The organism is Streptomyces sp. NPDC046862 (assembly GCF_040704615.1).
Lineage (GTDB): Bacteria > Actinomycetota > Actinomycetes > Streptomycetales > Streptomycetaceae > Streptomyces.
Genome location: NZ_JBEYXP010000037.1, coordinates 1 through 114,895 on the forward strand (window position 1 = coordinate 1; position 114,895 = coordinate 114,895).

At 70.4% G+C, this 114,895-nt stretch carries 99 protein-coding genes, 1 tRNA gene and 3 pseudogenes (1 of these 103 cut by a window edge); 50 read left to right on the forward strand and 53 right to left on the reverse strand.

The annotated features are described in order from the left end of the window. Positions 1-371: 371 nt before the first annotated feature. The 7 genes from AB0959_RS33570 to AB0959_RS33600 all read right to left on the reverse strand — a co-directional run bounded on the left by AB0959_RS33570 (position 372) and on the right by AB0959_RS33600 (position 8,551). Positions 372-1,913, reverse strand: coding sequence for an MFS transporter (locus tag AB0959_RS33570; protein ID WP_366830477.1), 1,542 nt, complete (start codon positions 1,911-1,913; stop codon positions 372-374). Positions 1,914-2,000: 87 nt separating this feature from the next. Further along, entirely contained in the window at positions 2,001-3,023 is a 1,023-nt protein-coding gene (gene fbaA / locus AB0959_RS33575; protein ID WP_366830478.1) for a class II fructose-bisphosphate aldolase, read from the reverse strand. Positions 3,024-3,300: 277 nt separating this feature from the next. Continuing rightward, entirely contained in the window at positions 3,301-3,849 is a 549-nt protein-coding gene (pyrE, locus tag AB0959_RS33580) for an orotate phosphoribosyltransferase (RefSeq protein WP_366830479.1), read from the reverse strand. Positions 3,850-3,904: 55 nt separating this feature from the next. Continuing rightward, a complete protein-coding gene (locus AB0959_RS33585) occupies positions 3,905-4,708 on the reverse strand; it encodes an aldose 1-epimerase (RefSeq protein ID WP_366830480.1) in 804 nt (267 codons plus the stop codon). Positions 4,709-5,169: 461 nt separating this feature from the next. Next, positions 5,170-6,069 carry an SRPBCC family protein gene (locus tag AB0959_RS33590; protein WP_366830481.1) on the reverse strand — a complete coding sequence of 300 codons (900 nt, stop codon included), beginning with the start codon at positions 6,067-6,069 and terminating at the stop codon, positions 5,170-5,172. A 69-nt stretch (positions 6,070-6,138) separates the two neighbouring features. Beyond that, entirely contained in the window at positions 6,139-7,863 is a 1,725-nt protein-coding gene (locus AB0959_RS33595; protein WP_366830482.1) for a polyamine aminopropyltransferase, read from the reverse strand. A gap of 115 nt (positions 7,864-7,978) precedes the next feature. Beyond that, the gene (locus AB0959_RS33600) at positions 7,979-8,551 is read right to left on the reverse strand and encodes a DUF2617 family protein (RefSeq protein ID WP_366830483.1); all 573 of its coding nucleotides are present in this window, start codon (positions 8,549-8,551) and stop codon (positions 7,979-7,981) included. A gap of 1,157 nt (positions 8,552-9,708) precedes the next feature. On the opposite strand from AB0959_RS33600, the gene AB0959_RS33605 reads away from it, so the two are divergent. Beyond that, positions 9,709-10,896, forward strand: coding sequence for a pyridoxal phosphate-dependent aminotransferase (locus AB0959_RS33605; protein WP_366830484.1), 1,188 nt, complete (start codon positions 9,709-9,711; stop codon positions 10,894-10,896). Between the two features lie 298 nt (positions 10,897-11,194). Here the strand turns inward: AB0959_RS33605 and AB0959_RS33610 are convergent, their stop codons facing one another. Further along, entirely contained in the window at positions 11,195-11,524 is a 330-nt protein-coding gene (locus AB0959_RS33610) for a MarR family transcriptional regulator (protein WP_366830485.1), read from the reverse strand. A gap of 90 nt (positions 11,525-11,614) precedes the next feature. On the opposite strand from AB0959_RS33610, the gene AB0959_RS33615 reads away from it, so the two are divergent. Both AB0959_RS33615 and AB0959_RS33620 read left to right on the forward strand, forming a co-directional pair. Next, a complete protein-coding gene (locus tag AB0959_RS33615) occupies positions 11,615-11,788 on the forward strand; it encodes an SDR family oxidoreductase (RefSeq protein WP_366830486.1) in 174 nt (57 codons plus the stop codon). A gap of 131 nt (positions 11,789-11,919) precedes the next feature. Next, positions 11,920-13,134 (forward strand): hypothetical protein, encoded by a 1,215-nt coding sequence (locus AB0959_RS33620; protein WP_366830487.1) that lies wholly within the window; start codon positions 11,920-11,922, stop codon positions 13,132-13,134. A gap of 3 nt (positions 13,135-13,137) precedes the next feature. On the opposite strand, the gene AB0959_RS33625 is transcribed toward AB0959_RS33620, so the two are convergent. Then, a complete protein-coding gene (locus AB0959_RS33625; RefSeq protein ID WP_366830488.1) occupies positions 13,138-13,665 on the reverse strand; it encodes a YbjN domain-containing protein in 528 nt (175 codons plus the stop codon). 208 nt (positions 13,666-13,873) lie between these two features. After that, a complete protein-coding gene (gene clpB, locus AB0959_RS33630) occupies positions 13,874-16,495 on the reverse strand; it encodes an ATP-dependent chaperone ClpB (RefSeq protein ID WP_366830582.1) in 2,622 nt (873 codons plus the stop codon). A 128-nt stretch (positions 16,496-16,623) separates the two neighbouring features. On the opposite strand from clpB, the gene AB0959_RS33635 reads away from it, so the two are divergent. Beyond that, positions 16,624-17,082: a TIGR03618 family F420-dependent PPOX class oxidoreductase gene (locus tag AB0959_RS33635; RefSeq protein ID WP_366830489.1), complete on the forward strand. Its 459-nt coding sequence runs from the start codon at positions 16,624-16,626 to the stop codon at positions 17,080-17,082. A 209-nt stretch (positions 17,083-17,291) separates the two neighbouring features. Here the strand turns inward: AB0959_RS33635 and AB0959_RS33640 are convergent, their stop codons facing one another. Then, positions 17,292-17,633: a hypothetical protein gene (locus tag AB0959_RS33640; protein ID WP_366830490.1), complete on the reverse strand. Its 342-nt coding sequence runs from the start codon at positions 17,631-17,633 to the stop codon at positions 17,292-17,294. Between the two features lie 304 nt (positions 17,634-17,937). Here AB0959_RS33640 and AB0959_RS33645 point away from each other — a divergent pair, with 304 nt between their 5' ends. Together AB0959_RS33645 and AB0959_RS33650 are read left to right on the forward strand one after the other, a co-directional pair. Continuing rightward, on the forward strand, positions 17,938-18,948 hold the full coding sequence (locus AB0959_RS33645) for a helix-turn-helix transcriptional regulator (protein ID WP_366830491.1): 1,011 nt from the start codon (positions 17,938-17,940) through the stop codon (positions 18,946-18,948). Positions 18,949-18,971: 23 nt separating this feature from the next. Beyond that, complete coding sequence (locus AB0959_RS33650; RefSeq protein ID WP_366830492.1) at positions 18,972-19,958, forward strand: LuxR C-terminal-related transcriptional regulator; 987 nt, start codon at positions 18,972-18,974, stop codon at positions 19,956-19,958. On the opposite strand, the gene AB0959_RS33655 is transcribed toward AB0959_RS33650, so the two are convergent. After that, complete coding sequence (locus AB0959_RS33655) at positions 19,909-20,967, reverse strand: helix-turn-helix transcriptional regulator (protein ID WP_366830493.1); 1,059 nt, start codon at positions 20,965-20,967, stop codon at positions 19,909-19,911. The two genes, AB0959_RS33650 and AB0959_RS33655, sit on opposite strands and share 50 nt — an antisense overlap. A 320-nt stretch (positions 20,968-21,287) precedes the next feature. On the opposite strand from AB0959_RS33655, the gene AB0959_RS33660 reads away from it, so the two are divergent. Genes AB0959_RS33660 through AB0959_RS33670 form a run of 3 tightly spaced genes read left to right on the forward strand, consistent with a single transcriptional unit; the run spans position 21,288 to position 24,639 of the window. Continuing rightward, a complete protein-coding gene (locus tag AB0959_RS33660) occupies positions 21,288-22,832 on the forward strand; it encodes a circularly permuted type 2 ATP-grasp protein (protein ID WP_366830494.1) in 1,545 nt (514 codons plus the stop codon). Next, positions 22,829-23,767, forward strand: coding sequence for an alpha-E domain-containing protein (locus AB0959_RS33665; protein ID WP_366830496.1), 939 nt, complete (start codon positions 22,829-22,831; stop codon positions 23,765-23,767). The genes AB0959_RS33660 and AB0959_RS33665 overlap by 4 nt, the downstream gene beginning before the upstream one ends. Next, complete coding sequence (locus AB0959_RS33670; protein ID WP_366830497.1) at positions 23,764-24,639, forward strand: transglutaminase family protein; 876 nt, start codon at positions 23,764-23,766, stop codon at positions 24,637-24,639. Before AB0959_RS33665 ends, AB0959_RS33670 begins: the two co-directional genes overlap by 4 nt. 132 nt (positions 24,640-24,771) lie before the next feature. Here AB0959_RS33670 and AB0959_RS33675 read toward each other — a convergent pair whose 3' ends face one another. From AB0959_RS33675 to AB0959_RS33690, 4 genes are all read right to left on the reverse strand, one after another. Further along, positions 24,772-25,917, reverse strand: a complete 1,146-nt coding sequence (locus AB0959_RS33675; RefSeq protein ID WP_366830498.1) for a substrate-binding domain-containing protein — start codon at positions 25,915-25,917, stop codon at positions 24,772-24,774. Between the two features lie 271 nt (positions 25,918-26,188). Next, complete coding sequence (locus AB0959_RS33680) at positions 26,189-26,689, reverse strand: hypothetical protein (protein WP_366830499.1); 501 nt, start codon at positions 26,687-26,689, stop codon at positions 26,189-26,191. Between the two features lie 88 nt (positions 26,690-26,777). Further along, a complete protein-coding gene (locus AB0959_RS33685) occupies positions 26,778-27,362 on the reverse strand; it encodes a Uma2 family endonuclease (protein WP_366830500.1) in 585 nt (194 codons plus the stop codon). Between the two features lie 146 nt (positions 27,363-27,508). Continuing rightward, positions 27,509-27,943, reverse strand: a complete 435-nt coding sequence (locus tag AB0959_RS33690) for an ATP-binding protein (protein WP_366830501.1) — start codon at positions 27,941-27,943, stop codon at positions 27,509-27,511. 232 nt (positions 27,944-28,175) lie between these two features. Here AB0959_RS33690 and AB0959_RS33695 point away from each other — a divergent pair, with 232 nt between their 5' ends. Genes AB0959_RS33695 through AB0959_RS33705 form a run of 3 tightly spaced genes read left to right on the forward strand, consistent with a single transcriptional unit; the run spans position 28,176 to position 31,056 of the window. Further along, complete coding sequence (locus tag AB0959_RS33695; protein WP_366830502.1) at positions 28,176-29,057, forward strand: helix-turn-helix transcriptional regulator; 882 nt, start codon at positions 28,176-28,178, stop codon at positions 29,055-29,057. 9 nt (positions 29,058-29,066) lie between these two features. Next, a complete protein-coding gene (locus tag AB0959_RS33700; RefSeq protein WP_366830503.1) occupies positions 29,067-29,282 on the forward strand; it encodes a DUF397 domain-containing protein in 216 nt (71 codons plus the stop codon). Between the two features lie 49 nt (positions 29,283-29,331). Further along, a complete protein-coding gene (locus AB0959_RS33705; RefSeq protein WP_366830504.1) occupies positions 29,332-31,056 on the forward strand; it encodes a PA14 domain-containing protein in 1,725 nt (574 codons plus the stop codon). A gap of 83 nt (positions 31,057-31,139) precedes the next feature. Here AB0959_RS33705 and AB0959_RS33710 read toward each other — a convergent pair whose 3' ends face one another. From AB0959_RS33710 to dnaK, 4 genes are read right to left on the reverse strand one after another with little or no spacing between them, the layout of a single operon-like run. Continuing rightward, entirely contained in the window at positions 31,140-31,592 is a 453-nt protein-coding gene (locus AB0959_RS33710; RefSeq protein ID WP_366830505.1) for a helix-turn-helix domain-containing protein, read from the reverse strand. A 4-nt stretch (positions 31,593-31,596) separates the two neighbouring features. After that, positions 31,597-32,778 (reverse strand): molecular chaperone DnaJ, encoded by a 1,182-nt coding sequence (gene dnaJ / locus AB0959_RS33715; protein ID WP_366830506.1) that lies wholly within the window; start codon positions 32,776-32,778, stop codon positions 31,597-31,599. A 33-nt stretch (positions 32,779-32,811) separates the two neighbouring features. Further along, positions 32,812-33,483 carry a nucleotide exchange factor GrpE gene (gene grpE, locus AB0959_RS33720; protein ID WP_366830507.1) on the reverse strand — a complete coding sequence of 224 codons (672 nt, stop codon included), beginning with the start codon at positions 33,481-33,483 and terminating at the stop codon, positions 32,812-32,814. Continuing rightward, positions 33,480-35,354: a molecular chaperone DnaK gene (dnaK, locus tag AB0959_RS33725; protein WP_366830509.1), complete on the reverse strand. Its 1,875-nt coding sequence runs from the start codon at positions 35,352-35,354 to the stop codon at positions 33,480-33,482. Before dnaK ends, grpE begins: the two co-directional genes overlap by 4 nt. 766 nt (positions 35,355-36,120) lie before the next feature. Here dnaK and AB0959_RS33730 point away from each other — a divergent pair. The 8 genes from AB0959_RS33730 (at position 36,121) to AB0959_RS33765 (ending at position 49,336) form a co-directional block, all read left to right on the forward strand. Next, positions 36,121-38,433, forward strand: a complete 2,313-nt coding sequence (locus AB0959_RS33730) for a heterodisulfide reductase-related iron-sulfur binding cluster (RefSeq protein WP_366830510.1) — start codon at positions 36,121-36,123, stop codon at positions 38,431-38,433. Between the two features lie 95 nt (positions 38,434-38,528). Then, positions 38,529-40,022, forward strand: a complete 1,494-nt coding sequence (locus AB0959_RS33735) for a lanthionine synthetase LanC family protein (RefSeq protein WP_366830511.1) — start codon at positions 38,529-38,531, stop codon at positions 40,020-40,022. A 151-nt stretch (positions 40,023-40,173) separates the two neighbouring features. Continuing rightward, entirely contained in the window at positions 40,174-41,463 is a 1,290-nt protein-coding gene (locus AB0959_RS33740; RefSeq protein ID WP_366830512.1) for a VCBS repeat-containing protein, read from the forward strand. A gap of 106 nt (positions 41,464-41,569) precedes the next feature. Next, positions 41,570-42,973 (forward strand): FG-GAP-like repeat-containing protein, encoded by a 1,404-nt coding sequence (locus AB0959_RS33745; protein WP_366830513.1) that lies wholly within the window; start codon positions 41,570-41,572, stop codon positions 42,971-42,973. A gap of 81 nt (positions 42,974-43,054) precedes the next feature. Beyond that, positions 43,055-44,530: an FG-GAP repeat protein gene (locus AB0959_RS33750; RefSeq protein WP_366830515.1), complete on the forward strand. Its 1,476-nt coding sequence runs from the start codon at positions 43,055-43,057 to the stop codon at positions 44,528-44,530. 194 nt (positions 44,531-44,724) lie between these two features. Beyond that, positions 44,725-46,203: an FG-GAP-like repeat-containing protein gene (locus AB0959_RS33755; protein ID WP_366830516.1), complete on the forward strand. Its 1,479-nt coding sequence runs from the start codon at positions 44,725-44,727 to the stop codon at positions 46,201-46,203. A gap of 205 nt (positions 46,204-46,408) precedes the next feature. Beyond that, on the forward strand, positions 46,409-47,842 hold the full coding sequence (locus tag AB0959_RS33760; RefSeq protein WP_366830517.1) for an FG-GAP-like repeat-containing protein: 1,434 nt from the start codon (positions 46,409-46,411) through the stop codon (positions 47,840-47,842). A 30-nt stretch (positions 47,843-47,872) separates the two neighbouring features. Beyond that, the gene (locus AB0959_RS33765; protein WP_366830518.1) at positions 47,873-49,336 is read left to right on the forward strand and encodes a VCBS repeat-containing protein; all 1,464 of its coding nucleotides are present in this window, start codon (positions 47,873-47,875) and stop codon (positions 49,334-49,336) included. Here AB0959_RS33765 and AB0959_RS33770 read toward each other — a convergent pair. Both AB0959_RS33770 and AB0959_RS33775 read right to left on the reverse strand, forming a co-directional pair. Further along, the gene (locus AB0959_RS33770; RefSeq protein ID WP_366830519.1) at positions 49,300-49,500 is read right to left on the reverse strand and encodes a DUF397 domain-containing protein; all 201 of its coding nucleotides are present in this window, start codon (positions 49,498-49,500) and stop codon (positions 49,300-49,302) included. The genes AB0959_RS33765 and AB0959_RS33770 overlap by 37 nt on opposite strands. Before the next feature lie 10 nt (positions 49,501-49,510). Continuing rightward, the gene (locus tag AB0959_RS33775; protein WP_366830520.1) at positions 49,511-50,356 is read right to left on the reverse strand and encodes a Scr1 family TA system antitoxin-like transcriptional regulator; all 846 of its coding nucleotides are present in this window, start codon (positions 50,354-50,356) and stop codon (positions 49,511-49,513) included. Between the two features lie 183 nt (positions 50,357-50,539). Here AB0959_RS33775 and AB0959_RS33780 point away from each other — a divergent pair, with 183 nt between their 5' ends. The 4 genes from AB0959_RS33780 (at position 50,540) to AB0959_RS33795 (ending at position 54,065) form a co-directional block, all read left to right on the forward strand. Beyond that, positions 50,540-50,962, forward strand: coding sequence for an ATP-binding protein (locus AB0959_RS33780; protein ID WP_366830521.1), 423 nt, complete (start codon positions 50,540-50,542; stop codon positions 50,960-50,962). A 33-nt stretch (positions 50,963-50,995) separates the two neighbouring features. After that, a complete protein-coding gene (locus AB0959_RS33785; RefSeq protein ID WP_366830522.1) occupies positions 50,996-51,391 on the forward strand; it encodes a nuclear transport factor 2 family protein in 396 nt (131 codons plus the stop codon). Between the two features lie 132 nt (positions 51,392-51,523). Beyond that, positions 51,524-53,005 (forward strand): integrin-like protein, encoded by a 1,482-nt coding sequence (locus tag AB0959_RS33790; RefSeq protein WP_366830523.1) that lies wholly within the window; start codon positions 51,524-51,526, stop codon positions 53,003-53,005. Between the two features lie 25 nt (positions 53,006-53,030). Then, the gene (locus AB0959_RS33795) at positions 53,031-54,065 is read left to right on the forward strand and encodes a YIP1 family protein (RefSeq protein WP_366830524.1); all 1,035 of its coding nucleotides are present in this window, start codon (positions 53,031-53,033) and stop codon (positions 54,063-54,065) included. A gap of 264 nt (positions 54,066-54,329) precedes the next feature. Here the strand turns inward: AB0959_RS33795 and AB0959_RS33800 are convergent, their stop codons facing one another. The 4 genes from AB0959_RS33800 to dcd form a co-directional block, all read right to left on the reverse strand. Continuing rightward, the gene (locus tag AB0959_RS33800; protein WP_366830525.1) at positions 54,330-55,145 is read right to left on the reverse strand and encodes a class I SAM-dependent methyltransferase; all 816 of its coding nucleotides are present in this window, start codon (positions 55,143-55,145) and stop codon (positions 54,330-54,332) included. A gap of 99 nt (positions 55,146-55,244) precedes the next feature. Beyond that, on the reverse strand, positions 55,245-55,655 hold the full coding sequence (locus AB0959_RS33805; RefSeq protein WP_366830526.1) for a hypothetical protein: 411 nt from the start codon (positions 55,653-55,655) through the stop codon (positions 55,245-55,247). 39 nt (positions 55,656-55,694) lie between these two features. Beyond that, positions 55,695-56,249, reverse strand: a complete 555-nt coding sequence (locus tag AB0959_RS33810; RefSeq protein ID WP_366830527.1) for a phosphoribosyltransferase — start codon at positions 56,247-56,249, stop codon at positions 55,695-55,697. 21 nt (positions 56,250-56,270) lie between these two features. Next, positions 56,271-56,846 (reverse strand): dCTP deaminase, encoded by a 576-nt coding sequence (dcd, locus tag AB0959_RS33815; protein WP_366830528.1) that lies wholly within the window; start codon positions 56,844-56,846, stop codon positions 56,271-56,273. Positions 56,847-57,497: 651 nt separating this feature from the next. Here dcd and AB0959_RS33820 point away from each other — a divergent pair. After that, a tRNA-Gly gene (locus AB0959_RS33820) sits at positions 57,498-57,571 on the forward strand. Between the two features lie 79 nt (positions 57,572-57,650). Here the strand turns inward: AB0959_RS33820 and AB0959_RS33825 are convergent. Then, positions 57,651-58,000: pseudogene (locus tag AB0959_RS33825) on the reverse strand (hypothetical protein); the annotation flags it as partial. Positions 58,001-58,307: 307 nt separating this feature from the next. Then, positions 58,308-59,144, reverse strand: coding sequence for an SDR family NAD(P)-dependent oxidoreductase (locus AB0959_RS33830; protein WP_366830529.1), 837 nt, complete (start codon positions 59,142-59,144; stop codon positions 58,308-58,310). Positions 59,145-59,246: 102 nt separating this feature from the next. Between AB0959_RS33830 and AB0959_RS33835 the strand changes: the two genes are divergently transcribed. After that, positions 59,247-60,077: a helix-turn-helix transcriptional regulator gene (locus tag AB0959_RS33835; protein ID WP_366830530.1), complete on the forward strand. Its 831-nt coding sequence runs from the start codon at positions 59,247-59,249 to the stop codon at positions 60,075-60,077. A 603-nt stretch (positions 60,078-60,680) separates the two neighbouring features. On the opposite strand, the gene AB0959_RS33840 is transcribed toward AB0959_RS33835, so the two are convergent. The 7 genes and pseudogenes from AB0959_RS33840 to AB0959_RS33870 form a co-directional block, all read right to left on the reverse strand. Then, positions 60,681-61,358 carry an HNH endonuclease family protein gene (locus tag AB0959_RS33840; RefSeq protein ID WP_366830531.1) on the reverse strand — a complete coding sequence of 226 codons (678 nt, stop codon included), beginning with the start codon at positions 61,356-61,358 and terminating at the stop codon, positions 60,681-60,683. 447 nt (positions 61,359-61,805) lie between these two features. Then, positions 61,806-62,123: pseudogene (locus AB0959_RS33845) on the reverse strand (site-specific integrase); the annotation flags it as partial. A 196-nt stretch (positions 62,124-62,319) separates the two neighbouring features. Next, on the reverse strand, positions 62,320-63,315 hold the full coding sequence (gene dhaK / locus AB0959_RS33850) for a dihydroxyacetone kinase subunit DhaK (protein WP_366830533.1): 996 nt from the start codon (positions 63,313-63,315) through the stop codon (positions 62,320-62,322). Beyond that, entirely contained in the window at positions 63,312-63,989 is a 678-nt protein-coding gene (dhaL, locus tag AB0959_RS33855) for a dihydroxyacetone kinase subunit DhaL (RefSeq protein WP_366830534.1), read from the reverse strand. The genes dhaK and dhaL overlap by 4 nt, the downstream gene beginning before the upstream one ends. Before the next feature lie 67 nt (positions 63,990-64,056). Beyond that, positions 64,057-64,860: an HAD-IA family hydrolase gene (locus tag AB0959_RS33860; protein ID WP_366830535.1), complete on the reverse strand. Its 804-nt coding sequence runs from the start codon at positions 64,858-64,860 to the stop codon at positions 64,057-64,059. Positions 64,861-64,863: 3 nt separating this feature from the next. Further along, complete coding sequence (locus AB0959_RS33865; protein WP_366830536.1) at positions 64,864-65,724, reverse strand: class II fructose-bisphosphate aldolase; 861 nt, start codon at positions 65,722-65,724, stop codon at positions 64,864-64,866. 672 nt (positions 65,725-66,396) lie between these two features. Continuing rightward, on the reverse strand, positions 66,397-67,035 hold the full coding sequence (locus AB0959_RS33870) for a hypothetical protein (protein WP_366830537.1): 639 nt from the start codon (positions 67,033-67,035) through the stop codon (positions 66,397-66,399). A 143-nt stretch (positions 67,036-67,178) separates the two neighbouring features. Between AB0959_RS33870 and AB0959_RS33875 the strand changes: the two genes are divergently transcribed. From AB0959_RS33875 to AB0959_RS33885, 3 genes are all read left to right on the forward strand, one after another. After that, positions 67,179-67,763 (forward strand): hypothetical protein, encoded by a 585-nt coding sequence (locus AB0959_RS33875; RefSeq protein WP_366830538.1) that lies wholly within the window; start codon positions 67,179-67,181, stop codon positions 67,761-67,763. A 26-nt stretch (positions 67,764-67,789) separates the two neighbouring features. Then, entirely contained in the window at positions 67,790-68,386 is a 597-nt protein-coding gene (locus AB0959_RS33880; protein WP_366830539.1) for a hypothetical protein, read from the forward strand. A gap of 737 nt (positions 68,387-69,123) precedes the next feature. Beyond that, positions 69,124-69,357 (forward strand): hypothetical protein, encoded by a 234-nt coding sequence (locus AB0959_RS33885; protein WP_366830540.1) that lies wholly within the window; start codon positions 69,124-69,126, stop codon positions 69,355-69,357. A gap of 48 nt (positions 69,358-69,405) precedes the next feature. Here AB0959_RS33885 and AB0959_RS33890 read toward each other — a convergent pair whose 3' ends face one another. The 3 genes and pseudogenes from AB0959_RS33890 to AB0959_RS33900 all read right to left on the reverse strand — a co-directional run. Next, a complete protein-coding gene (locus AB0959_RS33890) occupies positions 69,406-70,284 on the reverse strand; it encodes a universal stress protein (RefSeq protein ID WP_366830541.1) in 879 nt (292 codons plus the stop codon). Positions 70,285-70,436: 152 nt separating this feature from the next. After that, positions 70,437-70,955 (reverse strand): DUF2231 domain-containing protein, encoded by a 519-nt coding sequence (locus tag AB0959_RS33895; RefSeq protein ID WP_366830542.1) that lies wholly within the window; start codon positions 70,953-70,955, stop codon positions 70,437-70,439. A 272-nt stretch (positions 70,956-71,227) separates the two neighbouring features. Beyond that, positions 71,228-71,648: pseudogene (locus tag AB0959_RS33900) on the reverse strand (transposase); the annotation flags it as partial. Between the two features lie 165 nt (positions 71,649-71,813). Between AB0959_RS33900 and AB0959_RS33905 the strand changes: the two are divergent. Continuing rightward, the gene (locus AB0959_RS33905; RefSeq protein WP_366830543.1) at positions 71,814-72,218 is read left to right on the forward strand and encodes a type II toxin-antitoxin system PemK/MazF family toxin; all 405 of its coding nucleotides are present in this window, start codon (positions 71,814-71,816) and stop codon (positions 72,216-72,218) included. A 151-nt stretch (positions 72,219-72,369) separates the two neighbouring features. Here AB0959_RS33905 and AB0959_RS33910 read toward each other — a convergent pair whose 3' ends face one another. From AB0959_RS33910 to AB0959_RS33930, 5 genes are all read right to left on the reverse strand, one after another. Continuing rightward, positions 72,370-72,948, reverse strand: coding sequence for a hypothetical protein (locus AB0959_RS33910; RefSeq protein ID WP_366830544.1), 579 nt, complete (start codon positions 72,946-72,948; stop codon positions 72,370-72,372). Next, the gene (locus AB0959_RS33915) at positions 72,945-74,408 is read right to left on the reverse strand and encodes a HAMP domain-containing sensor histidine kinase (RefSeq protein WP_366830545.1); all 1,464 of its coding nucleotides are present in this window, start codon (positions 74,406-74,408) and stop codon (positions 72,945-72,947) included. Before AB0959_RS33915 ends, AB0959_RS33910 begins: the two co-directional genes overlap by 4 nt. Further along, positions 74,405-75,103 (reverse strand): response regulator transcription factor, encoded by a 699-nt coding sequence (locus AB0959_RS33920; protein WP_366830546.1) that lies wholly within the window; start codon positions 75,101-75,103, stop codon positions 74,405-74,407. The genes AB0959_RS33915 and AB0959_RS33920 overlap by 4 nt, the downstream gene beginning before the upstream one ends. Before the next feature lie 244 nt (positions 75,104-75,347). Then, a complete protein-coding gene (locus tag AB0959_RS33925) occupies positions 75,348-76,505 on the reverse strand; it encodes an acyltransferase (protein WP_366830547.1) in 1,158 nt (385 codons plus the stop codon). A 143-nt stretch (positions 76,506-76,648) separates the two neighbouring features. Continuing rightward, a complete protein-coding gene (locus AB0959_RS33930) occupies positions 76,649-77,488 on the reverse strand; it encodes an SGNH/GDSL hydrolase family protein (protein ID WP_366830548.1) in 840 nt (279 codons plus the stop codon). 95 nt (positions 77,489-77,583) lie between these two features. Between AB0959_RS33930 and AB0959_RS33935 the strand changes: the two genes are divergently transcribed. Further along, complete coding sequence (locus tag AB0959_RS33935) at positions 77,584-77,901, forward strand: transposase (RefSeq protein ID WP_366830549.1); 318 nt, start codon at positions 77,584-77,586, stop codon at positions 77,899-77,901. An 86-nt stretch (positions 77,902-77,987) separates the two neighbouring features. Here AB0959_RS33935 and AB0959_RS33940 read toward each other — a convergent pair whose 3' ends face one another. After that, positions 77,988-78,830 carry a DUF6461 domain-containing protein gene (locus AB0959_RS33940; protein ID WP_366830583.1) on the reverse strand — a complete coding sequence of 281 codons (843 nt, stop codon included), beginning with the start codon at positions 78,828-78,830 and terminating at the stop codon, positions 77,988-77,990. Positions 78,831-79,092: 262 nt separating this feature from the next. Next, positions 79,093-80,031, reverse strand: a complete 939-nt coding sequence (locus AB0959_RS33945; protein WP_366830550.1) for an SGNH/GDSL hydrolase family protein — start codon at positions 80,029-80,031, stop codon at positions 79,093-79,095. A gap of 438 nt (positions 80,032-80,469) precedes the next feature. Here AB0959_RS33945 and AB0959_RS33950 point away from each other — a divergent pair, with 438 nt between their 5' ends. From AB0959_RS33950 to AB0959_RS33980, 7 genes are all read left to right on the forward strand, one after another. Continuing rightward, positions 80,470-83,781, forward strand: coding sequence for a family 78 glycoside hydrolase catalytic domain (locus AB0959_RS33950; RefSeq protein WP_366830551.1), 3,312 nt, complete (start codon positions 80,470-80,472; stop codon positions 83,779-83,781). 127 nt (positions 83,782-83,908) lie between these two features. Beyond that, positions 83,909-84,376 (forward strand): DUF5990 family protein, encoded by a 468-nt coding sequence (locus AB0959_RS33955; RefSeq protein ID WP_366830552.1) that lies wholly within the window; start codon positions 83,909-83,911, stop codon positions 84,374-84,376. Between the two features lie 386 nt (positions 84,377-84,762). Beyond that, positions 84,763-84,966: a cold-shock protein gene (locus AB0959_RS33960; RefSeq protein ID WP_366830553.1), complete on the forward strand. Its 204-nt coding sequence runs from the start codon at positions 84,763-84,765 to the stop codon at positions 84,964-84,966. Positions 84,967-85,206: 240 nt separating this feature from the next. Beyond that, complete coding sequence (locus tag AB0959_RS33965) at positions 85,207-86,700, forward strand: DEAD/DEAH box helicase (protein WP_366830554.1); 1,494 nt, start codon at positions 85,207-85,209, stop codon at positions 86,698-86,700. Positions 86,701-86,801: 101 nt separating this feature from the next. After that, positions 86,802-87,032, forward strand: a complete 231-nt coding sequence (locus AB0959_RS33970) for a CBS domain-containing protein (protein ID WP_366830555.1) — start codon at positions 86,802-86,804, stop codon at positions 87,030-87,032. A gap of 532 nt (positions 87,033-87,564) precedes the next feature. After that, a complete protein-coding gene (locus tag AB0959_RS33975) occupies positions 87,565-87,918 on the forward strand; it encodes a MerR family transcriptional regulator (RefSeq protein WP_366830556.1) in 354 nt (117 codons plus the stop codon). A 381-nt stretch (positions 87,919-88,299) separates the two neighbouring features. After that, positions 88,300-89,349: a HAMP domain-containing sensor histidine kinase gene (locus AB0959_RS33980; RefSeq protein WP_366830557.1), complete on the forward strand. Its 1,050-nt coding sequence runs from the start codon at positions 88,300-88,302 to the stop codon at positions 89,347-89,349. Between the two features lie 59 nt (positions 89,350-89,408). On the opposite strand, the gene kaiC is transcribed toward AB0959_RS33980, so the two are convergent. Both kaiC and AB0959_RS33990 read right to left on the reverse strand, forming a co-directional pair. After that, positions 89,409-90,938, reverse strand: coding sequence for a circadian clock protein KaiC (kaiC, locus tag AB0959_RS33985; protein WP_366830558.1), 1,530 nt, complete (start codon positions 90,936-90,938; stop codon positions 89,409-89,411). 5 nt (positions 90,939-90,943) lie between these two features. Beyond that, positions 90,944-91,237 (reverse strand): circadian clock KaiB family protein, encoded by a 294-nt coding sequence (locus AB0959_RS33990; protein ID WP_366830559.1) that lies wholly within the window; start codon positions 91,235-91,237, stop codon positions 90,944-90,946. A gap of 307 nt (positions 91,238-91,544) precedes the next feature. On the opposite strand from AB0959_RS33990, the gene AB0959_RS33995 reads away from it, so the two are divergent. From AB0959_RS33995 to AB0959_RS34010, 4 genes are all read left to right on the forward strand, one after another. After that, positions 91,545-91,844 carry a WXG100 family type VII secretion target gene (locus tag AB0959_RS33995; protein WP_366830560.1) on the forward strand — a complete coding sequence of 100 codons (300 nt, stop codon included), beginning with the start codon at positions 91,545-91,547 and terminating at the stop codon, positions 91,842-91,844. A gap of 76 nt (positions 91,845-91,920) precedes the next feature. After that, positions 91,921-92,235, forward strand: coding sequence for a hypothetical protein (locus AB0959_RS34000; protein ID WP_366830561.1), 315 nt, complete (start codon positions 91,921-91,923; stop codon positions 92,233-92,235). Positions 92,236-92,266: 31 nt separating this feature from the next. After that, complete coding sequence (locus tag AB0959_RS34005; protein WP_366830562.1) at positions 92,267-92,929, forward strand: hypothetical protein; 663 nt, start codon at positions 92,267-92,269, stop codon at positions 92,927-92,929. A 10-nt stretch (positions 92,930-92,939) separates the two neighbouring features. Continuing rightward, entirely contained in the window at positions 92,940-94,298 is a 1,359-nt protein-coding gene (locus tag AB0959_RS34010) for a hypothetical protein (RefSeq protein WP_366830563.1), read from the forward strand. A gap of 137 nt (positions 94,299-94,435) precedes the next feature. Here the strand turns inward: AB0959_RS34010 and AB0959_RS34015 are convergent, their stop codons facing one another. After that, the gene (locus AB0959_RS34015) at positions 94,436-98,875 is read right to left on the reverse strand and encodes an FtsK/SpoIIIE domain-containing protein (protein WP_366830584.1); all 4,440 of its coding nucleotides are present in this window, start codon (positions 98,873-98,875) and stop codon (positions 94,436-94,438) included. Positions 98,876-99,163: 288 nt separating this feature from the next. On the opposite strand from AB0959_RS34015, the gene AB0959_RS34020 reads away from it, so the two are divergent. Beyond that, the gene (locus AB0959_RS34020; protein ID WP_366830564.1) at positions 99,164-100,102 is read left to right on the forward strand and encodes a hypothetical protein; all 939 of its coding nucleotides are present in this window, start codon (positions 99,164-99,166) and stop codon (positions 100,100-100,102) included. A 116-nt stretch (positions 100,103-100,218) separates the two neighbouring features. Here the strand turns inward: AB0959_RS34020 and AB0959_RS34025 are convergent, their stop codons facing one another. Continuing rightward, on the reverse strand, positions 100,219-100,803 hold the full coding sequence (locus AB0959_RS34025; RefSeq protein WP_366830565.1) for a sigma-70 family RNA polymerase sigma factor: 585 nt from the start codon (positions 100,801-100,803) through the stop codon (positions 100,219-100,221). Between the two features lie 207 nt (positions 100,804-101,010). Beyond that, positions 101,011-101,769 (reverse strand): LamG domain-containing protein, encoded by a 759-nt coding sequence (locus AB0959_RS34030; protein WP_366830566.1) that lies wholly within the window; start codon positions 101,767-101,769, stop codon positions 101,011-101,013. Between the two features lie 636 nt (positions 101,770-102,405). On the opposite strand from AB0959_RS34030, the gene AB0959_RS34035 reads away from it, so the two are divergent. Beyond that, on the forward strand, positions 102,406-103,590 hold the full coding sequence (locus AB0959_RS34035; protein WP_366830567.1) for a type III polyketide synthase: 1,185 nt from the start codon (positions 102,406-102,408) through the stop codon (positions 103,588-103,590). A 98-nt stretch (positions 103,591-103,688) separates the two neighbouring features. Here the strand turns inward: AB0959_RS34035 and AB0959_RS34040 are convergent, their stop codons facing one another. Next, the gene (locus AB0959_RS34040; RefSeq protein ID WP_366830568.1) at positions 103,689-105,857 is read right to left on the reverse strand and encodes a SpoIIE family protein phosphatase; all 2,169 of its coding nucleotides are present in this window, start codon (positions 105,855-105,857) and stop codon (positions 103,689-103,691) included. A 195-nt stretch (positions 105,858-106,052) separates the two neighbouring features. After that, positions 106,053-106,739 carry a DUF2848 domain-containing protein gene (locus AB0959_RS34045; protein ID WP_366830569.1) on the reverse strand — a complete coding sequence of 229 codons (687 nt, stop codon included), beginning with the start codon at positions 106,737-106,739 and terminating at the stop codon, positions 106,053-106,055. A gap of 140 nt (positions 106,740-106,879) precedes the next feature. Here AB0959_RS34045 and AB0959_RS34050 point away from each other — a divergent pair, with 140 nt between their 5' ends. From AB0959_RS34050 to AB0959_RS34060, 3 genes are read left to right on the forward strand one after another with little or no spacing between them, the layout of a single operon-like run. Beyond that, positions 106,880-108,235 carry an MFS transporter gene (locus tag AB0959_RS34050; RefSeq protein ID WP_366830570.1) on the forward strand — a complete coding sequence of 452 codons (1,356 nt, stop codon included), beginning with the start codon at positions 106,880-106,882 and terminating at the stop codon, positions 108,233-108,235. 13 nt (positions 108,236-108,248) lie between these two features. After that, complete coding sequence (locus AB0959_RS34055; protein ID WP_366830571.1) at positions 108,249-109,058, forward strand: carbon-nitrogen hydrolase family protein; 810 nt, start codon at positions 108,249-108,251, stop codon at positions 109,056-109,058. Then, a complete protein-coding gene (locus AB0959_RS34060; RefSeq protein ID WP_366830572.1) occupies positions 109,055-109,408 on the forward strand; it encodes a cupin domain-containing protein in 354 nt (117 codons plus the stop codon). The genes AB0959_RS34055 and AB0959_RS34060 overlap by 4 nt, the downstream gene beginning before the upstream one ends. Here AB0959_RS34060 and AB0959_RS34065 read toward each other — a convergent pair. After that, positions 109,405-110,052, reverse strand: coding sequence for a GntR family transcriptional regulator (locus AB0959_RS34065; protein ID WP_366830573.1), 648 nt, complete (start codon positions 110,050-110,052; stop codon positions 109,405-109,407). The two genes, AB0959_RS34060 and AB0959_RS34065, sit on opposite strands and share 4 nt — an antisense overlap. A 136-nt stretch (positions 110,053-110,188) precedes the next feature. On the opposite strand from AB0959_RS34065, the gene AB0959_RS34070 reads away from it, so the two are divergent. The 3 genes from AB0959_RS34070 to AB0959_RS34080 all read left to right on the forward strand — a co-directional run. Then, the gene (locus tag AB0959_RS34070; RefSeq protein ID WP_366830574.1) at positions 110,189-111,286 is read left to right on the forward strand and encodes a LacI family DNA-binding transcriptional regulator; all 1,098 of its coding nucleotides are present in this window, start codon (positions 110,189-110,191) and stop codon (positions 111,284-111,286) included. Between the two features lie 71 nt (positions 111,287-111,357). Next, entirely contained in the window at positions 111,358-112,956 is a 1,599-nt protein-coding gene (locus AB0959_RS34075) for an FAD-dependent oxidoreductase (RefSeq protein ID WP_366830575.1), read from the forward strand. A gap of 49 nt (positions 112,957-113,005) precedes the next feature. After that, positions 113,006-114,895, forward strand: partial view of a hydantoinase/oxoprolinase family protein gene (locus AB0959_RS34080; protein WP_366830576.1) — the 5' portion only. It continues 249 nt past the right edge of the window; the window shows 1,890 of its 2,139 coding nt (coding positions 1-1,890); its start codon is at positions 113,006-113,008; the stop codon falls past the right edge of the window.

Below are 114,895 nucleotides of genomic sequence, written 5' to 3' on the forward strand. Positions count from 1 at the left end.
TTTTTCTCTTCGCGGGGCGCGGGGGGGGGGTTGTTTGGTGTTTTGTTGTTTTTTTTTGTTCCCTTCAACCCACCCCATTTGGGGGGGTGGGTGGGGGGGTTGGGTTGGGGGGGGGGGGGGGGGGGGGGGGGGGGGGGGGGGGGGGGGGGGTGTTTTCTCGCCCCCGCCGCCCCTACCCGTCCCATCCCTGGGGCTGCGCCCTCATGCCCCGCAGGGTGGGGGTGTCTGGGGTGGGTGGGTTTGGTGCGGGTGGGTGGGGGCTGGTCGCGCAGTTCCCCGCGCCCCTGAAAACCGGGCGGTTCCCCGCGGCCCTGAAGACCGCGCCATTCCCCGGGGAACGCTCACGGGTAGAGGCGGCGAGGAGGGCGATCTCACTCCTTCGCCGTGGGCACCTCTTCCGCTCCCCCCTCCAGCGGCGGAGCCGTCACGCAGCAGTGGGTGCGGCACTCGGGGTGGCGGCAGTCCGGGGCCGGTCGGCGCACCGTGGCGTACGCGAGGACCGCCCCCGCCACCAGCACGCCCGCGCACAGCGGCATCGCCCGGTCGAAGGCGGAGTCGAAGGCGTCGGCCGAGCGGTAGGCCTCCGCGCCCATCCCGGTCAGCACCGGCAGCCCGGCCACGGCGATGAGACCGGCCGCACGGGCCGCCGCGTTGTTGACGCCGCTCGCGAGCCCCGCGTGCTCGGTGTCGACGGAGGCCAGCACGGTGGCGGTGAGGGGCGCGACCAGGGTGACCATGCCGAGGCCCAGCACCAGAAGCGCGGGCAGGACGTCGGTGACGTACGAGGCGTCCTTCCCCACCCGCAGCATCAGCAGCATGCCCGCCGCGCACACCAGCGGCCCGACCGTGAGCGGGATGCGCGGCCCGATCCGTTCGCCCAGCTCACCCGAGCGCGCCGACAGCAGGAGCATGATCGCGGTGATGGGCAGCAGGGCCGTACCGGCGCCGAGGGCCGAGTAGCCCGACACCACCTGGAGCTGGAGCGCCGCCAGGAAGAAGAAGCCGCCGAAGGCCGCGTACACGCACAGGGTGACGATGTTGACCGCGCTGAACTGGCGGGAGGAGAAGATCCCGAGCGGCATCATCGGGTCCTTGCGCCGGTGCTCGACGTACACGAACGCCACCCCGGCCGCCACCCCCGCCACGGCCATCACCGTCACCAGCACCGCGCTCCGCTGCCCGGCCTCGATCAGCGCGTACGTCACCAGGGCCAGGGACAGGGCTCCGAGGCCCGCGCCGAGGACGTCGAAGCGGCCGTGGGCCCGCGGGTCGGCGGATTCCGGTACGTGACGGAGGGCGACCGGCACGCACAGGGCCGCGAGCGGGATGTTCAGCAGGAACACCCAGCGCCAGCCCGGCCCGTCCACCAGCCAGCCGCCCAGGAACGGGCCCACCGCCGCGCCCATCCCGCCGAAACCGGACCACAGGCCCACGGCCCGCCCCCGGTCGTCCGGGTGGAAGGAGGCCTGGATGAGGGCGAGCGAACCGGGCGTGAGGAGAGCTCCACCGATGCCCTGGAGGGCGCGGGCGACGATGAGCACACCCGCGTTCGGGGCGATCCCGCAGAGCAGCGACGCGACGGCGAACCACACCACGCCCAGCACGAAGATCCGCCGCCGCCCGAACCGGTCGCCCAGGGCACCGCCGAGGAGGATGAGCCCGGCCAGCGTCAGCATGTACGCGTTGACCGTCCACTGCAGAACGGCCAGGTCGGCGTCCAGATCGCGCCCGATCCACGGCAGCGCGACATTGACCACGGTCGAGTCCAGCAACGCCATGCTGGAGCCCAGCACCGTGGTGAACAGGATCCACTTCCCCTGCGGGGAGGAGATCCTGATGGCCAGGTTCTCGCGGTTGTCGCTGTTCTCGCTGTTGTCGCTGTTGTCGCTGTTCTCGCTCGGCGGCGCAGCCATGCTTCGGAGCATACGGAAGGGCCCGGCACCACATCAGGTGCCGGGCCCAACCGGAGCAAACAGGATGCCCTCGGTCGCGTGATCCGCTTACTTGATCTTCGTGCCCGTCGAGCGCAGGTTCTGGCAGGCTTCCAGGACGCGCTGGGCCATCGACGCCTCGGCGAGCTTGCCCCAGGTGCGCGGGTCGTAGGTCTTCTTCGACCCGACCTCGCCGTCGACCTTGAGCACACCGTCGTAGTTCTTGAGCATGTGGTCGGCGACCGGACGGGTGAAGGCGTACTGGGTGTCCGTGTCGATGTTCATCTTGACGACACCGTTCTCCAGCGCGGTCAGGATCTCCTGCTCGCTGGAGCCGGAACCACCGTGGAAGACGAAGTCGAACGGCGACTCCTTGCCGAACCGGGCGGCGACGCCCTCGTTCAGCTCCTTCAGCAGCTCGGGCTTCAGGACGACGTTGCCCGGCTTGTAGACGCCGTGGACGTTGCCGAAGGAGGCGGCCAGCAGGTAGCGCCCCTTCTCACCGAGACCGAGGGCCTCGGCCGTGCGGATGGCGTCGTCGACGGTCGTGTACAGGGAGTCGTTGATCTCGTGCGAGACGCCGTCCTCCTCGCCGCCCGTGGGGGTGATCTCGACCTCGAGGATGATCTTCGCGGCGGCGGCGCGGGCGAGGAGCTCCGCGCCGATCTCCAGGTTGTCGGCCAGGGTCTCGGCCGAGCCGTCCCACATGTGCGACTGGAAGAGCGGGTTCTCGCCGCGGGCGACGCGCTCCTCCGACACCGCGATCAGCGGACGTACGTACCCGTCGAGCTTGTCCTTCGGGCAGTGGTCCGTGTGCAGGGCGACGGTGATGTCGTACTTCTTGGCGACGATGTGCGCGAACTCGGCCAGGGCGACGGCGCCGGTGACCATGTCCTTGTTGTGCTGGCCGCCGAGGAACTCCGCACCACCCGTGGAGATCTGGATGATGCCGTCGCTCTCCGCCTCGGCGAAGCCGCGCAGCGCCGCGTGCAGGGTCTGGGACGAGGTCACGTTGATGGCCGGGTAGGCGAACCTGCCTGCCTTCGCCCGGTCGAGCATCTCGTTGTAGACCTCGGGGGTTGCGATGGGCATCTGTCCGCTCCTCTATGTGCGGGTCGCGTACTGCTTGTACTGCTTGTACAGCCGTACGGCTCTTCTGCTGCTTACGGCCCTGACCTAGACCTTGGGATGCGACGTCATCGTCGGTCCCATCTTTCCAGACTTGGCCGGATGCTCCGGCCAGGGTGTCCGGATGTCTTCGGCCCCTGGCCTCCCCGTTTCCCTGTGTGCCGGTCTGTCGCTTCCTGTCGCTTTCCCGGTCCGGACCGCGTTCTCGGTCCGGACCGCGTTCTCAGTCCGGAACGACTGCTCAGTCCAGGCCGAGCTCGTCCTTGGAGTAGGCGAAGAGGTACGGGACCCCGGCGCCCTCCTGGATCTTCTCGGCGGCTCCGGTGGCCCGGTCGACGATGGTCGCGACGGCCACGACCTCGGCGCCCGCCTCACGCACGGCCTCGACGGCGGCGAGCGGGGAGCCCCCGGTGGTGGAGGTGTCCTCGACGACGAGCACGCGCCGCCCCGCGATCTCGGGCCCCTCGACGCGCCTCTGCAACCCGTGCGCCTTGGCCGCCTTGCGCACGACGAACGCGTCGAGCCGCCGCCCGCGCGCCGCGGCGGCGTGCAGCATGGCCCCGGCCACGGGGTCGGCACCCATGGTGAGCCCGCCGACGGCGTCGAACTCCAGATCGGCGGTCAGGTCGAGCAGCACCTCCCCCACGAGCGGCGCGGCCTCGCCGTCGAGGGTGACGCGGCGCAGGTCGACGTAGTAGTCGGCCTCGAGCCCCGATGACAGGGTCACCTTGCCGTGCACGACGGCCTTGTCCTTGATCTGCTGCAGCAGCGTGCCGCGTACGTCAGTCATGGCAGCCAGCTTAGACAGCGGAAGCGTGGCTGCTCAGTCGGCCTTCGGTCGGCCTTCAATCGGCCTGCGGACGCCGCCAGGTCCAGGTGGTCGAGGCCTCCAGCGGCTCGATCGGAGTGACCAGCCGCGGCAGGGTGTTGAGCCCGTTGGGCGGTCCCGTCTGCGGCTCCACGCACACGGCCGCCTCCTGCTCGTCGTAGACGACGACCCACTCCTCGCGCGAGGCGACGGTGAGCTCCAGCTGCCCGGGCCAGGTCAGGGTGACGTCGACGCCGTCGGGCATCCCGAAGCAGTCGTCCCAGGGGCCGGGCTTGGGGTCGATGCGGTTGCCGGTGGGGAGGTGGTCGTCGCCGCGCTCCTCCTGCCAGGCGGCCTCGAAGGCGAGGCGGACGTCCTGTCCTCCGGGGCCGAGGTTCCGGTTGAACCAGGGGTGCCAGCCGATCTGCGCCGGGAAGGACGAGTCGTACGTCTCCACGGACATGGTGAGCGTGAGGGAGTCCTCGGTGAGGGCGACGACCTGGGTGACCCGTCCGGAGTAGGGCCAGGGCTCCACCAGGTCGTACGTGATGACGGCCTCGTCGTCGGTCACGCGGGCGGTGCGCCAGGCGCCGTCGCGGGCGGTGCCGTGGATGGCGTGCGGGGCGGCGTTGAGCGGCATCTGCTGGACGGCGCCGCCGCTGAGGAAGCGCCCGTCCCTTGTCCGGCCGCACCACGGGACCATCGGGAAGCAGCCGAACCGTTCGCCCTGCCGCAGCAGTTCGGTTCCACCGACCCGCAGTCCGCTCACCCGTCCGCCGTTCGCCGGCGCCACGACAGCTTCCGCGTCACCCGCGGTCAACGTGATGTCTTCGTTACTCACGGCACGACCCTACGGGGTGCCTCCGGCGGTTGGGCGGAGTGGGTGCGTGGTGGGTTTGGGTGCGTTGCGTTGCTGCGGGTCGTGGGGGCTGGTCGCGCAGTTCCCCGCGCCCCTTTTCGGCCTTGCGGCCGTGTCCTCAAACGCCGGACAGGCTGAAAATCCAGGCCCCGGCCGGAAAACGCGGCACCGCCCGCACCATCCAGCCCCGACTGCGAGCTATCCAGCACCGCCCGCACCGTCCAGCGCCGCCCCGCACCCTTCAGCCCCTCCGGCGTTTGAGGAGCGGGGGTCCGGGGGCTGGCCCCCGAAACGGGGTCCGGGGCGGAGCCCCGAAAAAGGGTGGGGGTCCAGGGGGCGCAGCCCCCGTGGCCGGTGGCCGGGGTCGAAGGGGCAGCGCCCCTGGGGATGGGACGGGTAGGGGCGGCGGGGGCGAGAAACCCGGAGACGGTCAGCGGAGGCGGTCAGCGGCGGCGACGCAGCGCCCGGGCCACCACGACGGCCGACGCGAGAGCGAGCGCCGCGGCCGGGGCGGCCCAGCGGAGCGTGGGGCCGGACACCACGGACTCGGGCGCCGGCACGGGAGCGTACCGACCGCGCGGCGGCGCGTGGTCCACCTCCTCCGCACTGCGACCGATCATCGTGCGCCGCGCGTGCGCCGCCTCGGCCGGAGGCGCCCCCTCGTCGACGAACCCCTCGGCCGCCACGTCCTCCATCTCGGGCTCCGGAGCCGGCGGTGGCACCTCCGCGTCGGCGGAGGCCGGGGAGGACCCGGACTCCTCCCCACCGCTCTCCGGCGCGCTCTCCGGCGCGCTCTCCTCCGTGGTCTCCTCCGCGGCCGCCTCCGTGGCCGCCTCCGTGGCCTTGTCCGTGACCTCCTCCGCGGGTCCCCGCTCGCCCTCGGCCCCGGCGAACTCCCCCACACCCTCCTCCACGCTCTCGCCCACGTTCGCCCCCACGCTCTCCGCGAAGCGCGTCAGCAGGCGCGTCACCGCCGCGGACACCGCGTTCTCGTCCAGCTCCGCGATCCGCCCGTCGGCCGTGGCCGTGCCGCCGAAGGTGACCGTCGTGCCACCCTCCGCCGGAGCGAGCCGCACCGAGAGGGCCAGCTTCACCGAGCCGCTGCCACGGGCCTCCGTGGCGTCGCCCTCGACCGTGAAGGAGCCGTCGTCCTGCCCGGAGACCCGGAGGGTGCCGCGGTAGGTGATGGTGTGGCCGGCGACGCGCACCTTCAGGCGCCCGGCGACCGGTGCCGTACCCGCGTCCTGTTGGAGACCGGGCACCGCCCGGGCCACCCGTTCCGGATCGGACAGGGCCGCCCCGAGTCGCTCGACGGGAACCGGAACGAACACCTCATGCTCCATGTCAGCCGAGCCTACCCACGCGCCGCCCGATCGCACCCGTACATCCGCGTTTTCCGGCGGGCGTGGGCCTCAGTCGCCGTACCGCGGGTGCATGAGCGTCGACGGCGGCAGACCCGCGGCAGGACGCGTGAGGGGACGGGGAGGGGCCACCGAGTCGCCCACGGAAGGCGGGGGCGCGGTCGGCTCCGAGGCCAGGACGAAGCCCCAGTCGCGCGGGCCCCGCGAGGCGCCCGTCGTACGGTCCGGGCCTGCCACGAGGGAGGGGACGCCGCCACCCACGCTGTACGGCGTCGTGCGCAGCCCGGCTGCCCGTACCGTCGCGTCGACCGTCCAGAAGACGCGCGGCCGGGACGCCACCGACCCCGCGTGGACCACCAGACGGCCGCCGTCCGCGAGGACTTGGCGGGCCAGGCCGTAGAACTCCTGCGAGTACAGCCTCGTGCTCGCCGTGATACCCGGGTCGGGCAGGTCCGCGATCACCACGTCATACGCCGTCACCGGACGCGCCGGACCCGCCGGACCCGCCTGACTCACCGGACCCACCGGACTCGCCGGACCCACCGGACTCGCCTGGCGCACCGGACTCGCCTGGCGCACCGGACTCGCCTGGTGCAGCCAGGCAAAGGCGTCGGCCGTGAAGACGCGCACGCGTGGGTCGTCGTACGCGTGGCCGTTGAGGGAGGACAGGGCGGGGTCGGTGCGCGCCAGGCGGATCACGCCCGCGTCGGGCCCGACGACGTCCAGCCGCCGCACGCCCGGGTGGCGCAGCACCTCGCGCGCCGCGAGACCCTCGCCTCCGCCGAGGACGAGGACGCGCGCGTGGGGACCCCGCATCGCGGGGTGGACGAGGGCCTCGTAGTAGCGGCGCTCGTCGCGGCCGCTGAACCGCAGGCGGCCGTCGAGGAAGAGGGCGAGCGGGCGGCCCCGGGCACCGCCGGTGAGGACCACCTCGTGGACGCCGGTGTGGAGCGCGACCCGTACGTCGTGGCCGTACACCGCCTGCCGCGCGGCCCGTTCGAAGTCGTCGACCAGCACGGCGGCGGTCGCGAGGAGGCCGAGGACGACGATGTTCACGAGGAGCATGAGCCGGCGGCCGCGACGGCTCAGGTCGCCCCGGAACAGGCCGAGTACGAGGGCGCCGCCGGCCACGGCGTTCACCGCGCCGGTGAGCATCGCACTTGTCAACTGGCCCAGCCAGGGCAGGAGGAGGAAGGGGAAGGCGAGGCCGCCCACCAGTGCGCCCACGTAGTCGGCGGCGAAGAGGTCCGCCACCGCACCGCCCGCGTCCTGGCGGCGGATGCGCTGGATCAGCTCCATGAGCAGGGGGACTTCGGCGCCGATGAGCAGGCCGATGGCGAGGGAGAAGGCGACGAGGAGGTGGCGCGGGGCGTCCGTCCACAGGCCGCCCCAGCCGCCGGTCCAGGCGAACACCGCGTACACGGCCATCGCGCTGCAGCCGCCGAGCAGGGCGAGGGCCGCCTCGATGGCGCCGAAGCCGGCCGCCGCGAGACCGCGGAGCCGTTTCGCGGCGAGGGAGCCGATGCCCATCGCGAAGACCATCACGGAGACGACGACGGAGGCCTGGGTGACCGAGTCGCCGATCAAGTACGAGGCGAGGGCGACGAGTTCGAGTTCGTACACGAGTCCGCAGGCCGCGCAGACGAACACGCACACCAGGACCAGGAACCTTCCCGTACCCGGGCGGACGGGCAGCCGCGCGCGGCCGGGCTGCCCGCCGGTGCCGCGCCAGGGCGGTGGGGCGCCGGGGGGTGCGGGGGCGTGCGGTTCGATCACGCTAGGGAACGCTACGTCACGCCTGCGGCACGCTATGTCACCCACACGAGTGGAAGTTGGGCCTTGTGAGGTGTCCGGAGTTTGGGCGAACGTCCCTGAGGGCTGCGAAGTCGCCCTACAAAGCCCCCGACGCGCCCCACGGCCCCGACGCGCCCGACGCCCCCGACGCCCCCGACGCCGCCGGCACCCGCACCCCCACCCTCGTCCTCGTCGCCACCAACTGCCCGTCCTGCGGGTACGCGTGCCACGTACGCCAGTGGACCTGGCCCTCGTGTCGCTGGGCGAGCAGCGCGGTGAAGGCGTACGGGCTGCCGGGGAAGACGCCGGCCAGACCGTGGGGATGGTCGGAGACGAGGGCCAGCAACTCCTGGGCGCGGCCGGCGAAGGAGCCGGGCGAGAGGACCTCCACCCGGGCCGTGAACTCGTACTCCCAGTCGTCGACCCGCTTGGCCACGCCGAGGGGGAGCGGTGTGCTGGAACCCGCGATGCACGCGACCGTCTCCGAACAGCCGCCCCGCTCCTCCTCCAGGAGTACCTGATGGGACGCGCCGAGCAGTCTCAACTGGAGCTTGGCCCCGGCGAGTTCCACGTCGAGGGTGGCGAGCGCGGGCAGCGGCTCGCGCCCCAGCGCCCAGGCGAGGTCGGCCGCGCGCGTGTCGGTGTAGGAGGTGTTCAGGGTCGTGAGCATGGGTCGGCTCCGCAAGCACGCAAAGAGAGGAGTGGGGACGGAGTGGGGGGTGTCCGTCGCGCCCCGGCCGGCACCGGGAGACGGGCCAGGTCAGCCGGATCGGATCAGTCAGATGAGGTGAGGACGCCCAAGTCGTCTTTCCGATTCGGTCCGATCAGCCCGGTCAGCTCTGTCGGGTGAGGAGGCCCGGGGGCTGCGTTGGTGATTTATAGGGAATCATGAACTGTGGCGCCGCCACAGCGTTTTTACCCAACTTCGTGGGGTTTCCATCCCCCCGAGGGCTGCACAGCTCAACTGTTCAACCAGGCGTGTGCCCACCGCGCCGCGATGCCGCTCACGCGCCCTGTTACCTGTGGCGAGCGCGTGGGCGCAGGGACGAGAGTGGGGCTGCGCGTGCGCCCCCGCACGGGCGGTGTGCGCCATCGGACGACGCCCTGTCCGCACGACGGCCTGTTCGCACGACGGCCTGCTCGCATGACTGCATAGCCTGCTCGTACGACCGCATGGCATGTCCGCACGACGGCGTGGCATGTCCGCACGACCGCATGGCATGTCCGCACGACGGCACGACAGTGAGCGCCCGCCGGGAGATGTCGCCTCCCCGGCGGGCGCTCGTTCAACGGTCCGGACGCGGTCCGTGCCTTTCGATGGTTCGCCTCCGGGGCACGCCCCTTCGGCCCGCGTTGTGACCGCGCGGAGCTCGGCTGCCCCGTGTCAGCTGCCTCCGCCGCCGCATCCCCCGCCGCCCCCGCACGAAGACCCGCCGCCGCAGGAGGACCCGCCTCCGCAGGACGAGCTGCCCCCGCACGACGACCCGGATCCTCCGTAGCCACCGGTGCCCGCCCACCAGCTGTGGGACGAGCCCGACCGCCGGGCGCGGCCCCCCGACCGCACCGTCCTCACTGTCGTCCTGCTGCCGCGCCGGCCGGCGGCCTTGGCCACCGCGACCACTACGACGACGACGCCGATCGCCAGGATGATGCCGATAGCAACTGCCATGACGTCACCCTCCTTTCGTTCCCCCGAAACGGTCCCCGGTCGCCCCCCGTGGGCCCTGACCGGTGTCTCCGCTTCTCGCGTGAACGTCCGATGCCCGGGCACCCCACGCGTCAAAGCAGAGTTGAGGAACTCCAGAGCTTCGGCGCAGGATGGCGCCCATGACCTCCAGCTCCCGCAGCGCCCGCCCCCCGCTCAACCGCCGGCTCGCCGAGTTCGGGACGACGATCTTCGCCGAGATGTCGGCGCTGGCCGTGCGCACCGGGTCCATCAACCTGGGCCAGGGCTTCCCCGACACCGACGGGCCCGAGGAGATCCGGGAGGCGGCCGTGCGGGCGCTGCGGGACGGACGCGGCAACCAGTATCCGCCGGGCCCGGGGGTCCCCGAGCTGCGCACCGCCGTGGCCGCGCACCAGCAGCGGCGGTACGGACTCACGTACGACCCCGACACCGAGGTGCTCGTCACGGCGGGCGCGACCGAGGCCATCGCCGCGGCCATGCTGGGCCTGCTGGAGCCCGGGGACGAGGTCGTCGCCCTGGAGCCGTACTACGACTCGTACGCTGCCTGCATCGCGATGGCGGGCGGCACGCGGGTGCCGGTCACCCTGCGGCCGCACGACGGCTCCTTCCGGCTGGACCTCGACGAGCTGCGGGACGCCGTCACCGACCGCACGCGGCTGCTGCTGATCAACACCCCGCACAATCCCACCGGCACCGTCCTCACCCGCGAGGAGCTGACGGCGATCGCCGAGCTGGCCGTCGAGCGCGATCTGCTGGTCGTGACGGACGAGGTGTACGAGCACCTGGTGTTCGACGACGCCGAGCACCTGCCGCTGGCGACGTTCCCGGGGATGCGGGAACGGACGGTCACCATCGGCAGCGCGGGGAAGTCGTTCTCGTTCACCGGCTGGAAGGTGGGCTGGGTGACGTCCGTGCCCGAGCTGGTGTCCGCGGTCCGCTCGGCCAAGCAGTACCTCACGTACGTCTCGTCCGGGCCGTTCCAGTACGCCGTCGCCGAGGCGCTCGCGCTGCCGGACACGTACTTCGCGTCGTTCCGCGCCGACATGCTGGCCAAGCGGGACGTGCTGGCGGCCGGGCTCGCGGAGGCGGGGTTCGAGGTGTTCCGGACGGCGGGCACGTACTTCATCACCACCGACATCCGGCCCCTCGGCCAGTCCGACGGCTTCGCCTTCTGCCGGGCGCTGCCAGAGCGCGCGGGTGTCGTCGCGATCCCGAACGCCGTCTTCTACGACCACCGCGAGGCGGGCGCGCCCTTCGTGCGGTTCGCCTTCTGCAAGCAGACCGAGGTGCTCCAGGAGGCGGCGAAGCGGCTCAGGGCGGCGTTCTAGGCGCGCTGGGCCGGGGGCCCCGTACCTACGACCGGACGAGACCGAAGCTGCCTGAGTTGGACAAACGGCGACCCGGGACCCGTCAGTCACCTCCACGCAGTCGCGAGCCGGCCGGCGCGACGGCTCGCTTCGTCACCACCGCCATGTCCTGGCCTGGCCGGGAACCATGGTCAGGACAGTCGGCACGCCCGTGCCCGCGAGGAGCTGAACGGACACGGGCTCACTCTCGCATCCGGAATCGCCTCGCCGTTCAGCAGCGAAGCCGTTCAGGGGCGAAGCCATTCAGGAGCGAAGCCATTCAGCGGCGGGATACGGCTCGCTGCAGCAGTTCCTGAAGCTCGCCTTGTTCCTGCTGGGTCAAGCCCACCGGGAGCGGTTTCTCGCGCAGGAGTGCCAGCAGCCTTTCCCTGCGTTCGGCGCCCTCGGGAGTGAGGGTCAGCTGCTTGGCCCGGCGATCGGAGGGGTGGGGACGCCGTTCGATCAGCTGCCGGCTCTCGAGCTTGTCGATCACGACCGTGGCGTTCGACGATTCGCAGCTCATCCGCCCGGCCAGCTCACTCAAGGTCATCGGACCCGTCAGCTCGCGCAGCGCCGAGGCCTGTCCCGTGGTGAGACCGAGCCGGGCCACACGCTCGCGGAGGGTTCCCCGGGCCTGGTCCGCACCTCCGTCTACCAGGACCCGGGCGGCCAGGTCGCCCAGTGGGCCGCCGCGTCCGGCATGAGTCTCGACGAGTTCACCCAGCAGATGGTGAAGGCCCAGAACGTCTCGACCGGCCGCATGACCGAGCCCGAGGAAGTGGCGGCCCTGATCGCCTTCCTCCTGTCCGACGCGGCCGGGAACATCACCGGCGTCAACTACGTCATCGACGGAGGCACGATCAAGACGGTCTGAGCCGGAAGCACGTCGGCACAGGGATCCCAAGCCGCTCAAGGCCGCCTTCCGAGTGAACCTTCCGGTGGCGCAATCCGGTGATAGTGGCGTGTAAAGCTGCAAATCACATTTACGGGACGCATGGTTCCGGTGTGACCCACGCCAGCACCCTGCCGGCCCCCGCGCCCCGCGAGGACGCGCGGCGCCCTCAGGATCACATCCGCCCTCACGTCCGCTCCGTGGCGCGCCCGCGCCCCCCGACCCTCGCGCTGGCCCTCGCGCTCTTCCTCGCCGCCCGGCTCGCCGGGGTCGCCGTCCTCGCTGTGATCGCCTGGGCCCACGGCAAGGACCCGCTGCGGCTGCTCGGACGGTCCTGGGACTCGAACTGGTACCTGGGGATCGCCGCACACGGCTACGGGCGGATCGAGTACTACCCGCCCAAGATCGCCAGCGACTACGCGTTCTTCCCCCTCTACCCGGGACTCTTGCGGGCGGTCACCGAGGTCACCCCGCTGGGCGGCGGCGCGGCCGGGCTGGTCGTGGCCTGGGGCGCCGCCGGGGCCGCGGCCTGCGGGCTGTACGCCGTCGGGCAGCGGTTGTACGGCCGTGGGGTGGCCACCGCGCTGGTGCTGCTGTGGGGGGTGCTGCCCCACTCCGTCCTGCTGTCCCTGGCGTACACGGAGCCCGTTCTCACCGCCCTCGCGGCCTGGTCGCTGTACGCGGTGCTCACCGGGCGCTGGGTGTGGGCGGGCGTGCTGGCCTCGCTCGCGGGGCTGGCCCGGCCGAACGGGCTCGCCGTCGCGGCGGCGGTGCTCGTGGCGGCGGCGCACGAGGTGCTGCGGCGGCGCGGAAGAAACGTTTCCCACAGGCTGTGGACGGGCGCCGCGCTCGCACCGCTCGGATGGTGCGGGTACGTGCTGTGGGTCGGGGCGCGCACGGGTGATCCGCTCGGCGGGTACTTCGCGGTGCAGCGGCGGTGGGGCTCGCGCTTCGACTTCGGGGTGGGCGCCTGGCACCAGGCCGAGCATCTGGTGCTGAACGGCGGACGCTTCGTGTTCCCGATGGCGATGGTGGTCGTGGCGGTGGCGATCGTGCTCTTCGCGCTGCTCGTGGTGGACCGGCCGCCCCTGGTGCTGGTGGTGTACTCCGGCGTCCTGCTGGTGATCGCGCTCGGCGGCGCGGGGTACTTCGAGTGCAAGCCGCGCTTCCTGCTGCCGGCGTTCCCGCTGCTGCTGCCGCCGGCCCGGGCGCTGGTGCGGACGGCGAGAGCCCGGCCCTGGCACGCGACCGTGGTGGTCGGCGCCCTGGCCGGGCTCTCCTGCGCCTACGGGGCGTTCCTGGTCGTGATCAACCACACGCCCCTGTGACGGTCACTCCTCGTCGTCGGGCTTCTCCGCCTCGTCGACGTCCTCCGCGAGGCCGAGCTGCTCCACGAGCCACTTGTCGAACTCGATGGCCGCCCGCACCCAGCTCACGGTCGACGAAACGAAGTGCTCCAGGCTGACGCCGGTGCCGATCAGCAGCTGCGCCTCACCGATGAGGCGGACGGTGCCGTCGTCGTGCGTGTGGCTGTACACCTTGGGCCACAGCGTGCGACGGTTCCAGTCGTCGATCGTCTCCAGCAGCGTCGGCTTCGCGTCGATCTGGTGCGGCCGGTCGTAGAACGTCCGTACCGAGAAGACCTGCTGGTCGCCCTCGCCGCGGAACATGAAGTACGTACGGAACTGCTCCCACGGCGCCGCGAGGTCACCCTCGTCGTCGACGACGTACTTAAGCTCCATCTGGTCGAGGAGCTGCTTCACGAGGTCCTGATCCGGGACGACGGGGCCCGCCGGTCCTTGGGGCTGCGGCTCGGGCTGGCCCCCGAAGTTCGGAATCGAGGACGGGTCGATGGACATACTGGGTACTCCCGAAGTCGTCTGGCTCGTCCGGCCATCACTGAGACCAGACGTACACCTCCACCCTCTCTCTCTTGCCCCGTGCCCGGCAACCTGCATGGCCTACGGGGGCCACCGCGTGGCGCATTAGCGCTGTGCAACCAGATGTGCGCACCAGGGGCACGTCCTGGAACGGCTGCCCCAGGACGTGCCCCGGCATCACTCAGGGTTACAGCGTCTTGCCCGTCGCCGGGCCCACGATCAGTCCGTCGCCGAAGGCGTCCACCCGGACCGTGTCGCCGTCCTTGACCTCGCCCGCGAGGATCTCCTTGGCGAGGCGGTCGCCGATGGCGGTCTGGACGAGACGGCGCAGCGGGCGGGCGCCGTACGCCGGGTCGTTGCCCTCGTCCGCCAGCCAGGCCAGGGCCGCGGGCGTGATCTCCAGGGCGAGCCGGCGCTCGGCGAGGCGCTTGGCGAGGCGGTCGATCTGGAGGGCGGCGATGCGCTCCAGCTCCGCCTTGTTCAGCGCGGAGAAGACCACGAGGTCGTCCAGGCGGTTGAGGAACTCCGGCTTGAAGGAGGACCTCACCACCTCCAGCACCTGCTCCTTCTTCTCCTCCTCGGACGTGAGCGGCTCCACGAGGAACTGGCTGCCGAGGTTCGAGGTGAGGATCAGGATGGTGTTGCGGAAGTCGACCGTACGGCCCTGGCCGTCCGTCAGCCGCCCGTCGTCCAGCACCTGCAGGAGGATGTCGAAGACCTCCGGGTGAGCCTTCTCGACCTCGTCGAGCAGGACGACGGAGTACGGCCGCCGGCGCACGGCCTCGGTCAGCTGGCCGCCCTCCTCGTAGCCGACGTACCCGGGGGGCGCGCCGACGAGCCGGGCGACGCTGTGCTTCTCGCTGTACTCGCTCATGTCGATGCGGACCATGGCCCGCTCGTCGTCGAAGAGGAAGTCCGCGAGGGCCTTGGCGAGCTCGGTCTTGCCGACACCGGTCGGGCCGAGGAAGAGGAAGGAGCCGGTCGGACGGTCCGGGTCGGCGATACCGGCGCGGCTGCGCCGTACGGCGTCCGACACCGCCCGCACGGCCTCGGACTGCCCGATGAGCCGCCTGCCGATCTCGTCCTCCATCCGCAGCAGCTTCTGGGTCTCGCCCTCCAGCAGGCGGCCGGCGGGGATACCGGTCCAGGAGGCGACGACGTCCGCGATGTCGTCGGAGCCGACCTCCTCCTTCACCATGGTGTCCTTGGCGCCCCCGCCGGAGGCGGAAGATGTCAACGCCTCCTCGGCCTCGGAGGCGGCCTCCAGGTCCCGCTCCAGGGTCGGGATCTCGCCGTACAGCAGCTTGGAGGCGGTGTCGAAGTCGCCGTCGCGCTGGGCGCGTTCGGCCTGGCCGCGCAGTTCGTCGAGCTTCTCCTTCAGCTCACCGACGCGGTTGAGGGACTGCTTCTCCTTCTCCCAGCGGGCGGTGAGGCCCCGCAACTCCTCCTCCTTGTCGGCGAGGTCGCGGCGCAGCCTCTCCAGCCGCTCGCGCGAGGCCGCGTCGGTCTCCTTCTCCAGCGCGAGCTCCTCCATCTTCAACCGGTCGACGGCGCGCTGGAGTTCGTCGATCTCGACGGGTGAGGAGTCGATCTCCATACGGAGCCGGGAGGCGGACTCGTCGACGAGGTCGATGGCCTTGTCGGGCAGGAACCGGGAGGTGATGTACCGGTCGGACAGGGTGGCCGCGGCGACCAGCGCGCTGTCCGCGATCTGCACCTTGTGGTGGGCCTCGTACCGTCCCTTGAGCCCGCGCAGGATGGCGATGGTGTCCTCGACGGTGGGCTCGGTGACCAGCACCTGCTGGAACCGCCGCTCCAGCGCCGGGTCCTTCTCGATCCGCTCGCGGTACTCGTCGAGGGTCGTGGCACCGACCATGCGCAGCTCACCGCGGGCGAGCATGGGCTTGAGCATGTTGCCGGCGTCCATGGCGGAGTCACCGCCGGCACCGGCCCCCACGACGGTGTGCAGCTCGTCGATGAAGGTGATGATCTGCCCGTCGGAGTCCTTGATCTCGGCGAGGACGGTCTTCAGCCGCTCCTCGAACTCACCCCGGTACTTGGCACCGGCGACCATCGCGCCCAGGTCGAGCGCGACGAGCCGCTTGTTCCGGAGGGACTCGGGCACGTCGCCCTTCACGATCCGCTGGGCGAGCCCTTCGACGACGGCGGTCTTGCCTACGCCGGGCTCGCCGATGAGCACGGGGTTGTTCTTGGTACGGCGGCTCAGAACCTGGACAACCCGCCGAATCTCCTGATCCCGCCCGATGACGGGATCGAGCTTGCCCTCCCGCGCGGCGGCGGTGAAGTCGGTCCCGAACTTCTCCAGGGCCTTGTACTGCCCCTCGGGGTCCGCGGTGGTCACCCTGCGCCCTCCCCTGGCCTTCTGGAACGCCTCCTGGAGCTTCCCGGCGTCGGCGCCCTGCTGGGCGAGCACCTCCCCGGCCTGGCCGCCCTTGGCCGCGATGCCGAGGAGCAGGTGCTCGGTCGACACGTAGTCGTCACCGAGCTCCTTGGCGCGCGCCTGGGCGTCGGCGACCACGGCGAGGAGGTCGCGGTTGGGCTGGGGCGGCGCGACCGTGGTACCCGTCACGCTCGGCAGGCCGGCGAGGACCTTCTCCGCGCCGGCCCGCACGGAGGCCTGGTCGGCTTCGACGGCGGCCAGCAGGTCGATGATGTTCTCGTTGTCCTGGCCCTGGAGCAGAGCGAGGAGCAGGTGGGCGGGGGTGAAGTCCGGGTGGCCCTCGGACACGGCCCGGTTACTGGCCGCGTTGATCGCGTCCCGGCTCCTGTTGGTCAGCTCGGCGTCCACGTTCGCGTTCTCCTCCATGCGTCCTTGCGTCAGCCGTCATCCACACTGACTTGAGCAACGTACACAAAGTTGAGTCTATTCCACTCAAGGCGGTGGGCGGGAGGCTTCGAGCCGCTAGGTTCCGACTCATGACCACCCCTCACACGAATCCCACCCCTCCGGCCGAACCGACGGATCCCCCGTCCCCGACCGAGCCGGACACCTCGCACCTCGCCTACCTCGCCTTCTGGCAGGAGCGCCACCTGTGCACCCTGACGACACTCCGCCCGGACGGCAGCCCGCACGTGGTTCCCGTCGGCGTCACATACGAGCCCGAGGCGCGACTGGCTCGGGTGATCACCCGTGCGGGGAGCGCGAAGGTACGGCACATCAGGGAGGCGGGCCCGGAAGGCGCCCGGGTCGCGGTGTGCCAGGTGAACGGGGGCCGCTGGGCGACGCTGGAGGGGCGGGCCTTCGTCCGCACGGACCCGGACCGGGTCGCGGAGGCGGAGCGGCGGTACGCGGAGCGGTACCAGAGAGTGCCGTCGCCGAACCCGGCCCGCGTGGTGATCGAGATCGAGGTGACCCGGACGCTGGGAAGGGCCTGAGGGTTCCCTGACCGAGGCCGGAGATCGTGCGGACCGCACGGTTCCGGCCACCGTCGGACCTCGTCGAGCCTCCGTCGGGCCACCGTCGACATCGGCAGCCACCCGGAGATATCGCCGTAAACCTGCAGCGGCGTCACCGTGTTCAGGTCACGGTGACGCCGCTGCTGGGGGGAAGCGCCTGCGCGATCTACAACGACGGGGGTATCGCGTCAGGCACTGCGGGGGGTGGCTGTAATGGTCGTGGGGGCTGCGGGGGGAGCCTCCTGCTCGGCGAGCTCGTGATCACGCTTGTCGAGGTTCACGAAGATCATTCCGTACCGGATGGCACACCGCACTGGCTGCGGCGCGCCGCGCGGGCGCCGCAGACACCGGTACGCCCGTACGTCGTCGTCCTCGTCGCGAGTGACCACGACCGGCTCACCGAACACGGTCACCATCAACGAGTCACCGCTGTGGGGGATGGCGGTGGCCAGGTCGATGAAGTGCCAGCCGGAGCGGTAGGCGGTGGCCATTTCTCGGCGGAAGGAGCGGTCGTCGGGGGGAGTGGTCATCGTCAGTCCCAGGAACTGTCGTCTTGGCCGTTCGCGCCGGCATTTGGGCCGTCCGCAACGACCACGCGGGGCGCCGTGTTCCAACTGCTGTCCTCAGCGCGAACGCCGCCAGCCCCACCCGCCAGACCACTCAGGGCCCCGAAGGCCACCATCGCGGAAAGAGCAGCGGCAAGCATCGAGCGAAGCAATCTCTTTCGCATAGTCGGCTTCGTCCTCACTTGAAGGTCTCCTCTTCCCCCGTCGGATACGACGATGGCTCATTCAGGCACGTCATGGCCACATAATCGGTGCATCATGTTCCTGCATGTTCAGGACCCTGGGGGGTGGAGATTTGGGTACAAGCGGGACACAGCCGACACATCCCCACGCCGTGACGGAACTGTGCGAGGAAGGCGTCCACCTTTACACGAATGCCCTACGAACCGGACGCATAGCCCGAGCTGACGCAGAGACCGCACCGTGCCTGATGGAGTTCGCCCTCCTCCATCCTGACCCGGACGACCCCAACTGGCTACTGCCCGTCCTTCCGTCGGTCGCCCTGACCCAGCGGCTGCACCCCATAGAACGCGAGATCAGCGAACGCCGACGACTGTCGGTCGCGCTGACCGAGGCCTTCGAGCCGTTCATGGCGGTCAGCGCCCAGGCCACGGTGAGCACCCACGCCATCAAGGTGCTGGAGGGCTCGGAACGCATCAACGCCGCACTCAACCTGGCCACGGCGGAGTGCCGCTCCGAAATGCTCACCGTGCAGCCGGGCGGCCGCCGCATGGAGAGCAATCTCGTCAAGGGGCTGGAGCGTGACAGGCCGTTGATCGAACGCGGCGTCAGCATGCGCACGCTGTACCAGCACACGGCCAGGTACAGCCCCGAGACACTCGCCTACGTGGATCAGATACCCAACGGCAAAGTCGAGATCCGCACCATCGACGAACTGGTCGAGCGGCTCATCATCTGCGACGAGTCCGCCGCCTTCATCCCCATACGCGAGGACCGGCGTGTCGCTCTGGAGATTCGTCATCCAGGCCTCATCCGCTACCTGATCAAGGTCTTCGAGTTCATGTGGGCCCGAGCGGTCCCCCTGCACGCGGGCGCCCCGTACGAGACCGCCCCCGACGGCATCACGGACATCCAGCACTCCATCGCCAAACTCCTCGTCGAGGGCCACGTCGACGAAGCCATAGCTCGCCGCCTCGGCATGAACGTCCGCACCTGCCGGGCCCACATAGCCAAGCTGGCCACGGCCCTGGGCAGCGGCAGCCGGGCCCAGCTCGGGTACCTCATAGCGCAATCGGGGATCCTGGAGCAGGGTCACTGATCGTCGAGGGAAGAGAGCCGCATGTGATCGCGGAGGCGCACGGGCATGGAGCGGACGAGCTGTGCGAGGACGGTCTGAAGCTGTACGAGCGGGCGCTGCGTGAGGGCGGTGTCCCCCAGCAGGAGGCGGCCACGACCCCTTGCCTGAGACGCCTCGGGCTACTGCAGCCGGACGCCTCGGACACCCGGTGGTTGCGCCCCCTCCCGCCCGCCGTCGGCCTCTCCCGCATCCTCGGAAGCCTCGCGGAGGACATCGCACGGAAGCGGCGCCGCGAGACGAGACTGGCCGGCATGCTCGAGCCGCTCATCGAACTCGACGCCCAGCGCGCGATCTCGACGGGCGCCCTGACGTTCACCGTCCTGAGCGGGCTCGAGAACATCAACGCCCGGATCGCCGAGTTGACGGCCAAGTCCGGCGAGGAGCTGCTCACCGTGCAGCCGGGCGGCAGGCGCCCTCCGAAGATCCTCAACGCCGTACACGCCCAGGAGCAGGACCTCCTCTCCCGCGGCGGCCGCATGCGCACGCTCTATCAGCACACCTCGCGGCACGACCTCGGAGTCCTGGCGCATTACGAGCAGTTGGACGGCGACGTCGAGGTGCGCACGCTCGACGAAGTTCCTCACCGAATGGTCATCCTTGACAGGTCCATGGCTTTCATCCCGGCCGGTGAGGACCGCAGCACCGCCCTGGAGGTCCACCACCCGGCCGTGATCTCCTACCTCGCCGGGACCTTCGACATCCTCTGGCGGATGGCGACCCCCATGTATCCCGAGACCGTCCAGCCCCCCACGATCAACGGCATCACCTCCCGCCAACGCGCCATAGCCACCCTCCTCATCGAGGGCCACACCGACACCGCCATAGCCGACCGCCTCGGCATGAACGTCCGCACCGCCCGCGTCCACATCGCCAAACTCGCCTCCACCCTCGGCAGCGAGAGCCGCGCCCAGCTCGGCTACCTCATCGGCCGGTCGGGGATTCTGGAAGAGGAGCGGGAGGCGGAGGAGTGACAGGGACGGGCCTCTCTTCGGTACCGGCGCGCGGTGGTCCGTCCAGGCCCGCCTGGGCAATCCGCACCCCCAACTGCGTACGACTCACCGCCCCCAACGTCTCCGACAGCCGCGCGATATGGGCCCGGCACGTACGGACGCTGATCCCCAGCCGCTCCGCGATCACCGCGTCCTGGTGGCCCTCCGCGAGCAGGGCGGCGATGGAGCGCTCGCGGTGGGTGATGCCCTCGATGCCGGTCGAGGGGAGCGGGGACGTCAGGGGGATCGCGAGGCGCCAGAACCGCTCGAACACCGTGACCAGGTATTCCACCAGCGCGGGGTGGCGGATCTCCAGGGCCATCGTGCGGTCCGCGTTCGCGGGGATGAAGGCGACCGCGCGGTCGAAGACGATGAGGCGTTCCACGACCTCGTCCAGGGTGCGGGCCTCCGCCGCGTCGCCCATCAGCTCCATGTAGCTGTGCAGGCCCTGGCCGTGGCGGGCGACATGCGTGTAGAGGTCGCGCATACGGACGCCGCGTCGGCTCAGTTCCAGAGCGCGGTGCAGCCCCTCGCGGAGTTCGTCCTCGCGGCGGATGCCGCCCGGCTGGACCGCCAGCACCTCCGTGACGCACGCCTCGGTCGCCTCGTCCATCGCGGCGTGGATGCGCTGGAGTCCGTCCAGGACGCGGATCGCCGTGCTCTCGGCGGGCGGCTGTACCGGGCCGCCGCCGAGGCCCGCGTACCGCTCGACGGCCGCGACCGCCAGGCCCACCCGCGCCCGGCTCGCGTCGACCTCCTCGTCCACGGAGCGCAGGAGCCGGGTCATGACCTCCAGCGGGGGCGTGGGCACCAGCCGGCCCATGTCGTCGGGGTCGGGGTGCAGCAGGGCGAGCTCGACCAGGCACGGCACGGCCTCGGCGTCCGCGCGCGGCACGTGCCCCCGGCGTACGGCCCGGGAGTACACACGCTCCCCGGCCTCGCACAGCCGGTCGGCACCGTGGGGATGCCTGTCCGTCCCGTGCCCGGCCATGGCTCCATCACCCCCGGTCTCACGTCGTCCGCAGCGCAACTATGCGCGGAGGCCTCCGGCTCCGCAACGGCTGCGCTCCGCTGGTGGCCGGGTGCGTCTCGTCCGCCGGGTCCTGTGTGGGTGCTGCGGCTGCGGGTTCGGTGTGGCTGGTCGCTCCCCCCGGTCTCGGTTTCGCACGAGCGAGGGGACCCCATCGCGGCGGAGCCGCATGTCGGCACAGCCTCGCGCCGCTTACGAGGCGCCACCCCGCGATCGCTCCCGTCAACTGGCCGAAATCATTCGGAGATCCCCCTGTTACGCACCCCACCTACCGTCAGGCCATGGCGGACATTTTTGACGCGTACGCGTTGGCCGACGCGTGGGACGAGATGTTTGAGCGGCCGGGTGAGGTCAGGACCGCCTATGAGCCGGTACTGGCTGCGCTCCAGCCCATCGAACCGGGTGAACTGAGGTTCAAGGCCGACCAGATGGCCCGGGCCTTCACGGACCGGGGCGTGACGTACGCCTTCGCGGGCGAGGAACGGCCCTGGCCGCTGGACCTGGTGCCGCGCATCCTGGGCGCGCTGGAGTGGGATCTCATCCGGCGCGGGGTGGCGCAGCGGGTCAGGGCGCTGGAGGCGTATCTCAGCGACGCGTACGGGCCCTGCCGTGCGTTCGAGGACGGGGTCGTGCCGTGGCGGCTGCTCCTCAACTCCCCCCATTTCCACAGACCCGCGCACGGGGTCGAGCCACCGGGCGGTGTCCGGATCCACGTCGCCGGCATCGATCTGGTGCGGGACGAGGCCGGGGACTTCAGGGTGCTGGAGGACAACGTCCGGGTACCGTCCGGCGTGTCGTACGTCATCGAGAACCGGCGCGCGATGACCCGTATCTTCCCCTCGCTCTTCGCCGAGCAGCACGTCCTGCCGGTGGACGGGTACGCGCAGAAACTGCTGGCCGCGCTGCGGGCGGCCGCGCCGGACGGCATCGGGGACCCCCGGGTCGTGGTCCTCACCCCCGGCCCCAGCAACGCCGCCTACTTCGAACACGCCCTGCTGGCACGGCTGATGGGCGTGCAGCTGGTCGAGGGGCACGACCTCGTGTGCCGCGGGAACCGGGTGTGGATGCGCACGACGCGCGGTGAGATGCCCGTCCATGTCGTATACCGACGGCTCGACGACGACTTCCTCGATCCGCTCCACTTCCGGGGCGATTCGGTGATCGGCTGTCCCGGGATCATGAGTGCGGCCATGGCCGGGAACGTCACCCTCGCCAACGCCGTGGGCAACGGCATCGCGGACGACAAGCTGCTCTACACGTACGTACCCGATCTGATCCGCTACTACCTCGGTGAGGAACCGATTCTCCCGAATGTGGAGTCGTACCGGCCCGAGGAACCGGGGCAGTTGGAGGCCGTGCTCGACCAGATCGACCAGCTCGTCATCAAGCCCGTCGACGGGGCCGGGGGCCAGGGCATCGTCATCGGGCCGAAGGCCGACGCCGAGACCCTGGAGCGCACGCGTGCCGCCGTCGCCGCCGACCCCCGTGGCTGGATCGCCCAGCGGCCGGTGGCCCTCTCCACCTCCCCCACCCTCGCCGGCGAGCGCATGGCGCCGCGCCACATCGACCTGCGCCCGTTCGCCGTCAACGACGGCAGCGAGGTGTGGGTGCTGCCCGGCGGACTGACCCGAGTCGCCCTCCAGGAGGGCAACCTCATCGTCAACTCCAGTCAGGGCGGCGGGTCGAAGGACACCTGGGTGCTGGCCGAGGGACCCGCCGAGCAGTCGGACCCGGCCGTGGGCGGTCCGCGGCCGGAGAAGGCCCCGCGCCAGCTCGGCCCCGACGGCACCCGTTCCGTCGTACAGGAAGGGGCACAACAGCAGTGAACGACGTGATCCTCTCCCGGATAGCCGAGGCACTGACGTGGACCGGGCGGTACGTCGAACGCGCCGACGCCACCGGGCGCATCCTCGACGCCTACCTGCACCGGCTCCTCGAAGACCCCTGGCGCGACGAGGACGCGGCCTGCCGGTCCCTGTACGCGATCCTCGGCGTCGACGCGGGCGACCAGCCGGTCGACATGCAGCAGGTGCTGGACCAGCTGGCCTTCGACGCCCGTTCGACCGGCTCGATCGAGGGGGCGCTGGGCGCGGCCCGGCTCAATGCCCGCAGCGCCCGCGAGGCGGTCTCGTCCGAGATGTGGGAGTGCCTCAACTCCACCTGGCACGCCCTCGCCGGCCAGCGCAGAGCCTCGCTCCGCACGGGCCCGTACGCCTACCTGGAGCTGGTGCGCCGACGCGCGGCCCTGTTCTTCGGCCTGGCCGACTCCACGATGAGCCGCGACGACAGCTGGCGCTTCGTCGTGCTGGGCCGGAGCCTGGAGCGGGTCGACATGACCGTACGGCTGCTGTCGGTGCGCGTGCTGGACGCGGCGCACGCGCCCGACTGGCCGACGCTGCTGAGCGCGAGCGGGGCGGACGAGGCGTACGCGCGTGTGTACGGCGGCTTCGGCGACAGCCCGAAAGTGGCCGAGTTCCTGCTCCTGGACCGGGACTTCCCGCGCTCGGCGCTGCACGCGCTGACCACGGCCGAGGAGTGCCTGGCGGCCCTGGGGCGCCCCCGCCAGGACCCGGCACGGCGCCCGATCGGGGCCCTGCGCACCCACCTGGAGTACCTCGACTCACGGTCCCTGGAGGGTGGGCTGCCCGTCCTGCTGCGGGACCTGCAGGGGGCCTGCATGGCGTCCGCCGAAGCGGTGGCGGAGAAGTTCTTCCCGTACCAGGGACCCGTCGAGTGGGCCCAGGAAGGAGCGCGACGATGACCCCCGCGAGCACGAGCGAGGTGCCACGGGCCACCCGCCGCCTGCGCATCCGCCACGTCACCCGCGTCGCCTACGCCCAGCCCGCGGCCTCCTCCCACAACGAGGTCCGCATGACCCCGCTGACCCTGCCCGGCCAGACGACCCTGGACGCCCGGGTCCTGGTGAACCCTTCGACGCCCACCTGGTCGTACTGGGACTACTGGGGCACCCAGGTCACCGGCTTCGACCTGCTGGATCCCCACGCCGACCTGACGATCACGGCGTCGAGCCTGGTGGAGACGTCCCCGCCGGAGCCGCTGCCGCAGCCTCCCGGCTGGGCGGAGGTGGCAGAGGCGACGGAAGGCACCCGTCTCCTGGAGTACGCCACCGCGACCTCCCGTACGACGATCCCGGACGCCCTGGTGGAGCGGGCGCGTGAGGCGGCGGCGGGCCTGGACCCCCACGAGACGGCGGTGGCGGTCTCGTCCCTGGTCGCCGACCGCGTCTCCTACGTCCCCGGCTCCACCGGCGTCACGACGAGCGCGGCCGAGGCGTGGGAGCAGGGCGCGGGCGTCTGCCAGGACATCGCCCACCTCACCCTGGGCCTGCTGCGGGGCCTCGGCCTGCCCGCCCGCTACGTCTCCGGCTACCTCCACCCCGAGCGGGAGGCGGAGCTCCACCGTCCCGTCGCCGGGCAGAGCCACGCCTGGGTCGAGTACTGGGCGGGCGACTGGACGGGCTACGACCCCACCAACCGCACCCGCGCCGACGAGTCCCACGTCGTGGTGGGCCGGGGCCGCGACTACGACGACGTGACCCCGCACAAGGGCATCTACCGGGGCGTACCCGGCGGCCTGCCGGAGGTGACGGTGGAGTTCACGCGGGTGGCTTGAGCGGGGGGCGGGGGCGGTCACCGATTGGCTCGCGAGTCCCGGCGACACGCCGTGAATGTGGCGTGTCGCCGGGACTGAGGAGCCAATTGGTCGCGTCTACGGGGAGGGGCGGCGGGGGCGACAGCCCCACGGCTACTTCAGCAGCCCGATCTCCTGGCAGGCCGACCGGTACTTGGACGTGCAGATCTGCTTGACGGTGTAGATGCCGTCCTTGACGACCGTGTCCTCGATGTTCTCCTTGGTCAGCGCGACCACGGGGACCAGCTGGGACGGGATGTTCTCGTTGGTCGGGGAGTCGACCTTGTCGCGGGTGAGGGCGTCGAACTCGATGGAGCGGCCCTGGATCTTGGCGACGGCCATCTCGGCGGCGGCGTCGGCCTCCTGCGGGTACGACTTGTACACGGTCATGTACTGATCACCAGAAACGATTCGCCGCACCGCGTCCAGATCGGCGTCCTGCCCGGTGACGGGCGGCACCTTGGAGACGCCGGCGGTCTTCAGCGCGTCGATGACGGCGCCCGCGATGCCGTCGTTGGCCGCGTAGACACCGGCGATGTTGTCGAGGCCGACGGCCGCGATCGCCTTCTCCATGTTGGCCTTGGCGTTCTTCGGGTCCCAGTCCTTGGTGTCGTACTCCTTGGCGATCGTCACCGCGTCCTGGAGCTCGGACATGGCGCCGGCCTTGAACTGCGCGCTGTTCGGGTCGGTGGACGAGCCGTTCATCATGACGATCTTGCTGGCGGCCGAGGTGCCCAGCTTCTCGACGAGGGCGCGGCCCTGCACCTGGCCCACGAGCTCGTTGTCGAACGAGATGTACGCGTCGATCGGACCCTGGGCCAGCCGGTCGTACGCGATGACGGGGATCCCCGCGTCCTTCGCCTTCTTGACGGCGCTCGCGATGGCCTTGGAGTCGACGGCGTCCACGACCACGATGTCGACCTTCTCCGCCACCATCTGCTCGAGCTGACGGTTCTGCTGCTTCGCGTCCTTCTCGGCGTTGGCGTACTGGACCGTCCCCTTGCCGTCGGTCAGCTCGAGGACCTTCGCCTTGAAGATCGGGTAGTCGAACTGCTCGTACCGCGCGGTCTCCTTGTCCGGCATCAGAAGGCCCACCGTGATGTCGTTGCCCTTGGTGGGGCTCGCCTTGCTCTCGTCGCCGACGCCGTCAACGACGCCGCAGGAGGCGAGCGAGAAGGCCGCGGCGGACGCCGCCACGGCGACAGCCGTTCGGCGCAGGGCGATACGACGTATTCGGGTACGGGTGTTACGGGTGTTCACATCACGTGCCTTCCGGGCGTGGACGCTTCATTGCGCACAGGACGGGTGAAAGCCAACGCGGTGTTCACCTGAGCGTCAAGGAGTAACCACTTAACGAGATGACAACAGCGCTCTGTGTTCTCGGTGTGAAGAGAGTAAAGGGTCCGTGACGCGGGTAGAACTCAGGTTCTCCACTTCGAGGGCCGGAACAAGGGGTATCCCTGCGCGCTCCACAAACGGACCCTGACGTTTCACCCCGATAAGGCGACTTCGTCCAGGTATCGGACCCGCCTCAGGCTTCCATCCACCCGCGCAGCAGCGCCTCCCGCTCCTGCCGCCTGGGCGTGCCCGCAGCGGCATGCGCGCGGCCCCACTCCTGCAGCGCCGACACATCGGCGATCCCCGTCACGAACCGCTGGAGCAGCGTGACCGACAGCTCGTACTCGGTCTCGGTGTACCCGTGCAGCGCGGCGCTGTAGGTGTCCAGCTCGGTGGTCCCGTCCTCGTCCTCGACGTGGACCTCGAAGGGGGGCGGCACGTCACCGCCGCCCGCCGCGACGTCCAGCACCGTGTTCACCACGGCGCCCACCACCCACTTCGCGCTGGAACGCACCGGCGCGCAGTGCACACCGACGGACCGCACCTCGGACCACGCCCACTTGGCCCCCTGCTGATTGGTCCCGAGCGCCTCCAGCCCGTCGGCCGTCAGCCGCACGCTCCACCCGCCCCCCGCGGGCTCGGCCCCGACGTACACGGACGTCTCCGTGATCCAGAACAGTCCGACCATGGCCATGGGTGAGTGCCTCCCGGGATGCGGTGTACGCGAACGCCTGGGGAGACACGCTTCGAGGCCGGACGGTTCACCCCGGCCGCGCTTTCGACTACTTCTCGGCCCTGGCGGGTCCCGTGATCGCCTCGGTGATGGTGAAGCCCTTGGCGGGGCCTTCGGGGATGACGACCTCGGTGCCGTAGGGGACACGGTGGATGTCCTCCCAGTCGGCCTGGTCGGGGCGCGGTCCGGTGAAGAGGGTGACGGCTCCCCGGCCGTCGTGGTCATCGATGATCACGTACACCGGGATGCCGGCGCGGGCGTACTCGCGGCGCTTGCGGACACGGTCGCGGTCCTGGTTGCGCTTGCCCGGGGAGACGACCTCGGCGACCAGTCGGACCGCTGCGGCATCGACTCCGAGCCCGCCTTCGTCCGCGCACGGCTCCGGATCCTCCGGGGCGATGAACAGATCGGGGATCCACCCCTTGCGCCGGAAGATGACGTTCATGGCCTGATATGCGGCGCACTCCCCCTCCCCAAGAAAACGCTCCAGCGCGTCGCGTAGGCGGTTGACAACCCGGGCGTGGGACAAGCGACCAGCGGCCGACACCTCGATGATCTCAGCGCGGTAGCCCTCGGGGAGTTCCATGTCCTTCCATGCCTGCCACAGGACCTCGTCCAGGTCAGGTCTGTTCACGAATTCAGCCCTGGCCTCGGACATGATCTCGGGCCTCTCCTGTGGGATGCACTCGGGGCACAAGCAACGCCGTAACGGTAGGCGGTCATACGGGCTCACCTGCGGAAACGCACTCGGTTCACTCGAACTGGTGATGCAGGAACGACTCACCCGGCAGCGAGCCCGAGCTGGAACCACACCCCCTTCGCGTACCGCCCGACTCTCTCGCCCTCGACACCCCACTTGTCCGCCATCTCCGCGACGATGGCGAGCCCGCGCCCCCAGCAGGCGGGCACCGATGCGACGGGGTGCGCCAGGACCGGCGGGTCGGGGCTCTCGTCGAAGACGCTCACGTGGATACGGGCGGGAGTGAGGCGGACGCGGAGCATGGTGGTGCCCTTGGTGTGCAGGTGGACGTTGGTGACCAGTTCCGAGGTGCACAGGGCGGCGGGCATGACGAGCTGCTCCCGGTCGTGGGTGAAGAGGACGGCGCGTACGAAGTCCCGGCAGACGCGGGGCGCGGTGGCGTCGGCGGGGGCGAACAGGCTGTATTCGTGGGTGAGTTGAACGGGGCGGTGGGCTGCGTGACGGGCGGGGTTCATGGGCGGGGGCTCCTGTGGGGGTGAGGGCCGAACTCCCGTTGCCCGGCGATGGCGACGCCCGTGAGGGTGCTCTGTCGGCTTATGGGCAGGGGTGGTTGAGCGGTTTCAGTGCGTGACTGATTCCACACTCACCGTAAGGCAGCAGGGATAGACATCTCAACCTGTTCACGGAACCTGATGGACCAACCACCCCGCGCAGTGCAGACTTTGGGGACGCCTCCAAGGAGTAACCGTGGGACTACGCACCACCATCAGCGAACGCCAGCGCCGCCTGGGATTCGAACTCAAACAACTGCGCGAACAGGCGGGGTTGAACGCGGCGGAAGCCGCCCAGCGCATCGGGATGAGCCGGGCACAGCTCAGCCATATCGAACTGGGCCGTACGTCGATCCTGACCGAACGGCTGCTGGAGCTGTGCCGCACGTACGGTTGCACGGACAAGCCCTACATTGACGCACTGGTGTCCATGTCCGAGGCGACCGGCAAAGGATGGTGGAGCGCGTACAAGAAGCAACTGGGGCCCGGCGCGCTCAACCTCGCCGAGTTGGAGGACCAGGCCGCATCACTGCGGTTGCACGAGTCGCTGTTCATTCCGGGGCTCTTCCAGACCGCCGATTACGCGCGGGCCATCTTCAACAGCCCCAAGTTGGGGTTCGAGAACATCGACTGGGCCCTGAAGTTCCGTATGGAGCGGCAGCACATCCTCACCGGCAAGAACCCGCCTTCCGTTCATGCCGTGCTCCACGAAGCCGCACTGCACATGAGGTTCGGCACCACACGTGTCGTACGCGAGCAGTTGGTGCGGTTGATCGAGTTGGCCCGTCTGCCCCACGTGACCATTCAGATCTATCCGTTCAGCGCGCAGGCATACGCGGCCCTCAGCGGAAACTTCGTCCACGTCATCCCTCGCACACCGCAGCTCGGCACCGTGGTCCTCGACCACCCGACGGCCACCGACTACCTGCGTGAGCCAGCACAACTCGACCAGTACGGCACGTTGTTCGAGCGGCTCGCCGACAACGCCCTCAATCCCCTCGACGTATCGTTGGCCCCCGAAGCACACTCGGTGAAGGACTCGCTGGCCCTCATCCGGCACTTGCTCTACACGCTCTAGGAGGCCCTGATGCCCGAACTGAACTGGCAGAAGTCCTCGTTCAGTGGAGGCCCCGAGCAAAGCTGCCTGTACATGGCCACCACCCCCGACGGAACCATCCGCCTCCGCGAGAGCGACACCCCGGACGTCATCCTGGCCGCCGCCCCGCAGGGCCTCGCCGCGCTCCTGTGTCACGTGAAGGCGGGCCCTCCCCGTACAACCAACCGCCGCCTCCACAAGTCCTGATCACCGGCGGTCCTCCCCGGACCGCCCAGCGATCAGGACCCAGGAGCCCATGAACCCGGCCAGACCCATGACCGCCGCGACCGCCTGCGCCGTCGTACTGACCATCGCGGGCGGTCTGCTGACCGCCACGGCCACCGCCGCGAGCGCGGCCGGCACGTGTACATCCCCTGTCTTCAAGCGGGAGTTCTACGCCAACACCGCCTTCTCCGGTACGCCGAGGAAGACGGACTGTGACTCGAAGATCGACCAGGACTGGGGGACCGGCGCCCCGGCCTCCGGGTTACCGAAGAACAACTTCGGGGTCCGCTGGACCGTTACCCGGGACTTCGGCTCGGGCGGCCCGTTCGCCCTGCCCGTCGAGTCCCGCGACGGTATCCGCGTCTACCTGGACGGCGAGCGCAAGGTCAACCTCTGGAAGAACGTCTCGACCACCCAGAAGAAGACCATCGACATCACCGTCCCCTCCGGCAGGCACACCCTCCGCGTCGACTTCGTCAACTGGACCGGCGCCGCGAACGTCTCGTTCGACTACAAGCCCCGCACCTCCGCCGACGTCGACAGGGTCAAACCCCTCACGCCGACGGGGGCGTCGGTCACGTACGACAGCGCGGGCGGCAATGCCAAGGTGTCCTGGACGGCGAACAAGGAGATGGATCTCTCCGGTTACCGCGTCTATCGGCGGCTCAAGGGCACCTCCTTCGGCAGCACGCCCCTCGCGAAGACAACCTCCACCTCTTACACCGACACCACGCTGCCGGTGACCGGCGAGACGTACTACTACGAGGTCCGCGCCCACGACAAGGCGGGCAACGAGTCCGGCGGCACCGCCGACCAGTCCGTCACGACCGCCGACAGGACGGCGCCCGCCGCGCCCACAGGACCGGCCACCGCCTCCGAGACGGATGGACTGCGGATCAGCTGGACCGCGAGCACGGACGCGGCGTCGTACCGCGTGTACCGGGCCGCGAGCGCGAACGGCTCGTACACCAGGGTCGGCAGCACGGACAAGCTCACGTACCTGGACACCTCGGCCGCCGAGGGCACGACGTACTACTACCGCGTGACGGCTCTCGACGCGGCGGGCAACGAGTCCGCGCGGTCCGTCGCCGTCAGCGGCAAGCGCAGGGACCGCACCCCGCCGCCCGCCGTCACCGGGCTGACGGTCACGCCGACCCAGTACGGCTTCGAGCTGGACTGGGACGCGAATCCGGCCGCCGACCTGAGCAGGTACACCATCTACCGGGGTGAGCTCTGGGGCGACGAAGGTGAGGAGCGGGTCTGCTCCGGCAGCCCGGTGGAGTACCTGGACGCCGACACCACCTCGTACGCGTACACCACCCTCCCGGACGCCGACGAGGTCTGCTTCTTCGTCGACGCCGTCGACGCCGCCGGCAACTCCTCCTTCAAGTGGACCGGCACCGCCCAGGCCGTCACCGCCACCGAGCTCGACACGACGCCGAGCGTGCCGACGCCCGAGGGCTCGCCGCTCTCCCTCAACGTGCACCGCGCGGACGGCGACGAGGGGAACTGGCTGACGTGGGACGGGCTCGGCGAGGACGAGCCGGAGCAGGCAGGCGGCTACCGCGTCTACCGGTGGAACCCGGCCACCTCCGCGTACGAGCGGATCGCCGAGCGCGCCAGCGGTGCCTTCGATTACTTCGACACCGGCGCGAAGCGCGGCACCACGTCCTACTACTGGCTGACGGCCGTGGCCGCGGACGGAACCGAGTCCCTCCCGGCGGACGGCTGGGCGGTCACCGCACCGGCCGAGTGACCTGAACGACACGAAGGGGCCCGGAGGTTCGGCTGAACCTCCGGGCCCCTTCGCGCGTTCGACTTCGCGCGGTCGGCGGGGCGTCAGTCCGAGGACTGCTGCCTCTTCGGGCGCCACACCACGAGCGCGCTCGTCTGCTGGACCTCCTGGTACGGGACCAGGTCGCGGCGGTACGAGGCGTGCACCGCGGCCTCGCGCTGACGCATGGTCGCCGCCGCGCCGTCCAGCGCGTCCTGAAGCTCCGCCACGCGGGACTGGAGCGCGGCGACCTGGTTCTCCAGTTCGATGATGCGCTTGATGCCGGCGAGGTTGATGCCCTCGTCCTGCGACAACTGCTGGACGGCGCGCAGCAGCTCGATGTCGCGGGCCGAGTAGCGTCGGCCCCGGCCGGCCGTGCGGTCCGGCGAGACCAGGCCCAGACGGTCGTACTGGCGCAGGGTCTGCGGGTGCAGGCCGGAGAGCTGGGCCGCCACCGAGATGACGTAGACCGGGGTTTCCTCGGTCAGTTCATACGGATTCCGTCGACGGCCGTCCATCTCATCAAGCTCCCTTCGCGGCCTGGAACAGCTCCGCCCGCGGGTCCTCGCCCGCGGTCGCCTCGCGATACGCCTCGAGCGCGTCACGAGCCTTCCCCGAAACGTCCTTGGGGACACTCACCTCGACGGTGACCAACAGGTCCCCGCGGGTGCCGTCCTTGCGGACCGCGCCCTTGCCCCGGGCGCGCATCGTACGTCCGTTGGGCGTGCTCGGTGGCAGTTTCAGGGTGACCGGGGGTCCGCCCAGCGTGGGGACGCGGATCTCGCCGCCCAGCGCCGCCTCCGTGAACGTCACCGGCACCGTCACCGTCAGGTTGTCGCCCTTGCGGCCGAACACCGGGTGCGCGTCGACGTGCACCGTGACGTACAGGTCGCCGGCCGGTCCGCCCCGCTCGCCGGGCGCGCCCTTGCCGCGGAGCCGGATGCGCTGACCGTCCGTGACACCGGCCGGTATGCGCACCTGCATCGTCCGGGACGACTTCGCCCGGCCGCTGCCCTGGCAATCCAGGCAGGGGTGCTCGGCGATGAGGCCGCGCCCCTTGCAGTCCGGGCAGGGGTCCGTGAGCGAGAAGCCGCCACCGGAGCCCCGCGCCACCTGGCCGGTGCCGACGCAGGTCGGGCACACACGCGGTGTGCCGTTCTTGTCGCCGGTGCCCGAGCAGGCCTTGCAGGGCGACTGCGAGGTCATCCGGAGCGGGACGGTCGCGCCGTCCACCGCCTCGGTGAAGCTCAGGGTGACCTCGGTGTCGATGTCCTGGCCGCGCCTTGGCTGCGTACGCGTGCCCGTGCCCGCGCCGCCGCGGTTGAAGAGTCCCCCGAAGACGTCACCGATGCCGCCGCCGAAGCCGCCCGCTCCCTGTCCGCCCTGGGGGCCGCCTCCGAAGAGGTCGCCCAGGTCGAAGTTGAACGAGCCGCCGCCCGCGCCCGGCCCCGGACGGAATCCGCCGTTGCCGAAGAGGGCGCGCGCGTCGTCGTACTCCTTGCGCTTCTTGGGGTCACCGAGGACGTCGTTCGCCTCGGAGATCTCCTTGAAGCGCTCCTCCGCCTTGGCGTTGCCCTTGTTGGCGTCCGGGTGGAACTCGCGGGCGAGCTTCCGGTACGCCTTCTTGATCTCGGCCTCGGTGGCGTCCTTGGGGACGCCGAGGACCTTGTAGAAGTCCTTCTCGATGAAGTCCTTGGTGCTCATCCTCGACGCCCCTCCTTCCTCGTTGGTTCAAGCTCAGCCCTCGTCCGGGCCACCGCTCTCCTTGTCGTCGGCCGTCTCCGCCTCGTCGGACTTGACGGTCTGGGCGCCGGGCTGCGGTTCGGCCACCGCCACCCGCGCGGGGCGGATGGTGCGCTCGCCGAAGCGATACCCGGGCTGCAGAATCGCCACGCACGTCGTCTCGGTGACGTCCGGCGCGTAACTGTGCATCAGGGCCTCGTGGATCGTCGGGTCGAAGGGCTCGCCCTCCTTGCCGAACTGCTGCAGGCCCATCTTCGCGGCGACGGTCTCCAGCGACTCGGCGACGGACTTGAATCCGCCGACGAGTTCGCCGTGGTCCCTCGCGCGGCCGATGTCGTCGAGCACGGGCAGGAGCTCGGTCAGGAGGTTCGCGATGGCGATCTCCTTGACCGTGATCCGGTCGCGCTCGACGCGACGGCGGTAGTTCGCGTACTCGGCCTGGAGGCGCTGCAGGTCCGCGGTGCGCTCACCGAGCGCGGTACGAACCTGGTCGAGCTGCGCCACCAGTGCCGCCTGTGCGCCTGCGTCCCCGGTCGGGGCCGCCCCTTCCTGGGGGGCGGCCTTCGACTCGGCGTCGTCGGGGGTCGCGCCGGAGGGGACGTCGGGCTGCTGCGGCGACGCGGCCTGCGGCTGCTGCTCGTCGAAGCCCGGGGTCTCCTCCGTCACGCGGCACCGTCCTTCCGCTCACGCGGCTCGTCGACGATCTCGGCGTCGACGACGTCGTCGTCGGCCGCCTTGGCACCGGCACCCGCGTCAGCACCGCCGTCGGCACCGGGGGCTTCGCCGCCCGCGGCCTGCCCGGCCTGGGCGTCGGCGTACAGGGCCTGGCCCAGCTTCTGCGAGACGGCGGCGACCTTCTCGGTGGCCGAACGGATCTCGGCGGTGTCCTCGCCCTTGAGCGCGGCCTTCAGCTCCTCGACGGAGGCCTCGACCTCGGTCTTGACGTCGCCCGGGACCTTGTCCTCGTTGTCCTTGAGGAACTTCTCCGTCTGGTAGACGAGCTGCTCGCCCTGGTTGCGGCTCTCGGCGGCCTCGCGGCGGCGGTGGTCCTCCTCCGCGTACTGCTCGGCCTCCTGGCGCATGCGGTCGACCTCGTCCTTCGGCAGCGAGGAGCCGCCGGTGACGGTCATCTTCTGCTCCTTGCCCGTGCCCAGGTCCTTCGCGGTCACGTGCATGATGCCGTTGGCGTCGATGTCGAAGGCGACCTCGATCTGCGGGACGCCACGCGGGGCCGGCGGCAGACCGGTCAGCTCGAACATCCCGAGCTTCTTGTTGTACGCCGCGATCTCGCGCTCGCCCTGGTAGACCTGGATCTGCACGGACGGCTGGTTGTCCTCGGCGGTGGTGAAGATCTCGGACCGCTTGGTCGGGATCGTCGTGTTCCGCTCGATGAGCTTGGTCATGATGCCGCCCTTGGTCTCGATACCGAGGGACAGCGGCGTCACGTCAAGGAGAAGAACGTCCTTGACCTCGCCCTTGAGGACACCGGCCTGGAGAGCGGCGCCGATGGCGACGACCTCGTCCGGGTTCACACCCTTGTTGGCCTCCTGGCCGCCGGTCAGCTCCTTGACGATCTCGGCGACGGCGGGCATACGGGTGGAGCCACCGACGAGAACGACGTGGTCGATCTCGCTCAGCTGGATCCCGGCGTCCTTGATGACGTTGTGGAACGGCGTCTTGCAGCGCTCCAGCAGGTCAGCGGTGAGCTGCTGGAACTGGGCGCGGGTGAGCTTCTCGTCGAGGTGCAGGGGGCCCTCGGCGGAGGCGGTGATGTAGGGCAGGTTGATCGAGGACTCGGTGGAGCTGGAGAGCTCGATCTTCGCCTTCTCCGCGGCCTCACGCAGACGCTGCAGAGCCATCTTGTCCTTGGCGAGGTCCACGCCGTGACCGGCCTTGAACTGCTGCACCAGGTAGTCGACGATGCGCTGGTCCCAGTCGTCACCACCGAGGTGGTTGTCACCGTTGGTGGCCTTCACCTCGACGACGCCGTCACCGATCTCCAGGAGCGACACGTCGAAGGTGCCGCCACCGAGGTCGAAGACGAGGATCGTCTGGTCGTCCTTGTCGAGGCCGTACGCCAGGGCGGCGGCGGTGGGCTCGTTGACGATGCGCAGGACGTTGAGTCCCGCGATCTCACCGGCCTCCTTGGTGGCCTGACGCTCCGAGTCGTTGAAGTACGCCGGGACGGTGATCACCGCGTCGGTGACCTTCTCGCCCAGGTACGACTCGGCGTCGCGCTTCAGCTTCTGCAGAATGAACGCGGAGATCTGCTGCGGGTTGAAGGGCTTCCCGTCGAGCTCGATCTTCCAGTCCGTCCCCATGTGACGCTTGACGGAGCGGATGGTCCGGTCCACGTTCGTGACCGCCTGGCGCTTGGCGACCTCGCCGACGAGCACCTCACCGTTCTTGGCGAAGGCGACGACGGACGGCGTGGTCCTGGCGCCTTCGGCGTTGGTGATGACGGTGGGCTCGCCGCCCTCCAGAACGCTGACGACGGAGTTAGTCGTGCCCAGGTCGATGCCGACCGCACGTGCCATTTCGATTCCTCCAGCGATGACTTGAGTGGAACGGACTCAAGCATGCATGACGCTTGCCGCTGGGTCAACAGACCTGAGTCACCCTCGCTCAACTCTTATCTGTTCCTTACACGCAAGGTGGGTCTGACCTGCGGGTTTCCAGGCCGCGGGCTTGGCGACGAACCACCGCGGGGGTGACACGTCCCTGGTTCCCGCCCCCGCCGCCCCTACCCATCCCCGTCCCCTGGTGCTGCGCCCCAGACCCCCGCGAGACCCCCGCGAGACCCCCGCGAGACCCCCGCGAGGGGGGCGGTCGGGGTGGGCGGGTTGCGTGCGGGTGGGTGGGGGCTGGTCGCGCAGCTCCCCGCGCCCCTGAAAGCCGCACGGGCCCCCGTGGCCCTGAAAGCCGTGCGACCCCCGCGGCCCGAACGGGGTCCGGGGCGGAGCCCCGAAAAGGTGGGGGTCCAGGGGGCGCAGCTCCCTTGGCGGGGTTGAAGGGGCGGAGCCCCTGGGGATGGGACGGGTAGGGGCGGCGGGGGCGAGGATCGGCACAGGCGGAGCCTCACGCGTACCGCACACACCCCACCCTAATCCGATGTGCACCAATTTGGGGCGAACGCCCACTCAGGCAACCCTCAGCGACGCAGATCACCGCCCCGCTGGCTACAGTGCGGCACAAGAAGTGGGTAGTCTCAGACGGACTGCATAAGTTACCGCTTAGTAATGACTCCGAGGCCAGCCGCGATCCGCCCCGGAGAAACCCCTCGCAGGCCCGAGGAGCCCCCAAATGCAACTCGCCGCGATCATCGTGTCGCTGGTCCTGACCGTGGTCGGCGTCGCACTGCTCGCACGCGCCATCGGCCAGTTCGTCCGGTACTTCAAGCTCGGCCAGCCCCTGCCCGCCGGCGCCCGGACCGACAACCCCTACGCGCGCAGCGTGACGCTGGTCCGCGAGTTCCTCGGCCACACACGCATGAACCGCTGGGGCATCGTCGGCATCGCGCACTGGTTCGTCGCGATCGGCTTCCTGACGCTGCCGCCGACGATCATCACCGCGTACGGCCAGCTCTTCCAGGCCGACTGGACGCTCCCGGTCATCGGCGGGTTCCTGCCGTACGAGCTCTACATCGAGTTCATCGCCGCGATGACGACCCTCGGCATCGGCACGCTGATGGTCATCCGCCTGCTGAACCTGCCCTCGCGGCCGGGCCGCAAGTCACGGTTCACGGGGTCGAAGATGGGCCAGGCGTACTTCGTCGAGTACGTCATCCTCACCATCGGTCTCGCCATCTACGTCCTGCGCGGTCTTGAGGGGGCGCTGCACGACGTGGACCACTTCGAGGCCGCGTACTTCGCCTCGTACCCGCTGGTCCTCGCCTTCAAGGGCCTGAGCGTCGCCACGCTGCAGAACCTGGTCTACCTGTTCGCGATGATCAAGCTGGGCACGACGATGATCTGGATGATCACCGTCTCGCTCAACACCAACATGGGTGTCGCCTGGCACCGCTTCCTCGCCTTCCCGAACATCTGGTTCAAGCGGAACGCGACCGGTGAGACGGCCCTCGGCGGCCTGCAGCCCATGACGTCCGGCGGCAAGCCGATCGACTTCACCGACCCGGGCGAGGACGACGTCTTCGGTGTCAGCCAGGTCGAGCAGTACTCCTGGAAGGGCCTGCTGGACTTCTCCACCTGCACCGAGTGCGGGCGGTGCCAGTCGCAGTGCCCGGCCTGGAACACCGGCAAGCCGCTCTCGCCCAAGCTGCTGATCATGTCGCTGCGCGACCACGCGCACGCCAAGGCCCCGTACCTCCTCGCCGGTGGCGGCAAGACGATGGAGGGCGAGGAGAAGGCGAGCGAGGAGCAGCTCAAGGACGTCCCGGCGGCCGCCCTCGCCGAGGCCGAGCGGCCCCTCATCGGGACCTTCGAGGAGAACGGCGTCATCGACCCGGATGTCCTCTGGTCCTGCACCACCTGCGGTGCCTGCGTCGAGCAGTGCCCCGTCGACATCGAGCACGTCGACCACATCGTCGACATGCGCCGCTACCAGGTCATGATCGAGTCCGCCTTCCCGAGCGAGGCCGGCACGATGCTCAAGAACCTGGAGAAGAAGGGCAACCCCTGGGGCCTCGCCAAGAAGCAGCGCCTTGAGTGGACCAAGGAGGTCGACTTCGAGATCCCGGTCGTCGGCAAGGACATCGAGGACCTCACCGAAGTCGACTACCTGTACTGGGTCGGCTGTGCGGGCGCCCTCGAGGACCGGGCGAAGAAGACCACCAAGGCCTTCGCCGAACTCCTCCACATCGCGGGCGTCAAGTTCGCGATCATGGGCGGCGACGAGAAGTGCACCGGTGACTCGGCACGACGCCTCGGCAACGAGCCGCTGTTCCAGGAGCTCGGCATGGAGAACGTCGCCGCGCTGAACATGGCCTTCGGCGAGGACGACGAGGACGAGTCGACCAAGAAGCCCAAGTCCGCGAAGAAGATCGTCGCGACCTGCCCGCACTGCCTGAACACCCTCGGCAACGAGTACCCGCAGCTCGGCGGCGACTACGAGGTCATCCACCACACCCAGCTGCTCCAGCACCTGGTGGACGAGGGCAAGCTCATCCCGGTCACGCCGGTCGAGGGCATCATCACCTACCACGACCCGTGCTACCTGGGCCGCCACAACAAGATCTACTCGCCCCCGCGCGAGATCATCGGCAAGGTCCCGGGCCTCCGCAACGAGGAGATGCACCGCCACAAGGAACGCGGCTTCTGCTGCGGCGCCGGTGGCGCGCGGATGTGGATGGAGGAGCGGATCGGCAAGCGCATCAACAACGAGCGTGTCGACGAGGCGCTGTCGCTGAACCCCGACATCATCTCCACTGCCTGCCCGTTCTGCCTCGTCATGCTGACCGACTCCGTCAACGGCAAGAAGGCCGCAGCTGAAAGCGGCTCCGCCGCGGGCGGCAAGGCCAAGGAGTCCATCCAGGTCGTCGACGTCGCCCAGCTGCTGCTCGACTCCGTCAAGACCCCGGAGCCGGAGGAGGACGACGGCGAGCCCCCGGCGGGCTCGTCGGACAGTGAGAACGAGCCGGAGCCCGCACCGGTGAAGTAACCGTCCCCGGCTGTGGTTTGCGACGCCCCCTGTCCTTCCCGGACAGGGGGCGTCGGCATTCCGCCACGGGAACCCGCGGTTGTAGCGTCTGCCGGATGGCGACGAACGACGCGTGCCGGGAACTGGATGCGTACCGGGAACTGGGCGAGGCCGCCTGGGCATGGGTGCTGGACCAGGTGCGCGAGGACGAGGGTCCGTGGCTGCCGGAGGCGGTGACGGAGGACGGCCAAGACACGGTCATGACGGATGACGGCCAGGACATGGTCGTCCCCGCCAAGGACCGCGACACGCTGTACGCGGGGATCGCGGGCCTCGCCCCCGTGCTGGCGGAGATCGGGCGGTACCGGGAGCTGAGCGCGAGCGAGCGGACCCTGGCGACCGGCATCGTGACCAGGCTGTCGGCACAGGCGCAGGCACTCGGCAGGACGGAACCATCGCTGTACGACGGCCTGGCGGGCGACGCCATGGCGCTGAAACTGCTGGCCCCGGGCGAGGAGTCGATCCCACTGCGGCGGCTGGCCGATCTGGCGACCCCCGAGGGCTGGAAGACCACCGTCGACTTCGAACCGGGTTCCGACGCGCCCCTCAACGACATCATCATGGGCACCGCCGGCGTGGTGCTGACGGCGGTCTGGGCGGGCGGTGAGTTCGCGGAGGCGATCGCGACGACGGGCGGTGAGGCCCTGCTGCGCGTGGCCGACCGGACGGAGGCGGGCCTGGACTGGGGGATAGCGGCGGACACGCAGTGGAGGGCACCGAACTACTCGCACGGCACCGCCGGGGTGGCCGCGGCGCTGGCGGTGGCGGGTGCGGCGCTGCGGCGGGAGGACTTCGTCGAGGCGGCGGTGCGGGGAGCCCAGCACGTGCTGTCGGTGGGCTCGTTGGAGGGCGGCGGATTCATCGTCCCGCACACCATCCCGCCGTCGAAGCGGGAGGTGGAGCCGGTGACCTACACCTGGTGCCACGGCCCGGCGGGCACCTCGCACCTGTTCGCCGCGCTGTCGCACGCGGGCGTGACCGAGGTGGCGGGCCTCGACGTCGGCGAGCTGCGGCAGCGCTGCCTGACCTCGATCCTCACCTCGGGAGTACCGGAGCGCCTGCGCCCCGGCTTCTGGGACAACGACGGCCGCTGCTGCGGAACGGCGGGCGTGGGGGACGTACTTCTGGACGCGGCGCAGGACTGCGCGGCGCGGGACCGCGGGGCGACGGCGACGGCGACGGCGACGGCGACGGCGGAAACCCTCCTGCGTGCGGCACGCACGATGGGCGACGCGCTGGTGGAGCGGGCCGTCCGCGACGAGGCGGGCGCCCGCTGGCGCTTCCTGGAACACCGAAAGGACCCACCGCTCCTGCCCCCGGGCACGACGTGGATGCAGGGCGCGGCGGGCATCGCGGCATACCTCCTCCGCCTCGCCCGGTTCATCGAGACCGGCCCGGACGCACCGGTGGTGGACCGCCCGGACCAGTGGTGGGCGGTGCCGGCGTACCTGCGCGTCACGGCTGCGGCGCCTCATGAGCCCGGGCCCAGCAGGTCGCCGCAGACCCTGCAGACCCTGCGGTCCCTGCGGTCCCTGCGGCCCCCACGGTAAAGACGCGCATACGCGGCCCCGCCGCGCGCGGAGACAGTTGACGCACCCGCCCCTTACCGCATCTCTCGAACATGTGCATGATGGCTCGGTCGTTGTCAGCGGTGCGGATGGGGTGGACGGTACGGTGCGCGGGCGAACATCAGGTATGCGGGTGGCGGCGGCTCTCACGGCCGGATGCGCCCTCCTCACCGCCTGCGGATCCACGGAACACGGCGACGACGCCGCGAAGAAGCCCGGCCCCGTGACCGTGGCGAAGGCGCACGCGCGGGTGCCCGTGCCGCGCGGGGACGGCAGCAAGGTCTCCGACGACTTCAACGGCGACGGCCACCGTGACCTCGTCCTGAACGACCTCGTCAAGCAGCAGAGCCACGCGGACGACGCCGGCATCGGGATCGTGTACGGCTCGCAGGACGGACTGAGACCCGGCGCGCGTCAACTGCTCAGCCCCGCCAGGCAGGCAGCCGCCACCGACGGCCAACTCCCGGCCGTCTTCGACGCGGAGGCGAGCTGCGACCTCGACAAGGACGGCTTCACCGACCTCGTGGTCTCCACCGACCCGCCGTACGACGGTCAGGGGCAGCCGCCCGTACCCCTCCAGGTGCTGTTCGGCTCGCCGGGGGGCCTGACGGGCAAGGCGGTCAAGCTCGCCGTCCCCGCGCGTGCCCGGGTCGGCAACGACTGGTCCGACCAGCCGGTGTGCGGTGACTTCGACGGAGACGGCCGAGACGACCTGGTCCTGCACGCCTCGGCCAGCCGGCTCACGTTCCTGCGGGGCCCGTTCACCCGCAAGGGCGCCCCGCGCGCGGCGGGGCAGCCGCTCGTCGCGCCCGGCAACGTCCCGACCGGCCCCGCGGTCGACGTCAACCGCGACGGCTACGACGACCTGCTGGTCCGTGAGGACGGCGGCGCGTCCCCGTCGAGCGTCGTGTACGGCGGCGCGAACGGCCCGGCCCGCACCGGCTTCGCCCTCCCCAAGGGCGCCGACGTCGCCTTCGGCCGTTTCGGCAGGGGCAAGTCCGCGCTCGACGCCGCGATCGGCTCCCAGGGCGGAACGTCCCTGCGGTACGACCTCGCCGGCCCGGGGGCCACCGCGCGCGGCTCGCTCGACGTGCCCGGCACGGTCCTCGACACGGGCGACTTCGACGGCGACGGGTTCGACGAACTCCTCTCCAGCGGCTCGCGGTTGAGGGTCTTCCGGGGTCGTACGGGCGGGCTGTCCGCCTCCGCCGTCGTCACGGTGAAGCCTCCCGCCACCGGCACGACCCGCGTCCTGGTGGTCACCGACCTCACCGGGGACGGGCGGGCCGACCTGGCCGTGCGCACCTACCGGGGCGAGACGAAGGACACGGTCGCGGTGTATCCGGGTCGCAAGAGCGGGGTGCTGGCCGCCGAGCCGCAGGTCACGTTCTCGACGTCCGAGTTCCTGTCGGGCACCGGCTGACGTTCACCCGCAGGCCACCCGCACACAACCCTTCGTACGCCCCACGAGTCACACCCAGGAACAGGCCAGGACAGGCCAGGAAACGCCCAGTTCGGGGAGTGTGCTGATGCGTGCGAAGACGTTGCTCGTGGCCGTGTGTACCGGTGCGCTGGCCGCGGCGGGACTGACCCTGCCGCTGGCCGGAACCGCGTCCGCCGCGTCATCCCTCAAGGACGACTTCAACGGCGACGGCTACCGCGACCTCGCCATCGGCACGCCCAGGGCGAACGCCGTGACCGTGACCTTCGGCTCCTCCTCCGGCGTGAGCCCCGCGAAGTCCGTCACCGTCACGCAGAACACCTCCGGCGTGCCCGGGACCACCGAGGCCGAGGACGAGTTCGGCGAGAACGTGACCAGCGCCGACGTGAACGGCGACGGCTACGCGGACCTGATCGTGGGCGCGCCCGGCGAGAAGGTCACCGGGAAGCCGGACGGCTCGGTGACGATCGTGTGGGGCGGTGCGAGCGGCTTCACCACCGGTGGCATGGTCCTCAACGCGCCCGGCGCGGAGGACGTCCGCTTCGGTGAGGGCGCCTCGTTCGTGGACCTCGACGGCGACGGCAGCGGAAACCTCGTCGTCGTCTCCGCACACCGCTTCTGGTGGTGGGCCGACGGCGTGCCCGACGGTGCCGCGCTGGGCCCGGAGGTCGACTTCCTGCCCGACGGCGTGACGCTCGACGGCGTCGTGGGCGGCCACTTCTCCGGCACCCAGGGCAGTGACTACGTGCTGTACGGCAAGGGCGCGACGGGGCACGGCTACGCCGGGTACCTCAAGGGCGGCCCGGGAGACCTCGGCTACAGCTACGACAGCCTGCACCAGAGCTCCGACGGGACGAGCGTCGACGAGGCGGCGGTGGCCGTCGCCGACCTCGACCGGAACGGATACGACGACGTGGTCCTCGGCGACCCCGACTCGGTCAACGGCGGGGAGATCCACCTCTGGCCGGGCAACGCCTCCGGCCTGGACGCGGACGACTGGCCCGAGCGCACCTACAACCAGTCGAGCGCCCGCGTCCCCGGCACGGCCGAGACGGGTGACCGCTTCGGCGCCTCGGTCTCCGCCGCCGACGTGACGGGCGACGGATACCCGGAGATCGCGGTCGGCGTCCCCGGCGAGACCGTCGGCACGGTCGCCCGCACCGGCAACGTCGTCGTCCTCAAGGGCGGCACCGGCGAGCTCGACCACGGCGGCGCCTCCTGGCACCAGGCCACCTCCGGCGTGCCCGGCACCGCCGAGCCCGACGACCACTTCGGCTCGGCCGTGCGGCTCAAGGACATCAACAAGAACGGCCGCGCGGACCTTGCCATCGGCGCGAACGGCGAGGACATTGGCACGACGGCGGACGCGGGCGCGGTCTGGGTCCTGCGCGGCTCGACCTCCGGCCTGACCACCTCGAACGCGACCTCCTTCAACGGCTCCGACTTCGGCCTCGGCGGCGCGGGCCGCCAGTTCGGCACCGTCCTCCACTGACGCCCGCCACCACCCCGCAGGCCCCTCTCACCTCGCCTCGCCTCACCTCTCTCCCTCCCTCGTAGTTGAGTTGGAGCCCCCGTGCCACAGCACAAGCGCAACCCGCTCCACGTCCCCGCGCGAAGAGCCGTGCCCGTCGCCGTCCTCGGCGTGACCACGGCCCTCGCCCTGTACGCGACCCTGGCCGCCCCCTCGGCCAGCGCCGCCCCCGGCGTCCGCAGCGACTTCAACGGCGACGGCTACGCGGACCTCGCGGTCGGCGTCCCCGGCGGTACGGCCGACGGCAGGGCGAAGGCCGGCTTCGTCCACATCCTGTGGGGATCGGCGGACGGGCTCGGCGGCTCCGCCACCAAGGTCAGCCAGGCGTCGACGGGCATCCCCGGCACGGCCGAGGCGGGCGACCGGTTCGGGTACGCCGTGCAGGCCGCTGACTTCGACGACGACGGGTTCGCGGACCTCGCGGTCTCGGCCCCCGGCGAGCAGGTCACCGACACCTCGACCACCCACGAGGGCGCCGCCTACGTGCTGTGGGGCTCCGCGAGGGGCCTGAAGTCGGGGCTCACGGTGGCCAAGGGCCAGGAGGAGCAACAGCTCGGCCGGCTCCTCACCGCCGGGGACTACGACGGCGACGGCGACCAGGACCTGGTGCTCGGCGTCGACGGCGAGGAGGGCGACTCGACCCTCCTGCGCCCCGGCCCGCTCACCACGGCCGCGCCCGTGGAACTGGTCGAGGGTTACGACTTCGGCGACGCCCGCGCCCTGACCAGCGCGGACCTCGACGGCGACGGCACGGACGACCTGGCGGTGACGTACCAGGGCATGGAGAGCTCGGGCACGCGCGTCCGCACGCTGGCCTCCGGCACCTGGAAGACGCTGTGGGCCTCCTCGGACTTCGGTACGGCCCTGGCGGCGGGCGACTTCGACGGCGACGGCCGGGCGGACCTCGCGATCGGCCAGGTCCACTCAGACCCGGAGGCCGACGGAACGTACTGCGAGGACGTCCTCGGCGGCGCGATCGCGGTGGTGTACGGCGCCCCGGACAGCACGCTGGGCGGCCGCCGCACCTGCACCACGCAGTCCTCCCCCGGCGTGGGCGGCACTGCCGAGTCCGAGGACAACTTCGGCGCCGCCCTCGCCGTGGCCGACCTCGACGGCGGCGAGCGCGACGGGCTCCTCGCGGGCGCGAGCCACGAGGCGGTGGGATCGGCGGCCAGGGCGGGCGCGTACTGGGAACTCCAGGCGGACGCGGACGGCGTGCTCACCGGCCCGTCCTTCACCCAGAACAGCTCCGGGGTCCCGGGCACGGCGGAGGCGGGCGACCTATTCGGCGCGGCGGTGACGTCGGCGTCGTACGACGGTGTGCGGTACGGGGACGAGGTGATCGGGGCGCCCGGCGAGACCGTGTCCAACAGCGGCTCCGCCGCGGGGAGCTCCGGCGGCGTCTGGTACCGCCCGTCCGCGGGCGACGCCCCACGCCTGGCGGCCGTGTCCCTCACGCCGGCGAAGCTGGGGGTGTCGGGGGCGGCGGTGGGGTACGGAGGGGTGCTCGGCCGGTAGTACTCGGCAGGTAGTCCTACCAGCCACGGAAAGTTCCTCGAACTCCTGTACAACCCTCCTGCATCTCTGTGGGTCTCCTGTTAGCCGACCGTCTCACCACGTCCAGGCGAACTCCGGGCGAACACGAGGCGGCGCGGCACCCCATTGACTGTGGACGCCGGTCAGGCGTCCCGCATGCCGCAGGAGATTCCCGCATGCACAAGCAGTACCTGCGACTCGCCCTCGCGACGGCCACCGCGGCCACGCTGACAGGCGGTCTGCTCACGTTCTCGGCCGCGTCGGCGACGGCGGCCGACTCGGTCCACCACCACGAGGCGGACTTCAACAACGACGGCTACGGCGACGTAGCGTTCTCGGCCGGAAACGCCACGGTCGGCGGCAAGAAGGGCGCCGGCCAGATCGTCGCCCTGTACGGCTCGGCGAGCGGTGTGACGTCCGCCAAGCGCACCACGGTCAGCCAGAACACCGCCGGTGTGCCCGGCAGCGCCGAGACCAACGACGGCTTCGGCTGGGGCAGCGCGTACGGCGACTTCGACGGCGACGGATACGACGACCTCGCCGTGACCGCGGACCTGGAGGACGTCAGCGGCGACACGGACGGCGGCACGGTGGCGATCCTGTGGGGTTCGTCGAGCGGCCTGTCCGGCGGTACGACCCTCGCCGACCCGGCTCCCTCCTCCCACGACAGGTGGGGCAAGTCCCTGGCCGCGGGCGACTTCGACGGCGACGGCACGGAGGACCTCGCGGTCGGCTCCACGTCGAGCACGGTCTACGTGTTCAGGGACGGCATCAGCAGGTCCGGCACGGCGGGCGGCCGTTACACCGTCAAGACGCCCCTCATGTCCGGCGACGGCACGGGCCCGTTCGTGCTCACCGCCGGCGACATCAACGGCGACAAGCGGACCGACCTGATCGTCGACGGCTTCGAGACCGACAGCGCCGAGGGCTGGAACGCCAACTACTACGTCCCCGGCACGGCCTCCGGCCTGAGCGCGTCGTCCGCGCGGAAGCTGAGCCCCGGCCTCATCACGGGTATCGGTGACATCAACGGCGACGGCTACGGCGACATCGTGACCGGCGAGGAGTGGGACCCCTCCAACGACCCGGACGTCCCGTCCGTGCCCGAGTCCGCCACCGGCGGCAAGGTCCACGTCGTCTACGGCTCGGCCGACGGCCCGGCCGGGGAGACCTCCGTGACCCAGAACACGGGCAACGTGCCCGGCACCTCGGAGCGCGGCGACTTCTTCGGCAACGAGGTCTCCCTCGGTGACGTCAACGGCGACGGCTTCCAGGACCTGGTGGTCGCCGCGGCCGGCGAGAACCTGAACGGCGTCGTCAACACGGGCGCGGTGACGGTCCTCTACGGCTCGGCCTCGGGCCTGAACACCGGCTCCGGATACCAGTACTTCGCCCAGTCCACCGCCGGTGTCCCCGGCTCGGACGAGAAGGACGACTTCTTCGGCTCCGAGGTGAAGCTCACCGACGTCACGGGCGACGGCAAGGCGGACCTGACGGTCGGCGCGTACGGCGAGAACGGCGGCAACGGCTCGGTGGTCTACCTGCCCTCCAGCGGCACGAAGATCACGGCGACGGGCTCGCGCTCGCTGTCGACGTCCGCGGTCGGCGTCTCCACGGACGCGTCCCCGGTGTTCGGCGGCAACGCCGCCAACTGACCCAGCCCGCCCACGAGTCGGACCCGCACCCCCTGGTCGCTGTCGGCGCTCTCCCTGCCGTCGGTCGCCAATTGGCTCCAAAGTCCCGGCGACACACCGTGAATGCGGCGTGTCGCCGGGACTGAGAAGCCAATTGGTCTCACCCGGCGGATTCGCCGCCGGCGTTCCGAGCGGGTCGCGGGCCCCTCCCCACCTGGAGAACTCCTTGCGCAAGCGCACCCTGCTCCTGGCCGCCACCCTCACCACCGGCCTCCTCACCGCCCTCCCGACCACCACGGCCTCGGCCGCGCCTTCGGGTCTTCAGGGCGACTTCAACGGCGACGGCTACCGCGACATCGCGATCTCCGCGCCCATCGCCAAGGCCGGCGGCAGGTCCGGCGCGGGCTACGTCGCGATCGTCTACGGCACGGCGAGCGGCCTGGACACCACCAAGCGCCAGATCATCAGCCAGGCCACCACCGGCATCCCCGGCACTCCGGAGTCGTACGACTACTTCGGCGACCGCCTGACCACCGGCGACCTGGACGACGACGGCTACACGGACCTGATCGTGGGAGTCCACGGCGAGCACATCGGCTCCACCGACGAGTCGGGCGCGATCACGGTCGTCTGGGGCGGTGCCGACGGCCTGAAGACAGCCACCGACATCACCTCTCCCCTCCCCGAGAACCGCAACGAACTCGGCTGGTCCGTGGCCACCGGCGACTTCGACGGCGACGGCGACACCGACCTGGCCGCCGCCAACATCGCCTTCCCCGAGCTGAACGTCTTCAAGGGCCCGATCTCCCGCACCGGCAAGGCGACGGGACTCGTCGGCATCGACACCTACGATCAGACCGGCATCAACAGCGACAAGCTCGTCGCGGGCGACGTCACCGGCGACGGCAAGACGGACCTCCTCGTCATGGGCCAGCAGGAGATCACCGACGGCTACCGCACCCGCAGCGTCCTCTACAAGGGCTCGGCCACCGGACTGACGGCGGGCAGCAAGGTCGCGGGCGGCTACGACGCGGTCATCGCGGACGTCGACAAGGACGGTTACGGCGACATCGTCACCGGCAACTTCATGGAGAAGTCCACCGACGAGCCGAACGGCGGCCTCGGCGGCGCGGTCACGGTGACGTACGGCGCGTCCACCGGCCTGAGCACGCGCACCCCGGTCCGCATCACCCAGGACACCACGGGCGTGCCCGGCACCGCCGAGAAGGGTGACGGGTTCGGCTCGAGCCTGTCGGCGGGCGACGTGAACGGCGACGGATACGCGGACGTCGCGGTCGGCATCGAGAACGAGGCCGTCGGTTCGGTGTACAAGGCGGGCTCGTTCGCCGTCCTGCGCGGCTCGGCGTCCGGTCTGACGGGCAGCGGCGCCAAGGTCTTCACCCAGAACACCTCGGGTGTCCCCGGCACGGCCGAGCGCCTGGACAACTTCGGCAGTGCGGTCCAGCTCACCGACACCGACGGCAACGGCCGCGCGGAACTCGTCGCGAGCGCCGAGGCCGAGAACTCCGGCGCCGGCGCGGTCTGGCTCTTCAAGTCCACCGCCTCCGGCATCACCGCCACCGGCTCCAAGTCCTTCAACGGCACGACGCTGGGCGGCCCTTCGGGCGACGCGTACTTCGGCGACGTCCTCGCGGGCTGACCGCCCCCTCCCCCACCTGGAGAACCCTTCATGCGCTTACGCACCACCACCCTGGCCCTGGCCGCCCTCACCGTGGCCGGGGCCACCCCGCTCACTCTCGCCTCGCCCGCTTCCGCCGCGCCCGCCAAGTTCGCGGACGACTTCAACGGCGACGGGTACCGCGACCTCGTCACCGCCGCCCCCATGGCCACCGTGGGAGGCGCCAAGTACGCCGGTGCCGTGGTCGTGAACTACGGCTCGGCGTCCGGTATCAGCGCCGCCCGCTCCGCGGTCATCAGCCAGAACACCAGCGGCATCCCCGGCACGGCCGAACAGGAGGACGAGTTCGGCCGCACCCTCGCCTCCGGCGACCTCAACAACGACGGGTACGCCGACCTGGTGGTCGGAACCGAGCAGGAGGACGTCGACGGCGACACCGACAGCGGAACCGTCGTGGTCGTCTGGGGCGGCGCGAGCGGTCTCTCCGGCGGCCTGACCATCGCCGACCCGGCCGCCGCGGCCGGCGCCGGGTACGGACAGTCCCTCGCCGTCGGTGACTTCGGCGGCGACGGCAGGGTCGACCTCGCCGTCGGCAGCAGGGGCAAGGACATCCGGATCCACGAGGGCGGCTTCACCAAGTCGTCGGGCGCCGCGTCCACGCAGAAGCTCGCCACGGACCTCTACACCTCCGACGCCGGCAGCAGCAGCTACGGCGCCCAGAACCTCGCCGCCGGTGACATCAACGGTGACGGCACCGCCGACCTGGTCATCAGCGGCCAGTACAACCCCGGGCCGGGGACGTACGACGACGGCACCCTGGTCTACCTGGGTTCCGCGTCCGGCTCCGGGCTCACCTTCCAGACGTTCCTGAGGAACGAGGCCTGGAGGCTGGCGGCCGTGGGCGACCTCAACGCCGACGGCTACGCGGACGTGGTCACCAGCGCGGCCCCGGGCTCCGTCCGAGAGGGCGACGGCGGTTCCGTCAAGGCCTACTTGGGCAGCGCGTCCGGCGTCCGCACATCGCCGCAGACGACCATCACCCAGGACTCCGAGGGAGTACCGGGCGTGGACGAGCCGGAGGACTGGTTCGGGGACTCGCTCTCCGTCGGCGACGTCAACGGCGACGGGTACGCGGACGTGGCCGTCGGCGCGCTCTACGAGAAGGTCGGGGACACCGCCCAGACCGGCAGCGTCACCGTGCTGCGCGGCTCGGCCACGGGCCTGACCGGCACGGGCTCCCAGGCGTTCTCCCAGGCCACCGAGGGCGTCCCGGGCAGCGCCGAGGCCAACGACTTCTTCGGCTCGTCCGTCCGCTTGGCCGACCACAACGGCGACGGCAAGGCGGACCTCTCCGTCGGCGCCCCCGGCGAGAACGACGCGAACGGCGCGGTGTGGAACCTGCGGGGTGCGTCGTCGGGCGTGACGACGACGGGCGCGCTGAGCTTCGGCCCGTCGGCGGTGGGCGTCCCGACGGTGGACTATCCGAGGTTGGGCTTCACCCTGCTGCGCAACTGACGTATGAGGGCGGCGAGTCCGGTGCCGGTTGTCTCGATGACCGTGCCGGGCTCGTCGCTTTCGCGAAGCCGCAGGGCTTCTTGGGTGGCGGCGATCTCTAGGCAGTTGGGGGCGTCCTCACCCTCGGAGTAGGAGGACTTCTGCCACACGAGAACGTCTGCCATGTCGAGCCCTTCAGGTCTGTCGAGCCAGCTCACGAATGAAGTCCCTTGACTCTACGACGCCGAGTGCGGCCTTCTGCGTCTCGGCGAGCCATCGCCGGTACGTGGTCAACTGGGCCTCTGCGTCCAGGAAGGTTCCGCCGTGCGGAGCGTCTCGCAGCGCAGTGTCCAGTTGCAGAACAGGGCCGTCCAGCATCAGAATCGGACTGCTGATGGTGAACCGGTCCCTGTCGAACGGCACCACACGCACGGTGACTTGAGGCCGTTCCGACTGCGCCAGGATGTGCAGCAACTGCTGCCGGGCAACACTGCGATCGGCCTGCCTGATCCGTAGGGCCGCTTCATGGATCACGACCTCGCACACGAAGTCATCCCGATCGAGGACCTTCTGCCGCCTCAGACGAAACTCGGCTCGCAGCTCCTTTTGCTCCTCGCTCAAATCCGAGAGAGCGCCGTTGTAGAGCGCTCGCACTTGTTCCTCGGACTGCAACAGCCCAGGAATGCTCACGATCTCGAATGACCTCACGTACCGCGTATGGTGCTCCAACTCGGCGAGGTCGAGAAACCCCCGCGGGAGAAGCCCCCGGTACTCCTCCCACCACCCACGCCCACGCTCAGCCGCCATGGCCGCCAAGGCATCTACGAGCGGCGCGTCCCCTGCCTTGTAGAAGTCGGCCAGGAACCGTACGCGCTCCGGGCTCACACCGAAGCGCCCCAGTTCGGTGTTGGAGAGCCGGGCCTCGTTGATCCCCGTCGCGCGTGCAGCCTCCCGGAGGCCCAGCCCCGCTCGTTCGCGCAGCTTGCGCAGTTCCTTACCGAGGCGTTCCTGGCGCACCGTGATCACGGGCCTGGCACCCATCTGTAGCCCCTTTCAGGCGAGTTGACGCCACCATAATGCGGGAACGACTTGCCCTAGGACAAGTTGCTCCTCTACTTTCAGTGACGCAACAACCACTCAGCGGAGCGGAAGTGCATCGCCCCACCCTGCCCTGCGGGGCGACAGAGCCACCACCCCGACCCTCACGCCAACCAGGAGACCCCCATGCCCTGGGAGTACACCCTCTACATCCCCAACGACCCCCGAGCCGTCCGCATCAGCCGCCGCACCCTCCGTGACATCCTCACCACCCACCACCTCCCCGCCCTCATCGAACCCGCGGAGCTCCTCGCCTCCGAGCTGCTCTCCAACGCCATCCGGCACACCAAGGGGCCCGCCGCCCTCAAGATCAGGCGGTCGGGCTCCTCGTTCCGGCTGGGTGCCTGGGACACGGACCCCGCACCCCCCGCCGCGCCCCTCGCACCCCCACCCCTCCACGACGAACACGGCCGCGGCCTGCAGATCGTCGATGCCTACGCCGACGACTGGGGCTGGTTCGACATCAATGGCACGGGCGGCAAGTACGTCTGGTGCGAACTCAGGAATGCACCGAAAAGCGCAGAGGACGACAATGGTCCAGGAGAGTGACTTCTGACACATATGCCTGAAAGGTGAACCATCATGGCCGAGCACCCGCACGCCACACTCGTCCGCAAGGGCTACGAGGCCTTCTCGCGCGGTGACATGGACACCCTGCGTCAGATCCTGTCGGGAGACTGCACGCACCACGTACCCGGCGAGCACACCCTGTCGGGTGACTACAAGGGCCAGGACGCGTGCATCGACATGTACCGCCGGCTGAGCACGGAGACGAACGGCACCTTCCGCGTCGAACTGCGCAACATATTCGTCGACGGCCGGGGCCACGCGGTGTCCGTGCACCGCTTCACGGCGGAGCGCAACGGCAAGCGGATCGACGAGAACGGCACCCTGATCTTCCGCATCGTCGGGGAGAAGGCGACCGACATCGACGAATGCGTCGAGAACATGGACAAGCTCAACGACTTCTGGTCGTAGCCTCCCCCGGCCCTCAGGGCCTGAGGGCCTCACCACAACCCCGCACGACCTCCAGGTGTCACACAGGTGAACAGGTGCACGGAGAACCCGGACCCACCGGATTCAGCACCCCGCTCGCCCCTTGGAGCCCTCGTGCGCATACGGACCCACGCCCTGGCCGCCGCCACAGCGGCAACCGTCGTGGCGGCCACGGCTGCCCTGACCCTCGCCCCGCCCGCCACGGCCGCCGCCCCCACCCCCACCACCAGCGACTTCAACGCGGACGGCTACACGGACCTCGCCGTCGGCGTCCCGGACGCCACGGTCGGCGGCAGGAGCAGAGCCGGATACGTCAACGTCGTCTGGGGTGGTCCGAAGGGCCTCGGCACCCTCGGCAGCACCCGCGTCAGCCAGGCGAGCACCGGCGTCCCCGGCACCCCGGAGGCGGGCGACCGCTTCGGCGCCGCCGTGGCCGTGGCCGACGTGGACGGCGACGGGGTGGCGGACCTGGTGATCGGCGCCCCCGGCGAGGACGTCACCGGTTCCGGCAAGGACGCGGGCACGGTCGCGGTGCTGCGGGGCGCGAAGGGCGGCCTGGGCACGACGGGCAACACGGCGGGTCGTACGGTGGCGAACGGCCCGGCGGCCTCGGCGGCGTACGGGAAGTCCGTGACCGCGGCCGACCTCACCGGCGACGGGAAGACGGACGTGGTGATCGGCGCGACGGACAAGGTGGTGCTGGCACCGGGCGGCGGGTCCCGTTCCACCGTCGTCAGCGCCCCCATGGGCGGCCGCGCCCCGGTCCTGACCACGGGCGACTTCGACAACGACGGCACAGCGGACCTGGCGCTGGCCTACTGGACCGTGAACCAGCCGTACACCCAGTCCCACGTGCGCCTGTGGCGCTCGGAGCCCTCCGAACCCGGCCTCGTCAACTTCTGGAACACAGACAACGCCGGCGTCTCCGCCCTCGCCTCCGGCGACTTCGACGGCGACGGCCACGACGACCTGGCCCTCGGCGAGTGCCGGGAGATCGCCGACGAGAACATCGACGACCCCTGCGGCCCGGAGGAGTACGCCAAGGGCGGCGGCATCCACATCCACTACGGCGACGCGGCCGGCGGTGCCAACTTCGGCACGCGCTCCCAGACCCTCAACCAGGACACCGTCGGCGTGTACGGCCGCGCCGAGGACGGCGACCGCTTCGGCGCGTCACTCGCCGTGCTCGACTGGAACGGCGACGGCCGCGACGACCTGATCGCCGGCGCCCCCGGCGAGGCGATCGGCACCCGCGCGGGAGCCGGCGCGGCCACGCTGCTGCTGAGCCGCGCCGGCGGCCTGGTCGACCAGTACGGCGAGGCGGTCTCCGTGGCGTACAACCAGGGCAGCCCGGGGATCCCGGGCGCGGCGGAGGCGGGGGACGCCTTCGGCACGGCCGTGGCGACCGGCGACTATGATCATGACGGCACGCCCGACGCGGCGATCGGCGCCCCCGGCGAGAACGCGAACAGGGGCGGTGTCTGGCTCCTCCCGGCCCTGAAGTCGAAGGGCTCGTACGCCGTCACCCCGGTCAGCCTGGGCCTCCCGTCCTCGTCAACTGCACTCTCGTACGGCAAAACCCTGAGCAGTCACTGAGTCACATCTGACTACCCCTTAGGGGATGTCACAGCTCGGCCGCAAAGGTGTCCCCGTTCCCCTGTGCCCACCACGTCGCACACGGGGACCAGGTACGTTCGAAGACGTGGCTGGATTCAGGATCGGACGCGGCCGGAACAACGGCGCTCCTCAAGCGCGACCGCACAACCCTCCGTACGGACAGCAGGCGCCGCAGGGCGGCCCGTCGTACGGCTACCCACAGGCGCCTCAGCGACCTCAGTACGGCGGCGGTCAGCCGTACGGCGCCCAGGGTGGCCCCGGCGGGTCGTCGGGCTGGCCGCAGGCGAGCGGCGGGAACCCGGGCAACCACGGCGAGCCGGAGTACTTCGGCGACGGCGGCGGCCAGGGCTACCCCCAGGGCCAGGGCCAGGGCCAGGGACACGACCCGTACGCGGCCAACAACCCGGGGCACACCCAGGCGTTCTCGGTCGACGGGGATGATCCGTACCACCAGGGCGGCACGTACCGCGCGGGCCAGGCCCCGGCCGCGCCGGCGGGCCCGCGCCTGCACTGGAAGGAGCTGCTGCGCGGCATCGTGATGTCGCCCAACCAGACCTTCCTGGTCATGCGCGACTACACGATGTGGGGCCCGGCCCTCGTCGTCACCTTCCTCTACGGCCTGCTCGCCGTCTTCGGCTTCGACACGGCCCGCAAGGACGCGATCAACGCGACGCTGTCGAACGCGATCCCGATCGTCCTGACGACAGCGGTCGCCATGGTCGTGAGTTTTCTCATCCTCGGCGTGGTCACCCACACCCTGGCCCGCCAGCTCGGCGGCGACGGCGCCTGGCAGCCCACGGCCGGCCTCTCCATGCTGATCATGTGCATCACGGACGCACCGCGCCTGGTGGTCGCCATGTTCGCGGGCGGCGACGCCCCCTTCGTCCAGATCCTCGGCTGGGCCACCTGGGTCGCCGCGGGCGCCCTCCTCACCCTGATGGTCTCCAAGTCCCACGACCTGCCGTGGCCGAAGGCCCTGGGCGCGTCCGCGATCCAGCTGATCGCGATCCTGTCGCTGATCAAGCTGGGGACGTTCTAGCACCGTTGCGGGGCCGCTGGGGATCGCGGGCACCGGGCACCTTGTGCGTGGAGTGCAACAGTTTTCGGAAAGGTGTCGCACTCCACGAACAGGAGATCCGTCACCGGTGGGTGTGCCCTCGCCGGCCGATCTCAGGAGGCGCGACCGGGCGCGGGTGTCGCGGCCGTCTCCGTCGCCGTCGCCGTCGCACTGCGTGCGCCGGTCCGGCGTAGCCATCATGCCCTCACGCCCTCACGCCCATCCCGGCGCGGGCGCGTCCTGCGTTCAGGCCACGGCGCGGAAGACGTACGCCGTCATCGGGGCGGTGACCGGCCCCGGGCCCAGGCGGGCCGTCATCTCCTCGATGACGGTTGCCCGGACAGTTGGTCCGTCGCCGCGCGCCTCAACGGCCGCGCGCACCGGTGTCCCGGTGAGGTACCCGGTGGCAAGGTCGGCGGTCGACGCGGCCCGGCCCTGAAGCGTCAGCTCCTGCTCCTCCTCGACGGCGAACCCGGCGGCCGTCAGATCAGTGACCACGACAGCGGGGTCGGCGTAGCCGTGCGGAACCGTCGGGAAGAACCGTGGCGGGTCGACCGGAAAGGCCCGCTCCAGCCCCGCCTGCAGCGCGACTTCGAAGGCGTGCGTCCCGAACGGGCCCCAGGTGTTGAACAAGAACCGGCCGCCCGAGGCCAGCACCCGCCGGACCTCGGTGAAGGCCGCGACCCGGTCGGGAAAGAACATCACGCCGAACTGGCAGACCACGAGGTCGAAGCTTCCGGCCTGGAACGGCAGCCGCTGCGCGTCGGCCTGCCGCCACACCGCGCCCGGGGCCCGGGCCGACCCGAAAGCGACCATGGCCTCGTTCAGGTCGGTGGCCGTCACTTCGGCCGACGGTGCCGCCGCGAGCAAGTTCGATGTCAACACGCCTGTCCCCGCAGCCAGTTCGAGGATTCGCCGAGGGCGGAGTGCCGCCGCCTTCGCGGTCAGGTCCTCGGCGAAAGGCCGGAAGACCACCGGCACGAGGTACTGCTCATAGGCCGCCGGCATGGACTCCGACCACTCCGACCACCGCTGGTCGGCATTGATTCCCGTCACCTTCATGACGGTACTGCCGCGCCCGGAGACCTCACCCCCGCCGCGCCCCAAGAGAATCGCTCCGCGACACGTAGCCGTGGCATCCAGCCTCCCGGCACACCCGCCTCAGGCAGCCCCGTCGGAGGACAGCACCGCCGCGACAAAGTCGGCCGGCGGCAGGTACCCGTGGCCCTCGACGTAGTGAGCGATCAGCTCAGGTGCGGCGTAGGCGACGCCGCGTCCCATCACCCGTATCTCGGCACTCCCCCGAGGTCCATCGGCGTAACCGGCACCCGGGAGCAGGGGACACCAAGGACAGAGGTGGAAGCCCCGGGTCTGTTGGGCCCGGTGGGTGCGGGTCATGCTCTTCAGCGCTTCGACCAGTCCCGGCGGCGCGGAGCCGTTCGCGTACCCCTTGTCCCCACTGAGCCAGCCCACATTCAGTACGGGGACGCCCTGCCAGAGGCGGCCGGACGCCTCTGGATCCCAGTGGTCGCTGTCATACGTGTAAGGCGTCAGGTCCGCGTAGTACGTCACGGCGACTGTCCACCAGCCCTTCCGAGGCGTATGGACCGGCTAGAGCGCTTCCCTGTTCGGCTTGGCCACTTCCCCCGACCTGTGAACCGGAGGCAGGACACTCCACGGGAAGTTGATCCACTCATCGGTCCGCTTCCACACGTACTCGCACTTCACCAGCGACTGCGACTTCTCGTAGATCACGGCGGACCGGACCTCGGCGACGGCGTCGAGGCAGAAGTCGCGGACGAGCTTGAGGGTCTTGCCGGTGTCGGCCACGTCGTCGGCGATGAGCACCTTCTTCGCGGAGAAGTCGACGACGTTGGGCACGGGCGCGAGCATGACGGGCATGTCGAGGGTGGTCCCGACCCCGGTGTAGAACTCCACGTTGATCAGGTGAAGATTCTTACAGTCGAGCGCATAGGCAAGCCCGCCGGCGACGAACACCCCGCCACGGGCTATGGAGAGGATGACGTCGGGCTGGTACCCGTCGTCGGCGATGACCTGGGCGAGCTCACGAACGGCGCGGCCGAAGACCTCGTAGGAGAGGTTCTCGCGCACAGGAGAACTCGCAGGAGAACTCGCAGGGGAGCTCGCGGAGGAAACGTCGGACATACTCGGCTGCCCCTTCCCCTCTCAGACCTGCGTCCGGTGGAAATTGAGGTAGGACCGGGAAGCGGTCGGCCCCCTCTGCCCCTGGTACCGGGACCCGTACCGCTCGCTCCCGTACGGGGACTCCGCGGGCGAGGACAGCCGGAACATGCACAGCTGCCCGATCTTCATGCCCGGCCAGAGCTTGATCGGCAGGGTGGCGAGGTTGGACAGTTCAAGGGTCACATGCCCGGAGAACCCGGGGTCGATGAACCCGGCGGTGGAGTGGGTGACGAGCCCGAGCCGCCCGAGAGAACTCTTCCCCTCAAGCCGCGAAGCAAGATCATCGGGCAGGCTGATGACCTCGTACGTACTGGCGAGCACGAACTCCCCGGGGTGCAGGATGAACGGCTCGTCCCCCTCGGGCTCGACCAGCCTGGTCAGATCCGCCTGCTCGACGGACGGATCGATGTGGGGGTAGCGGTGGTTCTCGAACACCCGGAAGTAGCGATCGAGCCGTACGTCGACACTCGACGGCTGCACCATGGTTTCGTCGTACGGCTCGATCCGTACCCGACCGGCGTCGATCTCGGCCCGGATGTCCTTGTCTGAGAGAAGCACGCCCCGAGGATACGCAAGACGCGGAGACGCAAGACGCGCGGACCGCCCTCACGAGGACGACCCGCGCGCCTGCTCACTCCTGTTGTTACTGTCTGTTACTGCTCATTGCTGCTGTTGCCGCTCCACCGCACACAGCCGGCCTGCCGCGGACCGCGGAGCCAAGGCCGACCGTCGAACCACGGCTCGTACGACGTACCCGGCCCGCACGGCCCGCCGCCGGCTATCGCTTCTCGAACGCCACAGGCACGACACTGCGAAGCCGGGCACACCGCGGACAGCGGATCAACCGGCCGGGGCCGAGTCGCTCGGCCTGCTGCATCGGGAACGAAGCGGTGCTGAACACGTGCCCATCGGCACAGCGGACGACGGTGCGTTCCATCAAGTCCAAGAGTCCCTTCCCCAAGAGCCTCGTCTGGCTAACTGCCCTGACGACGAAAGCCACATTACGGGATGAAAGGGACGGCCCTCCAGGCGGCACCCCGACCCCGTACGGGCCCCCTGCCGCTCCCCCACCGTACGCCCCAACTCCCGTCCGGCGCAGCCCCGTCCATCCCCCCGAAACGCGAACGGACCCCTCGGCTTCAGCACCGGGGATCCGACATGAGGTAGAGTGACCACGCGTTCCGACACCGGCACCGTCCGGCGTCTTACGCGGGTGTAGTTTAATGGTAGAACATCAGCTTCCCAAGCTGAGAGCGCGAGTTCGATTCTCGTCACCCGCTCCATGCGAAACCCCCAGGTCAGGGACCCGGGGGTTCTTTGTTGTCTGGACCGGTGAGCCGGTCGCGCACCAATACCGCACCATTAGCTCTCGGCGGCCTCCTCGCTGCGGTGCGAGGGGTCGTCCTTGTGGGACTTCGCACGCTCGGCGCGCACGAGGTCGTCAAGCCCGGCGGCCACCTCCCACTGCCACTCCTCATCGGAGTGCTGGTAGATCAGCGCGGCCTTCCAGCGAGGTCCCGCTTCACCTCCTTGTGCAGGAAAGCCGGGAGGACGACAGTGCGGACGCCCGCGTCGGACTTGGTCTCGCCGGGGGCGTGTCCGCCGTTCGTTCTCTCGGGCTCGGCCACACGGACACGGATGACTAGGTTGTCCAGGTCGACGTCTCGGCGGCGAAGGCCGGCCACCTCCACCGGTCGCATCGGACCCGCAGCCGGAGGCCGCAGTCTCCGCGGCTGCCATCAGCGGATGCTCTGCCCAGCGGCCGCGGAGGTGCTGCCGGGAAACGGGAGCGGGGAAGCGCGAGGCGCGAGCTCGAGCCACTCCCCTTCATGCGGGTCGCGGAAGAAGGCGCGAGGCACCTTGTGGCAGCCGGTTTTCTTCTGCGGAGGGAGCGGTCTGCCCGGGCGATCCTGGTACCGCATGCAGTGGGTCCACGAACAGGGGAAGCCGCCGATGACGATACGGTTCACCATCGCGACCCAGGATCTGCCGGACAGGACATCGTCTCACTAGGGACTGTTATGGCGATGCGTGGGTGAGCTCGTGGGCCCGTTGCCACAGTCGGGCACCGAGATCCGCGTCCGCGGCAGAGGGGCGCAGTGGCTCCGGCTCAAGCCGGTTGTAGAAGACGTTTCTCAGTTTGTTGCGGTCGGTGGTGGCGATCCTGATGATCGGCTCGGCCCCCTCCTCCGGTGACTGCGTCAGGCGCCGACCGATCAGGCTTGCCTTTGCTGCCGTGACCAGTGCGGAGTTGCGGTCGAGGCCGGATCGGACGCTGCCTGGGTGGAACGCAACAGCGGTCATTGTGTCCGGTGCCCGGCGGTTGATCTCGGCGGCATGTACGACACTTGCCATCTTCGAGGCGTTGTACGAGCGCATCTGTGCGTAACGTCTCCGATTCTGATCCAGATCGTCCGGATTGACCTTGCCGAACCGGTAGAGACTGGAGCTGGTGTTGATGACAAGGGCGGAGGGGACCTGCAGGAGCTTCTCCCAGAGAAGCGATGTCAACAGGAAGGGAGATAGGAAATTGACCTGCACGGTCAATTCATGACCGTCCGACGTCGTTTCCCGCTTTGGCGAAACGACGCCAGCGTTATTGACCAGGATATCTATCCGCGGTATGCGGGAGATCAGGTGCTGAGCGAGTTCCCGCACCTCGCTGAAGCGCGCGAAGTCTGCGGGAAGGGCGGTGCCACCGACTTCGTCGGCGACAGCGCGGGTTCTGGACACCGCACGGCCCACGACTACGACTGAGGCACCCATCGCGGCCATCCGCCGTGCCGCGGCCGCGCCGACGCCGGAACTGGCGCCGGTGACGACGGCGGTCAGGCCGTCAAGTGTTTCTGCTGCCATGGACCCGACGCTAGGTCCCGCGTTGCAGCAGAGGAAGCGAGCCGTGACCCTGGTGCTGCCGGCACCAGGGTCCGTTGCTCGTTCCGGCCTACCCTTGCCCCCATGGATGACCGCACCGTGAATCTGCTGGGCGATTATCTGCGGGCCCGTCGCGAACTGGTGCGTCCTGCGGATGTCGGTCTTCCTGAGACCGCACGTCGGCGCGTGCCCGGCCTGCGCCGCGAGGAAGTTGCGACTCTCGCCGGTATCAGCGTGGACTACTACCTCGGTCTCGAACAGGGCCGTGACCGGCGGCCGTCTGCGGAGATCCTCCGGGCGCTCGCTCAGGCTCTACGGCTCGACGAGTCCGCAACCACGCACTTGTTCACGCTCGCCGGTTCTGTCCCGCGTTCACGCGGGCGTGCTCACCGCCATCGAGTGTCTCCCACCTTGGCTCGGCTGATCGGCTCCTGGTCGGCGACGCCCGCGTTCGTGCAGACTCATACGTTCCTGGTGCTGGCGGCGAATCCGCTGGCCCGGTCCCTGTCGCCCGCGCACACACCGGGGACCAACCTCGTCAGAACCCTGTTTTTGGAGCCGGACAACTTCCTGGTCGAACCGGATCCGCGTCAGGACTTCGTGGCGTGCCTGCGCGGGCTGGCCGGCGCGGAGGCCGACGATCCGGACCTGGAAGCGCTGGTAGGCGAACTGTCCATGCGCAGCGAGAGCTTCCGACGTCTTTGGGCCAGGCACGATGTCGGGGGCCGCACCAATGGCAGGATGACGATCACTCACCCGCGGGCCGGTACTCTCACGCTCGATCTCGAACGGTTTCCCGTGCCCTCCGCACCGGGACAGCAGCTGGTGGTCTATTCCGCAGAGCCGGACAGCCGGTCACATGAGGCACTGCGTCTGCTCGCGGAACGGGACTTCAACATTGATGGGCGGAAGTGACGCCGACTCAGCATTCCTGTCGCCGCGCGGCTCCCTGACGAGCCGGTCTGTGCACTCGCGACGCGGCATCTGATCCAGGCAGGAGAGCGAGCCGAGCCTGGCGCTTCAGCCATCGCGCGCACCCAGCACTCCGCCGATCCACGAAGCCGTGCCCATAGCGTGCCCGTAAGGACGGACAGCCACGGTCAACAGCGGTGCGAACCGACCCGCACGGCTTCGCCAAGCGAGGACATCTGCCCAGTTCATAGGCATAGAGTCGGCCCAAGCGCCGTCGCTTCCGCCGATCAGACGCGCCCAGCCAAGCCGAGGCAAGCGGTGTCAAGCATCAGGCGAAGCCACACTGTCAACCATCCACCGAGACAGGACAAAGACTCAGCCGAAGCCTGAGTAACAACTCTCCTCACGGGTTCAAGAGCCCGCGCACGGCGCGGGCGCGTGCCGCCTCTGCGGCGCGCTCGGCGGCTGCGGGCATGACATGAGAGAGGCACCTTCTGGCTGGCGCGGTCGGCTCCACGGCTTTAGCTTCCCAAACTCAGAGCTCAATCCGCTCTGACTGTCGAGCCAGATGTGGCCCCGCCTCATCGATGAGCCGGGGCCACGGTTCTAGGGAGCAGGCTCGTAGGTCACGGTGGTGCCGGGGCACGCTTCCGCGAGTTGTGTGAGTGCTCCGAACTCGACGGCGTCGATGGTGAGTTCCCACCGGAGCTTGGTCGCGATCCATTCCGAGGTGTATCGGCACATGACGTCGACGTCCGGCGGCAGCCACTCCGCCGGGTCCTGGTCGGCCTTGCTGCGGTTGGAGGCCGCGGAGACGGCGACGAGGGAGGTGCTGGCGACGAGGTCGTTGGCGTACGCCTCACGCCGCTTGGCGGTCCATTGCGAGGCCCCGGAGTCCCAGGCCTCGGCGAGCGGCACCATGTGGTCGACGTCCAGGGCGGAGGCCATGGTTACCCACTTGGCGTCGTAGTACGACCACCATCGGCCTCCGGAGAGCTTGCAGCCGGGGAGAACTTCGGGCGGGTCGACCGCCTCGGAGATGAGTACCTCCGCTCGCGTGTTGCAGCCGTCGGTGGGGTTCTGGCCGGCGTTCCAGTGCTTGAAGCTCGTGCGCTGGTAGCCGTCCCTCACCTCCGCCGCGAGGGGGAGGACGTCGACCGCAACCGCGATCGGGAGTGTGTAGGTCTCGGCGGCCCGATCGTGTGCGTGAGCCGGAGTGGGTGCCAGTAGGGGCAGGGCGACGAGTGCGGCCGCAAGAGCGGCACGCCTTAGGTTCTTGATCACACATTGCAGAATCGATTCCGCGCACCTCGTTCGAGGGGTTCGACTCGAACGAATGAGCCATATGGATGCTTGAGTTCACCGGACAGACGTTCCATGAGGCACCCGATGGAGGACTCTCCATGCCGGGGTGATCAGCGCCCGCACACCGATAGCCGACTGACCAGCCCACCAGACCTCAATGACCCCCCAGCCGAGGATTCGGGATGAAGAGGTCACGGTGGCGCGCGCACCACAACCGCACCAGTTCGAGCGGGGAACAGCGGGGAATCACGGTGAAGGCGGCCGTCTCCGATGAGGCCACGGTACGGGCATTCGCCCAGGTCAGCGCCCGAACCCGGCTTCAGTGATCGCAGCTTCCCAAGCTGAGAGCGCGAGTTCGATTCTCGTCACCCGCTCCATGATTGAGGCCCAGGTCAGAGAGCCGGGCCTTTTTGCTGTCCGTCGTGATCAGCGGTTGCATGCCAGATTCGTGCCAGAACGCTGATCGTCCGGATCGTCGGTGCCTTCATCTGGCACGGCAGCAACTTCCTGCTGTCGCTCGTCGTCGGAGTGCTGATAGATCAGGGCCGCCTTCTCGGAGGACTGCCCGACGCGGACCATCGTGTCCTTGAGGGTGGCGCCGGAGCGCGTCGACAGCGTGTGCCCGGTGTGCCGGAGATCGTAGGACCGGAAGCCCTCGGGCATGCCGACGATCTCCCTCGCCTTCCGCCACCTCCGCCCGAAGGTGCTGCGCCGGAAGGGAGCGCCCTTCTCGCCGACGAAGATTCCTCGTATGTACCCCGGCGGAGACCGGACTTCTCGCGCTGGCTCACCTGCGGGCCACCGGCGCGGCCATCGGCCCGGTGCTCTACGACGGGCCGATCACGCTGTGCGGCCCTTCGCCAGGCCCCCGCTGTCCAGGACCAGGGCACCGCTCACGCGGCCGCCCCGGCAGGTCTGGCGACGACCCGTCCCGCGCCCATCAGAAGACGTGGATCGGGATTTCGGCGGGGGCGTCGAGGAGTTCGGAGATCTCGTCGTCCAGGCGGACCAGGGTGATGGAGGCACCGGCCATGTCGAGCGAGGTGCAGTACTCGCCCACGTAGCTGCGGTCGATCTCGATGCCTCGCTCGTCCAGCTGTTTGTGGGCCCGGCCGTACACGAGGTACAGCTCGCCGATCGGCGTGCCGCCGAGGCCGTTGACCATCAGCGCGACGTGGTCCCCCGAGGAGTACGGCAGGTCGTCCACGACCGCGCTGACGAGCTCGCTCACCATCGTGTCCGCCGACTGGAGTTTCTCCCGCTTCCGGCCCGGCTCGCCGTGGATGCCCACGCCCATCTCGATCGCGTCGTCCGGCAGGTCGAAGAGCGGGGAGCCCTTCGCCGGGGGTGTGCAGGCGGTCAGTGCCATGCCCATGGAGCGGGCGACGGAGTTGACCTTCTCGCCGATCCGCTGGACCTCGTCCAGATCCGCGCCCCGCTCGGCGGCCGCGCCGACCGCCTTCATCACGAAGAAGTTGCCCGCCACGCCTCGTCGGCCGACGGTGAACGTCGAGTCCTGTACGGCCACGTCGTCATCGATGAAGAGGGTACGGACGTTCAGCCCGTCGGCCTCGGACAGCTCCTCGGCCATCTCGAAGGCCATCCGGTCCCCGGTGTAGTTGTTGACCAGGAGCAGAACGCCCTTGGGAGAGGCGACCAGCTTGACCGTCTCGTAGACCGAGTCGGCCGGCGGCGCGGCGAACACGTCGCCGGGGCAGGCCGCGTCGAGCATTCCCCTGCCGACGCTCATCACATGCGCCGGCTCGTGACCGGACCCGGAGCCCTGGACGATGGAGACCTTGTTCTCCTGCGGGGTGTCGGCACGCATGATCAGGTTGTGCTCGGGGACGTACTTCAGCGTGTCCGGGTTGGCCAGGGCCAGCCCTTCCAGCATCTGCGGGACGTAGTCCTGCGGGTCGTTGACGAACTTCTTCATGGCGTCGCTCCTTCGCGTCGCTCGTGTGCGTCCCACTCGTCGGCGATGCGCTCCGCCATGACCGCAACGGCCACCGCGCCAGGGTCCGGCGAACCGATGCTGCGCTCGCCCGTGTAGCTCTGGCGTCCGCGTCGGGCCTGCATGGGTGTCGTCGCGTCGGCCGCGGTACGGGCCGTCACGGCGGCCAGCCGGGCGAGTTCCGCCGCGCCGGACCCCGGTCCGCCCTCGGCCAACCGCTGTTCCAGGGCGTCGGTCATCGGTATCAGCGCGTCCAGCAGCGTCTTGTCCCCGAGGTCGGACCTGCCGCGCGCCTTGATGCCCTCGGCCGCGGCCCGCAGCATCGCGACCGCGTCCGTGGCGACCAAGTCCGTCCGGTCCTTCACGGCCCCGGACGCCCGCAGCAGGGCGGTGCCCCAGAGCGGCCCTGATGTGCCGCCGACACGCTTGGAGACCACCAGGGCGACCTTCTTCAGGAACTCCGCCGGCGAGTCGGACACGAGGGTGTCCCAGTCGGCGAGCACGATCTCGAAGCCGCGGGCGAGCGAGTACCCGAAGTCGCCGTCACCCGCGACGGCGTCGAGGTCACCGAAGGCCTTTTCGTTGTCCACCGCGGTCTGCGCGATGGTCCGGACGACGAAGGCGAGGTCACCCGTGGATGTCGATGGCGATGTCATGGTTCTCCTGACTTCGACGACAATGACTTCGACGGCAATGACTTCGACGGCAATGACTTCGACGGCATCAGTCCGTACGGGAGGCCGGGCCTGCGGACGCGGTGAGCAGGGCGGCCAGGTCCGCGAGGACCACCCAGCGCCCCGGGCGGGCGCCGAGCGGATCGCTCAGCACCCTGGCGGGAACCTCCCGCGGTGCCGGATCGCCGAGCGACGTGACCACCAGCGAGGCCCCGGTGAAATCCTCCTCCCCGGTGTAGGCGCTGGTCGTGACTGCGCAGGTCAGCCCGGCGCCCAGAGCGGCCAGCAGGCCGTTGCGGCTGTCCTCGATCACGACGGCGTGCTCAGGATCGAGGCTGAGCCGGTCGACGGCGAAGGCGTAGATGTCCGGGGCCGGCTTCTTCCGCTGGACCACATCCCCGGCGAAGACGCTGAAGCCGGCGGTCAGCTCGGGTCCCATGGCGAGTTCGAGCACGCTGCGGACGGACGGCTCCGCGGAGGTGGAGGCGACCGCGAGCGTCCACCCGGCCTCGTGGGCCTCCTCGGCGACCCGCCGCACACCGGGCCTGGGCGGGATGTCCCCGCCTCGGATGATCCCGGTGTAGATCTCGGTCTTGCGGCGGTGCCAGCGGGCGACCTGCTCGTCGAGTGCCTCCTGGTCGGTGGGCAGACCGGCCGCGGCGACGAAGTCGGGGGTCAGCAGGGCCCGCATCCGCTCCTTGCCGCCGCCGACCTTCACCTTTTCCGCGTACTCCGCGTCGCTCCACCGTACGGGCAGGCCGAATTCCTCGAAGGTCTGGTTGAACGCGGGCAGGTGTCCGTCGCGTTCGGTGTCGGCGAGGACGCCGTCGCAGTCGAAGATGAGCCCGGGCATGTCTCAGCCCGCCCGCCCGGCGCTGCCGAAGAGCCCCATCAGGGAACCGGCCAACTCGATGACGTCTTGGCGGACGGCCCGGAAGAGCGATGGCGGATCCCACTTCTGCCGCTGCGCCGCCGTTTCGAGGAAGGCCAGGTTCGACTTCATGTACGTCTCCTTGAGGGCGGTCGAGATGTTGACCTTCGCGCATCCCCGGGAGATCAGGTCGTGGAACTGCTCGTCGGACAGTCCGCTGCCGCCGTGCAGCGCGATCGGCACGGGATGGGCCGCCACGATGTCGGACACGCGCTGGGCGTCGAGCACCGGCGCCCGCTTGTACGACCCGTGGGCGTTCCCGATCGCCGGTGCGAACACGTCGACCTGGGTGGTCCGCAGGAAGTCCAGCGCGACCGCGAGGTCCTGCCGCTCGGCGGCGGTGTCGGTGCCGACGCCGTCCTCCACACCGGTGATCGACTCGATCTCGCCCTCCACCGCGGCCCCGTACGCGCGGGCTTCCGCGACGACCTCGACGGTCTGCCGCATGTTCTCCTCGACCGGGAGCTTGGAGGCGTCGAAGAGCACCGAGTTCCATCCGCAGCGCAGGCACTCGGTGATGACCTCGCGTTCCGGACAGTGGTCCAGGTGCAGGGTGACGGGCACCTCGATGCCGGCGGTCATCGCGGTCCACATGGTGTAGAGGACGTCGCTGCCTATGGACCTGACCGTCTTCACGGAGGTCTGCACGATCAGCGGCGACGCGTTCTCCACCGCGGCCGCCAGCACGGCCTCCAGCGTCAGGTCGTTGAACACGTTGATCGCCGGTACGGCGTAGCGCTCGTCGAAGGGCGCGGAGAGAATCTCGGTCAGCGGTGTCACACCCACGGGCGCCTCCACGTTTTCCGCCCCCTCTCCATTTCACGCCCGCGGTCCGAGCCCCGCCACTTGTCACCGGAGTGCCCGCGGCCCCGGCGGGACCTGTTCGGCCCGGCCCTGCTCAGCGGTGCCCGGGTGCCCCCTCCCCAGCCGCTCCGGAGGGGCTCAGAGCATCTTCAGGAGGTCCTCGCGTGAGGCCGGCCACTGGTCGAAGGTGAGCCGCCCGGCCTCGTCCGCCACGCGTTCGATGTAGGCGGCCACGGCGGAGGCGACCAGGTCTGTCTTGGTGGGGAAGTGCCGGTAGCGTGGGGTGCCTCACATGGCCGTCATGACCGCTTCGGCTGCCGACGCTTCGTCCCGTGCGGAGGGCATGCCGCTCCTGGGTCGTGTGCGGGAGAAGGCGCGGCTCGACGACGTGCTCGTGTTTTGAGGCTGGCGCACCCCCTGTGCGCAGCAGGCGCATCGGGCAGTTGGGCGGCACCACCACCGTCCCGGAAGGAGCATGTGAGGGCGCCGCGGTCAGCGCACGAGGTGTAGCGGATGGTTGGCGCAATGAGCACGGTGACCTTGGGGATATTGAAGCGGGGACAGCTCCGTGATCCGCAAGTGCCGCACTTCCCTCACGTCCGGCACCCCTTCGGGCCCCATGCGACCAAACCGGCGAACACGACTCCCCCCTGCTTACCGGCGCACCGCCGTCTCTCGCGAAACCTCCATGAACTCGCCGCCACCCGGGACAGCGAGGACACCGAATCCGCGCGTCCTGGCGCCTCCTGCCTGCCAGACCTCACCGGCGTACCAGGCACCGTGCTCCAGTTCCTCAGGCCAGTGACGTCGGCGAAGCGGATTCCGCGCGGACATGAGACCGGTCAACTCCTCGCCTTCGCGGTATCGCAGTTGGACGGGCACGCCCATGACGTCCTTGACGCCGTCGGGCCGGTGCGCCGCGGAGACCAGCTGCCACGGATGCTGCTCCAGCACACGCCGGATGCGCTTCAGGGAACTCAATACGTCGCGGCGCAGGTAGAGAAGCGTCAGATAGACAAATGACACCAGGACGATGCCGCCGGCAGCCTGCTCCTTCGCATTTTCGCCTGAGAGGTTCCCAAAGAGCACGAAGTACGCCACCCAAGAGAGGGCATACAAGAAGTGCCAGATCCAGCGCCCTCTCTTCGCTTTCCTCCGGGCCTGCTCCCATGCCGCCCGGGTCTCAGGGTGGTCGAAAGCACATTTATACAGAGGGGCGTGCGCATCGGCAGGGACTCCATCGGCCTGTGTGCCGAGCTTGTCGAAGGGAAGGCCCGCATCGCTGTCTTTCACATTTTCTCCTCGTATGTGGATTCGAAAGCCCAGGAGACCGCGATCGACACACCACTCTACTGGTATATAAGCTGCCGCCCGGTCGGGTAACACAAGGGAAGCCCGCCTGTCCACATTGCCCATAATTCCCTTCTTCCGCCGCTATGGGGACCAGCGGACTTCCCCAGGAAGCCCGCGACCGGGCCGACCAGGCATTCCGTCTGTACGCCATGACCGCGATGCTCCTGCAGAAGCAGCCGGTGGCTGTCTGCGCACTCGGCATGCACCCCGACGGGAACGGAGAGGCTTCGCTGTCGGTGCTCACGATTTCGGCCTTTCCCTCCGGAGGGGCGAACCCCATGCGCGTCCTCACCGGCATGGTGGGCGGCAATGCGGGAGGGAACGCGAACAACGGCATGCAGCCCATCGAACTGCCGGTGGGCGTCGGGTTCCTGATCGAGCAGGTGCGTAAGACGGTGGCACCCGGCGTCCCGCCCGAAGGTCAGGAGGGGCCCTTGGAGGGTTCGGTCTGGCAGGGAACAGTGGCGGTACCGGAGCCCCGTACGTCGTCGATCATCACCGTGCAACTGGTGACCTCGGCGGTCGAACTCGCCGACGACTACCGCTCGGTGCTGCTCGGCACCGCCCGAACGCTGAACTTCAAGGATCCGACAGCCGAAGCAGGCCAAGGGCCCGGGCCCGTGGTTCCCGGTTCCGCGGCGCAAGCCATGCAGTCCGACTTCGGGTGATCACAGAAAAGGCGGGAAGGATCGCCGTGCAGGAGGAGACTCGCGCGCCCTACGCGACCGACGGAACTGATTTCCAGGGCGCTTTGAAGCATCACCGCGAAAAGGCGCTGAAGCGTTTCGCGAAACGGGCAGCGATCTTCGGGCTCATGTGGTTGCAGATCTTCGTGACTCGCACCGACTACCTGCTCCCCCTCGCGATAGTAGGGTTCCTCGGCCTCCTCACCTCGATGATCCGCCTGCCGATTTCCCTTTCCTGGGTCCGGCGGTGCTCCCGCCTCTTCCACACCTACCCCGTGGTTTTCCGCGGCCCGGTCCCGCAGATAAGCGTTGAAAGGAACAACTGCTTCACCGTCAGGATAGGCAGGGAAAGCTCGGGCTCTCCCACGATGGCGGGCACGAACCTGTCGGGCAAGGGATGGCCGGCGGGCGGCTCCGCAGGCGTCTGGTTCGCCGGCGACGATCTCTTCGGAGGCGCCGCCCTCGTCCCGATCACCGGCGAACTGCTGTTCATGCAGCCTCTCGACTGGCCACTGACCTCCGAACAGCGAGCAAACGCCCCGGCGGACCGCATCGCGAAGGCGAGACAGGCCGGCATCAAGGGCTACGTCTCTCTTCGCTCATAATTTCGTCAAACCAACACTTGACGGTGTTATCCCAGCCACGGGACACGTGTAGAGGCCCGTGCAGAACATTCACCGGCAACGTGATCGGCCCTCATCCGGCAGCCCTTCCCCGCGGCCTGCCCAGAGACGCCACTCCGCCGCAGGTGAGAACGCCCGGCACGCGTGAGCGATGCATTGGCGGACGGTCACATCCGAGGCACATGAGCCCGGGCGTGGACCAGTGAGAACTACGGAGACGTGTTTCCACAGATCACCCCCGCCCACGGAGCGAGTCGGCCTTGGGCTTGCTTCACGACGTCGACGTGTGCAGCCGCGATTACGCCGCCCGGTCGAGCGAGTCGAGTCACGCCGAGCCTGGAAATTGCCTACCCGGCCGCCGTCGGCTTGTCCGTCGCGGCGCCGTGCCCACAGCGTGCCCCTAAAAGCGGACAACAGCGGTCAACGGTGGTACGAACCCGCTCTCCCGGAGCCACCGCTGAGTCACCTAAGCGCAGGTCAGCAAGCATGTCACCCTCCAAGCGCCGTCGCTTCCCAAGCTGAGAGCGCGAGTTCGATTCTCGTCACCCGCCCCACGAAGAAGGCCCAGGTCAGAGACCCGGGCCCTTTTGCTGTGCGCTCTGCTCAATGGTCGGGAGGTCGGCATCTTCGGTGCCGAACCGTGGACGGCGCACTGGTCGGCGAGGTGCGCCGTGTGCTGCGGCGCGGCGGTGTGTTCGTCTACACCGTCCGGCACACCGGTGACGCCCTCCCCCAGTTCTCGGCTCCACTCGAACCGGGGGGGACCCCCCATCGGTGTCGGCACCGCCCACGGAGACGACATCTTCGAACACGGCGGCTTCGCCGTGCACTTCTTCGACCGCGCCCTGGTCGACGCCCTCGCCGACGGCTGGACACTCGACGAGGTCCACGCCTTCGAAGAGGGCGACCTGCCGCGCCAGCTGTGGCGCGTCACCCGGACCAGGCCCAGGTAGCGGCCGGCCACTCGTCACACCGAACGCCTGGTGCCCGCCCGGCCGTGGTCACTCGTTGCCGCGGATCACGGTGACGGGACAGTGTGCATGGTGCAGCAGGGCCTGGCTGACGGAGCCGAGCAGCAGGCCCGTGAAGCCGCCGCGGCCGCGGGCACCGGCCACGACCAGCTGCGCGTCGCGGCTGGCCTCGATCAGGGCCGGGCGGATCCGGGAGCGCACAAGGCGTCGCTCCACAGCGACTTGGGGCCGGCGCTTCTCCCACGGAGTCAGCGTCTCGTCGAGCAGCCGCCGCTCGTCCTCGTGGAGCCGCTCGATGTCGACCACTATGTTCAGTGGGTCGCCCGGCTCCTCGTAGGCCCGTTCGCTCCGTGTGTTCCACACGTGCACGGCCAGCAGGCCCGCCCCACGCATGGAGGCTTCGGTGAAGGCGAACTCGACGGCTCCTTCACCCGCCGGTGAGCCGTCGACCGCCAGGAGAACGGGACCCGTCGGGTTCGGCCTGCCACGTACCACCAGCAGCGGGCATCGGCCGTGGGCGGCCAGGTGCACGGCGGTGGAACCGAGCAACAGACTGCCGAACGCGCTCAGTCCGCGGCTGCCGACCACGACGAGCGAAGCTGTGCGCGACTCGATCTCCAGCACCATCAGCGGCGCACCGAAGGTGACCTCCCGGGTGATCTCCACGAGCGGCTCGACCTGGCGGGCTCGCTGTTCGGCCTCGATCAGTGTGCCGTCCACCAGTTCGCGCACCCCGGCCATGGCCGGGTTCCAGGGCAGCCCACCAGGCGGTGCAGGGATCGACGGCCATGCGAAGGCGTGCACCAGCCGCAGCCCGGTCCCGCGAAGCGCGGCTTCACGCGCCGCGGCTTCCACCGCGTCCAGGCTGGACGGCGAGCCGTCCACACCCACCACGACCGGTTCCGTCATGACACCTCCCGGTCAAGCGGCGCCCGTCTGCTCAGGTGCTCTGCCTCCTCCAGCGTCCGTCAACCTGTCCCGCACCGCATCAGGGTGGGGAGCTCCTGAACCTGAACGAACCTCCATGCGTCCCCCGATCATCGGGGCGGCTCGGCGGCGGCTCAGCCGTCGTCCCCGTCGCCGCCCGACGCCGTCTTGGAGAAGCCGTCGTGCCACGCGGCCTTCGCCCCCGAGTCGCCGATGCGGTAGACGTCCACGACCGCTCCCACGGCGACCGCGAGCGACAGCACAGCGGCCGCGACCCGCACGGGCGCGGCGGACCGGCGTCGGCGGCCCGAGGTGCCGGAACCGGACGTGGCGGCGCGGCCGGCCACCCACCAGATGAGGACCGCCAGCAGGAACAAACCCCCGGCCCAGGGGAGCAGGCCATCGCCGAGCTCGGCGTGCCGGCGCACCAGCGCGTTGCTGTCGACGTGTTCCTCCAGCCACTCGCCGGCCTGAGTGGTGAGCGGAACGCTCACGAGCGTGACCAGGGCCAGCAGCGGGAGCACGATGCCCATGCGCTGAGCCGCCTTCGGCCAGATCGCGCAGACGGCGAGTGCCAGCGCGGTCAGAGGAACGAGGACCACAACGAAATGCACGAGCAATATGTGTGCGGGCAGGCCGTTGATCAGGCTCATGGGCAGCTTCTCCAGGCAGGTTGGGCACCGACTGTGACGATCAGGCGCGCCAGCCTGGCACAGCAAGTTCTCAGCTTCTTCTGAGAACCGCACCACGCATGGCACCACGAACCGCACCACCGGTCCCGGCCGTCGGCGATCTCGTCTCCCGTCACCGCGGCGCCGCCGCACGAGCGGTGTCGGCGTCGCACGAGAGGACGAACGGCCCCTGCCGTCCGGGGCCGGCAGGACGCAGGCTGGAAGAGAGGCCGACGCAGCCGGTCCCCTCGTCGGATGTACAGCCTCCGATCCACCGCCGCGTGCCCGCCCTCGCCGGCGTAGACGAGGTAGACGGCGACCTGAGAGTTCTCGATCCGCCCGGCGGTGCCGGTGTATTGGCGCTGGACCCCGACGGTGCGTGTGCCCTTCTTCACGTCGCCGGTCTCGTCGACGACCAGCACAGCGGCCTCGTCGTGGAGGTGCTCGACGACGTACTCGCGCACGTCGTCGCGGACGGCCTCGGCATCCCAGGCGGCCCTGTACAGCAGATGCTGCATGCCGTGCGGGGTGGCCTCCCCGGCCCACTCTGCGATCGTCCAGCAGTTCTTGCGCGGCAGATCCGACAGCAGGCCCAGCACCAAGCGCAGGGCCCGGAGGCGGGGTTCGACCCGCGCGAACCGCCCGGCTGTCCGGCTGTCCGGCTGTCCGGCTCATCAGGCCATCGAACGCCTCCTGCCAGCGGGCAGGGTCTACGCTGTGACCTGCGGCCACCGCGTGATCGTTTGTCTTCACACACCGATGATCAACGTGGCCGCACCCGTCTCCACAGCGCGTCAGGGTCGCGCAGCGTACGCATGCGGTCCTGTGTCAGGAGGACATGTGCAACGTGGCGAAGTCTGGTGGGTCGAGTTCGACGAGCGGCGGCCGGTCGTACTGCTGTCGGAAGGCGACGCGTCCGGGATCCGGGTGATGCAGGTCGTGGCTCCGGCGGGCGTCGACATCAGCGGTCTGGGCGTCGAAGTGGTAGTAGGCGCCATGGAAGGACTGCCCTTTGAAGGCGTGCTCCGGTTCGCGTTCCCGTGTCCGGGCTTCACCCCTTGCACGTGGCTGACCACCGTGTCCCGGGACGACCTGATCGAGCGGGCGGGCGCCCTGCCCTACGCGAAACTCAACGAGATTGAGGATGCCCTCCGACTCGCTGCACAGGCGAAGGAGCGGACCCCGGCGACGACCGAGAAGCTCAGCGAATTGAGGGATGCCCTCCGTCTCGGTGGACTTGAGTAGTCGGCTAGGCGGAGAAGGAACGGACACCCTCGGTGGCGTGGTCGATCTCGTCCAGATGATCGACACTGACCATCTGTCTCCTCGGCGCCCCTCACCATCAAGATTGTTCAGTGGGATGTGAGGTCGGGTTTCAGATGCCCGCAGCGGGTGGTCAGGACACGTTCCACCTGCTACCTCGTGCCCCCGGACTCGGGGCAGGTTCGGGTACGGGAACGACGTTTCCCGCCTCGTCGCAGCGGATGGTCCAGGGCGACCCGAAGCCCTCCTCGTAGACCCGTACGTCCACGTCGGAAAGTTGTTTGCCGTCGGCCGCCTGGGCGTCGGCCGCGGTGCAGATGATCTGGCTGAGCCCGAGGCCGCCACCGCCGGTCATGTTCGCCACGGGCACGGGGAGGTGCAGATCCACGGCGCCGTCGGCGGCCTGCGCGACCAGTGGCCCGTCCATCGGGGGGACCTCGGTGATCAGGCCGCGGGCGCGCTCGGCGGCGTCGGGGCCTTTGAGGAGCAGGTCGAGTGCCTGCTGCGGGGTTGCGGGGGCGTCGACCTCGCGGGTAGCGGGCTGGATGCCGTACGAGCTGACGAAGTAGAGCTGGGCAAAGTGGGTCGCGGCTCCCGGTTCACGAAGGCCGGACGCCGGGCCGCCGGCTCGGACGGGACCGGTGGAGCCGATGCCGCAGCCTGCCGACAGAACAGCCGAAAGGGCTATGAGACAGGTGAGTCGGCGCTTCATGGCTGGTCCTCCTGCCGGAGCGTGCGCGGGAGTGTGATGGTGAACACCGCGCCGCTGTCCGGGAGGTTGGCGGCGGTGAGGGTGCCATGGTGCAGTCGTACGTTCTCCATCGCGATGGCGAGTCCGAGGCCGCTGCCCTCGGATCGGGCCCGCGCGGCGTCCGCCTTGTAGAAGCGGTCGAAGACATGCGGCAGGACCTCGTCGGGGATGCCGGGGCCGTCGTCGGCGACATCGATCACAAGGGACTCCTCCGTGGCAGTCGCCCGGAGAGTCACGGGAGCGGCACCGTGGCGCAGCGCGTTGCCGATCAGGTTGGCGAGGACGACGTCGATGCGCCGCGCGTCGACCCGGATACGCGGATCGTCCTCGGGAAGTTCGGTGATCACCTCGTCCGGCTCGCGCCAGCCGCGCAGCTGAAGCGTCTTGTGGACGACGGTGCGCAGACTCACATCGTCCAGGTGCAATACCGCCGCCCCCGCGTCGAAGCGGGAGATTTCCATCAAGTCCTCGACCATTCCGGCCAGCTTGCGGGTCTCGTCGCTGACGAGGAGGACCGCGTCGGCGGTGTCCGGAGGCAGCGTGCCGGAGCGGGCGTCCTCGTCGAGTGCGTCGGTGACGGCTGCCATCGCGGCGAGCGGGGTCCGCAGTTCGTGCGAGACGTCCGCGGCGAACCGGCGGGCGTTCGCCTCCATGCGCCGCAGTTTGGCGTCGTCCCGCTCCAGTGCGGCCGCCATGGTGTTGAACGTGCCGGTCAGCGTGGTGAGTTCGTCCTTGCCGACGACGTCCAGACGCGTGTCCAGCGCGCCCGAGGTGATCTTCTCAGCAGCCGTACGCAGCTGCCGTACGGGACGCAGCACCCGGCGGGCGGCGAACAGGGCGGACACGACGGCGAAGGCGAGCGCCGGGACGGCCCCCGCCCAGGCCGCGTTGATCAGAGCGGAGATGTCGGCCCGTTCACCGTCCAGCGGCAGAACGGCGTAGACGACCAGCCCCGACGGTTTCCCCGCCTCCTTGCCCCGGCCCGTGTAATCGATCGGCATGCCGATGCGCAGTCGATGCCCGTCCGCATGCTCCACACGCTCGTAGAAGGTGCTGTCGCCGCTCTTTGTCGCGTCGCGCAGGGCGTTGCTGACGTCGCCCGCGGTGCCGATGGGTGGCCCGCCATCGCGAGAGACGCCCGTGTGCCAGCCGCGCGAGCCCGAGGCGCGGTCCAGTTGGCGCGCGAAGGCGCGCAGGTCGGTGTCGGTGGGGTTGTTCGGAAGGTCGGGGGCGAGCGAGTCGATCTGGAGGCGCAGATCGTGGACGGCGCCCTTCTGGGTGCGGTCCAGGATCGCGCTGCGGGCCTGCCGGAAGGTGAGCGTGGCGGTGATCAATTCGCTGAGAGCGGCGACCAGGACAAAGGCGACGACCAGGCGTGGGCGCAGGCCGCGGGGCAGGGCGCGGGGCAGGGCGAGCTTCACGCCGGCAACGGGCCGAAGCGGTAACCGAAGCCGCGCACGGTCTGGACGTACGCCGGGCGGCGCGGGTCCTCTTCGATCTTGGCGCGTAACCGCATCACGCAGGCGTCGACCAGGCGGGCATCCCCGTAGTAGCTGTGCTCCCAGACGTCCTCGAGCAGCTGCTGGCGGCTGAAGGTCCGCTCCAGGGCGGCACTGAGAAAGAGCAGTAGCTTCAACTCGGAGGGGGCGAGTGGGAGTTCTTCGCCGTGCTTGCGGACGATCAGCGCGTCGCGGTCGATCTCGAGATCGCCCACCCGAGTCGGCCCGGCACCTGTGCCGGTGTCGGCCTGGACGGGGGCGACGCGGCGCAGTACCGCGCGCATCCGGGCCTCGATGACGGCGGCACCGGCGGGTTTGACGACGTAGTCGTCGGCGCCCGCCTCGAGGCCGATCACGACGTCGATGTCGTCGCCGCGCGCGGAAAGGATCACGAGGGGAACCCGGCTGGTCTCGCGGATGCGGCGGCATACTTCCAGCCCGCTCATGCCGGGGAGCATCAGATCGAGGAGCACGAGGTCGGGGTTGAAGGCGGCCAGGGCATCGAGACCGTCCTCGCCGGTGCCGACCGCCTCGGTCTCGTGCCCATTGCGGGACAGGCCCAGGACGACACCGCGGCGCACGGCCGGATCGTCCTCGATCAGCAGGACACGGGGCATGCAAGGGTCCTTTCCACGGTGAGCGGGTTGTTCCGGCGTTACCTGAGCTATCGAGACGTGAGCCGTCGAGCGGGTCGCCTACTGTACGGGCGGGCATGAGGCGTGGTGTGCACTGCTTGTCCTGGGGGTCACCTCAGCTGACGGCTTGTCCTGGGGGTCACCTCAGCTGACGGCTTGTCCTGGGGGTCACCTCAGCTGACGGCTTGTCCAGGGGGTCACCTCAGCTGACGGCTTGTCCTGAGGGTCACCTCAACTGGTCGACGTCGACCGTGCCCGCCCCCGGGACCGGTTCGGGCACCGCCGCCCAGAGGACGGCTCCCGCCAGGGCCAGCGCGACCACCGCGATCACACCGCGGCCGGCACGTGCCCAGCCCACCCGGAACCGCACCGGATCCTCGACGAATCCCTTCGTCACCGCGGCGGCCACCAGCGAGATCCCGATCGCGACGACGGTCCCGCCCCAGCCCCCGAGCGCCGACAGCCGCGGCAACAACAGCAGGTACACCGGCCAGTGCCACAGATACAGGCTGTACGACAGCCTTCCAAGGCCACTCGGCAGGCGGCTGCCGGCAATCCGTTCCGCCCAGGTGCCCGGCACCTGGGCCAGCAGGACGATCAGCACGGCCGCGGTCAGAGAGTGGACGAAGAGCCCGCCCTGGAAGAGCAGGGGCACCTTCTCGCCCCCGGTCACCGCCCACGCCACCACCAGCCCGCACCCCAGGACCAGGCACACCAGGTCGGCCGCGCGGCGCGGCACTCGGCGCACGAGGTTCCGCACGGGCGCGGTGGCCGCGAGCGCCCCGAGCAGCAGGGCGGCGCCACGGGTGTCGGTGCCCTCGTAGGCGCGGGTGGTGTCCACCGCGGCACCGAGCCAGACGGTCAGAGCGAGGGAGACCAGGGCACCCAGCCCGGCGAGCGAGGCCACGATCCGCTCGGCGCACCGCCCCCGGGCGGCCACGGCCACCACCAGCGGCCAGGCCAGGTAGAACTGCCACTCCACGCCGATGCTCCACAGGTGGGCGAAGACGCGGGTGTCGGAGGAGTTCCAGTAGCCGATCTGCTCCGTGATGTAGTGCCAGTTGACCGCCTGGGCCCCGACCCAGGGCATGTCGTCGAGCGCGAAGCGCAGCTGCTCCGTGCTCCCCCACGCCCACGTGGCCAATACGGTCACGACCACCACACAGACGAGAGCGGGCAGCAGGCGGCGGGCACGGCGGCCCCAGAACGCGGCCAGGCCGATCCGGCCGCGCCCCGTCGCCTCGCCGAGCAGCAGTCCGGTGATCAGGAATCCGGAGAGCACGAAGAACAGGTCGACGCCGAGAAACCCGCCGCGTAGATGCCCGGCGTGGAAGAGCAGCACGGCCGCGACCGCGAATCCGCGAAGCCCGTCGAGGGCGGCCATGTGCGCACGGCCCACCCCGCTGGGGTGCGCCGCCCGGTGCGGGCCCGGTACCGGGCGGCCTCCCGCAGGCGCGGGCAACGGAAGATGCGAAGGCTTGGAGTGCGAAGGCTTGGAGTGCGAAGGCATGAAGTCGGCCGCCCGTGTCACGCGGCACAGCGGAGCTTGCTGTATCGCTCGTCGCCGGTCCAGGACTTCTGGGCCCAGGAGTCCACCGACGCCGGCGTGAAGCTCTCCTGCTTGCCGAGCTGCTCGGTGAACCACTTGGCGAAGGCGGCCGCCCCCTGCTGGCAGTTGTGGATCCCGTCCGGGGCGCGCTGCGCCTTCGGAGCCGAGGCATCCGTGCCCCACAGCTGCGAAGCGTCGAAGTACGCAGCTGTGCCACCGCTCTTCCCGGCGACTTCCGCGGCTGCCTCGGGAGCGGTACGCATCTGCGCCTCGTGCTGCTTGTAGAACCCGTCGATCTTGATGGGCGGGGACGAAACGAGCACCACCTTGGCCCCGGCGTCCTTGGCCTTGTCGACGACCTTCTCGTAGGCAGCCCGCTGCTGATCCTGGCTTCCCCAGTCGTACGTCGTGACCTGGTAGGCGACCACGGTAGGACGGAACGACTCGATGTCCTTGCCCAGTTGCTTCCACGTGGCGCCGGAGATCATCCGCGTGATCTCCTCGCCGCTGTTGACGATCGTGCCCCCACCGTCCGAAGAGGAGTCCTTGAACTCCACACCGCTGGCCTTCAGGGCCGCGTTCAGCGCGGGAGCCTCGGCGCCCGCTATGGAGTCGCCCAGCCACAGCACCTTCGCACCGGTGCTCGTCGTCTTCTTGCTCGTCGTCTTCTCGCTCGTCCCCTCGTCCCTGGTGCCGAAGCCCTTCTCGCCGCATCCGACCAGGGTGAGGCCGAGCGCGGCGACTGCGGCGACCGCGCTCAGGGCGTGGCGGGCCATGGGGTGAGGAGAGCGGGAACGGGACTTGTGTTTGCTGTTCATGCGCCCAGCACAACAGTCCCCAAGCGCCCCATCGCCCGCTGTCATCGTTTGCTCATGGTCCGGGCAAGGAGCGCTCATGAAGGCTGCCGGCCCAGATGCGGATACCGGAGCGGACTCTCAACCCAAACCCTCAACCCGAGTCCGTCCTGGGCGACAGGGCGTACGACTCATGCGCTGTGCGCCGTGAACTTCGGCGCCGCCGGATCCTGCCGGTGATCTCCCGCAGGGGCGCCCCGAACATCAAGGGCCTGGGCAAGCTCCGCTGCGTTGTCGAGCAGACCTTCGCCCTGCTGCACCAGTTCAAACGCCTGGCCGTGCGGCGGGAGCGACGCCTTGACCTCCACAAGGCCTTCGTCTCGCTGGGCTGCGGCCTCATCCGCCGGCGACGGCTCAAGCAGGCTGCCGGACCGTGATCGCAGAAACCCCCGTGGCGGCAAATACGGCAAATCACCTGTAGAGGACGGCGCGTACGCCGGGGCACCCTCCACCCTCTCGCTCGCTACTCACCTGTCTCGTGCTCCGAACGATCCTTGGATGGCGGCTCGTTGTAGGTGACCACGACGGGCGCGTTTGCCTCCGCCCGTGCACGGTCCGACGCCGTCGCGATCTCCTCGTAGGTCCATTCCCTGTGCAGGCGCTCCCCGTGGGCATCGGTGATGTCGATGACCACGCTGGTCCACTCCTCGGTGGGCTGTTCGGGGACGAGTCCCAGCTCGTACGTAGCGTCCTGGAGGAGGGATTCGGTGACGCGTATGCCGGTGAGTCTCTCGGCCAGAGCGAGGACCGCCGCCTTCGGGTCGACGTCCGGGGCGCTCTCGTCGTGCTCTCCCTCGGAGGTCAGGGGGAAGCCGACTTCCCGCAGCAGGGGGACCAGTTCATCGGGGGTGTTGCCGTCGCGCGACGAGGGGCCCTCGAACGTCGTACGGAGCTCACCGTCCTCGAACCAGTGGAAGAGGTGGATGGGCTTGCCGCCGTTGGTCGAGTGCGCCACGACCCGGCCGCCCTTCGACAGCGTCTCCACGTGCGGCGCCGCGATCCCCAGGCCACCGTCGAAGCCGAGGACGAGTGTCCAGTCGCCGTTCTCGCCCGGAGCGCTGAAAGCGCCCGCGACGTAGGACTCGACCCAGTAGTCGTAATCCACCTCGGCGCGGTGAGCGTCGTCCGCCTCGATCAGCCCGGCCGTTCCCTCCCCAGTGCCGCGTGATTCCGCCTCCATCGCGCGCAGCACCTCGCGCGGGGTCCGCCCCCGTATCAGTGTCAGGGTGTATCCGCTCTCCATCATGTGACGGAAGAGCGGCGAGGTGCGGATCCAGGCGTAGTCGTGCGCGGTCACCAAGTTCATACGGCGCAGTGTCCCTGATGCCTCTGACAACGTCCGGTGCGAGCCGGTTCTTACAGCTGGACAGGCGCCGCCGAAGCGGGCGGAGGTGCAGGCGACCGCGCTGGTGGCGAACTGGTGGGTGAAGCTGCCGCCCGCGCACCGGGTGAGGGCCGGGCGCAGGGTGCCGGTGCCGGTGCCGGTGCCGAAGGCGAACTTCACCCCTGTGCGGACCTCACCCCAGCGCGGACCTCACCCCAGCGCGAACTTCACCCCGGCACGGACCTCACCCCAGCGCGGACCTCACCAAGGAGGCCGCGGCCCGCATGCCGGCCTCGTTCGGGTGGTACGTGGTCCGTCCCGAGGCGGGCTTGTACTTCTCCACCCACGGGTCGGCCGCGCAGGCGTCGTGGCCGTGGCTGGCGGTGGCGAGGCGGACCAGGGTCGCGCCGGTGTCGTTCGCGGCGTTGATGGTCGCCTGCGCCAGGCGTTGGGAGACGCCGCGCTCGAACGTCCGCTGGTCGGCGGTGAGCGGGACCCCGGTGCAACCGCCGGTGTCGGGCAGGAGGGTGGAGTAGCTCACCAGGAGGACCCGTGCCTGCGGGGCCCTGGCGTGGACGGCGTTCACGACGTCCGCGATCCGCCGGCCCACCGCGTCGAGGGCGGTGTTGATCGCGGCCCGGTCCACGGTGCCGCAGTTCGTGCCGCCGCTGTTCTGGCAGGAGTACGTGACCATGCTGCCCAGGTAGTTGACGTCGTTGCCGCCGATGGTGACCGTGACCAGGTCGGTCCCGCTGTTCACGGCGTTGATCTGCGGCGGCTGCGAACCCTGGTTGGTGGTGAGGATGTTCGCCGTCGTGGCGCCGCTGCAGGTGACGTCCGTCAGGTTCGCGCCGATGTCACGGGCCACGATGCTCGCGTAGTTGTTGCCCGACCGTGAGCATGCCGCCGCCCCGCTGCTCGACTGCACCGGCGGGATGCTCGGGCCCGCGGCGAACGAACTGCCCATCGCGACGTAGTCGAGACCGGCCGCCGCGGTCGAGGCGGTCCCCGCCCGTTCGGTCTTCGTGGTGACCGAGTCGGCGGCCACGTCCAGTTGCGCCTTCGACCGCCGGCTGGAGCCGTCCGCTGTGGCGCTGCCGCCACAGGCCGTGAGGGTGAGGGCACCGACGACCAGTGCCGCGCAGGCCATCAGGGCGTTCCGTCGGGGGGTGTCCGTTGCCACAAGCTGCTCCTGTGTTCATGGTTCAGGGGGTGTGGTCCGCTCCGGTGCTGTGAGAGGAGAGCACGCAGGGGCGCAGGTGGTTACTGGTGAGACCACGTGATGGCTGTCGCGTGACAGAACCAGGACATCCGGAGGGCCGGTGGTCGCCCGCTGTGACGCGTGCACAACTCATCGTCGGTGGTGGAGAGTTCGGGCCGGGTGGCCGCGGCGGAGCATCCCCGCCTCCGTTGTTGGGCGGCCCGTGCCGCCCATGACGACGGCCTACGGGAGATACGGAGACCACGGCTGCCTCTGCGCCCCCTCCCCTCGCCCGAATCACCGCTGTCACACACCTTGTTGGGCTGGCCTCTCGTCCATAACATTCTCCGGCAAGGGGAGTTTTGAATCGTTTCAAGCGGGGGCCGTTGTCCGAGGCGACACGACGAGCGAGGAACGCGCATGGACCAGTTCTGGAACCGGAGACTTTTCCTGAAACGCACGACGGCCGGCGCGGGCGCCGGGTTCACGGCGTTGTCCACCGGCCCGGCGGCCGCCGCCGGTGTGCCGGCGGCGGCCGCCGGCACACCGGCGCAGGGGCCGAAGGACGACCGCGCCGGAGTCCTCCGCGTTGAGCGGACCACCGTCGAGTACGCCGAACAGCTCCTCGGTACCGACGTCGAACGTCCCCGGCTCAGCTGGGAGTTGTCCGCTGCGGGGCAGGGCGCCCGACAGAGCGCCTATCAGGTCCAGGTGTCCCTCGACCCCCAGAAGTTCGCGGCCGGGCCGGTCTGGGACTCGGGGAAGGTGGCGTCCGACCGCAGCGTGGGCGTCCCTTACGGAGGGCCCGAGCTGCACCCCCGTACGCGCTACCACTGGCGGGTCCGGGTCTGGGACGACGTCGGGCGACCGTCACGCTGGAGCGAGACCCGGTGGTGGGAGACAACGTTGTCGAAGGCCGACTGGCGGGCCCGCTGGATCGGCGCCGACCCGGCCCCGCAGCCGCCCTCCTTCTCCGCCGCCTCGTGGATCTGGTCGCCGGGTGCCACCGCCTCCGACGCCCCGGCGGGGCCGTGCTGGTTCCGGGCGGCGCTGTCCCTGCCCGGCGGCACGCGGGTGCGACGGGCCACCGTGGTCGCCACCGCCGACGACGACTTCACACTCCATCTCGACGGCCGGCAGGTGCTTCAGGCACCGGAGCAGCAGGACGGCTGGCGCACCGGCCGTACGGCCGACGTCACCGAGGCGACCGAGGCGGCCCGCGCCGCCGGCCGCGACGTGGTGCTCGGCGCCCGCGCCACCAACCGCCCCGGCGCCTCCGTCAACCCCGCCGGCCTGCTGGTCCGGCTGGTCGTCGAGACGGAGGACGGCCGTACGCACGAACTCGTCACCGGCCCTGGCTGGCGCGTCTCGACGACCGAGCCCCAAGAAGGCTGGCAGCGACCGGAGTTCGACGACACGGCCTGGGCCGCGGCCATCGTCCTCGCCCCTTACGGGCAGGGCCCCTGGGGCAGCGATGTCGGCGTCGCCGTACCGGAACAGCCCGCGCCACTCCTGCGCCGCGCTTTCAACGTTCGGAAGCGGATCTCCCGGGCCCGCCTCCACATCAGCGGACTCGCCTACTACGAGGCCGAGATCAACGGGCGCAGGGTCGGCCGGCAGGTCCTCGACCCCGGCTTCACGGACTACGACGAGACCGTGCTGTACGCCGTCCACGACGTCACCGGGCTGCTGCGGCGCGGCGAGAACGCCATCGGTGTCACCCTCGGCCGCGGCTTCTTCGGCATGACCACCCCCAACGTCTGGAACTGGCACCGCCCGCCGTGGCACGGCGAGCCCCGCCTGCTGGCCCAGTTGGAGATCGACCACCCGGACGGCTCCCGCACCACCGTCGCCTCGGACGGCGAGTGGCGGATCACCGAGGGCCCGACCCTGTCCAACTCCCTCTACGCGGGCGAGACGTACGACGCCCGCCGGGCCCCGCGCGACTGGACCCGTCCCGGCTTCGACGACAGCGGCTGGCGTACCGCGGGAGAACAGCGGGCTCCCCGCGGCACGCTCAGGGCACAGCCGCACGACCCGATCGAGATCATCGAGACCGTACGGCCGACGGAGATCTCCGAACTCCGCCCCGGGGTCTACGTGGTGGACATGGGCCGCACCATGGCGGGCTGGACCCGCCTCACCGTCCGCGGCGCCGAGGCGGGTGCGCTCGTGCGCCTCGTGCACGGCGAGAAGCTGAAGGCCGACGGGAGTGTGCAGGCCGAGACCGGTCATGTCCCCGGGCGCTTCCAGACGGACGAGTACCTCTGCGCGGGCGGCGACGCGGATTCGGACGCGGAAGAGGTCTGGGAGCCCAAGTTCTCGTACAAGGGCTTCCGTTACGTGGAGGTCCACGGCCTGCCCGCACGCCCGTCACCGAAGCAGGTGCTGGGGCGGCTGGTGCACACCCGCGTCGAGGAGGTCAGCTCCTTCGGCTGCTCGGAGCCGTTCTACGAGTGGCTGGACGGTGCCATGCGCCGCACGGTCCTCAACAACCTGCACGGCATCCCGACCGACACCCCCATGTACGAGAAGAACGGCTGGACCGGTGACGCCCAGGTCGGCACGCCGGTGATGACGTACGCCTTCGGGGTACACCGCTTCCTGTCCAAGTGGCTGGGCGACCTGGCGGACAGCCAGAACCAGGCGGGGCAGTTGCCGGTGATCGTGCCGAGCGGCGGCTGGGGCTACCAGGAGCTGGGCCCCTCCCCCGAGTGGACGACCGTCTACCCGTTCGTCGTCCGCGAGTTGTACCGGGCGTACGGCGACGAGCGCGCCGCCCGTGAGCACTTCGCGGCGCTGACCGGGTACCTGGACTGGGAGCTGGCCAGGCTGCGGGACGGGCTGGCGGTGACGGCGCTCGGCGACTGGGTGGCGCCCGGCTACGAGATACCCCCGGAGGACACCCGGCTGACCGCGACCGCGTACCTCTACCGGGCGCTGCTGCACACGGCCGAACTGGGTGAACTGCTCGGTGACGGCGAGGTCGTGAAGCGGTACCGGGAGGCGGCCGAGAAACTGAAGACGGCGTTCAACGAGGCGTTCCTCAGCCCGGAGGGCCACTACCGCACGGCGAAGGACCCTGGCTACCGGCAGAGCTCCAACGCGATCCCGCTGGCTTTCGGCATGGTGCCGGCCGGCGCCCGCAGCTCCGTCGTCGACAGCCTGGTGGCGGACATCGAGGCGCGCGGCAACCACCTCAACACCGGCTGCCTGGGCACGAGTGTGCTGCTGAAGGTGCTGTGCGCCCACGGCCGCCCGGACGTGGCCCATGCCGTCGCGACGCAGCGCACCTATCCGAGCTGGGGGTACTGGCAGGCCAACGGCGCCGACACCATGTGGGAGATGTGGCCGCTGGACTCCCGCTCCCGCGACCACTACTTCCTGGGCACGGTCGCGCAGTGGCTGTACGAGAACGTGGCCGGGCTGCGCCCCGGGGACGCCGGCTACCGCACCTTCTCGGTACGCCCCGATGCCCGTACGGGAGTCAGTTGGGCCCGTACGTCGATCCGTACGGTGCGGGGCGAGGCCGCCGTGTCCTGGTCACGTCTGGACCGGGAGCTGCGGCTGTCGGTGCGGGTGCCGGTGGGCTCCACGGCCGAGGTGCACGTGCCGGCGCAGGCGCCCTCCCAGGTGGCCGCGCCGAAGAGCGCCGAGCTCGTGCGCAGCGATCCCGAGTTCGTCGTCTTCCGTGTCGGGCACGGCACATGGGCGTTCACCGGTCGGGCGTAACCGGCACCCAGGGGGCGAGGGCCGCCGTAGCAGGGGCCGGCACCGGGTGACGGGTCACCGCCGTCAGGGCCATCCCGGTCCGAGGTCGGCCGGCCTCTGCGCGGACGGTGGCGGGATGATGGACGCCATGCGCATCCGCATCGACGCCGTCGACCTGCCCGGCCCCACCCGCCCCGCCCTCGCCGACGGCGAAGTCCCCGCCTACGGCAACCTCCACGTCGCCGTGCAACGCCGCGACCGTCCGGCCGAACTCCTCGAGCCGCAGCCCGGCGACGGACCGTCCGCGACATGGACCCTGGAGTGCACCACGAGCGCCTCGCCGACCGGCATCGAGGTCAAAGGCCCCTACGTGCAGGACCGTCTGGGGCGACGGTTCATCTACCTGTCGTGGGGCACGGTCGACGAGTCGGGCACCTTCACGATGTTCCGCCGCGCCAAGCTCATGCTCGACGTCATCCCCGCCGACGTACTCGCCGCCGCCGCACGCGAGGGGCTGCTGGTCGGACGCCTCGGCCTGACCGACGCGCAGGGCGGGCCCCTGTGCGCACGCGTCGAGCCCCCTCACATCACCTGGACCGCCGCCCGCGCCGACTAGGAGTGCCGATGTGACCTTCATCGCGGTAGTGGGGTCTTGGGGGGCGGGGTGCCCGTTTCGCTCCGCCAATGACGACGACAGCGCCACTGGCGCGTCTACGGAGGTCATGGCGCCGTGGCCGGAAGCGTTCGGCGGGAACGCCGCATCCGCGCGTATCAATATCTGCATCCGTGAAGTGAGAAATAGGCACGGCACACGGCGAGTATTCCTCGACCGCCGACCCGAGTGGAATTACTGACCGAACAGGGCCGCTTGCGCCGTGCTAACGTCGTTCTCAGTTGCAGGTGTGGTTGCCAGAAGGTGCATTTCCCGACGGGCCAATCAGCACGGCGACGCGGAATCCGCACAAGGCGGATTCCGGGCATCGTCTCCGAAGGAGAAATGACATGGCTACTGGCACCGTGAAGTGGTTCAACGCGGAAAAGGGCTTCGGCTTCATCGAGCAGGACGGCGGCGGCCCCGACGTCTTCGCCCACTACTCGAACATCGCCACCCAGGGCTTCCGCGAGCTGCTGGAAGGCCAGAAGGTGTCCTTCGACGTCGCGCAGGGCCAGAAGGGCCCGACGGCCGAGAACATCGTTCCCGCCTGACATCGGCAGCAACGCGTACTTCGTGGCTGGGACCCGCACCTTGGGGTGCGGGTCCCAGCTCGCTGCATTTCAGGGCGCACGGCGGGAAGGCCCCACCACATCACCGGACGGGGACGCATTCCCGTCGATCCGATGCGACGCCCATCATCTCCGGCTCGTTCTCGCGTTTCTCTGCGCCTTTCATTTGCTGCGGAAATTCCTTGCTACGTGCCTACGTGCCCACATCGAGGAAGGTTCCGCTTGAACCGCGCACGCACCGCACGCACGACACGTACCCACGACCGCTCCCGGGGTTCTGCCGCCGAGCGCTCGAGGGCTCCGCGGCGTACGAAGGACTACGGACGTCGTCCGGCCGCACCCCAGGGCGAGTTCGCGCTGCCGGTGACGATCACGCCCGCGCTGCCCGCCGTCGAGTCGTTCGCCGACCTCGCCCTGCCGGCACCGTTGCTGGCCGCGCTCGGTCACGAGGGCGTGTCCGTACCGTTCCCCATCCAGGGGGCGACCCTGCCGAACTCCCTCGCCGGACGTGACGTGCTCGGCCGCGGCCGTACCGGGTCGGGCAAGACCCTCGCCTTCGGCCTCGCGGTGCTGGCCCGTACAGCGGGTCGGCGCGCGGAGTCACGGCGGCCGCTCGCCCTGGTCCTGGTCCCCACCCGCGAGCTCGCCCAGCAAGTGACCGACGCGCTCACCCCGTACGCCCGTTCCGTGCGGCTGCGGCTGGCGACCGTGGTCGGCGGGATGTCCATCGGCAGGCAGGCCGGTGCGCTGCGGGCCGGCGCGGAGGTCGTCGTCGCGACGCCGGGGCGGCTCAAGGACCTCATCGGCCGTGGCGACTGCCGGCTGGACGACGTCGCCATCACCGTCCTCGACGAGGCCGACCAGATGGCCGACATGGGCTTCATGCCGCAGGTCACCGCCCTGCTCGACCAGGTGCGCCCCGAAGGGCAGCGGATGCTCTTCTCCGCCACCCTGGACCGCAACGTCGACCTGCTCGTCCGCCGCTACCTGAGCGACCCGGTGGTCCACTCCGTCGACCCCTCCGCGGGAGCGGTCACGACGATGGAGCACCACGTGTTCCACGTGCACGAGGCGGACAAGTACCGGACGACCACCGAGATCGCGGCACGAGACGGCCGGGTGATCATGTTCCTGGACACCAAGCACGCCGTGGACCGGCTCACCAAGCACCTGCTGGACAGCGGCGTCCGCGCAGCGCCCCTGCACGGCGGCAAGTCCCAGCCGCAGCGCACGCGGACCCTCGCCCAGTTCAAGACCGGACATGTGACGGTACTGGTGGCGACCAACGTCGCGGCGCGCGGGATCCACGTCGACAACCTCGACCTGGTCGTCAACGTCGATCCGCCCACCGACCACAAGGATTACCTGCACCGCGGCGGCCGTACCGCCCGCGCCGGAGAGTCCGGCAGCGTCGTCACCCTGGTGACCCCCGGCCAGCGTCGCAGCATGAACCGGCTGATGGCCGCGGCCGGCATCACCCCCCGGATCACCCCGGTACGTTCGGGTGAGGCGGAACTGAGCCGCATCACCGGGGCCCAGGCCCCTTCCGGTGTTCCCGTCGTCATCACCGCGCCCGCCGCGGAACGCCCCCGCCGCGCCGCGTCTTCCGCGGGCTCATCGTCCCGAGGCCGCCGCGACCGCCCCGCCCAGGGACGCTCCACCGGACGAGCCGGGCGGCGCAGGGCGCAGCGGCCCGCCTTCGACCCGGCTGCCTAGAGGTATCGACGATCGACCAGAAGCTCATCCCTCTCCCACCCCTCTCCGTGGAGGCAGCTTTGACACCGGTTCAGACGCGACAACCGGCGGTTCCCTCCTCCATGAGCGCGGTCGACGACATGGACGCGCCCGGGCCCCGGGTCCGGGACGACATGACCGTCGAGGTCGCGCTGTCCCTCATGGCCGGTGCCCGTGTCGAGTACCTCCTCCTGTGCGACGGGGACGATCAGTGCACGGGCTCGATCACCCGGGCCGAACTCGCCGTTCACCGCGGCGGTTCCACCTACACGGACCGGCTCCGTCTACGGGACGTCCTCGCCCTCTCCAGCTGATCCACCTCACCCCGATCAGCCCGTTCTCCTTCTCTGTGTGAACCGCCATCAGGATCCCGTTGAGGGCCCTGCCGACGCGTGTCGGCAGGGCCCTCACTGTCTTCCACCGCGACTTCCCGGCACCCATCGTTGCAGATCACAGGCTATCTGTTCCCTCAGACAGGTGAAATCTACTCTTGCCAGAGTAGACATTGGGCTCTGACGCAGTTAGCCTTTTGCCTGTCAACACGGGTCAAGCGAAACCCGGCAGACATGAACTGGCGGGTCGCAGCACATGAGGTAAGGACGGAGGACGCAGACGCCATCAGGATCGCCCGGCTCGAGAAGCACTCGGCCGGGTACCGCAAGACCCCGGATTGGAAGGTGGTCCCCGGTCACGCAGCCGCGATCCCCGCACCCCCCTTCTGCAGGGCTGGTAGCGGAAACAGAAGGTCGGCAGAGCATTAGGGCCGACGGATGGTGTTGAATTTCCTTCGGGGCCCTGGTGCCGTACGGCACCAGGGCCCCTCGACGCGTTGCACAACGAGGTGACATGACAGCAGATATCCCCCTCAGTGATCGTCTGGACGACGATGACTACCCCGCATACACCATGGGGCGGGCCGCCGAGATGCTCGGCGCCACCCCGGCCTTCCTCCGAGCCATCGGTGAGGCTCGTCTGATCACTCCGCTGCGCTCGGAGGGCGGACACCGCCGGTACTCCCGCTACCAACTGCGGATCGCGGCACGCGCCCGCGAGCTCGTCGACAGGGGCACCCCGATCGAGGCCGCCTGCCGCATCGTCATCCTTGAGGACCAGCTCGAGGAAGCTCAGCGCATCAACGCCGAGTACCGCCGGCGTGCCGGGCACGAAGCACCCGACTCCTCTCCTTCCGCTTCCAGCTGATCATTGGGCGCGCACCCATCGGCTCGAACACCGCACGACGCCCGATCGGCCATGAGCGCCCGCCTGGAACAGCAGGGCGTGACCCGCGGTCAGCCTCCCGGCTGCGGGCGTCGGCGCCTCCGCGGTCGACGGCGTTGCTGACGCCGGCGAAGATCATCAGTCGATGTACGCGTCGACGAACGCCAAGGGTCACGGCAAGATCGTCCTCGTACGCGTCCCGGTCCAGGTACGGGCGCTTGCTCACGGCGATGTGCCGCGCCCTCGACACCGAGCCGGAATGCACACCAGCGCCCCTTCTATGGGCCTAACGCCCGGTCTAGCATGGTCAGCGAGGGAACCTTCTGGCGAGGTTTCACGGGGGCGGCAAAGGGAGCTGGGCCGTTGATCGATACGGGCCGCAGCCGATACGAGGGCCGGGCGATGGTGCCGGTGGCCGATGTCCCAGCGGCGGCACCGGACGGGATCGTCGCCATCGACGACCGGGGGCTCATCCGGTACTGCAACAACGCCGCCGCCGACCTGTTCGCCCGCCCGATCCAGCAGCTTGTCGGCCAGCCCTTCGGATTCCCGCTCGTCGCCGGGCCACCCGCCGAGATCGAGCTGATGCAGGCCGACGGCGCCGCGGTGGCGGTCGACATGCGCGTCACCGCCGCCACCCCGGGCGACATGCGACTGCACATCGCCACTCTGCGTGACATCACCCGTCGTCAACAGATCGAAGACGGGCTCCGTGCCGCCTTGGAGCACCAGCAGATCGTCGTCGGTGTCGCAGCCCATGAGCTGGACAGCCCACTGTTCGCGGTCAGGGTCCTGGTCAACACCCTCCGTGATCCCGGCAGCAGGCTCACCGACGAACAGCGGGACGAGATGATCGGCCGCATCGGCGACAGCACTGCCGCACTCCAGGCCCTGCTGCGCAAACTGCTGCTCGCTGCCCGTATCGACGCCAGGCCCGCCGCCGCCGTGCACCGGGTTCCCCTGCGGGAATTCCTGCTCGAACGACTCGGTGAGTTCGGCGAACGGTCCCACGAGGTCCGTCTCCGCTGTCCTGTCGGCCCCGCCGTCCTCGCCGACCGCGGCGACCTCTCCTCAATGATCGACAATTACCTCGAGAACGCGTTCACGCACGGCCGACCGCCGGTCGAAGTGGCCGCTGCCGACCAGGACGAGTGGGTTGACCTGCGGGTATCTGATCACGGGCCCGGCGTCCCGGAGGTCTTCGTTCCCCATCTCTTCCAGCGGTTCAGCCGTCCGCCGCCCTCGGAAGGCGATGGCCGCGGGGCAGGCGGTAGCCGCGGGGCGGGCGGGGCCGGACTGGGCCTGTGGATCGTCGCCGCCTTCGCCGAGGCCAACCACGGCCGTGCCTGGTACGAACCGCAGTCCGGCGGCGGTTCCTGCTTCTGCCTCCGTCTTCCCCGATCGGCCCTCTGACCCCTCGGTCCACTGCCCCTCGGTCCACTGCCCCTCGGCCCCCTGACGCTGCCGAGTCGTCACGGCTCGTCCTCGTCGCGGCTGTGCCTGGCCGAAGAGGTGATGGGCCACTGGGGTTGTTCGCCGAGGGAGCCGGTCGCCATCACCTCGGACACCTCGGTCATCGGTTCGCCGATGACCATGCCACTCGCGTCGATGATGGCCTCGCGGATGGCGGGGTCGTGAGCGGAGCCCCTGGTCTGCAGTACCGCGACGCACCGTTTGATCTCGCCGGCGCGTTCCACGTAGCGCAGCAGGATGCTGACGTCGGTGAGGCTGGCGATCTCCATGGCGATGGCGGGGGTGGCCAGCGGGGTGACCCGGCCGGTGGGCGCCGAGGTGAGCAGCGTGGTGATCTCGTGCTGACGCAGCAGCGCGCCCAGCGAGATGACGAAGTCCAGCAGTGCCCGTGGCGAGACGATGCGCTCCAGCGCCGAGAGGGTGTCGATGACCAGACGGCGGGGCTCGTATTCCTCGATGACACGCCTCAGGCGGATGAAGTGGTCCTCCAGCGAGGCCACCTCCGGGTAGTCCGAGAGCACGCGGAGGAGGCCGGATTCCTCCATGACGGCCAGGTCCATGCCCCACCCGGAGGCGTTGCGGCTGAGCTGCTCCCGGGTCTCGTCGAAGGTGGACAGCAGACAGCGTTCGCCGGCCTTGTAGGCGGCCTCGGCGAACCGCAGGCCGGTCAGCGTCTTGCCGGTACCGGTGGGGCCGGTGATCAACGCGATGGCATCCCGGTAGAGGCCACCGTCGATCATCGCGTCCAGCCCCGCGTTGCCGATGGACACGCGCTCGCGTGAAGCTCGTTCCCGGGGGATGAGGAAGGCCTGCGGCATGATCACGATGCCCTCGTCGGGGTCGATGGTGAACAGCCACTCACCGGTGTGGTGCCGACAGCCACGCAGCTTGACGACCTCGACGGTGCGCCGGCGCCTCTCCTCACGCAGCACGTTGCGCAGGACCACCACGTTGTCGAAGACGAACTCCTCCACGCCGTAGCGGGACACCCCGTTGTACTCCTGTGCCCGCTCGGCGGTGAGCACCGTGGTGACACCGAGAGGCTCCAGCGCGGCGGCGATGCGGAACAGCTCGTGGCGCACGACCCCCAGATCGTCGAAACGGGTGAAGATCGCTCCCAGCGAGTCCAGCGCCACCCGGGTGGCGCCGATGCGGCGGATCTCGTGCTCGATACGGGCCACCAGGGCGCCGAAGTCGTAGCTGCCGATGGTGGGTGCCTCCTCGATCAGATCGATGGAGACGTCCACGAAGGCCCACTTGCCCTCGCTCTCCCACTGGTCGATGGGCAGGCCGAAGGAGGCGGTGTTGCGGCGGATGTCCTCAGCGGTCTCCTCGAAGGTGACGCACACCCCGGTCTGGTCGTACTCGGTGATGCCGCGGGCGAGGAACTCGACGGCGAAGAGCGTCTTGCCACTGCCGGTTGAGCCCGTGACCAGTGTGGACCGGCCGGCCGGCAGTCCGCCGATGGTGACCTGGTCGAAGCCGCTGATGCCGGTGGGCAACCGCTCGATCCGGTCGGGCTGAGGCATGGTGATCACCTTTCCGGCGGTACGGGCGAGTCGGGAAACCCGAGATAGAGGGCGGCCCGGTCGAGGTCCGACAGGTCCCCGATCACCCGCAACTGCGGGGGCGGCTCGAGCCGGATCACGGTCGGTGTGGCCATGACGTGGTCCTCGGCGGCCCGCCCGGGCGACTCCACCGTGTCGATGACGTCGATCTCGTAGTCGCCGTCCACGTGCGAGCGGCACAGCCGCCGCAGATTCGACTCCACCGCCAGTGACCTCGATGTACGGCCGGTGACATACAGCCGGAAGGAGTAGGCAGTCACCTGTTCCGACTCCCTCCTGGGATCCGCCGTGCACCGGTCGGAGGCACGGGGCAGCGGCCTTTGAGGCGCAGCGGCCCGTGCGGAGACCGACCACATACCAGAAACCACTTATGGCCCATTTTGGGCATGTTTCTCTGCCTGGTCGAGTCGCGATACGGGATCCGAGTGGTTCTGCCCTGATCCGGCTGATCCGGCCGCTTCCGCCGCCGTTCCGCAACCGCCGTGAACCGCCCCGGAAGGTGCCCCGTAGAGCCCGGTGTACGCGGCCCGGCGGCCGCGGCGACACGCAGCGACGGAAGGAACCATCATGGCCGGCGGCAACATCCAGATCAGCCCGGATGAGATGCGGGAGGCTTCGACCTGGCTGCAGAACCAGAAGGAAATGATGCAGCAGAGCCTCCACGAGGCCAACACCAAGATGGAGGAGATGGTCGAGGCGGCCTACGCGACGCCGGGCTCCGAGACCAAGTTCCGTCCCTTCTGGGAGGAGTACAAGAACGGCACCCAGGAGGCCATCGAGGGTCTGCAGGGCGTCAGCGAGTTCATCAAGCAGGTCGCCGACGCGTTCGTCGACACCGACGACCAGACGGCCAGCAGCCTCGGCTGACGCCCTCCGCACCGTCCGGCCCCGCCCTCCCCGGAGAGGGCGGGGCCGGACGTCCGGAGCCGGAGAGGAGACACCGATGGGTCGCATCAGCGTTCCCGTGCAGGATTTGAAGGACACGGCCAAGGAGCTCGAGAACATCGGGGAACTGCTCGGCGACAGCGCGACGCTTTACCACGCCACGGGTGATTCCGACTCGTTCAAGAGCATGGCCGGTGGCGGCGACCTCGCGGACGCTCTCGAAGAATTCGACGAGGCGTGGAAGAACGGTCACGAACGGGTCCACGACAACGTGAAGGTGTTCGCCGAGAACACGGACAAGATCTCCGAGAACTTCACGAAGACGGACGACGAGAGCGCCAACGCGCTGGACGATTCCAAGAAGGACGCGTGACAGGAAGCGTCGTGCAGAAGGGAAACGCGTCATGACGCAGCCGGTCACGGAGCGGCCCGAAGGCGCGCCCTCGGGCTACAAGCTGCTGTTCCCCACGTCCTGGTGGCATCTCGACCTTGACCCGAGCACCCGTGACGCCTCGATCCGCCGCAAGGTCGAGGCCGAGGTGAAGAACGGCCCGCAGCTCTCCCGCGAGCAAGTGGACGACCTGATCCGCAGCACCCGGCGCACCGCCCGCGACGCGCACGCCCAGGGCGCGCTGCAGGCGTCGGGGATGCTCAGGATCATCAACGGCGGCAACGGCCCTCTGGTGCTCTCCGCCACGACGGTACTGCTGCGGGTGTCCGTGCCCGAGGGGGAGTCGGAGGATCTGGCCGACATGGTCGTCGCGGCCGGCATTCAGGTCGGCACGGAAGCGGAGGGTACCGGACTGCCCCCGGGCGAGGTGGAGTTGCTGGACCTGCCCCTGGTGGGTGCGGTCGGGCGGATCACCAGGATCGAGGACGTGGACATCAAGGGGAGGCGGGTCCCCACGGCGATGCGGCACACCCTGATTCCGGTGCCGAACAGCCGGGACTATCTGGTGCTCGCCAGCTCGACCCCCAATGTGAACCTGGCGGAGCAGTTCTACGAGGTCTTCGACGCGATCGCCGAGTCGTTCCGTTTCGATGACCCGGAAAACAACGGAAAGTGAGTTCGCGGGCATGGTGCGGCCAGCGGTATCCGAATGGGAATCGGTCTTCGGGTTCACCGACGACCCGACTCCGGGCGACGTGGAAATGCTCGACAGGCTCGCGAGCAGCTACCGCTCCGTGGCCGACAACGCGGAGGACGCCCTTCCTCTCGTCTCCCAACTGGAGAACCAGCAGGTGGGCGAGGGCAAGTCCATGGAGAAGCTCCGGGACAAGCTGGGCGACCTGGCCAACCAGGTGCGCAAGCTGCACAGTTCGTACGACCAGGCAGCCGGCGCACTGAGCACCTACGTGAAATCACTGGGCGAGCAGCAGCAGAAGGCGGACCAGGCGCTCGCCGACGGGCAGGAGGCCAAGGAGCGGCTGGCGTCGGCCACCGAGGTGGTGCGTGCCGCCGGGGCCGACATCAGCCGTCTGGACGCGGCCTCACCTCCTCCGGACGACGAGGAGACACGGCGGAACACGCGGCGCGCACTGGACGAGGCCAGGGACAGCCAGTCCTCGGCACAGGGGCTCGCTGACGACGCTCAGGCGGATCTCGACGCCGCCCGCCTGATCGCGGAGGACGCGCGGAGCGTGCGCGAGGCCGATGCCGGCGTGGCGGCCCGGGCGCTGGACGAGGCGCGGGACGAGGCGGTCGAGGGCTATAGCACCTGGGAGAAGATCCGCGACGCACTCAGCCTCGCCCTCGGCATCATCGGCGGCGTTCTGGGGGTCCTGGCCATGCTGGTCCCCGGCCTTCAGGGCATCGGACTCGCCCTGACGATCGGCAGCTTCGCGTTCAGCGCGGCGGCGTTCGGGATCAACATCGCCAAGGCCGTGGAGACGGGGGAGTGGGATGTGCTCGACATCGTGTTGAGCTCCATCGGGCTGGTCCTCGGCGGGGCCGCGATCATCAAGGGCGTCGGCGCGATCGTCCAGGCGATCAAGGTAGGCGGCATCGGCAAGATCGGCAGCGGGATCAAGGACTTCGGGAAGGAGTTCAAGCTGATTCCCGAGGCCCTCACCAAGACCCTCCCCCGGAACATCCGGGTCACTGTGAACGACATCAGGAACATCCCCGGTAATTTCGTCGATGGCATGAAGGGCATCGGGGCCAAGGTGGACGACATCGCGTCGGCCGTACGGTTCGCTGTAACCCCGAACGGGGGGTTTGTGGGGAACCTCTGGAAGGCTTTCTTCACGCGCACTCCCCCGCAGGCGACGCTGCCGACCACTTCCGGCCTGGCGGGGGGCACCTACCGCTGGCCGCTTCCGGAGGTGGCGGGCTTCTGGCTGGGGGTGGCGGGCCTCATCTACGGTCCGGCCGCCTATGGGGGCCACACGGCCCCGCTGGCGCACGACTCCAGCTACCTCCCCGGCACGACCTGACCCGGTCTCGCCCGGAAGACGAGAGGGCTCCCGCCGAACTCATCGGCGGGAGCCCTCTGTTGTGTGCGGACGGCGTGCCCGGACGGCGTGCCCGGACGGCGTGCCCGGACGGCGTGCCCGGTACGGGTGTCAGGCGGTCAGGCCGAGGTGCCCGGCTCCGCGATCACCGTCTCCGGAACCTGCACGGTCCGCAGCACGCCGTCGCCCAGGTGCAGGATGGCCCGGCCCGGACGGGTCGCGCCCAGGCGGCTGCGCGGCACCTTGACGCCGATCAGTTCGCCGTCGCTCATTGCCTGCGGCTTCAGCAGCAGTCCGTACCGGTTCCGGCGGGCCTCGGTGTGCCAGCCGGAGAACCCGGAGGTGAGCCGGTCGGTCTGCCCGGCGACGACCAGGCCCCGGCCGGTCTCCGCGCCGGTCTTGGAGATCTGCGTGAGGACCGGCTCGGCCTTCGTCTTCAGCAGCAGGTCGGCGTCGTCGAGGAGCACCACCACCGCACCGTTCGGGGCCGTGGAGAGCGCCTCCTCCAGGGCCATGGGGTCGATGTCGGACTCGTCGAACACCGCGAGCACGCCCGGCCGTCCGGCGAGGGCGCGCAGCGGCGACCGGGCGGGGGCCCCGATCACGACCGGGGTGCCGGCCGACAGCAGCGACAGCGCGATCGTCGACAGCACGGTGCTGCGCCCGGAACGGGCCGGGCCCGCCACCAGGAAGGTCGGCGTCATCGAGAAGTCCGGCCCGTAGGCGGTCAGTTCGTCGCCGCCGACGCCGGCCACCGCCCATCGCGGGTGCGGCCACGCACGCGGCGCGTACCCGGCGGCCTCCTCCCAGGTGAGCCGGTCCGGCAGGGTGTCGACGCGGAACGGCCGGGTGGAGGCGGGCAGGTGGGCCGACCGTTCACGGCACTGCTCGGCGATCCGCTGGAGCGCCGCGGCCTGTGCGTGGCCCTCCGGGTTCTGGGTGAGGAGCGCGATCTGTACCTCGGCCTTGTCCGCCGCCCGCAGCGCCCGGCCCGGCGGGATCTCGTCGGGTACCTTCCGCTGGGTCACGCCGATCGCGCCGTACTCGGACTTCTCGTTCAGCTTCAGGACGAGCTTGTCCTCGGTGGAGCTGCCGACCCGGCTGGAGAACAGCGCCCGGTCGCCGGTCATCACCAGATGGATGCCGGCACTCGCGCCGTCCCGGAGCAGGGTCAGCACCCCGGCCAGCAGGTTCCCGGAGTCGTACTCGCCGAGTTGCTTGTCGAAGACCTCCCAGCGGTCGATGAACAGCACGATGTGCGGCGGCCGTTCGTCCTCGGGCAGCGCGCGCCTGAGTTCCGGCAGGTCGGCGCTGCCGCGGGCGGCGAGCATCTCCTGCCGCCGGCCGAGCTCCTGCGTCAGACGGGCGAGCAGCCGGGCCACCCGGTCCGGCTGGGTGCGCTGGGTGACGGCGCCGACGTGCGGCAGTCCGTCCATGGCCAGCAGGGCGCCGTTGCCGCAGTCGATGCCGTACATGTGCAGCTGGGCCGGGGAGTGGGTACCGGCCAGCATGCCGGCGAGCGTGCGCAGCGTCTGCGAACGGCCCTGCCGGGGCGAGCCGACGATGTGCAGGTGCCCGAGGGTCGCCGGGTCGATCACCAGGGGGAGCCGGGCCTGTTGGGCGGGCAGGTCCACCACGCCGTACGCGACGGGCGCGAGGTCGTAGTCCGAGAGCGGAGCCGACGGCAGTTCGCCCGTGACCAGCTGCTCCGGCAGCGGCGGCAGCCAGGGGCTGTGCTGCGCGGGGATGCCCATCTCCCGGTCCGCCTCGCGGATCGCCCTGACGAGTCCGGTGAGGTCGGTCTCCACCTCGGCGGGGGCGGCCGCGGCGCGGGGCCGGGTCGGAAGCGGCTCGCCGAGCCTCTCCCAGCCGACCGCCACCGCCCAGGGTGCCGGCAGCGAGGTCGCCGAGGCGCCGGGCCGTCGGCCGCCGACCCGTCCGGACTGGAACGGCACCAGGGAGTTCTGGCCGAGCCGTACGTACGCGCGGCCGGGGTTGCTCTGCGAAATCCCGGCGGCTTCGGCGGAGTTGATGACGTCCTGGCTCTCGCCGGAGTCCGTCACCCGCAGCGCGATGCGCAGGTTGGTGTTGGCGCGGATCTCCGAGGAGACGACGCCACTGGGGCGCTGCGTCGCCAGGATCAGGTGGATGCCGAGGCTGCGGCCCCGCTGCGCGATGTTGACCAGGCCCTTCACGAAGTCCGGCAGGTCACGCACCATCGAGGCGAACTCGTCGATGACGATGAGCAGCCGGGGCATCGGGGTGTGATCCGCCGGGTTCCGCTCCAGCAGATCGACGTAGTCCTCGATGTCCTTGGCACCGACCGCGGCGAGGATGTGCTCGCGCCGGGTGAGCTCCGCCGTCAGTGACACCAGGGCCCGCTCGACGAGGTGGGCATCGAGGTCGGTGACCATGCCGACGGTGTGCGGCAGGTCCACGCAGTCCTTGAACGCGGAGCCGCCCTTGTAGTCGACGAGGACGAACGTCATCGCGTCCGGACGGTTCGCCACCGCGAGCGAGGCGACCAGCGTCTGGAGGAGTTCGGACTTGCCGGAGCCGGTGGTGCCGGCGACCAGCCCATGCGGGCCGTCGCGCCGCAGGTCCAGGAAGAACGGGCCGTCCAGGGAGACGCCGACGGCCGCCCGGGTCGAGCGGCCCCCGGCACTCCAGCGCGCCCGGATGCCGTCGGCCTGCGGCGGGTCGAGGGCGATGACGTCGAGCAGCCGCGCGGAACCGGGGAGCACCGCGGCCTCCTCGTCGGCCCCGCCCGGGTCCCGCAGCGGGCCCATCGCGCGGGCCAGCGAGCGGCACCAGTCCAGGGACACCGCGTCGGGCCTGACGCCCCCGACGGTGTCCCTCCCGGAGCGTCCCACCCGCACCGTTCCGCCGGGCTCCTCGGCGACGACGGCGTGGCACTCCTCGGGCAGCAGCCGCTCCTCGGCGTCCAGGCAGATCGCGCGGACGCCGACGGACGGTCCGTCGCGCAGGATCTGCGCCACGCCGGGCAGCGAACGCAGCCTCCGGGCTCCGTCGAGGACGACGAGCACGTCGGGTCCTGCGGGCCGGCCGCGCCGGTCCTCCCGTCCGGCACGCTCGGCGATCAGCGCGGTCAGTTCGGCGACCCGGCGGGCGCAGGTCTCCGTCCCGTAGCCGATGCTGGCCGGGGTGTCGCCGGACTTCTTCCGCACGTGCGGCAGCCAGCGCAGCCACGACCAGCCGTCCCGGCCGGGGCCGCCGGTCGTCAGCAGGTGGATCTGGAGGTCGCGGGGGCTGTGCAGGACGGCGGCCTGGGCGACCGCCCACCGTGCCACGGAGCGCGCGGCCGGGCCCTCGCCGGCGATTCCCAGGACGTCGTGCTCGCGCAGCGCGACGGTCACGGGGACGTCGTACGCGGTCCACGGGTCCTGGCGGCGGTGTTCGTCCTTGGTCGGGTCCAGGAGCACCACGTCGGAGGGCAGGTCGGCGGTCCCGACGCGCAGTTCCAGGAAGTCGGCGTCCGAGGTGCGGCGTTCCCACAGGCGGTGCCGGGGCCCGACGGCCGTCAGGACGACCTCGGCCGGGTCCGGGAAGCCACGGCGCCGGGCGGTGCGTTCGGCCGCCAGGGCTTTCTCCGCGTCGCCCTCGATGCGCTCCTTCTTCTCCTCGTAGGCGGCGACCGCCTCGGAGTGGGACTCGCGTCCGTTGCGCTTGCTCATCATGTAGTTGCCGAGGATCACGACCGGGGAGAGCAGCCCGAACAGCAGCATCGTCCAGCGGCCGAAGACCAGCGCCCCGGTCACCGCCATCACGATCGGGGCGGCCGCGGTGATCCACGGGAGCGGCCGGGCGCCGGGCGCCGCGGGCGGGGAGGGCAGGGAGAAGCGGGTGGCGTTCTCGGCCGGCCGCAGCCGTGGCGGCCGGTTGTAGTCCCAGCCGGTGCCGTCCTCCGACGGCTCCACGGCCGCGTCCTGCCGCTGCGGGAGGGCGAGTTCGAGCAGGCAGCCGCCGACGAGGAGCTGAGCGCCGACCGGCCAGGCGGTGGCGTTGGCAGTGGCATTGGCGTTGGCCGTGGCATTGGCGGTGGCTGCGGTTTCGGTGAGGTCCTCGCGGTCCAGTCGCGGGGTGCCGTCGCCCGGCGCGGACGGGTCGGGAGTCACGCGGCAGCGCCCTCCGGGACCCACCGTCAGGGCGGCGTACGGACGGTCCGGTACGCCGCGCAGCACCTGGGCGGTCCCGTCGTGCGCCAGCCCGATCCGGTACTCACCGAGGTCGAGCCGGTGCACCGCGCCCGCCCCGGTCCCGCCGACCACACGGACCTCCGCCAGCCCGTCCGGTTCGGCCGACGAGGTACCGGCCGGGCGGCCCAGGCCCACGACGGCCGCGTGGTGGAGCGGCGCGTCCCGCAGCCGCATGTCCGCGGGCAGCAGCCGGTCGCCGACGTACAGGCCGAGGCCCTCCGGGGGCCGGTGGACGCCTCCCGCCCCGGCCAGCGCCTCCGCGACGCCGCCGACGGGCGTGTCGGGGTCGGCGTCGAGGTGGACGTCGAACGCGTCACTCTCCCCATCGACCACGGTCAACATCAACGACACGAAACGTCCTCCAGCCGGCGTGAATGCGGGGGCGCGGGAGCCGTGCTCGACAGCTCTCGTGCCACTGACGGGGCCTACGGGGCCCGCCCTCGGACGGTTCACGGGCGCCGCCCGCGCCCTGGACCGCCGCGTCCGTGGACCGTCCGTGAACCGTCTGCGGTCGCGCCCCGTAGTGGCCTTTCGGGTGCGGGGCGCCGCGACGTGGCCGCGGTGCCGCTCCCCCGCTTCCGACCGTCCCGGCTGCGCCGCCGGGGGTCCCGACAAGGAGTCAGAACAGTGATGATCTGGTACGTCCTGGCCGTGGTGCTGGGGCTGGCGCTGATCGGAGCGGTGGCCGCGCTGGTCGTCACCGAGCGGCGGCCCCGCCCGCCGAGGCCCGTCGCCGCCTCGGCCGCCGTCGTGGGGCGGGAGGCACTGGACGTGGTCGACGCGGGCCTGCGCCGGCTGACGGGCGAGTGCCTGCGCTCCGGCCGGTCGCTGCCCGACACGTACGCCGTCGTCTACTCCGAGGAGCGGCTCGGACTGCTGCTGGCCGGCGCCGAGGAGGACGCCCTCGCGCCCTGGACCGCCGAGGCGGACGGCGAGCGCTGGACGGTCTCGCCCGACGCCCTGCGCCGTGGTCCGGAGGGCGAGCCGGCCGTGCCGTACGCGCTGACGGTGACGGTGGGTCTTGACGGCGCCGACCGGGTGCTGGTCGACCTCTCCCGGGCGGCGGGGCCCGTGTCCGTGGCGGGCCCCGACGAGGAGGTGCGGGGTCTGGCGCGGGCCGTCGTCACCGAGGTGCTCTCCGGCCCGGTGGGGACTCTCGCCGAGGTCACCCTGGTGGGGTCCCTGGCCGGCGAGGGGCTCGTCGCCGCCGACGTGCCGCGGGCCTCGCGTCTGCACACCGCGGCCAGCCTGGAGGAGGCGTTCGCCGGGGCGGCTTCGGCGGGCCCGGTCGAGCCGGAGCCCGGATCGCCCGACGTCACCCAGATCTTCCGGCTGATCGAGGGGAGCAGCCGGACCGCCGTGCAGGGCGAGGCGCCGCACCTGTTCGTCGTGGACGCCTCACAGTTCCCTCGGCGGGAGGGAGCGTTGGCCGGCCTGCGGCGCGGGGACGCGCTGCTGGTGCTCGGCGACGCGCCCGCGGGGTGGCGCTGGCGGGCCGGTGCGGACGGATCACTCGACACCGGGCCGCTCGGCCTGCAGATCACCCGGCACGTGGGGCGTCTCGCGTGACGTGGGTCTCGCGGGACGTGAGGTCTCGCGGGACGTGGGGCGTTTCGCGTGGGTCTCATCCGGCGTCGCGGTAACGGCGTCCGCGTCATCCGGCGTCGCGGTAACGGCCGTCCGCGTCATCCGGCGTCGCGGTAACGGCCGTCCGCGTACAGCCCGCGGCTGTACAGCGCCTCCCGCAGGGCGCGGGAGGCGTAGAACGTCCGCGACTTGACCGTGCCCGGCGGCACGCCGAGGACCAGGGCCGTCTGGTTGACGCTGCGCCCCAGGTAGTGCACGTGCAGCAGAACCTCGCGCTGCCGCGGTTGCAGGTCCCACAACGCCTCGAAGAGCACCTGGGAGGTGAGCATGTGGTCCACGTCGTCGGACACCTGCGGGTGGGCGAGTTCCGGGTCGCCGGTCTCCGCCGGTCTGGCCTGGCGGGCCCTGAGATCGTCGATGACGAGGTTGCGCAGCACGGTGAACAGCCACGGCCGCGCCGAGTCCGTGGTCGGGTCGAGCTCCCCGGCGTGGCGCAGCGCACGGATCGCGACTTCCTGGAGGAGGTCCTCGGCGCGGTGCCAGTCGCCCTGCAGGCGCCGCGCGGCGAACTGCAGTAACGCGCGGCCGTGAAAGTGGTAGAGGGCTCTGAGGAATTCCTCGGGGCGGAGTTCCGCGGTGGGGGTGCGGGGTATTCGGTCTTCGGTCGAAGTACAAGCCGACAAAGGCCTTTTCCTCTCCGGTCACCTGTCCGGTCACCTGTGGGGGGAGACGGGTTCAGCCGACTCGCGGCGACGCTGAACGCGCCCCGGTTCCGCCGTCGTTCCGGCGGCCGGGGCCGAGCGGTGAGGCACATCGTTCGGGGGCAATCGGCGGCGGCCGACGCCCCTCGTGGGGTGGGGCGCCGGCGCCGCCCGTCGGTCCGCCGCCCGTCAGTCCGGTTCGCGGGCGGAGAGCGAGTCCACCTCACCGGGCGTCAGTTCCCGGTCGTAGACGTGCACGTCGGCGATGTCGCCTTTCCAGTGGTCGACCGCCTTCCCGCCGACCCTCGCGCGTCCGATCAGCACATCGCCGGTGGGCTTCGCCTTGCTGGAGGCCTCCCTGCTTCCCGCGAGCCTGCCGTCCACGTAGATCCGCATCCGGTGATCCTTCTGGCTGTACGTGCCGGTGAGGTGGTACCAGCGGTCGGCCTGTGGCCGCTCGGACTTCTCCGCGACGGTACGGGCACCGGGGAAACTGAACGCGAAGTTCTCGTCCTGGCCGGAGTACTGGAGGAAGAACGCGCTGATCCGCTCGCCGTCCTGGGACACGGCGGTGCGGAAGCCGTTCACGGAGTTGAGCCGCACCCGTGCGGCGACCGAGTAGTCCGCGCCGGCGGTGTCGATCCGGGAGCCGGCCGTCGCGTACCCGCTGGGGTTGTTCAGCCGCAGGGCACCGCCCTCGGGACCGTCGGTCCACTCCGCGTCGCCGCTGACGACGGCGTCGTGCTCACCCGCCTTCGCGGTGCCGGACCGGTGCAGGGGCCACCACCCGACGCCGCGCAACGACTCGGCGCCCGCGCCCCCGCCCGACGAGGCCTGTTGCTCCTCGGAGTCCCCGGAATCCTGACCGCGCACCAGTTGGGTGACGACGAAGGCGAGCGCGACGGTCAGTACGGCGATCGTGGTGATGAGCGACCATCTGCGCGTCATAGTGCTGCCTGGGATGTGCGGCACAGGAATGTCACTGGTGAATCACGTGTCCGATCCGAAAGCGGGTTTTGACGTACCCCAAAATTGTGACAGACCGATCAGGCACGAATGTGGGTGCGCTGTGAATTTACTGCACCCCGCAACTCGCGGCGAAGCCCGATATGGGCGTTGAACACAGGGGTGTTGGGCGGGGGTAACGCAGTCTTTCCTGGGCGACGACCGCACGGTCACGGCAGCCGGTTATGAACATGCTGTTGGGCTCACCCCGCTCATGCGCGTGGGGGGGAGCGGCCGGGGGACCGGGGGCCGGGGGCCGGGAGAAATGCTTGGGCGTTGCCGTACGCCCCCCGCCATGCCTTCCTCTTGGCTTTCAGGAGGAAGGGTGGCCCGACTCAAGGAACATCGAGCTCACGCCACCCGCCGCAGCAGTGTGCGCGGTGTCACGCGCTTCGAGAACTGCCCAAGTTGCCCAGGTCACAGCGTAAATGTCCAGGTCCATTTAGCGTCCATGCTCGAAACGGATGCCGAGTCCCTAAGTGGAGCGAACGGGCATCAACTTGGACTCGACGCGCCTAAGTGACCCATGGCACAGCATTCGTGATCCCCCTCCTTGTTCCCCGTAGAAAGGTGCTCCTTGTGGCCGCTTACCTGTGCCCTCCCGCCGTGATACACGGCGAGCACACCGTGGAGACCAGCAAGATCGTGGCGGAAGTGCGCGGCCGGCACCCGCACGCGGCGTGGGCGCCGCGGATCGACGGCATCGCGGCCAGTACGGGCATCGAGAACCGTGGGTGGATGCTGCCGCTGGAGACCGCCGTCGCCCCCGGCAACGGGAGCGGTCTGGGGGCTGTCGGCATCGGGCCGGCCCGAGAGGCGCTGGCCCGCGACGGGTTCGCCGAGCAGGACGTGGACCGTGTGATCGCCGCCCTTGAGGCGATACCCGCGCCGCAGACCGTCCAGGAGCGCACCGCGCCGGCCTGGGCGGCCGTGCGGTCCTACGGGGAGCACGCGGCACGCGGGGCCCTGCAGATCGCCGGGCTGGACGCCGCGGACGTCGACTGCTTGATCACCAGTCACTCCACCACCCCTGCGCTGCCGGGGCTGGACGTCTCCCTGGCCAACACGCTCCCGCTCCGCGACGACGTGACGCTGCTGCCGGCCACGCAGTGGGCCTGCATCGCCGGGACCCGCTCCCTGACGCTGGCGGCGGATCTCGTGGCCGCGGACCCCGACCGGGTGGTCCTGGTCGTGATCGCGGAGGCACTGAGCACGACGTACCAGCCCGCGGACGACACTCTGGAGTCCCTGATCGTCCGGTTGCTGTTCGCGGACACCGCGGTCGCCGCGGTGGTCACGGGCCGCCCGAGACCCGAGTCGGTGCTGCGGCTGGACGCCGCCTGGCACCACACCCTGCCCGGCACCCAGGACCTGCACCGCCTGGAGACACGGGCGGACGGCAACCACTTCGTGATGGACCGGCGCGGGCCGCGTGCCGTACAGGAGACGGTCACCGCGATGTGGGAGTGGCTGCGCGTCCGTTACCAGGACGACCCCGACTCCTGGCACCCCGACGTTCTGCTCGCGCACCCCGGCGGGACCCGGGTGCTGGAGTACATGGAGCAGACGATGCCCGACGGGTGGCCGTCGGGGCTGCTGGACTACAGCCGGGACAGCTACACCAGCGGCAACCGCGGAGGCGCCGCCGTGTTCGACATCCTGCGGAGGGCGCACGACGCCGGGCAGGAAGCGGGCAGTCGTGCCGTCCTGTACGCGGCGGCCCCGGGCCTCACGGCCACCGCCGTGGAAGGGCAGTGGCTGTAGGCCCTTGTCGGCCCAGTGCGAGCTCGCGCCACCCGTGCCGGCGGTCGGACTGCCCGCACCAGCGGCCGCGCCACCCGCACCATCGGTGGCGTCAGCCGCTACCTCGCGACAGCCGCCCAGACCACCTTGCCGGTGTCCGTCCACCGCACCCCCCACCGGGTGCTGAGTCCGTGCACGACGTGCAAGCCGCGACCGCCGTCGTCGAGGAGTTCGTTGCGGCCCAGCCGCGGTCTGCCGTTGCCGGTGTCGCCGACCTCGCACAGGAACCCGTCACCGGTCCTGATCAGCCGCACCGTGAGGGGTCCCTCGGCGTAGCGGATCGCGTTGGCGACGAGCTCGTCGACCACCAGCAGAACGGTGTCCCGGGTGTCTTCTCTGGTGCGCCATTGCCCGAGCAGCGCGGAGACCAGCGTGCGGGCCCGGGCGGCCGCGTCGCCGCGGGCGGGCAGGCGCCAGGTCGCGGTGTCGCCCTTGCGATAGCCGATCATGCGCGCGAGCAGCAGGGTCACGTCGTCGCGCCGGCGCACGGGCGCCAGAGCGGAGACCACGCACCGTGCGGCCTGCTGCAGGGCATCCCAGGGATGCACCCTGGACACGGCGTCCGTCAGCCTGCCGATGCCGTCGTCGATCGATTCGGCGGGGTCCTCCACCAGGCCGTCGGTGTAGAGGGCGAGCAGCGAGCCCGGGGGCGCGGCGAACGCGTGCACGTCGAACGGCTCCCGCAGCGCGAACTCGGCGCCCAGCCCGGGGTGGGCGCGGAGGGCGACCGGGCCGGCGGGCCCGTCCGGGGGCACCAGGACCGGGGGGAGGTGGCCGGCGCTGGACAGCGCCACGTGGTGGCTGACCGGGTCGTAGACGGCGATGCAGCAGCTCGACCCGAGGGCGCTGTAACCGGCCGCCAGCCCGGACTCCGCGTCGTCCAGCAGCGCCACGGTCTCGTCCAGGTGCTCCAGCACCTCGTCGGGCGCCAGCCCCGCGGACAGCAGCGCGCGGGCCTCCATGCTCAGCTGTCCCATGGTCGCCGCGGCTCCCAGGCCGTGCCCGACGACGTCACCGACCACCAGCGCGGTCCGGCCGTCCGGCAGCGGAAAGCTGTTCGCCCAGTCGCCGCCGACGCCCGCGCTGTCGGGGGTGGCGGGCTCGTAGACACAGGCGGTCTCGATGGTGTCGCCGCCGGTCCGTGGCAGCAGCCGGCGCTGCAACGCCAGCACCTGCGTGTGCTCGCGCTGGTGCTGACGGGCCAGGTCGACGTGGTGAGAGGTCCGGGCCACCAGTTCCTGGAGGTCAAGCAGCTCGCTGTCGGCGAAGGGGCGGTCCGCGCGCCGCCAGACCTCCGCCACGCCCAGAACGACGGGCGGCTCGGCGTCCAGGACCAGCGGTATGCACGCCACTTCCGCCGCCCGGTCACCGGGCACCAGGGCACGTACCAGCCGAGGACTGCCGAGCACCCGCTCGATCGCCTCCCGGTCGGGTATGACGATGGCCTGCGCGGCGTCGTCGCGCCGTATCGCCTGCGACAGCAGACGACTCGCATCGCCGGGAAGATCGTCGCCCGGCGTCACGTAGCCGTCGGGCCACACCCGGTCCGGCACCAGGGCCGCCCGCCGCAGCCGGACGCGCCCCTGCGGCTGCTCGGTGACCACCTCGCCCGTCCACACGGCGAAGTCGAGGTCGATGGCGGCCACATCTCCCCAGGCCAGAAGAGACTCCGCCAGCGACTGCGCGGTCTCGCCGATGTCCAGCGAGGTGCCGATCGCGGTCTCGGCGGCATACAGGTGCAGCCTCCTGGCCATGGCGATCAAGGTGACGGTCAGGCTCTCCGGAGGCGCCGCGGCGGCCAGGATGCTCATCGAGACCACCAGCTCCGACCCGTCGCCGCGCCGCAGACGCTGGACCCGGGCGACGTGCGGCTCACCGGTCTCCAGGACCTGCCGCAACCGCCGTGTGACCGTCGGTACGTCCCCGGGTGGAAGGAGGTCGACGAAAGAGCTCCCGGTGACGGCCTCCACCCCCGCGAAAACCGGGGCGTCCAGATTGCAGCGGGTGATTCTCAGATCCCGGTCCAGGTTGACCGCGCCGAGGATCTGCTCCTGACGGCCGGGTGCCGGGTCGGCGTGGACGCGCCGGCGGGCGGTGCGGTCGCCCTGCGCGTCGGCGGAACCGGCGGCCGCTGCCGCTCCGCGGCGCGGGATGTACCGCCCCAGGGCGCTGCTGACCATGTCGAACGGCGACGAGGAAGAGGACGAGGTGGAGGATCTGGAGTCCATGCGACTCTCTCAGCTCGCTCGCCGACCCCGGCGCGGCGCCAGGGCCGTACTCAGAACCCGGGCGACAGGGTCCCGGGATTCCTGACCGCACACCTCATTCAATAACACCCGGGGCCGCTTCGCCTACGCCAGCGGACGGACGCGGGGCTCGACCCGGCGCGCCGCCGGCCTCGACGCCGGGCCCGGGCCGTCGCGTCAGCCGATCGGCGCCGGCATGGGCCGGACGTCGTAGTGGAGGCGGATCGTGTCCCCGGAGACGGGATCGGCCAGTTCCACGCTCCAGGCGTCGGCGAACTGATCGACGCCGGGGGACATGGGGATCGTGCCGGAGATCAGGACGGTGCCGGGCGTGAGCTCGCCGCGCGAGCGCAGGACGTCGATCCAGTAGGCAGGGGTGAGGAGTTCGGCCAACGTGGCGTGCTGGATCTCCGTCGAGGTGCCGTCATGGGTGACCCAGGCGCGCAGGGTGAGGTCGTCGAGACGGGACTCCACATCGGCCAGGCGCCAGGCGCGGCGGGCGAGGACGTCGGGGCCGGCGTTCTTGCTCCAGGCCACGCCGTGCACCTCCAGGTCGCGGTCGGTGTGGTCGCAGGCGGCGGTCAGCAGCAGCTCGCCGCCTTCCGCCACGACCAGGGCCCATTCCGCCTCGCCGGAGGTGTGCCCGTGCTGCGCGTGGACCCGGTCGGTCTGCTGGGCGAGGTAGGGGGAGACGGGGTAGAGGGCGGGCGTCACGGACGGGCCGGGCACGCCCAGCTCGGCGAGCTCCGCGACGTGTGCGGCGACGTCCTCCTGACTGCGCCCGGCGTACCCGGCGTTGAGGACCTGGACGACGTCGACCTCGCGTGTCGATCCGTCGGGCAGTTCGAAGGTCAGCACGGCCATGGGGGCACTCCCAGAGATCGGGTCCACGAGATCGGGTCCACGGTGAAGTTCTCGCGCAGGGGCTTGCGCATACGACCTGTATACAAGAAGTATGCCGGAAGGTCGATGTCCCCCGATCTCCCCGAGCAAGGATGGGAACCATGCCCGACACCCCGAAGGACGACGTCAGAGCGCTCGATCGGAGCTCCGGCGTCCGCCGGGCCTTCGTCGCGAGCCTGACGGGCACGGCCCTGGAGTGGTACGACTTCGCCGTCTACTCCGCCGCGGCCGCCCTGGTCTTCGGCGACCTGTTCTTCCCCTCGGAGGACCCGCTCACCGGCACGCTTCTGGCGTTCTCCACGTATGCGGTCGGCTATGTGTCGCGCCCGCTGGGCGGGTTCGTCTTCGGTCGCCTCGGTGATGTGATCGGACGCAGGAAGGTGCTGATCGCCACGCTGGTCCTCATCGGCGCGGCCACGTTCCTGATCGGCCTCCTGCCCGCGTACTCGACGGTCGGCGTGGCCGCGCCGATCGCCCTGGTCGTGCTGCGCTTCGCGCAGGGCGTCGGCGTCGGCGGCGAGTGGGGCGGCGCCGTGCTGCTGTCCAGCGAGTTCGGGGACCCACGCCGCCGCGGCTTCTACGCCTCCGCCGCCCAGGTCGGCCCGCCCGCCGGCAACCTGCTGGCCAACGGTGTCCTGGCCGCCCTCGGCGCGCTGCTGACGGAGGCGCAGTTCGAGTCGTGGGGCTGGCGTGTGGCGTTCCTGCTCTCGGGGGTTCTGGTCGCGTTCGGGCTGTGGATCCGGGCGAAGGTCGAGGAGACCCCGGTGTTCAAGGCGATGGAGGCCGAGCACTCCCGGCCGGAGGCGCCCGTCCGCGAGGTGTTCACCACGCAGCCCCGCGCCCTGCTCGCCGCGATCCTCTGTCGTGTCGGCCCCGACGTGCTGTACGCCATGTTCACGGTCTTCGTCCTGACGTACGCCACCGAGGAGCTCGGCATGTCACGCGGCTCCGCCCTCGCGGCCGTGCTCATCGGCTCCTCGATCCAGGTCTTCCTCATGCCGCTGGCCGGTGCCCTCTCCGACCGGATCAACCGCCGTCTGCTGTACGGCGGTGCCGCGGCGGCCGCCGGCGTGTGGCCCTTCGTGTTCTTCCCGATGACCGGCGGCGGCACCTGGCTGCCACTCGCCACCGGAGTCGTCGTCGGTCTCGTGATCCACTGCTGCCTCTACGGACCGCAGGCCGCCTTCATCGCCGAGCAGTTCTCGCCCCGGCTGCGCTACACCGGCTCCTCCCTGGCCTACACCCTGGCCGGAATCATCGGCGGCGCCGTCGCTCCGCTGCTGTTCACCAGCCTGCTGAGCGCCTACGGCAGCTGGGTGCCGCTGGCCGTGTACATCGCCCTCGCCTCGGCCGTCTCCCTCGTCGGCGTCTGTCTGGGGCGCGACCCCGAGGCCGCCGTCGACGAGGACGCCGCCCTCGCCGCGCCCACTGCGGACACCACCCCTACCCGCCTCTGAGGAGGACCGCATCGTGCGGATCGCCCTGAGCCAGCTCACCACCGGCCCCGACCCCGGCAAGAACCTCGTGCTCATCGAGGAATGGACCCGGCGCGCGGCGGACGCCGGAGCCCGTGTCGTCGTCTTCCCGGAGGCGTCGATGGCCTGCTTCGGCACCCCCCTGGCACCGCTCGCCGAGCCCCTCGACGGTCCATGGGCCGACGGCGTACGGCGGATCGCCCGCGCCACCGGCACGGTCGTCGTGGCCGGCATGTTCACCCCTGCTCCCGGGGACCGCGTGGCCAACACCCTGCTCGCGACGGGCCCCGGGGTCGAGGCGTCGTACGACAAGATCCATCTCTACGACGCCTTCGGCTACCGCGAGTCCGACACCGTCGCCGCGGGGTCCGCCCCGACGCTCATCGACGTGGACGGCGTACGGCTGGGCCTGGCCACCTGCTACGACGTCCGGTTCCCGGAGCTGTTCCGGGCGCACGCCGACGCCGGAGCCGCCGCCACACTGCTGGCCGCCTCCTGGGGCGCGGGGCCGGGCAAGCGCGAGCAGTGGGAGCTGCTGGTGCGGGCCCGTGCGCTGGACGCCACCGTGTGGCTCGCCGCCGTCGGCCAGGCGGATCCCGGTACCGGCACGGGCACGGGTACCGGTACGGGTTCCGCCCCGACGGGCATCGGGCACAGTCTCGTCGTCGGCCCCGACGGGACCGTACGGCACGCTCTGGGCGCCGAGCCCGAGCTGCTGCCGGCCGACCTGGACATCGACGAGGTCGCCGCGGTCCGGCGGCGGACCTCCGTACTGGCCAACAGGCGCCCGGAGGTGTGGCGATGAGCAAGCCCGAGCTGGAGTTCCACCTCCCCGACGGACCGTGGCGGCCCCCGGCCGGCGCCGGCCCGGGCGTCGAGGAGCGCGTCCTGGCCGACGACCCCGAGCGCGGATCCCGTACGGCGCTCGTCCGCTGGGCGCCGGGCACCGACACCTCGGCGCACGGCGTGGCACGCCACGACTTCTGGGAGGAGGTCTACCTCGTCGAGGGCGCGCTGCACGACCTGACACTCGGCCGGACCTTCACCGCGGGCATGTACGCCTGCCGCCCGCCCGGGATGCCGCACGGCCCCTGGACCTCCCGGGACGGCGTCACCATGCTGGTGATCACCTATCCGGAACCCGACATCCGCTAGCCCGCGAGCAGCACCTTGAGCGTCGACTCCAGATGGTGGTCGATGGCGGCGCACGCGGCCCGTGCGTCGCCGGCCTCCAGGGCGTCCAGGATGGCCTCGTGTTCCTCCAGTACCGCTTCCTGACGTCCCTGCTGGTTGAAGAGGGCGACGACTCCGGTACGGACCTGGCGGCTGCGCAGGCCGTCGTAGTGCCGGTCGAGGAGGGCGTTGCCGACGGCGGACACCAGGGCCGAATGGAAGCGGTGGTCCACGGCGATGAACTCCCGGGCCTGGTCGGCGCCGGTGAGCTCGCGCTGCCGGTCCAGCAGGGATCGCAGCCCCGCCACCGGCGCCGCTCCCCCGGAGACGAGTTGCTGGGCGGCGTATCGCTCGACGATGCCCCGCAGCTCCATGAGCTCGCGGATCTCCCGTCCCGTCAGGGGGGACACCCGGGCGCCCCGCTTGGGCACCAGCTCGACCAGGTCCTCGGCCGCGAGCTGCAGCAGCGCTTCCCTGACGGGCGTGCGGGAGACCCCGATACGGTCCGCGAGCTCCTGCTCCGAGAGGAAGGTGCCCTGCATCCCGGGATCCGTCAGCACGATGTCCTTGAGATACGCGTACGCCTTCTCCCGACCGGACGTCACGGCAGCCCCCAGCTTTCGCATACAGCTTGTATACGGACGCTACCACGCGCCTTCAGGCCCCGAATTGCTCTGTCCCAGGCCTTGACTCGCTGGACGGAGAGGAGCAGTCTCCAGTAATACGCATTAGGTAATACGCATTAACAGGAGAGAGGTCACCGTGGAACCCAGGAAGCGCCCCGGCCGTACGCCCGCTCCGGCCGGACGTACGTCACGGCCCCGGCAGGCCGAGGTGGCCCGGCTCGCGGGGGTGTCGCAGGCGACCGTGTCCCTGGTGCTCTCCCCGAAGCCCGACGGCAAGGGACCCGTCATCTCCGACGAGACCCGCCGCCGGGTCCTGGAGGCGGCCCGCAGCCTCGGCTACGTGCCCGACCCGGCCGCCCGGCGGCTGGCCGCCGCCCGCAACAACCTCCTCGGCGTCTTCAGCTTCACCGCCACGTTCCCCACCGATGTGCAGCACTCGTACTACTCCTTCCTGGTCGGCGTGGAGCGCGAGGCGGCGGCGCTCGGCTACGACCTGGTGCTGTTCACCGGGTCGAGCACCGGCGGCGCGGGGGCCGAGGGGCCCGACGCCCTGAGCCGGGTCCGGCTCGCCGACGGCTGTCTCTTCATCGGCCGGCACACGCCCCGGGCGGAGCTCAAGCGGCTGGTCGACGACGGCTTCCCGGTCGTGCACCTGGGCCGCCGCGAGGAGTTGGAGGGCGTGGCATGGGTGGGCGCGGACTATGTCGAGGCCACCCGTGACGTCGTGGGCCGACTGGCCGGGTTGGGTCATCGGCGGATCGTTCTCGTCCGTGAGGACGACGACGCGCCCGCCTCGGCGGACCGTCAGCGCGGCTTCCTGGAAGGGCTGGAAGCGGCGGGCCTGCCCTCCGGGCCCACGAGCGTCTTCCGGTCCGCGGATCCGCAGCGCGATCTCACGCCCGAGCGGCTGCGCGCCTGGGCCGACGACGGGGTGACGGCCTTCGTCGCGGAGGAGACCGACACCGGGGCGGCCTGGCGGGGCCTGCTCTCCGCCGTGCGTGCGGCGGGCCTCGACTGTCCTGAGGACGTGTCCCTCGCCCTGCTCGGCAGCCCGCCCGCCGATCTGGCGGACGAGCCCGTACCGACCGGATTCGACATCCCCCGGCCCCAGTTGGGCGCCGCGGCCGTGCGTCTGCTGGCCGCGCTCGTCGCGGGCGAGGAGACGCGCGAGCCACTCGTCAGCTGCGTCTTCCGCCCGGGGCCGACGACCGGGCCGGCGCGCCCCCGTCACTGAGCACGGTCCATGGAGACCGGTCCATGGGGGCCTCACCCACCCGCGCATCCGACCCAGCAGCAAGGAGAAGCGTGATACCTGAAGCAGACATCCTCGTCGTGGGCGGCGGCCTCGGTGGCGTGGCCGCCGCACTCGCCGCCTGCAGGGCGGGACGCAGCGTCGTGCTCACCGAGGAGACGGACTGGATCGGCGGCCAGCTCACCAGCCAGGCCGTGCCGCCCGACGAGCACCCGTGGGTGGAGCAGTTCGGCACGACCGCCTCGTACCGGCGGCTGCGCGAGGAGATCCGGCGGTACTACCGGCTCTGGTACCCACTGCGGGCCGAGGCCTTGGCACTCACCGACCTCAACCCCGGGGCGGGCCGCGTCAGCAAGCTCTGCCACGAGCCGAGGGTCGCCCTCACCGTCCTGGAGGGCATGCTCGCGCCCCACCGTGCGGCGGGCCGACTGACGTTACTCACCGAGCACCGGCCGGTCTCCGCCGAGTCCGACAACGATGTCGTACGGTCGGTGACCCTGAAGGACCTGCGGGACGGTACGCGTCGCACCCTCACCGCGCGCTACGTCCTGGACGCCACCGAGACCGGCGAACTCCTTCACCTCGCGGGCGTCGAGCACGCGAACGGGGCCGAGGCGCGCGCCGAGTTCGACGAGCCGCACGCCCCGGACGAGGCACAGCCTCACAACCAGCAGGGCATCACCGTGTGCTTCGCGCTCTCCCACCACGAGGGCGAGGACCACACGATCGACCGCCCGGACGACTACGGCTTCTGGCGCGGCTACCGGCCCTCGTTCTGGCCCGGTCCGCTGCTCGGCTTCGAGGCACCCGACCCGCGCACGCTTCAGCCGGTGGCGCGGACCTTCGTACCGAACCCCGATCTCGACCCGCTCAGCGTGTCCGCCGACCAGAGCGCCGACGCCGGCGACAAGGAGCTGTGGGGCTTCCGCCGTGTCCTGGCACGCAAGCTGCACAAACCGGGTGCCTTCGACTCCGACATCACCCTCGTCAACTGGCCGCTCAACGACTACTGGCTCAAGCCGTACATCGGCCAGGAGGCCGAAGCGCTGCGCGAGGCACGGCAGTTGTCGCTGTCCCTGCTGTACTGGCTGCAGACCGAGGCACCGCGCCCGGACGGCGGCACCGGCTTCCCGGGCCTCAGGATCCGCCCGGACGTGACGGGCACGACGGACGGCCTGGCCAAGGCGGCGTACGTCCGCGAGTCCCGCCGTATCAAGGCCGTCACCACGGTCACCGAGCACGACGTGGCGATCGACATCGTCGGCCCGTACGGCGGCACCCGGCACCGGGACTCCGTCGGCGTGGGCGGGTACCGCATCGACCTGCATCCCTCGACCGGGGGCGACAACTACGTCGACATCGGCTCGGTGCCCTTCGAGATCCCCCTCGGGGCGCTGGTGCCGCGCCGGGTCCGCAACCTGCTGCCCGCGGGCAAGAACACCGGCACGACCCACATCACCAACGGCTGCTACCGGCTCCACCCGGTGGAGTGGAACGTCGGCGAGGTCGCCGGCGCCCTCGCCGCCCATTGTCTGGCCGAGGACGTCGAGCCGCGCCAGGTGCAGGCCGAGGACAAGCGGTTCGAGGAGTTCGCGCGGCTGCTCGACCGCGACGGAGTGCAGCGCCACTGGCCGGACGTACGCGGCTACTGAACACCACCTGTACGGAGCGAACCGATCCAGCACAAGGAGGTGCTTGGACATGCGCACACCCCGCATCCGCGTCGGCATCGACGTGGGCGGAACCTTCACCGACGCCGTGGCCGTGGACGCCACGACCCTCGAACTCCTGGGGCAGGTCAAGGTCCCCACCAGCCACCATCACGAGGACGGCGTCGCCCACGGCATCGTCGAGGCGCTCGACCGGCTCCTGGAGCAGACCGGCCGCGCCCCTGCCGACGTCGCCTTCCTGGCGCACGGCACGACCCAGGCCACCAACGCCCTCCTGGAGGGCGACGTGGCGACCGTCGGGCTGATCGGCATCGGGTCCGGCCCCTCAGCGGTGTTCACCCGCCGCCTCGCATCCTTCGGCAAGCTCGAACTCGCCCCCGGCAAAAGGCTTCCGCTGGCCTACGCGCATGTCGCCGACCCGGACGACACGGCGGCCGTCCGCCGCGCCGTCGAGCAGGTGAAGGACGAGGGCGCCCAAGTCCTCGTCGCCAGCCAGCCGTTCAGCGTCGACCGGCCCGAGGGCGAGCGGGCCGTCCTGGACGCGGCACGGCCGTACGGACTGCCGATGACCGCCGCGCACGAGATCACCTCGCTGTACGGGCTGCACAAGCGGACCCGCACCGCCGTGGTCAACGCGGCGATCCTGCCCCGCATGCTGGCCACCGCCGACCTCGTCGACCGCTCCATCACCAAGGCGGGCGTGACCGCGCCGCTGATGGTGATGCGCTGCGACGGCGGGGTGATGGCCCTCGACGAGATGCGCCGCAGGCCGCTCCTGACGGTTCTGTCGGGGCCGGCCGCCGGAGTCGCGGGCGCGCTGATGCGGGAGCGCGTGAGCGAGGGTGTCTTCCTGGAGACGGGTGGGACTTCTACCGACATCAGCGTCGTACGGCGCGGCAAGGTCGCCGTCCGGCACGCCACCGTCCTCGGCAGGACCTCGTACCTGAACGCCCTCGACGTACGCACGGTCGGCGTCGGCGGCGGTTCCATGGTGCGGATCGGCCGGTCCGGCGAAGGCCGGGTGACCGGCGTGGGACCGCGCAGCGCCCACATCGCGGGGCTGCCGTACGCCTGCTTCGCCTCCCCCGGGCAACTGCGCGACGCCACGGTGGACACCGTCCGGCCCCTGGACGGCGACCCCGCCGACTACGCCGTGATCGACGCGGCGGGCGGACGGTTCGCGATCACCGTGACCTGCGCCGCCAACGCCCTCGGCCGCGTCCCCGAGGGCGACTTCGCCCGCTGCGACCCGGAGACCGCACGCGCCGCGATCGCGCCCCTGGCCGCCGTGCTCGGCACCGACGTCACGACCGCGGCCACACGGATCCTCGACGCGGGCGTCGCCCAGGTGAGGACGGTGGTGGACGCGATGATCCGCGACTACCGCCTCGACAAGGACACCGCCGTCCTCGTCGGCGGAGGCGGAGGCGCCGCGTCCGTCACCCCGCACCTCGCCCGCACCAGCGGCATGGAGGGCCGGATCGCCCGCCACAACGAGGTCATCAGCCCCATCGGCGTCGCCCTCGCACTCGTACGGGAACAGGTCGAGCGGATCGTGCCCGGCGCCTCGCAGGAGCAGATCCTCGCCGTCCGCGCCGAGGCGGAGCGGGCGGTCGTCGCCCAGGGCGCCGCCGCCGACGGCGTCGAGGTCGAAGTCACCGTCGACCCGCAGACCAGCACCGTACGCGCGGTCGCGACCGGCGCCACCGAACTGCGCACCCAGGACCGGTCCCACCGCGCCGACGACACCGAACGGCTCCGTGCCGCGGCCGTCAGTCTCAAGACGGACCCCGCGGCGGTCCACGTCCTCGCGGGCACCGCCGCCCACACCGTCTACGGCACGCACGTGCGCCGCCGCCTGCGGCAGACCCGACAGCCCGTACGGATCGTCGACATGGACGGCGTCGTACGCCACCACGCC

What these genes read in the sequence shown, in the direction of transcription:
- AB0959_RS33645 (WP_366830491.1), top strand. Translation starts at nt 17,938, where the DNA reads ATGTTCAGGACCCTGGGGGGTGGAGATTTGGGTACAAGCGGGACACAG.
- AB0959_RS33810 (WP_366830527.1), bottom strand. Translation starts at nt 56,249, where the DNA reads ATGTCCGACGTTTCCTCCGCGAGCTCCCCTGCGAGTTCTCCTGCGAGT.
- AB0959_RS33970 (WP_366830555.1), top strand. Translation starts at nt 86,802, where the DNA reads ATGAGCGCGGTCGACGACATGGACGCGCCCGGGCCCCGGGTCCGGGAC.
- AB0959_RS33975 (WP_366830556.1), top strand. Translation starts at nt 87,565, where the DNA reads ATGACAGCAGATATCCCCCTCAGTGATCGTCTGGACGACGATGACTAC.
- AB0959_RS33570 (WP_366830477.1), bottom strand. Translation starts at nt 1,913, where the DNA reads ATGGCTGCGCCGCCGAGCGAGAACAGCGACAACAGCGACAACAGCGAG.
- dnaK (WP_366830509.1), bottom strand. Translation starts at nt 35,354, where the DNA reads ATGGCACGTGCGGTCGGCATCGACCTGGGCACGACTAACTCCGTCGTC.
- AB0959_RS33935 (WP_366830549.1), top strand. Translation starts at nt 77,584, where the DNA reads ATGCGGATACCGGAGCGGACTCTCAACCCAAACCCTCAACCCGAGTCC.
- AB0959_RS33930 (WP_366830548.1), bottom strand. Translation starts at nt 77,488, where the DNA reads ATGAACAGCAAACACAAGTCCCGTTCCCGCTCTCCTCACCCCATGGCC.
- AB0959_RS34060 (WP_366830572.1), top strand. Translation starts at nt 109,055, where the DNA reads ATGAGCAAGCCCGAGCTGGAGTTCCACCTCCCCGACGGACCGTGGCGG.
- AB0959_RS34065 (WP_366830573.1), bottom strand. Translation starts at nt 110,052, where the DNA reads ATGCGAAAGCTGGGGGCTGCCGTGACGTCCGGTCGGGAGAAGGCGTAC.
- AB0959_RS34030 (WP_366830566.1), bottom strand. Translation starts at nt 101,769, where the DNA reads ATGACGCGCAGATGGTCGCTCATCACCACGATCGCCGTACTGACCGTC.
- AB0959_RS33680 (WP_366830499.1), bottom strand. Translation starts at nt 26,689, where the DNA reads ATGGCCATGGTCGGACTGTTCTGGATCACGGAGACGTCCGTGTACGTC.
- AB0959_RS33755 (WP_366830516.1), top strand. Translation starts at nt 44,725, where the DNA reads ATGCACAAGCAGTACCTGCGACTCGCCCTCGCGACGGCCACCGCGGCC.
- AB0959_RS33995 (WP_366830560.1), top strand. Translation starts at nt 91,545, where the DNA reads ATGGCCGGCGGCAACATCCAGATCAGCCCGGATGAGATGCGGGAGGCT.
- AB0959_RS33940 (WP_366830583.1), bottom strand. Translation starts at nt 78,830, where the DNA reads ATGAACTTGGTGACCGCGCACGACTACGCCTGGATCCGCACCTCGCCG.
- dhaL (WP_366830534.1), bottom strand. Translation starts at nt 63,989, where the DNA reads ATGACATCGCCATCGACATCCACGGGTGACCTCGCCTTCGTCGTCCGG.
- AB0959_RS33615 (WP_366830486.1), top strand. Translation starts at nt 11,615, where the DNA reads ATGAGTCTCGACGAGTTCACCCAGCAGATGGTGAAGGCCCAGAACGTC.
- AB0959_RS33640 (WP_366830490.1), bottom strand. Translation starts at nt 17,633, where the DNA reads ATGACCACTCCCCCCGACGACCGCTCCTTCCGCCGAGAAATGGCCACC.
- AB0959_RS33950 (WP_366830551.1), top strand. Translation starts at nt 80,470, where the DNA reads ATGGACCAGTTCTGGAACCGGAGACTTTTCCTGAAACGCACGACGGCC.
- AB0959_RS33710 (WP_366830505.1), bottom strand. Translation starts at nt 31,592, where the DNA reads ATGGACGGCCGTCGACGGAATCCGTATGAACTGACCGAGGAAACCCCG.
- AB0959_RS33600 (WP_366830483.1), bottom strand. Translation starts at nt 8,551, where the DNA reads ATGCTCACGACCCTGAACACCTCCTACACCGACACGCGCGCGGCCGAC.
- AB0959_RS34040 (WP_366830568.1), bottom strand. Translation starts at nt 105,857, where the DNA reads ATGGACTCCAGATCCTCCACCTCGTCCTCTTCCTCGTCGCCGTTCGAC.
- dhaK (WP_366830533.1), bottom strand. Translation starts at nt 63,315, where the DNA reads ATGAAGAAGTTCGTCAACGACCCGCAGGACTACGTCCCGCAGATGCTG.
- AB0959_RS33910 (WP_366830544.1), bottom strand. Translation starts at nt 72,948, where the DNA reads ATGAAGCGCCGACTCACCTGTCTCATAGCCCTTTCGGCTGTTCTGTCG.
- AB0959_RS33705 (WP_366830504.1), top strand. Translation starts at nt 29,332, where the DNA reads ATGAACCCGGCCAGACCCATGACCGCCGCGACCGCCTGCGCCGTCGTA.
- AB0959_RS33830 (WP_366830529.1), bottom strand. Translation starts at nt 59,144, where the DNA reads ATGGCAGCAGAAACACTTGACGGCCTGACCGCCGTCGTCACCGGCGCC.
- AB0959_RS33590 (WP_366830481.1), bottom strand. Translation starts at nt 6,069, where the DNA reads ATGGAGCATGAGGTGTTCGTTCCGGTTCCCGTCGAGCGACTCGGGGCG.
- AB0959_RS33800 (WP_366830525.1), bottom strand. Translation starts at nt 55,145, where the DNA reads ATGAAGGTGACGGGAATCAATGCCGACCAGCGGTGGTCGGAGTGGTCG.
- AB0959_RS34000 (WP_366830561.1), top strand. Translation starts at nt 91,921, where the DNA reads ATGGGTCGCATCAGCGTTCCCGTGCAGGATTTGAAGGACACGGCCAAG.
- fbaA (WP_366830478.1), bottom strand. Translation starts at nt 3,023, where the DNA reads ATGCCCATCGCAACCCCCGAGGTCTACAACGAGATGCTCGACCGGGCG.
- AB0959_RS33795 (WP_366830524.1), top strand. Translation starts at nt 53,031, where the DNA reads ATGTCACAGCTCGGCCGCAAAGGTGTCCCCGTTCCCCTGTGCCCACCA.
- AB0959_RS33765 (WP_366830518.1), top strand. Translation starts at nt 47,873, where the DNA reads ATGCGCTTACGCACCACCACCCTGGCCCTGGCCGCCCTCACCGTGGCC.
- AB0959_RS34005 (WP_366830562.1), top strand. Translation starts at nt 92,267, where the DNA reads ATGACGCAGCCGGTCACGGAGCGGCCCGAAGGCGCGCCCTCGGGCTAC.
- AB0959_RS33660 (WP_366830494.1), top strand. Translation starts at nt 21,288, where the DNA reads ATGGCGGACATTTTTGACGCGTACGCGTTGGCCGACGCGTGGGACGAG.
- pyrE (WP_366830479.1), bottom strand. Translation starts at nt 3,849, where the DNA reads ATGACTGACGTACGCGGCACGCTGCTGCAGCAGATCAAGGACAAGGCC.
- AB0959_RS33960 (WP_366830553.1), top strand. Translation starts at nt 84,763, where the DNA reads ATGGCTACTGGCACCGTGAAGTGGTTCAACGCGGAAAAGGGCTTCGGC.
- AB0959_RS33890 (WP_366830541.1), bottom strand. Translation starts at nt 70,284, where the DNA reads ATGACGGAACCGGTCGTGGTGGGTGTGGACGGCTCGCCGTCCAGCCTG.
- dnaJ (WP_366830506.1), bottom strand. Translation starts at nt 32,778, where the DNA reads ATGAGCACCAAGGACTTCATCGAGAAGGACTTCTACAAGGTCCTCGGC.
- AB0959_RS33655 (WP_366830493.1), bottom strand. Translation starts at nt 20,967, where the DNA reads ATGGCCGGGCACGGGACGGACAGGCATCCCCACGGTGCCGACCGGCTG.
- AB0959_RS33730 (WP_366830510.1), top strand. Translation starts at nt 36,121, where the DNA reads ATGCAACTCGCCGCGATCATCGTGTCGCTGGTCCTGACCGTGGTCGGC.
- AB0959_RS33670 (WP_366830497.1), top strand. Translation starts at nt 23,764, where the DNA reads ATGACCCCCGCGAGCACGAGCGAGGTGCCACGGGCCACCCGCCGCCTG.
- AB0959_RS33835 (WP_366830530.1), top strand. Translation starts at nt 59,247, where the DNA reads ATGGATGACCGCACCGTGAATCTGCTGGGCGATTATCTGCGGGCCCGT.
- AB0959_RS33625 (WP_366830488.1), bottom strand. Translation starts at nt 13,665, where the DNA reads ATGTCCATCGACCCGTCCTCGATTCCGAACTTCGGGGGCCAGCCCGAG.
- kaiC (WP_366830558.1), bottom strand. Translation starts at nt 90,938, where the DNA reads ATGCCTCAGCCCGACCGGATCGAGCGGTTGCCCACCGGCATCAGCGGC.
- AB0959_RS33895 (WP_366830542.1), bottom strand. Translation starts at nt 70,955, where the DNA reads ATGAGCCTGATCAACGGCCTGCCCGCACACATATTGCTCGTGCATTTC.
- AB0959_RS33925 (WP_366830547.1), bottom strand. Translation starts at nt 76,505, where the DNA reads ATGGCCGCCCTCGACGGGCTTCGCGGATTCGCGGTCGCGGCCGTGCTG.
- AB0959_RS33735 (WP_366830511.1), top strand. Translation starts at nt 38,529, where the DNA reads ATGGCGACGAACGACGCGTGCCGGGAACTGGATGCGTACCGGGAACTG.
- AB0959_RS33860 (WP_366830535.1), bottom strand. Translation starts at nt 64,860, where the DNA reads ATGCCCGGGCTCATCTTCGACTGCGACGGCGTCCTCGCCGACACCGAA.
- AB0959_RS33785 (WP_366830522.1), top strand. Translation starts at nt 50,996, where the DNA reads ATGGCCGAGCACCCGCACGCCACACTCGTCCGCAAGGGCTACGAGGCC.
- AB0959_RS33920 (WP_366830546.1), bottom strand. Translation starts at nt 75,103, where the DNA reads ATGCCCCGTGTCCTGCTGATCGAGGACGATCCGGCCGTGCGCCGCGGT.
- AB0959_RS33635 (WP_366830489.1), top strand. Translation starts at nt 16,624, where the DNA reads ATGACCACCCCTCACACGAATCCCACCCCTCCGGCCGAACCGACGGAT.
- AB0959_RS34015 (WP_366830584.1), bottom strand. Translation starts at nt 98,875, where the DNA reads ATGTTGACCGTGGTCGATGGGGAGAGTGACGCGTTCGACGTCCACCTC.
- AB0959_RS33700 (WP_366830503.1), top strand. Translation starts at nt 29,067, where the DNA reads ATGCCCGAACTGAACTGGCAGAAGTCCTCGTTCAGTGGAGGCCCCGAG.
- AB0959_RS33775 (WP_366830520.1), bottom strand. Translation starts at nt 50,356, where the DNA reads ATGGGTGCCAGGCCCGTGATCACGGTGCGCCAGGAACGCCTCGGTAAG.
- AB0959_RS33875 (WP_366830538.1), top strand. Translation starts at nt 67,179, where the DNA reads ATGGGGACCAGCGGACTTCCCCAGGAAGCCCGCGACCGGGCCGACCAG.
- AB0959_RS33780 (WP_366830521.1), top strand. Translation starts at nt 50,540, where the DNA reads ATGCCCTGGGAGTACACCCTCTACATCCCCAACGACCCCCGAGCCGTC.
- AB0959_RS34010 (WP_366830563.1), top strand. Translation starts at nt 92,940, where the DNA reads ATGGTGCGGCCAGCGGTATCCGAATGGGAATCGGTCTTCGGGTTCACC.
- AB0959_RS34045 (WP_366830569.1), bottom strand. Translation starts at nt 106,739, where the DNA reads ATGGCCGTGCTGACCTTCGAACTGCCCGACGGATCGACACGCGAGGTC.
- AB0959_RS33955 (WP_366830552.1), top strand. Translation starts at nt 83,909, where the DNA reads ATGCGCATCCGCATCGACGCCGTCGACCTGCCCGGCCCCACCCGCCCC.
- AB0959_RS34020 (WP_366830564.1), top strand. Translation starts at nt 99,164, where the DNA reads ATGATCTGGTACGTCCTGGCCGTGGTGCTGGGGCTGGCGCTGATCGGA.
- AB0959_RS33770 (WP_366830519.1), bottom strand. Translation starts at nt 49,500, where the DNA reads ATGGCAGACGTTCTCGTGTGGCAGAAGTCCTCCTACTCCGAGGGTGAG.
- AB0959_RS33605 (WP_366830484.1), top strand. Translation starts at nt 9,709, where the DNA reads ATGACCTCCAGCTCCCGCAGCGCCCGCCCCCCGCTCAACCGCCGGCTC.
- AB0959_RS33690 (WP_366830501.1), bottom strand. Translation starts at nt 27,943, where the DNA reads ATGAACCCCGCCCGTCACGCAGCCCACCGCCCCGTTCAACTCACCCAC.
- AB0959_RS33745 (WP_366830513.1), top strand. Translation starts at nt 41,570, where the DNA reads ATGCGTGCGAAGACGTTGCTCGTGGCCGTGTGTACCGGTGCGCTGGCC.
- AB0959_RS34050 (WP_366830570.1), top strand. Translation starts at nt 106,880, where the DNA reads ATGCCCGACACCCCGAAGGACGACGTCAGAGCGCTCGATCGGAGCTCC.